The sequence below is a fragment of the Saccharopolyspora sp. MMCC62 genome (assembly GCF_057736575.1).
This window is the reverse complement of the sequence record NZ_JBYKCM010000005.1, coordinates 343119-458461: the sequence shown is the minus strand read 5'-3', so window position 1 is coordinate 458461 and position 115343 is coordinate 343119. Positions and strand designations below refer to the sequence as shown.

The following is a 115343-nucleotide window of genomic DNA, read 5'->3' as shown; positions in this document are numbered from 1 at the left end:
TGCACCCACGGCAGCATCCGCAGCAGCCACCGCGAGGTGATGCCCTGCATCTGCGGTGGGGTCTTGGTCGTCGTCGCGAGGTTCCGCGCGGCGGCCGTGCCCAGGCTCAGCTGCGGCCGCTCGTTCTCGTCGACACCCGAATCCGCCACGGTCACGACGTACACCACCTAATCTTTCGTTCGAGTTCTGGGAAAAGCGCCCGAATGCTCCGGTGGAGCGGGCGTGCTCGACCGCGGCGGGCATCGCTGGCCGCCGTGCCGGTGCGTTCGGACGACCCGGCCCGGTCGGGACGCGGGGTCGCCGATCAGCCGGTTCGAGGGGAACAGGCTGATTCTTCGACTGGTTTTGCTTGGGTTTTCCGCTTGGTTTTCGCGTGAATGGAAAGACGCCGACGTGGAAACCGGGCATCGGCTAATTACGTGCTCATTTCCTGGCGGAGAAGACGCTAGCACCGCCGGATGGGGCCGTACAGTCACCCGAAGGTGCTAAGGATGGCTGCTCCAGTGGCGGGCGGGACTCATGTCACCGACGATCACTCGTTCCGCCTATTGCGATCACAGGAAGTAGTTGCAGTTGGAATCAGTACGGCGCTTTCTGGTCGTTCCGCGAACGGATACCCCCGTTTTCCCGCGGGTGGGATTCACGCAGTGCGCGACGTGCTGCTCCGGCCGGGCGAAGTGCGGGGCGGTCGGTGGGAACCCGTTGCGGACTGCTTGGATCGATGCAGTAGCGTTCACGATAAACCCGGCCTTGTCGAGGCGAATTCGGCATTCCTGAAACAATCCCGAAAGGCGTCGTGCGGTGCTGGGCGGGGAACGGTGTGGCGATCAGAACGGGGTGGTCTCGCGACCGGCTTCGCGCGCGCGTCCGCGCTGCCGGCCGGGGGAAGGAGGAGGTCCGGATGCGGTGGAACCTGCGGCTGGCTGCGGCCAACCGGGGCATATGGAAAGCCGGTGACCTGCAGCGCAGGCTCGCCGAACGGGGAATGGTGATCTCCGCGGGCAAGATGTCCGCGCTGTGGTCCGGGCAGCCCGGGAGCGTGAAGCTCGCCGACCTGGACGTGCTCTGCGTCGTCCTCGACTGCGGAGTCGACGAGCTGCTCATTCCGCAACCCGAGCAGGTCCGGGTCGTCGACGGGGCCGGTGGCGCCGGGGCCGGGTGAGCGCGTGGATCCGGATCGGTCGCCGGGTCCTCCTTCGTCGATCGCGGCGGGTTCCCTTCTTCGCGGATGAGCCGGGCGAAGCGCCGTGATGATTCCGGGGCGTGCGCCTCGCAAAGTCGAATCGCATTGTTCCGGATATTTCGGAGCTCGGCCGTTGTGCGGATTTCCACTCGAGGGCGGGTGACCGGCGTTCCAGTGACTCAGCGTGGAGGGCGGACCGGGGTTCCGGTGGTGCTTCTCCGCGCGGGTCGAAGTGCGTTCTCCGGTCGAAAGTCCCGGGCTCCGCTCGTCCAAAATGGACTTGCGATGCCGGTGCCGACTTCCGGATCAGGGTCCGCCCGTTCTCGGCGGCGGTACCGTCCGGTTCAGCTGCGGAGCGTCAGGGGAAGAGTCAAGATCCACCCGATCGGGTAGTGGATTCTGATCGATCGAGCGGCATTTCGGCGGAACGTTTCCCGGGGGGCAGCCGGATCGCTATCAGTGGGGACTTCGACGAGATCAGGAGGAGTTCGATGCTGGGGTTCGGAAAACAGGTTCACCGGGGCGCGGGCAGGTGGGCGGGCGCCGTGCCGCGCCCGCAGGCACCACGCCGCAGGCGAGCGCTGCTCTCGCTGTGCTGCGGATTGGCCGTCGTGCTCGTGCCCGCCGCGCCGGTCCATGCGGCACCCGCCCCCGACCGGCCGGAACCGTGCACCGGAGTGCACGCCGGTGACGAGCGCTGGGGTCCGGCGGTGCTGCCCCGGCCGTGGCAGGAACCCGTCGGACCGCTGCTGACCGGCTACTCGCGCAGCGGGAACCTCGCGCCCGACCGGTTCCTCGCCGAGTACTGGGACCCCGACGCGGGCAGCTGGAAGTACCCGCCGCAGGACGGGTTCGAGACCCGCCCCGACGGGCGCGCCGACAAGGACGTCGAAACCCTCGACGTCGGTGACGAACTTGACCGCTTCGGGTCCGAGTACGGTTCCTTCCTCGCGCCGGCCGGCGACGACTACGCCGAACGTTCGCTGCCACCGCAGAGCCTCACCACGCGGGAACCCGGATTCCCCTGCGGATACCACCGCTACGAGGTGGCACGGCCCTTCACCGTGTGGGAAGGACCCATCGCCGCCTGGTTCGCCCAGCCCGGCGGCGGCACGCAGATCCTGCTCGATCCCGCGCTCCTCCAGCCGGGCGAAGGGCAGCGGCTGAACGTCCGGTGGTTGCTCTCCAACGGCTACCTCAAGCCCGCCGACGATCTACGGTAGTCGGATGGACCGCCGCGAACTGTTCACCCTCCTGCGCGGATCGGGTGTGGCCGAGAGCGAGCTGTGGATCGAGGGCGTGCACGAGCCCCGCATGCCGCCCACCGAATTCCTGTTCCTGCGCAAGGGAACGCAGGGCTGGGACACCGGTGTCGCCGAACGCGGCGTGTGGCACGTCATCGCCACCTCACCGGACGAGGACACGGCATGCGCCCGCCTACTACGCCTAGCCCAACCCTGACCGGAGCCGAGTGAACGGACCGTTCGCCCAATAGATCGGGACGAACGGTCCGTTCACTCGGGCGGCTAGCACAGGCCCCCCGCCCGCACCGTTCGCGAGTGAACGGACCGTTTGCCCGACTAGATGGGACGAACGGTCCGTTCACTCCAGAACTCGGCTTGCACCGGGTGCGGGGAGCTGCGCTTCGGCGCGGAGCCCACCCCGGGTGCACGACGCTCAGGGGCGGTCGAGTGAACGGACCGTTCGTCCAGCTGAATTGGACGAGCGGTCCGTTCACTTCGGGACAGCAGCAGGCCGCCGCGCGTGCAGGGAACGCGCGGCGGTGATGAGGAGATGGTCGATGGCGTTTGGTGCGCTGACCGGGCCCTGCGGTGTCGGCGCCGCAGGATTCGGCGTCTTGCCCGGAGTCGGTGGCGGGCTTGGCGCAGCAGGTCGGTACGGCAGGCAGCTTCGACGCAGGTGGTGGCGGGCGGTCAGCGGCGTTCGGGCCGGTACGGAACGGCGGTCACCTGCGGACGTGGACGTTGTCGGGCGACCTGGTACGAGCGCCGGAGCTCGTCCAGGACGGCCACCGGGTTCGAGCGGATGTGCTTCGGGAGCGTGTGCACGACGACGACCCCCGCGGCGGTCATGAGCGTGTGGCGCCGCACCGTGTTCTCGTAGCCGGCCGGTCTCAAGTGGAAGTTGAGGGAGTCGATCTGCCAAGCGAGCCCGACCTCGTCGATCCAGCCGTCGGGGACGCCCAGCAGTTTCCCGTCGGGCCCGAGCAGCCGGACGTTCCACTGCATGCTGGGCAACCCTGCTTTCCGCGCCAACCGGTAGGCCCACGCCTCGGCGGGGGAGTGGACGTTGGCTTCCATTTCTTCGAGTACGACGCGGCAGCGGGCGATCCCCCGTCTCGATCCGGCTCGCACCTCGGCGGCGAGCGCCCCGGCCGTGACCATTCCGCGTTGCACGGCCTCGGCCAGCAGCACACGAACCTGGTCCAGTGTCGGCAGTCGGCGTGCCGCGTCGAGCAATGCCCGGACGAGAGGGGCGACCCGGAATCCGTTTTGAGATGCCGGCACCGGCAAGCGGGTGGTCCGCTCGATTTCGACGAATCCTTTGCTGGCGCGTTTGCGAGATTCCGGGATGAGCATGTGCACTTCTTCCGTGTCGGGGAACTGCGTCATCCCGTGCAGCCGGCACGCGGCGATACCGGTGATCATCGCTCCGGTTCCTGCGTACTGGATCGCGGCGTCCAGGTGCTGTTCACGGGTGGGGGTACCGGAGGACAGCATGATGACCCCGGGGAGCAGCCGTTTCCACGGGCCACCGATCGACGCCCGGTGGTAGACCGTCGATCTCGGTACGCCGAGTTCATCGAGAGCGCGCGCCGTGATCACGCCGTAGGTGGCTGCGGTGGCCACCCCGTCCCAGTCGGCGATCGTTCTCCTCGGCATGACTCCACGATGACCGTTCGATTCACTTCGGCGCCACATCGATTTCAAGATCTGTGGATGAATCGACGACCTGTGGACAAGTCCACGACCCGTGGCGGAGTGAACGGACCGTTCTTCCAGCTAGATCGAGCGAAGAGTCCGTTCACTTCATGGAGATGTGGCGCGTCCGTGCGCTGATGTGAGACCTGGAATGGAATCGCAGCAATGCCTGCTCGACTGAACGGACCGTTCGTCCAGGTAGATCGGATGAACGGTCCGTTCACTCCAGCTGGGTGGGGGCGTGGCTCGGGTGCGGGCGATCACCTCCTGCCGAACCGCCCGCGCCCACCCCGGGCGTACCGTGACCTGCGGAAGGGGTGAGGGATGCGAACGACGACATCACACCGGAAGCTGGCGGCCGTCTCCGCGCTGGCGGCGCTGGCGTTGACCGGGTGCGCCGGTTACCGGACCGACCCCGGAGTGCAGCACCACGCGCCGAGCGTGTCCAGGCAGGACGTCATCACCAAGATCGGGTTCGTGACGCAGGACGAGTGCTACACGCGTGCTGCTGAGCACGGCACCGTGCGCTGCGAGCGCTACTTGGCGCAGGTGCGCAACATCGCGCTCAGCGCCACCGACTCGATCGAGAACCCGCCGGAGATCACCGGCCCAGCGCACGCGTTGCAGCAGCGGGTGACCGAGCTGTCGGGACGAGGGTGCTTCCCGCCGCAGCCCGGCACCGAGCAGGACTGCACCCGCCTCCTCGTAGCCGTCGACTCGGCGCTGGACGACCTCCGCACCGCGCTCGTCGCCGCCCCTCCAGGGTGAGACAAGATCACTCTCCGTTGAGGAAATCCCTGGCATAGCGCACAAATCGGTGCTTTCCGCGACCGCTTCACCACACGCGGAGCGGCGGGTTGATACTGCGGTGGTGACGAGTTCGGTACGAGTGGGAGTGGACATCCGCCCGTTCCGCGCCTGGGTACTCGCGCCCGAGCGGTTGCGCGGTCTCGCCGACCGCCACGCCACGCCGTGGGATCGCGTGGACGTCGAGAACTCGGTGCGGTTGCTGGACGAGTGGAAGCGCCTCGAGGTCCTCGCCCGCGAGGAACGTCCCGCCATGTACGTCTACGAGCAGGTCGGCCCGCTGGGCGTGCAACGCGGCGTGATCTCCGCGGTGCACTTGGACAGCAGGCTGTTGCCGCACGAGGACATCGCTCCCGCGCACACCGATGCCATGGTCGAGCTGATGCGCGAGGGCCGGATGAGCATGCCGCCGATCCTGCTCGGATACGGCGGAACCGACCGCACTGCCGAACAGCTGGACGCCGCCACCCGGCAACGGCCGTTGACGGAATTGCGCACCCCGGACGGTCAGCAGCACCGGGTGTGGCGGCTCGGCGAACGGTCCACCTGCGGCGAGATCATCGATGCGCTGCACGAGCGGTCCGCGCTGATCGCGGACGGGCACCACCGCCACGTCGCCGCTCGCCGGTTCCGGCGCGAAGTGCACGCGGCCGGCTACGGGCGCGGTCCCTGGGACTACATCCCCGCGCTGCTCGTCGACACCAAGCGCAGCCCGCTGCGGTTGCGGCCGGTGCACCGGGTATTGCCGCACGCCGATCCGTGGAAGGCGCTTGCCGCCGCGCAGCAGTGGTTCCAGATCACGGCGTTGAGCGGGCCGCTCGAGGAGTGGCTCGACGTGCTGCGGGCGCGGTCGTACCACGGTGCCGCGTTCATCGTCGCCACGTCGGACCGCGCCTTTCTGCTGGATCGCCCCAACGCCGAATTCCTGCAGGGGCCGTGTGCGCGGTTCCCGGAGTCGTTGCGCGCGATGCACATCTCGGTGCTGCAGGCGTACCTCGACGCGGTGGCGGAGTCACCGGTGCTCTACGAGCCGAGCGCGCCGCGGGCGTTGCACGCGGTGCGGGAACTCGGTGGCATCGCGGCGATCGCATTTCCGCCGAGCCGGATGGACCTGTCTGCGGCAGCGGCCACCGGTGTTCGCCTGCCGGTGAAGTCGACGGCGTTCGGCCCCGACCCGCATCCCGCCCTGGTGCTCCGCGCGTTGCCGAGCCCGCGGCGCCCGTGAACGAGCCCGTCGAAGACGCCCGCCCGCGTTCGAGCGAGTGAACGGACCGTTCGTCCGATCTATCGGGACGAACGGTCCGTTCACTCGCCCCGTCGCGGTGGAGCTTCGTCGGGCTCGTCCGTCCGTCGTCGAACCGGGTCGAAGTGAACGGACCGTTCGCCTAATCAGATGGGACGAACGGTCCGTTCGCTCGACGTCGTGATCGAGCGGAGTGAGGTGGAGTGAACGGACCGTTCGCCCAACTAGATGGGACGAACGGTCCGTTCACTCCGATGCAGTTGGGGTGGTGGGGTGGAAGTTGCGGAGCCGCAAGCTGTTCGCCGCCACGAACGCCGAGGAGAAGCCCATCGCGGCGCCGGCGATCATCGGGTTGAGCAGGCCTGCCGCGGCCAGCGGGATGGCGGCGACGTTGTAGGCGAACGCCCAGAACAGGTTGCCCTTGATGGTGCGCAGCGTCGCGCGGGACAGCCGGATGGCATCGACGGCGGCGCGGAGGTCGCCGCGGACGAGGGTGAGGTCGGAGGCTTCGATGGCCACGTCGGTCCCGGTGCCCATCGCGAGCCCCAGGTCGGCCTGCGCGAGGGCGGCGGCGTCGTTGATGCCGTCGCCGACCATCGCGACGGCCCGTCCTTCGCCCTGCAGCCGGCTGATCACGGCGGCCTTGTCCTGCGGCAGCACTTCGGCGATGACCTCGTCGATGCCGACGTCAGCGGCGACGGCGACGGCCACGGCCCGGTTGTCGCCGGTGAGCAGCACGGGCCGCAGCCCGAGGTCGCGGAGGCCGCGGACGGCTTCGGCGGAGGTGGGTTTCACGGTGTCGGCGACGTCGAGCACGGCCCGCGCGGATCCGTCCCAGGCGAGGACGACGGCGGTGCGCCCTGCGCTCTCGGCGGCGGCCTTCGCGTCGCGCAGCGGAGCGGGCAGTTCGCCGGAGAAGATCCGGCCGATGCTGACGCGGTGCCCGTCGACGGTGGCCTGCACGCCGAGTCCTTCGACGTTGCCGAAGTCGGTGGCTGCGGGGAGTTCTCCGACGCGGTCGGCGGCACCGCGGGCGATGGCGCGGGCGATGGGGTGTTCGGAGCCGTGCTCGGCGGCTCCGGCGAGCCGCAGTGCCTGCTGTTCGTCGGTGCCATCGGCGAGGTGGATGCCGGAGAGCGCCATCTGCCCGGTGGTGACGGTGCCGGTCTTGTCGAGCACGACGGTGTCGATGCGCCGGGTCGATTCGAGCACTTCGGGGCCCTTGATGAGCACGCCGAGCTGGGCGCCGCGCCCGGTGCCGACGAGCAGCGCGGTCGGTGTGGCGAGTCCGAGCGCGCAGGGGCAGGCGATGATGAGCACGGCGACGGCGGCGGTGAACGCGGCGTCGGCGCCGCTGCCCGCGAGCAGCCAGCCGGCGAGGGTGGCGAGCGCGAGGCCGATCACGATCGGCACGAACACCGCGGAGATCCGGTCGGCGAGCCGCTGCACCGCGGCCTTGCCGGTCTGGGCTTGTTCGACGAGCCGCGCCATCTGGGCGAGCTGGGTGTCCGCGCCGACGCGGGTCGCGCGCACGACGAGCCGTCCGCCGGAGTTGACGGTGGCGCCGACGACGGTGTCGCCGGGCCCGACTTCGACGGGCACGGATTCGCCGGTGAGCATGGCGGTGTCGATGGCGGAGCCGCCTTCGTCGACGGTGCCGTCGGTGGCGATCTTCTCACCGGGCCGCACCACGAACAGGTCGCCGACGGCGAGGTCGTCGACGGGGATGCGCTGTTCGCGTCCGTCGCGGAGCACGGCGACGTCCTTCGCGCCGAGTTCGAGCAGGGCGCGCAGCGCTGCTCCGGCGTGCCGCTTGGAGCGCGCTTCGAAGTAGCGCCCGGCGAGGATGAACGTGGTGACCCCGGCCGCGACCTCCAGGTAGATGGATCCGTCGCCGCTGCCGCCGAGCTCGAAGCCGTGCGTCATGCCGGGCATTCCGGCGGTGCCGAACACCAGCGCGTACAGCGACCAGAGGAACGCGACGAGGGTGCCGAGGGACACGAGGGTGTCCATGGTGGTGGCGCCGTGGCGCAGGTTCGTCCACGCGGCCCGGTGGAACGGGGCGCCGCCGAGGACGACGACGGGCGCGGCGAGCACCAGCGACACCCACTGCCAGTAGGTGAACTGGAACGCGGGCACCATGGCCAGCACGATCACCGGTGCGGCGAGCACGGCCGAGGTGATCAGCCGGTCGCGCAGCGCGGTGGTCTCGGCGGCGTCGTCGGTCTCGTCCGGTTCGGGGACGGTGGCGGTGTACCCGGCGGATTCGACCTGGTCGATGAGCCGTTGCCGGTCGAGTTCGGCCGGGTAGGTGACGGCGGCCTTCTCGGTGGCGTAGTTGACGGTGGCGGTGACCCCGTCGAGCTTGCGCAGTTTGCGCTCCACCCGGTTCGCGCACGACGCGCAGGTCATGCCGCCGATGCTCAGTTCGACGTGCCGTCCGGTTCCGGTCGGCGTTCCCGTGCTCATCGTGCGTTCTCCTGTTCCCCCGGGGGTGCGGAAGCGGCGGGTGCGGCGGGTGCCGCGCCCGCCGCGGTGGTCACGCCGTCACCAGCTGGTAGCCGGCCTCCTCGACCGCGCCGCGGACCGCGCCGTCGGACAGCGGTTCGGCGCTGGTCACGGTCACCGCACCGGTGGCGAGGTCGACGGCGACGTCGGAGACGCCGGCGATCTCGCTGATCTCCTCGGTCACCGAGCTCACGCAGTGGCCGCAGGTCATCCCGGTGACGGTGTAGGTCGACTGGCTCATGTACGTCCCCTTCTCGTGGTTCGTGGTTCGTGGTGCTGGTCAGGACCGGACGAGCCGGGCGATCGCCGCGGCCGCCTCGGCGACCTTGGCGTCGGCCGCCTCGCCGCCTTCGGTGAGCGCTTCGGCCACGCAGTGCTTGAGGTGCTCGTCGAGCAGCCCCAGCGCGACGGACTGCAGCGCTTTGGTGGTGGCGCTGATCTGGGTGAGCACGTCGATGCAGTACTTGTCGTCCTCGATCATCTTGGCGAGGCCGCGGACCTGCCCTTCGATGCGGCGTAGCCGCTTGGCGTATTCGTCCTTGTCCTGGGTGTACCCGTGCATCGCCGTCCTCCCCGGTCCGGTGCCCACCGGTCCCTCACCAGCACAGGTATACCCCTGGGGGGTATGCGTGTCAATTGTGGGCGGTCGCGGTCGGGGGAGAACGCGCAGTTCAGCGCGGGTGGTGCCGGAGCGCCGAGCGCGGTGCCGCCCGCCCGCAAGATCGAATTCACGCCACGGCCTCCCGTTCGGCGGCCCGTTCGGCGTAGGTTCCGGTCGTTCCGTCGGCCGATCGCCCCCGCAGGGGCGGGAGGAGTGCCCGTGCACCGAACGACCCGCATCACCGTGGCCCTGCTGTTCGCGGCCTGGACGGTCGACTACGTGGACCGGCTCATCATCAACGTGGCGCTGCCGTCGATCGGCGAGGAGTTCGGGCTGGGGCACGGGGAGCGCGGGCTGGTGGTGTCGGCGTTCTTCCTCACCTACGCGCTGATGCAGATTCCCGGCGGGCTGCTCGCGGACCGCTTCGGCGGGGTGCGGGTGGCGGCGGTCGCGCTGCTGCTGTGGTCGGTGTTCACCGGGTTGACCGCGCTGGCCTGGTCGTTCGCCTCGCTGGTAGTCGTGCGGCTGTGCTTCGGCGCCGCGCAGGGCCTGTTCCCCGGGGCATCGGTGAGCGCGTTGAGCGCGCGCAGCACCCCGCAGCAGCGGCTTACCGCGAACGGGTGGATGCAGAGCTCCAACGCGGTGGGCGCGCTGCTGGCGTCGGTCGTGGGCGCGGTGCTGCTGTCGCTGTGGGACTGGCGGGTCGGTTTCGCGGTGGTGGCCGTGCTGGGGCTGCTGGTGTTCGCGGCGGTGCTGCGGTGGATGCCGGAGCCGCTCGATCCGGAGCTCACCGGCCCCGCGCGGGCCCGCGGTGGCGTGGGGCGGTTGCTGCGGTCGCCGGTGCTGTGGGGGTTCGCGGCGATGTTCTTCGCCTACGACGTGGTGAGCTGGGGGATCGGCACCTGGACCACCTCGTACCTGGTGGAGGTGCACGGCCTGGCGATCGGCGAGGCGAGCCTGGCGCTGATCGGTCCGACGCTGCTGGGCGCGGCCGGGACGGTGCTGGGCGGGCGGTTGTCGGACCGGTTCGGCGGGCGGCCGCGGCTGCTGGTGGTGCCGAGCATGCTGGTGGTGGGGGTGCTGCTGTTCCTGCTGCCGCGGCTGCCGTCGGTGCCGCTGTTCGTGGCGTGCTTGACGGTGCTCGGCGGGGTGGCGGGGCTGGCGTACCTGCCGTGCTTCTCGGTGCCGCTGCGCAGCCTGCCCGCGGGGCTCACCGGCGCCGCGGGCGGCATGATCATGTTCGGCGGGCAGCTGGCCGGGGTGCTGAGCCCCGGCGTGTTCGGCTACGTCGTGGAGCACGGCGGCTACACCACCGCGTTCACGGCGCTGCTGGTCGGGCCGGTGCTGGCGATCGCGGTGGTGCTGGTGGTGCCGCAGACCACCGAGCGGTTCCGGGCCCGCTTCGAACCGGAGCCGGAGCTCGCTACCGCTCGTTGACGTCTTCCAGGGGACGCCCGGTCGAGCGCGGGCCGAACAGGCCGATGTCCGCGCTCACCCCGATCATCGCGGCGGCGACCACCGCGAACAGCACCCCGGCTCCCTGCGCGTGCAGCAGCGGCACCAGCACGAACGGCATCGCGCCGGTGGTCAGCCGGGACAGCGAGTACGTCCAGGACGCGGCGGTGGCGCGGATGTGCGTCGGGAAGATCTCCGCCTGGTAGATGTGGAACGCGTTCGAGAACACGTTGCTCATCGCGGTGTAGAGGAACCCGAACGCCACGATCGGCAGCGTCGAGGCGGACAGTCCGAACGCGAGGCCCAGCACCATCATGCCCAGCGCGGAGGCGATCACCAGGTGCTTGCGCTCCATCCGCTCCACGAACGGCAGCGACAGCGCCGCACCGGCCGGATAGCCGAGGTAGGTGACGGCGCTGAACAGCAGCGTGTCGGTGATCTCGTAGCCCTTCGCGGCCAGCACCAGCGGCACCATCGTGCCGAACCCGTAGTAGCCGACGGTCTGCAGCACCTGGAACACCGCCATCATCGCGGTGCGGCGGCCGTAGGGGGCGGTGACGAGGTCGCGGAGCCCGCCCGCCGGTCGCGGTGCGCCGCGCGCGGGTTCGGGTTCGGGGGCCTCGGCGCCGGTGGCGCGGGCCTGCGCTTCGAGCTCGTCGACGAGGGCTTCGGCTTCGGCCTGCCTGCCGGTGGCGGCGAGCCAGCGCGGTGATTCGGGCAGCCCGCGCCGCAGCAGGAACACCACGACGGCGCCGAGCGCGCCGAGCGCGAACATCCAGCGCCAGCCCGCGATGCCCAGCGGTGCGGCGGGCACCAGCCAGTGCGCGAGGAAGCCTGCGGCGGGCACGCCGAGGAACGCCACGGTGTAGGCCCAGGCGATGTACCGGCCGCGGCGCTTCGCGGGCAGCAGGTCGCTGAGGTAGGCGTCCGCCAGCGGTGGTTCGGCGCCGATGCCGACGCCGGCGACGAACCGGGTGGCGGCCAGCATCCACGGCCCGGTGCTGAACGCGCCCAGCAGCGAGAAGAGCGAGTACACGGCGAGGCTGAGCAGGAACGCGCGGCGGCGCCCGATGCGGTCGGCGAGCCGGCCGAGTAGCAGCGTGCCGACGAACATGCCGAGGAACGTGGAGGCCAGCACCAGCGGCAGTTCGGCCTTGCCGAGCTGGAACTCCTGCACGAGCGCGGTGCTGAGCACCGGCGTCAGGAAGATCTCGTACATGTCGAAGAAGAGCCCCAGCCCGACGGCGGTGGTGGCCTTCCGGTGCATGCCGATCAGCGGGAGGCGATCCATCCGCCCCGCGATCGAGGGTCCTCCTGTGGTGGAACTCGACACCGCCCGCTCCTTCGCAGCCGATCAGGCACCGACGGTCCTGGACGATACGACGGCCCGGCCGCCAGGTGATCGGCCGTGCGGCGGTGGGCGGCTTCGGACGACCTGAGAGTGCTCCGCACCTGCGGCTTTGACATTTGTACCCGTAAGTACAATCATTGTGCTGCAAGGTACAAAACACGAGGAGGCACGCATGACGACCCACCAGGTCGGCAAGGTCCGGATGTCCGAAGAAGGCGTCGCCCCCGCCGACGCCCGGCCCGACTTCACCTTCGACGAGGCCAAGGCCGACCTCCGCCGCAGGCAGAACCCGAAGGCCGACAAGTACAAGAACGCGAAGTTCCTCTCCGCCACCGTCCCCATCGACCGGGACGCCGCGAACCACGTCCTGCCCGCCGGGGTCAAGATGGACGAGAGCAGCACCGCCACCCTGTTCGTCGTCGACTACCCGTGGACCAACTTCAACAGCACCTACCGCGAAGCCGCGCTGTTCCTCAACGTCAAGCACGGCCCGTTCCGCGCCGCGCACTGCCCGTGGATCGTCGTCGACGACGACACCGCGCTCATCGGCGGCCGCGACACCCTCGGCTTCCCCAAGAAGATCGCCGAGATCGACTGGGCCGAGCACGACGACCGCATCGAGGCCGTCGTGCGCCGCCGCGGCGTCGACCTCATCCGCGTCACCGGCCGCTTCGGCGACGAGGTCGACTCGGTGCCGCCGATCTTCAACCAGCCGTTCCGCAACGTCATCGGGACCGTCGGGCTCTCCGTTCCCCGGCTCGTCACCTTCAGCACCGTCGACCACCCGCTGGAACAGCGCGCCGCCGACGTCGACCTCACCATCGGCGGCTCCTACACCGACCCGCTCGACACCCTCATCTCCGGGCCGTCGCTGAACGCGCACTACCGCCGCGTCAACATGAGGGTCGGCAAGATGCCGCTGCCGGTGGGACTGGTCTCGCCGACCTTCCTGCTGCGCATGCACCCGATGCGCGACAGCTGAGACGAACCGGGGAGGACGCGGCCATGACCGGCGCCAAAGGGGGACGCGCGCAGCACCTGCCGCTCGCCGTCCGCAAGGAACTCGTGCTCGACGCCGCACTGCGCGTGTCCGCGCGCGACGGAGACGCCGTGTCCATGGACGCCGTGGCCGCCGAAGCCGGCGTCGCCAAAACCGTGCTGTACCGGTGCTGGAACAACCGCGACACCATGCTCCAGGCCCTCGACGAACGGGAAAGCCGCCGCTTCACCGAACAGCTCGCCACCGCCCTCGACGCGGCCCGCGCCGAACCCGACCCGGCCACCGCGCTGCGCGACGTGCTCATCGCCTACTACACGGCGGTCCGCGACGCGCCCGAGAGCTACCGGCTGCTGTACGGAACCCAGGTGCGGGCCGACCGGGCGCGCGCCGTCCAAGGCTCCCGGGCACGGGCCGCCGAACGGCTCATGCCCGTGCTGCGCGACTGGCTCGGGGCCTCCGCCCCGCACGCCGATCGCCGCGCCGCGACGCTGGCCGCGCTCGCCGTCGGGGCGGCCGAATCCGGGGCCCGGCTGCTGCTGGACACCGATGCCGACTGGACGCCCGAGGAGCTCGCCGACTCGGTGAGTACCTTGTTCGCCGGTGGGGTGCCCGGGTTCCAGGAGTAGTGGGGCTTGTTCGGGGGTGGTTCCGATGGGGCTTCGGTGTCCGGTCCGGGGGCCCGGGGGAGTGGCGGCGGTTCGTGCGGCCGGTCCTCCTCCGGCGGTGATCGCTTCCGGTGGTGATCGTCGTCAGCGCCGAACGCCTGTCCGCACACCCCACTGCCACGTGCCCCCCGAACCTGAGCGAACGACCGTTCGCCGAACAAGCCCGGCCGAGTCCGCGCACCCCACCGACCACCAACCCGCTCCCGCCCACTCCCGGAGTGAACGGACCGTTCGCCCAACAAGATCGGACCAACGGACCGTTCGCCTGCCCGCCACCCCCTCGATCTGGAGTGAACGGACCGTTCGCTCAAGTAGATGGGACGAACGGTCCGTTCACTATCTGCTGGCCCCTCGTGGAAGTCGCCTGGCCCCGCTGACCGTTCGTGCGGGTCGTCCGACCTGCTGGCCGTTCGTGCCGGACACCTGGTTCGTCGGCCGGGTGGCCTTGCTGATCGTCCTGCTCGCTGTCCCTCGCTGATCGCTCGGCTCGCAGCGCGCCGGACTCCGTTGATCGATCAGTTCGCTGATCACCTGACCCGCTGATCGCCTCGCCCGTTGATCACCCGATCCACCGATTCGCCCGATCCGCCGACCGCCCGTGTTCTCCCCGCCGAGCGACCACCGCTCGGGGGAGAGCGCACGGTTCCCCGTCTCGCCCCGGAAACGGGCGCACCGCGAAAGGACACTCCCATGTCAGCTGTCCTCGATCCGTCGATCCCCGCCACCATGCGCGCGGCCCGGTTCGACACCGCCACCGGCGAGCTCGCCGTCCGCGACGTGCCCGTCCCCCGACCGGGCCCCGGTGAGGTGCTCGTGCGTGTCGCCGCCTGCGGCATCTGCCAGTCCGACCTCAGCCAGCTCGACGGCCACATCCGGCCGCGGCTGCCGGAGATCACGCCCGGGCACGAGGCCGCCGGAGTCGTCGCCGCGCTCGGCGCCGGCGTGCGCAACCGGCTGGTCGGCGACCGGGTCGTCATCGCCGCGGGCAAGGAATGCGGTGAATGCCCCGAATGCCGCCACGGCGGTGGCACCGATCGGTGCGAAGACCTCCAGGTACTCGCGTTCCACTACGACGGCGCCTGGGCCGAATACGTGCTGACCTCCGCGGTCTCGCTCGTCGACGTCCCCGAATCGGTGCCGCTGGAGCATGCCGCCGTGCTCGCCGACGCGGTGTCCACCCCGTACGGCGCCATCGACACCGCGCAGCTGCGGGCCGCCGAATCCGTCGGGATCTGGGGGCTCGGCGGTGTCGGCACCCACCTCGTGCAGCTCGCCCGGATCTGCGGCGCTTCGCCGATCATCGCGCTCGACCCGCTGGAATCCGCCCGCGAACGGGCGCTCGGGCTCGGGGCCGACTTCGCTCTCGATCCGGGGGAGCCGGACGTCGCCGAGCGGATCGCCGAGATCACCGGTGGGCGCGGGCTGCGGGCCGCGTTCGATTGCGTGGGGCGCACCGCCACCTTCACCCAGGCCGACGCGGCGCTAGGGCACCGCGGCAGGCTCGTGCTCGTCGGGATCTCGCCCGACCGGCTCGCCGTCGGGCCGGAGATCCACTTCGTGCGCAACCGGCATACCGTCATCGGTCACACCGGTTATCGGATGCGCCACCTCGAAGACCTGGTGGAGCTGACCGACCGCGGCAGGCTCGACGTCTCCGGCTCGGTCAGTGCCGTGCTCCCGCTCGACGAGGTCGCCGAAGGAATCCGGCGGCTGCGGGAGCACGAGGGAAACCCGATCAGAATCCTCCTCCGCCCCTGATCTGAGTGAGCGGACCGTTCGTCCGGCTAGATGGGACGAACGGTCCGTTCACTCCAAGGTCCTGTTCGGCCGGAACCGGGACGGGGCGCGCAGCCCGCTACGCCACCATCCCGACTCCGAGGTCGAGTGAACGGACCGTTCGTCCGATCTGTTCGGGCAAACGGTCCGTTCACTCGACATCGGATGTTCGTGTGCGATCGGTTTCGGTGCGGGTGAGCGGACCGTTCGTCCAGCTAGATCGGACGAACGGTCCGTTCACTTCGATGTGCGGGTGGGTGTGGGGGTCAGGGGGTCGGGTGCAGCGACGGGCCACCGATCAGTTCCTGCACGGCGGCTCGCAGGTCCGGGAGGTCGGGGCCGCCGGGGGTGGCTGCGAACGGCGTGTGCTCGGAGGTCACGGGGCCGTCCACCGGGAACACCTGCTCCTCCGCGGGCAGCGGCACCGACGGGCACACCGCGTCGTCCGGTCGCGACCCGTGCAGCAGGAACACGTTGACCATGCCGTCCACGCACGGGTTGTCCTGCGTCGCGTACTGGCCGTGCATCGGGGAGTCGTCGACGGAGACGCGGCTGACGCCGGGCGCCTCGCGCAGCGCCGCGTCGGACTGCTCGTACCCGGTCTGCGGGTCGAACTCGCCTTGCACGACGAGCACCCGGTCGGCGACCTCGGCGGGCAGTTGCGGCAGCTCCTGCCGCGGCCCGTCGGACCAGGGCCCGCAGACCTCGCCGAGCCCGTAGGCCCACCCGAACAACGGCAGTTCGGGTCCTTGCTCGTCGCTGAGCCGCCGGTACTCCTCGGCGGACTTCGTCGGCTGGTCACCGCAGGCCACCGCGGCGCGGGTGCCCGCGACGTCCTGGTAGTCCGGGGTGATCGCGGCGGCGACCCGCTGCGGCGTCAGCTCGGCCAGCGGCACCCCGAAGCCGGCCTGGCTGCGCGCATCGAGCCGTTCCCGCAGCTGCGCGGGCACCGCGTCGGGCGCGGGCTGCTGCTGGTCGGTTTCCAGCCCGGCGACGAACACCGCGGTCGCCAGCAGCCAGCCGAATTCGCTGCCCTGGCCGACGAAGAGGCTGTCGAACGCGTCGGGGGAGACGCCCTGCGCCGCGTACTGCTCCCGCGCCCGCTCCCACGCCTGCCGCGCCGAGCCGACGTCGGTGCCGACGAGTTCCGGCAGCTGCCGCGTCGTCCACGGCAGGTACACCTCGTCGAACCAGCGCTGGCTGATGCGCGGGAAGTCCTCGAACGCGGCCTGCAGCCGGCCCTGCCAGTTCACGTTCGAGTCGAGCACGACCTTGCCGGTGTGCTCGGGGAACAGCGACGCGTACTTCGCGCCGAGCCAGGTTCCGTACGAGTAGCCGAGGTAGTTCAGCCGCTCCTCGCCGAGCAGCGCCCGGACGAGGTCCACGTCGTGCGCGGTCTGCCAGGTGGTGATGTAGGGGGCGAGCGCGTCGCTCTGGCAGGCCTCGGCGATGGCGCGCGGCGTCTTCTGGTGCTCGGCGATGCTCGCCGCGGAGCGGTCCCGCGCGTCGAGGCCCTCGGACTGCGGTAATCGGTCCACCGGCACGTGGCAGACGAATCCCTGCTGGTCGGGCGCGGTTCCGCCTTCGTGGCCGGTGCCGCGCGGGTCCATGCCGACGAGGTCGTAGGCGTGGTGCAGGTCGGGTTGCAGCCCGGCGATCGCCCCGGCCAGCGAACTCCCCTGTCCGCCGGGGCCGCCCGGGTTCAGCAGCATCGCGCCCTGGCGTTCGCCGTCGGCGCGGACCCGGCTGATCGAGACCGCGAGGTCGGGTCCCGCTTCGGGCGCGGCCCAGTCGCGGGGGACGGTGACCGTGGCGCACTCGGCGGGCACGGCCCCGTCGGCGGTGTCGAAGGGGCACGGGCCCCAGTCGAGTTGCTGGTCCGCGTAGCGCTCGGGCGCCGCGGGTTCGGCGGCGGCCACGCCGGGCACGCCGGCCGCCAGCAGTCCCAGGCAGGCGGTGGTGAGGACCGCCCGCGCCATCGTTGAATCGCGCATTCGAATCTCCTCGGATCGGTTTCCGGGGCAAGGGTCGCGCGATTCCTCGCGTATATGCATTGGTCTCCGGAATGAATTGTTCAATGCGCTTTTAGTTCGCGAGAACGAGGCGGGTGGCCGAAAGTACGAAATGTGTCCGAGCGGCTTGATCTCGATTCTTCGGCACGGCTAACTTCCTCGGCATGAATTCGAATCTCGCACTTCCCGTCGCCCCGAAGAGCATCAACCTCGCCGCCCTGTCCTACCTGCTCTCCGCAGTGGTCCCGCTGGTGTGGAGCTTGGTTCTGATCGCCGGGGGCGACTACCCGGTTCCCGAGGGTGTCGCGCCGGAGCAGGCCGATCTCCTCATGAAGATGTCCGCGGTCTTCTCCGTGGTCCCGCTGTTGCTGTACCTGTGGCTGGTCGTGAAGCTGCGCGGTGGTCGCGGCTGGGCCCGGATCGTGCTCGCGATCTTCGCCGTTCTGCACGTGGCGGCGCTGTTCGGCCCGGCCGCGGGTGCCGCCGAGTACATCGGTCTCGCCCTGTCGGCGGCCGGTCTGGTGCTGAGCTTCCTGCCCGAGTCCAACCGGTACGTCGTCGACGTCAAAGCGGTCCGCTGAGCCGTCGCCCGCACTGCGCTAAGGTCGGTGATCATGAGCAGTCCGTGGTACTTCGGGCCGCCTGCCCGGCGCGGGTTGTTCGCCGCGGAGGTCGTCGCGCTGGCGCTGGTCTACGTCGGCGACATGGTCTCGATGGTGCGGCTGGGGCTGGACGTCTCGCCCACCGCCGCGTTCCTGGTCCCGTCGAGCGGCACCATCATCGCCCTGCTGGCGGTGCTGCGGCGGCGGTTCCCCGCACACGTCGGCAGGTTGGCCGCCGCCTCGATCGTGCTCAGCGCGCTGAGCACGGTGATCGGCGAATCCCTCGGCGCGGCCGGGATGAGTCCCGGGCTGCTCCCGGCCGGTGCCGAGATCGTCGGGCTGTCCCTGCTGGTCGGGGCCGCGTGCCGGCGGCTGCGGCCGCGGGCGGCGGTGCTGGTCGCGGCGGGCAGCGTGCTGGCCCTGCTGGGGGCGGCGCTGCTGCGCTACGACGGCACCCCGCGTGCCGTGCTCGCGGTCGCGGCGGCCCTGATCTGGGGTCTCGCCCTGGCGATCGGGCTGGTGCTGCGCGATGCCGACAACCGCAGGCGAAACGAGCTCGTCGAGGTCCGCACCGGCGAGCGGCTGCGGCTGGCCCGCGAGCTGCACGACCTGGTCGCGTTCCACGTCAGCGGCATCGTGGTGCGGGCGAACGCGGCCCGCGCGGTGGCCGGGAATCCGCGCGCGGCCAAGGAGGATCCGGTCGAGGTCTACACCGAGATCGAGGATGCGGGCGCGGAAGCGCTCGCCGCGATGCGCAGGCTCGTCGGTATGCTCCGCACCGACGATGACGATTCCCTCCCGCAGGGCACCGGATTCGGCGCCGCGGTGCGGCAGGCGGCCGGGGTGCACGCGGCAGTGGACCTGACCGCCGACCTGGACGAGGTGCCGGTGCACCCGGAGCTGGCGACGACCGCGCACCGGATCGTGCTGGAGGCGTTGACCAACGCCCGCAAGCACTCCCCGGACGCCACCGACCCCCGGGTCACCGGCCGCCGCGAGGGGGCGGAACTCGTCCTCGTCGTGGAAAACGACAACGTGCCGTCGGTGTCGCCGGATCGCACCGGCTCCGGGTACGGGCTGGTCGGCATGGCCGAACGCGTGGAGGCGGTCGGCGGCACCGTGCAGGCCGGTCCCGCCCCGGGCCGCCGGTGGCGGGTCACCGCCCGATTCCCGGTCGACGTGCCGCGGCGCCCCGGCGACCAGGGAGACCTCCGGTGACCATTCGCGTTCTCATCGCCGACGACCAGACGCTCGTGCGCACCGGTTTCCGGCTCATCCTCAGCGCCGAACCGGACCTGGAGGTCGTCGGCGAGGCCGCGGACGGCGAGGCCGCCGTCAGCATGGCCCGCGAGCTGCGGCCCGACGTGACGCTGATGGACATCCAGATGCCGAAGGTCGACGGGCTGCAGGCGACGCGGCTGCTGGCCGGTCCGGACGTCGCGGACCCGCTGAAGGTCGTGGTGGTCACCACCTACGACGTGGACGAGAACGTGTACGCGGCGCTGCTGGCCGGGGCGCGCGGCTTCCTGCTCAAGGACGCGGGCGCGACGCTGCTGATCAACGCGGTGCACGCGGCCGCGGACGGCGACTCGATGATCTCCCCGTCGGTGACGACGCGGCTGCTGCAGCACTTCACCGGCCCGGGCAAGCGGCCGATGGGGCGCGGCGAGACGCCGCTAACCGAGCGCGAGCTGGACGTGGTGCTGGCGGTGGCGCGCGGCGCCACGAACGCGGAGATCGCCGCCGAATTGCACGTGTCGCTGTCCACGGTGAAGTCGCACCTGGCGAGCTCGCAGCAGAAGCTGTCGGCCCGCAACCGCACGGAGATCGCGATCTGGGCCTGGCAGCACGGCCTGGTCAGCTGAATCGCGCTCGCACCTCGGCCGGGGGTGCCTCGCCGGTCCGGTCGGCTGCCGCCGCCCCGTCGGTCCGGACCTCGCCGGACTGGACCTCGCCGGACTGCGCGGGCCCGGTCGACGGCGCAGCCGCAGGCGACGGTGCAGCCTCGTCCGACGGGGCGGACCCAGCCGACGGTGCAGCCTCGTCCGACGGGGCGGACCCAGCCGACGGCGCGGCCTCGGGCGACGGCGCAGCCTCGTCCCGCGCGGGCCCGGCCGGTTCCGCCGGAACCCGCACCACGTGGGTGCGGGCCACGATGTCACCGAGCCGTTGGTGCTGCGGCGTCACGATCATCAGCACCAGTCCGACGAGCCCGAAGAACATGGCGTCCACCGAGACCAGCAGCCACCGCGCGTTGTGCTGCGCCAGCCGGGCCCGTTCACCGTCGATCGCGATGACGCGCAGCCGCAGCCACCGCATGACGATGGTGCTGCCGTCGTGGCGGTACGGGAACCACACGTGCCACCACCAGTTCTCCGCGATCATCAGCGCGAAGAAGACGGCGAAAGCGACGACGAACGCGGGTGACGGCGACATCCCGAACTTGATGAGCGGTATCGCGAGCACCACCGCCAGCAGCATCTGCAGCATGCACACCAGCCACAGCAGCAGGGCGTCCAGCGCGATCTGCGTGCACCGCCTGCCCAGGAAGGCCGCTTTCGCCCGCGGATCGGTGGCGTCCTGCGCCGGGTTCTGCACGGTCGGCACCATCGCGTTCTCCCTGGGGCGGCTGCGGTCGGCCCATGGTACTCGGCGCCGGAACACCCCCGTGCCCGGCCGAACGCGTTGCGGCGCAAGGGTTTCGGCGGTGTCGTACTTTCGGCCGGGGTGCGCGGCGGAGGTTTCGTCCCTCGGCCCGATGTTCCCGCGGCGCGGGACCGGCAGGCTCCTCGGTGTCGATGGACGAGGTCGCCCGGTAGGCGGGCGGCGGAAGTGGAGCGAGACGATGAACAAGCGCAACGTGGTGAACGCCCTGGTGCTGGTCCTGGTGTCCCTGTCGGTGGTGCCGACCCTGATCCGCGCCGAGCACTGGTCGGTGCTGAACTACGTGACCGCGGGAGCGCTGGCGGTCGGGGTGGTCTGGTTCGTGGTGGACGTGGCGCGCGCCGCGGGGGCCGGCCGGTCGAGCTGATTCCCGCGCCCGCGTCGAATCCGGCGGGTCCCCCCGAGGATGCCGTGCCCACGCGTGGAATTCCCCGTTGCGAGACGCGCCGGACGGCCCCGAGGTTGAGCCGGTACCCCGATCTTGGCCGTTCGGACGGGAAGCTCGGCCGTTCGGCCGTGATCTTGTGGAAACCCTGTCGCTGAGCGGAACGAGGCCGGTACGTTCCGTTGCCGTGGCGGGGTCCGGTGTGCCGGTGCCCATCGGGAGGAGCCACATCGCGAGGGGACACGACGTGCGAGAAGAGGGGAAACGCGTGAGCGGGGCGGGGATGACCGAGCAGGTGCGGGGGACGGCGCAGGTGGCGGAGGCGAAGTTGCAGGCCTCGTCCGCCGCGGTCGGCACGCTGCGGCGGGACGTGGAAGCCGGGCGGCTGCGGCTGGACCCGGCTGCCGGCCGGGCGATCCAGGACATGCTGACCGAGCAGGTCGACCAGGTGCAGGACTGGCTGAACCGCGCGGTGGGCCTGGGGCGGCGCGCACCGCTGGGGCGCAACCCGGTGGGGGAGGCGATGGCGGCGAAGTTCGCCGATCGCGGCACCGGGGACGGCGATTCGTTCACCGAGGTGCTGCAGCAGTACCGCCGAGTGCTGGACGACGCGCGCGAGGCCGTCGAGGACGCGATGCGCCGCTACCGCGCCGACGACGAGCGCGCCGAGGACGAGTTCCGCCGCATCGGGCAACAGCTGTGACCGGCCGCGGGTAGCGGAGTCGTCGGCGATCGAGATCGAGCGCTCCGCCGGGCGGGCAACCCGGCGGGGTGCCGGTGCGTCCACTGTGCGCAGGGATCGGCGTGGCGGGCGGATGGGCTGGTGGCGGTGTGCGAGAAGCCGTCGCCGGAGGGGGAAGTGGCACGTGGAAGAACAGCAGCACGCCGTGACGCGGGCGAAGAACGCGCGGTCGTCCGATGACGACCGCGCCTTGGTGGACACCCAGAACTGGAGTTCCTACAGCCACCGCGAGCTGTACGAGGCGGTGCACCGGGACAACGATCCGGGCCGCGTCGGCGAACTCGCCGGGGATTGGGCCCGGCTGGGCATCGAGATGAGCGAGTCCGCACAGCGCATGGGCGAGCGGCTGCGCAGCACCGAGCACGGCTGGCAGGGCGAGGCGGGCGATTCGGCGCGCGGTGCGATCCACGAGATCGCCACCTGGACCTCGGAGGCCGGCGCGACGGCCAATGGTCTCGGGGCGCGGATCGAGGAGCAGGGCCGCGTCATGGAGACGGCCAAGATGGCCATGCCGGAACCGGTCGACGTCGACCTGGACGAAGATCTGACGCACAGGTTCAACGGTTCGGGAGGGCAGGGGTCGGTCGTCGACCTGTTCACGGCGACCGTCGACCAGCGGGTGCGGACGATCAAGTCGGCCGACGCGCACCAGGACGCGGTCCAGGTCATGGAGCGGATGGAATCCGACTCCCGAGTGCTGGACGGCGACACGCCCCGCTTCGCGCCGCCGCCGGACCCGGTCCGGCAGGAGCAGCACCAGGGCACGCCGCCGGCGGACGGGAAGCTGACGCCGTTCCACCGGGCGACTCCCGCGCACGAGGCGGGCGAGGACGTCCAGCAGCTCGGTGAGCCGGTCACCCCGGGCGGTGCGGACGGGGACCTCGTCACGCGGAAGATGCCGGTGCTCGGCGACCCGGCGGCGGGTGACCCGGCCGCCACCGACCCCGCTTCCCGCGTCCCCACGTCCGACATCCCGGCCGCCACCGATCCGGCGAACGCGCTCGCACTCGAACAGCCGCAGATCCCGCAGGTCCCGCAGTCGCCGTCCGAACGGGGCGGTCCGATTCCGCGGCCGGGCGATCCCCAGATCCCCGTCGGGAGCACGCCGACACCGCGTTCGGTGCCGAGCGGCCGGACGCCGACGCCCCGGACGCCGTCGCCCCCGAACTTCGATCCGCCGACGGTGAAGTTCAAGCCGAGCGGCACGACCCCGCAGTCCACGAAGCCCAGCTCGGTGCCGAACCCGTCGTCGCCGGACATCACCGGCCGGGACACCTACAAGCCGCCGCGGCCGGTGTCCGGCCCGGACGCGCCGACCGCGATCACCCCGAACCCGTTCGCCAAGAACCCCGGCGGTGGCCCCGGTTCCGGTGGCCCTGGTGGTTCCCGCGGCGGCTGGGGCGGTTCGATCCCGCCGATTCCCGGCACGACGGGCGGTTCCGGCGGAGCGCTCGGCGTCGGCGGCGCGGGCTCGGGCGGTTCCGCTTCGGGCGGTTCCGGTCCGGGTGCGGGCGGCAGGGCCGGGGTCGGCCCGACCGAGTCGGCCGCCGGACGCCCGGTGGGCGCGGCGGGTGCGTCCGGTCAGGCCGGTGCGGGCGGCATGGGCGGCGGCGCGCCGGGGCAGGCGAACCGCGGCAAGGGCGGCGAGGACCAGGAGCGCCGCGCGAAGTACGTGGAGAGCGCCCCGATCGTCGAGGTCCCGGGCGCGGACCTGCCGCCACCGGTCATCGGCGGTGGCAAGCCGAAGAAGAAGGACAAGGACAAGGACTGACCGCGTCGTTCCGCGCACCGGCCGTGCGGGCCGGTGCGCGATCACGCGCGTGCTGATGAGGGGAAAGTGATGGACGAAGCGGACTTCGTGCTGTCCGCCGTCGAGTTCGACCTGGTGTCCGGGGCGCTCGACCTGGGCCGGGCGCCGTACCCGCTGCGGGTGCCGAGCATCGGCGCGACCGTCGAGGAGCGCACCGCGCGCACCGCCGAGGTGTTCCGCGCGCTGGCCGACCGCGGTCTCGCCACCGGCGAGCGGCTGGACGCCGAGCTGGAGGGGCTGCTGCGGCTGCTGGCGGAGCACGAGATCTCGGTGGACGTCGTCGGCTACGCGGACGGCCCGATCCGGGCGCTGGCCGCCGCGGATCGCCGGTCCGGGGTGCTGGCGGTGCTGGACGGGAATCGGTTGTCGTTGCGCGGTTTCCGGCCGAGCGCGCTGGCCGCGGTGGCGGCGGGCGTGCTGCCGTCCGCCGAGCCGGGCAAGGGGCGGTCGTTGACGGTGCGCCACGAGGTGCTGGCGAAGGTCGCGGACGAGGACGACTTCGGCGACGACCCGTTCGGCGGTGATCTCGACGAGCACACCGCGCTGGTGCGGGCGGGGGTGTCCGAACAGGACGCGGCCGCACTGGTGGAGCTGGCGGAGAACCGCCGTGGCGGCGGCCAGCTCGGCGTCCGCGGCGGCGGGTCCCGGGCGGCGACGCTCATCAGCTGGATGGACACCTCGCAGGGCCGCTACCTGCTGATCGGCGAAGGGGGCTGGCTGAGCGTCGTGCCCGCCGAGCCGGGCCGCGTCGAGCAGCGGCTCGGCGGAGTGCTGTCCAGCGTGGACTTCGCGGAGCTCGTGTCCCGGTGAACCCCTTGTCGCGCAACGCATCCGGAGAGGAGCTCCCCGCATGGCCTACGAAGTCGTCTCCGAGGACCTGACGGCGCACGCCGCCCACCTCGACTCGCTCACCGACCGGGTCGACACGGCGATCTCGGCCGCCGAACAGGTCGGCATGTCCGACGAGGCCTACGGGCTGCTGTGCTCGTTCCTGCCGCCGATCATCAATCCGACCGAGCAGGAAGGGCTCGCGGCGCTGCAGGCCGCCCGCGAAGGCCTGGAGACCACCGCGCAGAACGTCCGCACCACCGCCGAGGAGTACGACACCAACGACGAGGACAACTCGCAGTCCTTCCAGAAGTTGCACGGCACCGTGCCGGAGGGCTTCGAGCAGTTCCAGCTGATGGGCGGCGGCTCCGGCCCGGCGGAGCAGCAGCGGGGCACGCTCCCGGACGGCATGTCCGAGCAGCAGCGGGGCACGCCGCAGGGCGGCTATTCGGAGCAGCAGCGGGGGTCGTTGCCGGACGGCATGTCCGAGCAGCAGCAGGGCACCGCTTCGCGGTCGTCGGAGCAGGTGCAGGAGCCGACGGCGCGGAATGCTCCGCACGGCGAGCAGGTGCAGGAGCCGACGGCGCGGAACGCCCCGCACGGTGAGCAGGTGCAGGAGCCGACGGCGCGGAACGCCCCGCACGGTGAGCAGGTGCGAACCCCCGCCGAGCAGGGCTTCTCGCAGCAGGTGTTCGGCACCACCCCGCGGATCGACCCGGAGGCGACGTCGTAGTCCCGCCCCACCCGCCGCGATCTCGCGGCGCGCACGTCATCGAGCAGCACATCGGCACGGAGGGAAGAACATGTCCGGACCAGCGGGCTTCGCCGCACTCGGCAGCGACCCGGACGACGCGGAACGGCGCATCGGCGACTGGGTGAAGGGCTTCGAGGAGAAGGCCCGCCGTTACGAGGCGGTGCGCGAGGAGACCGAGCAGATCCGGTTGACCGCGACCGGCCCGGACGGCCGGGTGAAGGTGACGGTGCGCGCCGACGGCAGCCTCACCGGCATCGAGTTCTCCGAGAAGATCCGTTCGATGCCGCTGGAGGAGCTGTCCGCGCAGATCCTCGGCACCATCCGCAAGGCGCAGGGCGACATCGCCTCCCGCGTCGGCGAGGTGATGTCCGAGCAGCTCGGTGACGAGGACCGGCAGACCCGGTCGCTGATGCTGGACAACCTGCGCGAGCGGTTCCCCGAGGAACCCGACGAAGCCGAGGACGAGGCGCCGGAGTCCGGCAAGTGGGCGGCGCCGGAGGACGAGGAGCCGCCGCAGCAGCGGCCGGGTCCCACACCGCCGAGCCCCCCGCAGTCCGGCCCGTCCAGCCAGTCCGGCCCGTCCGCGACCCGTCCGACCGGCCGGCGCCGCCCGCAGCGGCGGGACGACGACGAGGACTTCCCGCCGGACTTCGACCCGCTGCGGGACTGACCCGCCGCATTCCCGACCCCACATTCGCCGGTGTCCCCGGCCCGCACTCTTGAGGTGATCTCCTGTGGCGAATCCGCTCGTCGCGGAACGCGAGGATTCGACCAAGTCCTTCAGCGGCGTCCCGATCCTGGAATCGGTCGACGAGACGAAGAAGGCCATCGAGTCGGGTGACTGGGCCGCCGGCGTGATGGGTGCGACCGGCACGGCGCTGGACGCGCTGGGCATGGCGATGGACCCGTTCGGTTCGATCTTCGCCGCGGGGGTGGGCTGGCTGATGGAGCACGTCGGCCCGTTGTCGGACGCGCTGGACTCGCTGACCGGTGATCCGGACGAGATCAAGGCGCATTCGGAGACGTGGAAGAACATCGCGACCGAGCTGGACGGGGTCGGCGCCGACCTGCAGCAGATGGTCGGCGCCGACATCGCCGAGTGGTCCGGCAAGGCCGCCGACGCCTACCGCAAGCGCAGCGAGGAGACCGGCACGCTGATCTCGGCCGCCAAGTCGGCGGCCGACGGTGCGGCCGACGGCATCGGCACCGCGGGCGAGGTCGTCGCCGCCGTCCGGACCCTGGTGCGCGACATCATCGCCGAGCTGGTGGGCCACCTGATCAGCTGGGCGCTGCAGGTGCTGGCGACCGCGGGCATCGGGATGGCGTGGGTGCTGCCGCAGGTGGCCGTGCAGGTCACCAAGGTCGCCACGAAGATCGCCGAGCTGACCATGAAGCTGGTCAAGGCGATGAAGGCCCTGATGCCGCTGCTGAAGAAGCTCGGCAAGGGCTTCGGCGACGCGGCCAAGGAGCTCAAGAAGATCAAGTCGGACGGTTCGTCCGGCGGCGGGCCGAAGCCGACCGGCGGCGACCGCTCCCGCGGCGGCTCGGACGGCCCGGCCTCCAACCACTCCTCGAACGCCGAGAACAAGCCCGGCGGCACACCCCCGCCCCGCGGCGACGGCCCGGCGTCGAACCACTCGTCCAACGCGGAAGGGTCCCCGGCGCCCGGACCGAACAACGGCGGAAGTGGACGTGGCAACGGCGGCGGAAACGGTGGCGGCCCGACGCCGACACCCACGCCGCCTCCGCGCGGCGGGAAGGGACCGGCCTCGACCCGTTCCACGTCCTCGAACAACACGGTGCGCGACCAGGGCACCAACTCGCGGTCCCTGCAGAACTCGCGCTGCGTGGGCGACCCGATCGACGTCTCCTCCGGGCAGATGATGCTGGCGCAGACCGACGCGGAGTTCCTCGCCGCGCTGCCGCTGGTCGTCGAACGCACCCACCTGTCCGCGTTCCGGGCCGGGCGCGCGTTCGGCCCCAGCTGGGTGTCCACATTGGACCAGCGCGTGGAGGTGGACGAGCAGGGCGTCGTGCTCGTCGCGGCGGACGGGGTGCTCCAGCACTTCCCGCACCCGGCGGTCGGCTCGTGGGTGTTCAGCGACGGCGGCCCGCGCCGTCCGCTCGGCCGGGCCGAGGACGGCGCCTACGTCCTCGACGACCAGCAGCAGCGGCAGGTCCTGCGCTTCGCCGGTGCCGGTGCCGGTGCCACCTGCCCGCTGACCTCCATCTCCGACCACGTCGGGAACCGCATCGACTTCCTGCACGACGAGCACGGGACGCCCCGGGAGATCCGGCACAGCGGCGGCTACCGGGTGCTGGTCGACACCGCCGACGGCCTGGTCACCTCGTTGCGGTCCGCCACGGCCGACGGCGACGTGGAGCTGATGCGCTACGGCTACACCGGCGACCGGCTCACCGAAGTGGTCAACGCGTCGGGGCAGCCGATGTGCTTCGACTACGACCACGTCGGGCGGATCACCGGCTGGACCGACCGCAACGGCGAGTGGTACCGCTACCACTACGACCACGAAGGGCGCTGCGTCCGCACCGAGGGCTCCGGCGGTTTCCTCACCTGCGGCATGGAGTTCGACACCGAGAACCGGATCACCCGCAGCACGGATTCGCTCGGCAACGTCACGACGTTCCGGATGAACGAAGCGGGCCAGGTCGTCGAGGAGATCGACCCGCTCGGGGCATCGACCACCTCCGAGTGGGACCGGCACGACAACCTGCTGCGGCGCACCGACCCGCTCGGGCGCAGCATCCGCTACGACCGGGACGAGCGGGGCAACGTCCTCGCCATCACCCGCCCGGACGGCAGCCGGCTCAGGTGCGAGTACGACGAATCCGGCCTGCCGATCGCGGTCGTCGAGGCCGACGGAACCACCACGCGGCACACCTACGACGAGCTCGGCAACATCCGCACCACCACCGACCCGTGCGGTGCGACCACCACCTACCGCTACGACGAGCGCGGCGCCCTCGCCTCGGTCACCGACGCGCTCGGCGGCACCAGCACCGTGGAGGTCGACGCGAGCGGGCTCCCGGTCGCGCTCCGCGACCCGCTCGGCGCCGTCACCCGGTACGAACGGGACCGGTTCGGCCGGGTCACTTCGATCACCGACCCGGTGGGCGGGGTGCAGCGGTTCGGCTGGACGGTCGGCGGCGAACTCGCCTGGCACGAACGGGCCGACGGCACCGTCGAACGGCGCGTCCACGACGGCGAGGGCAACCTGCGCGAGCACCGCGACGAGTTCTCCGAGGTCTCCACCACCGAGATCACCCACTTCGACCTGGTGGCCGCCGAGGTCCGTCCCGACGGCACGCGGCTGGAGTTCGGCTACGACACCGAGATGCGGCTGACTTCCGTGACCGACCCGCAGGGGCTGGTCTGGCGGTACGAGTACGACGCCGCGGGCCGTCTGGTGCGCGAAACCGACTTCAACGGGCGCACCCTCCAGTACGCCTACGACGCGGCGGGCAGGCTCGTCGAACGCACCAACGGCGCCGGGGAGGTCACCCGGTTCGGGCTCGACGTGCTCGGCAACATCGTCGAACGCCGCACCGCCTCCGACGTCGCCCGGTTCACCCTCAGCGAGACCGGGGAGATCCTGGAAGCCGTCAACGGCACGAGCCGGGTCACCTTCCAGCACGACCCGGCGGGCCGGGTGATCGCCGAGACCGTCAACGGGCGCACCGTCACCTCCGAGTACGACCTGCTGGGGCGCCGCATCCGGCGCCGCACCCCGTCCGGCGCCGAGAGCACCTGGGAGTACGACGCCAACGACCAGCCGATCGCCCTGCACAGCGCCGGCCGGACGCTGCGCTTCGAGTACGACCGCGCAGGCCGGGAAGTGCGCCGCAGCACCGCATCCGGCCTGGTGTTCGGCCAGTCGTGGACCGCCACGCACCTGCTCCAGACCCAGACGATCGCCGGTGCGGGCGGGCGGATCGCCCAGCAGCGCACCTACGCGTACCGGGCCGACGGTGCGCTCACCGGGGTGCAGGACGGGATCACCGGACCGCGCACCTTCACCCTCGACCACGCGGGCAAGGTGCTCGGCGTCCAGGGCTCCGGCTGGTCCGAGCGCTACGCCTACGACGCCACCGGCAACATCACCCACGGCAGCTGGCCCGCCTCCGGGGCGGACGACGAGTTCGGCGACCGCGCGCACACCGGCACCCTGCTCCGCGCCGCGGGCGGTGCCCGCTACGAGTACGACGCGCAGGGCCGGATGGTGCTGCGGCAGCGCAAGCGCCTGTCCCACCGCCCCGAGACCTGGCGCTATTCCTGGGACGGCGACGACCGGCTGGTCGGCGTGCTCACCCCGGACGGAACGCGGTGGGCCTACCACTACGACGCGATCGGACGGCGCATCACCAAGCAGCGCCTCGGTCCCGACGGGACGACCGTGGTCGCCGGGGTGGACTTCAGCTGGGACGGGCACGTGCTCGCGGAGCAGGCCGAGTACCGGCAGGGGCAACCCGGCCCGCTCGTCCTCGTCTGGGACCACGAGCCCGAGTCGTTCCGGCCCCTCACCCAGGCCGAACGGGTGCTGCGCGGACCCCAGGACTGGGTGGACTCGAAGTTCCACGCGATCGTCACGGATGCGGTCGGCACCCCGACGGAGCTCGTCGACGAGCACGGCGTCGTGTCCTGGGTGAGCCGCACGACGCTGTGGGGTGGCGCGCCCGGCGCGGAGGCGGTCACCGGCACGCCGCTGCGCTTCCCCGGGCAGTACTACGACGCCGAGACCGGTCTGCACTACAACTTCTACCGCTACTACGACCCGCTGCTGGCCCGCTACGTCAGCCCCGACCCGCTGGGCCTGGACGGCGGCCTCAACCAGCACGCCTACGTCCCCAACCCGCACAGCTGGACGGACCCGCTGGGGCTCAAGTGCGAACGCAGGATGGACGGCGATATGACGCGCCACCGCATCAACGACCTCGCGGACAAGTTCAAGAACAAGCATCAAGACCACGGGCCGGGCCGCCAGGGGCTCGACAACCACATTTTCAAGGGTGGAACAAAGGCGAGTAGTGCGAATTCGCCCAGTGGTCTGCATGCGTACGAGAAGCCCGCGGGTCGACACGAAAAAATCGACAAGGGAAGCTGGATCGATCAGGATACCGGAAAGTCTGATCACTTGCCGAAGGACGTCACCGTGCTGGCGCGCAGGGGTAATCCGAACAAGGTGCACGAGATCATGTACGTGCGGGATGGTCTCGCCAATGACGGTAAGGGCCTGAAGAACACGAAGGTGAGCACCATGTTCCCCGCAAACTGGAGCCAGAACGAAGTCCGGGCGTACATTGCGCACAACAAGAGCGGCGAGGCGATCGAGCTCGATTACAAGGGTTCCAGCAAGACCTCCCTTCAGCAGCGGATCGACAACGGGGATCCGATCAAGGTCAAAACCGAAGGTGACACGACCTATCCCCAGACCAATGCGACTTACGGGCGGGTGGGAAATACGGGTGTCAATGACATCAACCACCCTTCGTGGAAGACGACCACGCCCGGGGATTCGTACAAGAATCGGTGAGGGACGTGCTCAAGGGATTCGAGGGCGTGCGGTGCCGGTCGTACTGGCTGTCGCTCAGCGGGCGGATTGCTGATCGAATGGAGGCCGGCACCGCACGCGCATGGCACTCGTGTCCTACCCCGCCCCCTCCAGCACCCGATCCAAGCTGATCGGCAGGTCCCGGTGCCGCACCCCGGTCGCGTGCCGGACGGCGTTGGCGATGGCGGCGGCGGTGCCGACGATGCCGACCTCACCGATGCCCTTCACCCCGGACGGGTTGCCCGGGTCGGGGTCGTCGACCCAGTCCACCTCGATCTCGGGCACGTCGGCGTGCGCGGCGATGTGGTAGCCGGCGAGGTTCGCGTTGGCCTGGCGGCCGCTGGCGTCCCGCACGCCTTCTTCGTGCAGTGCCATCGACAAGCCCATGATCATGCCGCCGGCGAACTGGCTGCGCGCGGTGAGCGGGTTGATGATCCGCCCGACCGCGAACATGCCGAGCAGCCGCCGCACCCGCACTTCGCCGCTGCCGACGTCGACGGCGACCTCGGCGAACTGGGAGCTGAACGAGTGCCGTTCGAGCTGTTCGCGGGCGCCGATGAGCTCGGTGGTGTCGGCGCGCGCGGTCACCGGGGCGGTTTCCCCGGCGGCGAGCTTCTTCTGCAGCGCCCGCGCGGCCTCGATGATGGCGAACGACCAGGATTCGGTGCCGCGCGAGCCACCGGCGATGAACGCGGGTCCGAAGTCGCTGTCGGCGATCCGGATCCGCACCGCCGCCAGCGGCACGTCCAGCGCCTCCGCGGCGACCTGGGCGAGCGCGGTGCGCGCGCCGGTGCCGATGTCGGCGGCGGCGATGCGCACCTCGTACGTCCCGTCGGCATCCGCGGTGATGGCGGCGCTGGAGGGCATCGGCCCGGCGCCGAACGATCCGGCGGCGACCCCGGTGCCGAGCAGCCAGCGCCCGTCCCGGCGCACCCCGGGCCGCGGATCCCGCTGCCACCAGCCGAAGCGGCTCGCGCCCTGTTCGAGGCAGTCCACCAGCCTGCGGCTGCTGAACGGCTTCCCGGAGGCGGGCCCGACGGCCGGTTCGTTGCGCAGCCGCAGCTCCACCGGGTCGATGTCGAGGCGCTCGGCGAGCTCGTCCATCGCCGATTCCAGCGCGAACGAGCCGGGTGCCGCGCCGGGCGCGCGCATCCAGCCCGGTGAGGGCACGTTCAGCGGCACCACCTTGGTGCGGGTGCGGATCGCCTCGGACGCGTACATGACGCCGGTGAGCTCGGTGCCGAGCTCCACGAACTCCTTGACGGTGGAGGTGAACGAGTGCGATTCGTGGTCGACGGCGCGCAACCGGCCGTCGGCGTCCGCGGCGAGCCGCACCCGCTGCTCGGTCGCCGAGCGCAGCGAGGTGATGGCGAAGACCTGCGGCCGGGTCAGCACCACCCGCACCGGGCGCTGCAACTGCGTCGCGGCCATCACCGCCAGCACGAGCTGCGGGCCGAGGGCCTTGGAGCCGAAGCCGCCGCCGACGTGCTCGGAGCGGATCCGCACCGCCGCCGGGTCGAGGTCGAACAGCGTCGCCACGACCTGCGCGACCAGGTAGGAGCCCTGGTTGGCGTCGACGACTTCGAGCCTGCCGTCCTCCCAGCGGGCCATCGACGCGTGCGGCTCCATCGCGGTGTGGTGCTCTTCGGGCGTGGTGTAGGTGTGCTCGACGACGGCGGCGGCCGCGTCGGCTTCGGCGTCCACGTCGCCCTTGTCGACGGTGCCCGCGCCCTGCGGTGCGTACTCGGCGGGATGCCCGGCGCGGAAGCCGGCGTCGTGCGGTTCTTCCTCGTAGGTGACCTGGAGGGCGTCGGCGGCGGCGCGGGCCTGCTCCGGCGTCTTCGCGACCACCAGCGCCACCGGGTGCCCCACGTACCGCACCCGGTCGTCCTGCAGGAGTTGCAGCCCTGGATCGGGCCCGAAGATCCCGGCTTCCGGGTTGAGCCGCGGCGCGTTGCCGTGGTGCAGCACGGTGAGCACGCCCGGCATGTCCAGCACCGCGTCCTCGTCGAGGGAGGTGATCCGGCCGTGCGCGACGGTGGACAGCACCAGCGAGCCGTGCGCGAGGTCCTCGATGGGGTGATCTCCGGCGTAGCGGGCTTCGCCGGTGACCTTGGCGCGGCCTTCGAGGCGGGTGTGCGCGGAGCCCGCGGTGCCGGTGTCCGCGGGTGCGGTGGTGGTGCTCGTGGCGCTCAGCCGCGGGTCGACGGTGGTCATCGGGTGGCCTCCTCGGCGATCTCGGTCAGCACGGACACCACGAGGTTCCGGATCAGCGGCACCTTGTACCCGTTGTGCGGCAGGGGTGTCGCGGCGGCGAGTTCGGTGTCGGCGGCGGCGCCGAACTCCGCGGCGGTGGCGGGGCGGCCCAGCAGCGCCTGCTCCGCCGCGCGTGCCCGCCACGGCCGGTTGGCGACGGCGCCGAACGCGATGCGCACGTCGGAGACGACCCCGTCGCGGACGTCGAGGGCGGCGGCGATGGATCCGTTCGCGAACGCGTAGGAGGCGCGTTCCCGTACCTTGCGGTACCGGGAGCGGGCTGCGATCTCCGCGCCGGGCAAGGAGATCCCGGTGATCAGCGCGCCCGCGGGCAGCGCGACGTCCGCGTCCGGGCGGTCCCCGACCGGCCGGTGGAAGTCCGAATAGGACAGTTCGCCGGTGCCGTCGGCGGTCTCGTAGGACACCACGGCGTCGAACGCGGCCAGCGGTACCGCCATGTCCGACGGGCTGGTCGCCGCGCACTGCTCGGACCAGTCGAAGATCGCGTGGTTGTGGTGCTCGCCCTCGATGGCCGGGCAGCCGCTGCCCGGCACCCGCTTGTTGCAGGGCTGCGTGACGTCGGCGAAGTAGCCGCACCGGGTGCGCTGCAACAGGTTCCCGCCGACGGTGGCCACGTTGCGCAGCTGCCCCGACGCGCCCGCGAGCACGGCCTGGGCGAGCGCGGGGAAGCGGCGCCGCACCTCCGGGTGGTTGGCGACCTCGCTGTTGGTGGCGGTGGCGCCGATGCGCAGCCCGCCGTCCGCGGCGACCTCGATGGTGTTCAGCGGCAGCCTGCGCACGTCCACCAGCTGCGGCGGGGTCTCCACCCCGACCTTCATCAGGTCGACGAGGTTGGTGCCGCCGCCGAGGAACCGGGCGTCCGGGTTCTCGGCGAGCAGGGCGGTGGCGGTGCGCACGTCGGTGGCGCGCCGGTAGTCGAACTCCTTCACGCCGAGACCTCCGATCCGCCGCGGGTCACGGTGCTCGCGGCCTCGTGCACGGTGGCGGCCTGCGCGACGGCGCGGACGATGGAGTTGTGCGCGCCGCAGCGGCACAGGTTGCCGCTCATCCGCTCGCGGATCTCCGCGGCGTCCAGCGCGGGCGCACCGGCCTCGGGGCGCACGTCCGCGGTGGCGGCGCTGGGCCAGCCCGCGGCGTGCTCCTGGATGACGGCGACGGCCGAGCAGATCTGCCCGGGCGTGCAGTAGCCGCACTGGTAGCCGTCGAAGTCGAGGAACGCCTGCTGCACCGGGTGCAGCCGGTCGCCGTCGGCGATGCCCTCGACGGTGGTGATCTCGGAGCCGTCGGCGGCGACGGCCAGCTGCAGGCAGGACACGGCGCGCTGCCCGTCGAGCAGCACGGTGCAGGCGCCGCACTGGCCCTGGTCGCAGCCCTTCTTGGTGCCCACGAGGTCGAGGCCGTCGCGGAGCGCGTCGAGCAGGGTGGTGCGGTTGTCGACCGCGAGCGAACGGTCCTCGCCGTTCACCCGCAGCGAGATGGTGGTGTGGTGGGGCATGGGGATCTCCGTCGGTGGCCGACAAGAACGGGAACGGACACCGCCGTGGCGGCGCCTCACGAGTGTGACCGGGCACGGCCGGGTTCGCGCTGCACCGAGGCCGCGGGGAACGCACGTCGGGATTGCGGCGCACCCCCTCGGGACGATTCCGGCCGATCCGTCGAAACGGATCAACGACCGGGAACCCGGAAAAAATCCCGGCGGCGGGCGTCGCTGGTCAGCGGGGTGCGTGCACCCGGTCGGGGAGTGGCGGGCGTGCCCGCACCCGACCTCGGGTACCCCTCGTTCGGACCCGGAACCGCGGTCGAGGAGGCGCAGCGGAATGCCATCGTCGAGGACGGGACGTCGCACCAGGCCGGTTCGTCGGCTCGAAGACCTCGTCACCATCGTCAAGGTCGGCAACGTGCGGCGCGCGGTCACCGCCGCCGGCATCGGCAACATGATGGAGTGGTTCGACTTCGGGGTGTTCAGCTACCTCGTGGTCATCACCGGGAAGGTGTTCTTCCCCGCCGGGAACGCCACCGCGCAGCTGCTGGCCACGTTCGCCACCTTCGCCGTCGCGTTCCTGGTCCGCCCGCTCGGCGGGTTCGTGTTCGGCCCGCTGGGGGACCGGATCGGGCGCAAGAAGGTGCTGGCCATCACGATGATGACCATGGCGGCGGGCACCACCGCCATCGGCCTGATCCCGTCCTACGCGACGATCGGCATCTGGTCGCCGGTGCTGCTGCTGGTGGCCCGCGTCGTGCAGGGCTTCTCCACCGGCGGCGAGTACGGCGGGGCCACCACGTTCGTCTCCGAGTACTCGCCGGACAAGCGGCGCGGTTTCCTCGCCAGCTGGCTGGAGTTCGGCACCCTCGCCGGGTATTCGCTCGGCGCCGCCGTGGTCACCGTGCTGCTCACGACCCTGGGCGAGCAGGACATGGTGGGCTGGGGCTGGCGCATCCCGTTCCTGCTGGCCGCGCCGCTCGGCGCGATCGGGCTGTACCTGCGGTTCCGGCTGGAGGAGACGCCCGCGCAGCAACAGCAGCAGGAGAGCGGCGGCGCGGACGAGGGGCAGCTGGCTGGCTACCGCACCATCTTCCGCGACCACTGGCGGCCGCTGCTGTTGTGCGTGGCGCTGGTGGCGGTGTTCAACGTGGTCAACTACATGCTCACCTCGTACATGCCCACCTACATCACCGCGGACCTGCACTACGCGCACACCTCGGCGCTGATCTTCGTGCTGGTCACCATGCTGATCATCATGGGTTTCGTGGTGCGGCTCGGGCGCATCTCGGACCGGATCGGCCGGTTGCCGATCATCACGGCGGGCTCGGCGGCGCTGGTGGTGCTGTCCTGGCCCGCGTTCTGGCTGATCAGCCGCGGCTCGGTGGGTCTGGTGGTGGCCGGGCTGGTGCTGATCGGGCTGATGCTGATCGCGTTCAGCTCCACGATGCCGTCGAGCCTGCCCGCGCTGTTCCCCACCGAGGTGCGCTACGGCGGCGTGTCCATCGGGTTCAACATCTCGGTCGCGCTGTTCGGCGGCACCACCCCGCTGCTGTCGCAGGCGCTGGTCACCGGCACCGGGCACAGCACGGCGCCCGCGTTCCTGCTGATGGCGGCGGGCGTGGTGGGGTTGATCGCGACCTGGTTCTCCCGCGAGTCCGCGGGATTGCCGCTGCCGGGCGCGAAACCCACCGTGTCCTCCCGCGAAGAGGCCCGCGAGGCGGTGGCGGACATGCGCGAGCGGGACGGCCGGGCATGATCGGGAGCGGAAGTCGAGCTGATCGGGAGTGGTGGTCGTGAAGGCAGCGGTGTACTACGAGAACGGCGGGCCGGACGTGCTGCGCTACGCGGACGTCCCGGACCCGGAGGTGGGCCCGGGGGAGGTGCTGCTGCGCATCGAGGCCGTCGGTGTGCAGGGCGGGGACCTGCTGCACCGGCAGGCCGCGCCGCCGCCGAGCACGCCGCACGTCGTCGGCTACCAGGCCGCGGGCACCGTCGCCGCCGTCGGCGCGGACGTCACCGGGCTGCGCGAGGGCCAGCGGGCCGTGGCGTTCATGCCGCACGGTTCGCACGCGGAACTGGCCGCGGTGCCGGAGCACAACGCCTACCGCGTCCCCGACGACCTCGATCCCCGGCTGGCCGCCGGCATCCCCGTCGAGTTCGGCACCGCCGACGACTGCCTGTTCGAGTTCGGTCGGTTGCGCGCGGGCGAAGTGGTGCTGGTGCAGGCCGCGGCGGGCGGTGTCGGCCTGGCCGCGGTGCAGCTGGCCGCCGCCGCGGGAGCCACGGTGCTCGGCACGGCGTCCAGCGCGGAGAAGCTGGCGCGGCTCGGCGAGCACGGGCTGCACCACGCGGTCAACTACCGGGACGAGGACGTGGCCGCCCGGGTCGCCGAGCTCACCGACGGGCGCGGCGTCGACCTGGTGGTGGACCCGGTCGGCGGTCGCACCTTGGAGAGCAGCGTGGCCGCGCTGGCCTACCGCGGCCGGATCAGCTGGGTGGGCCAGGCCGGGCGGGAACCGAACCCGCCGCGGCTCGACCCGCTGATGTTCAAGAACGCCTCGCTCAACGGCGTGTACTTCGGCGGCGAGATGGCGCACGACCCGGCCCGCACCCGCGCGCTGGTGGAACGCCTCATCGGACGGGTCGCGGCGGGCGAGCTGACCGTGGTCGTGGACCGCGAGTTCCCGCTCGCCGAGGCCGCTGCCGCTCACCGCCACATCGAGAGCCGCGCCGCCTTCGGCCGGGTCCTGCTGATCCCCTGACCGCGAGCCGTCAGCGCACCGGCTGCCCTGCCTGCGCCGGGTCCCGGCGGGGCAGCGCGGTGCGGGCGGCGGCAACGGCCGCGACGCAGCACAGCACCGGCAGGAAGAACGCGAGGTTCAGCGGCACCAGGTGGGTGAGCGGCCCGATCACGGCGGGCCCGGCGAGCATGCCGACGAATCCGAGCCCGGCCACCCGGGAGACGTTGGCCCCGGCCGCGGCGTCGTCGGCGTGCCCGGCGGCGCTCAGCAGCTGCGGCACGCACCCGGCCAGGCCGATGCCGAACACGGCCCACCCGGCGAGCGCGAGCGGCACCCACGGCGACAGCGCTGCCGCGGTGAGCCCGACCGCGGCGATCCCGGCCCCGCCCCGCAGGACCACCCGCGGCCCCACCCGCGCCGCGACCCGGTCGGCGAGCAGCCGGCCCGCGGTCATGGTGGTGGCGAACGCCCCGTACGCGAGGGCGGCGGTGGCGGGCTGCGCGCCCAGCACGTCGCGCAGGTGCAGCGCGCTCCAGTCGTTGGCGACGCCCTCGCACAGCATGATCAGGAACGCGAGCCCGGCCAGCAGCCACACCCGCCCCGCGACCGGGCGATGACCGTCCGAAGTGGACTCGACGGGTTCCGGTGCGGGCTCCGGCCGCAGCAGCCCGCGCGCGGCGACCGCGCCGAGCACCAGTCCCAGCACCGCCGCGGCACCGAGCGAGGTCGCCGGGCTCCACCCCCAGCCGAGGGTGCGCGCCCCGATCAGCGCCGCGGCCACGCCCCCGACGGAGAACGCGGCGTGGAAGGCGGACATCACCGGCCGTCCGTACGCGCGCTCCACCTGCACCGCGTGCGCGTTCATGCTCACGTCGAGGCAGCCGTTGCAGAACCCGAACACCAGCAGCGCGATTCCGAGCGTCCAGCCGTCCACCGCCAGCCCCGGCAGCACCACGGCGAGGCTGCACGCGGCGGCGCTCACCGGCACGACCAGCCGGGCGCCGAACCGGTCGGTCAGCGGGCCCACGAGCTGCATGGCCGCGACGGCACCCGCCCCGAGCAGCAGCAGGAGCCAGCCGAGCAGGGCGTGATCGATCCGCACCGCGCGCTCGACCACCGGGATGTGCACGATCCACATGCCCATCAGGAAGCCGCACAGGACGAAGTGGGCGAACGTGGCGATCCGCGCCGCCCGCAACCGAGTGTTCATGGATTAAAACATAACGAACATATCCGATGTTCGAAATGTTGACCTGTGGACGGAGTCCGTGTTCACATGGAGCATGTCCAGCGCACAACGGCTCAAGCGGATCACCGAAGCGGTGCGGGAGGCCGGTTCGCTCGGCGTCGCCGAACTCGCCGCGCTCACCGGTGCCTCCGAGATGACGATCCGCCGCGACCTCGAAGCGCTCGCCGACGAAGGCGTGCTCGAGCGCTATCGCGGTGGAGCCCGCAGCCTCCTGCTCCGCGGCGACGAGCCCCCGTTCGCGCTGCGCGCCCAGGACGGCGCCGACGTCAAACGGCGCATCGCCGCCGCAGCCGCCGACCTGATCGCCGACGGCGAATCGGTCGTGCTGGACAGCGGCACCACCTGCCTCGAAGTCGCCCGCGCACTGGCGCACCGCCGCCTGACCGTCGTGCCCCTGTCCCTGCACGCGGCGAACGAACTGGCCACGGCACCGGAGATCACCCTGCTGGTCCCCGGCGGCAGGCCGCGCGCCCAGGAACTCGCCTTCACCGGCCCGCTCACCCACGCCTCGCTGGCCGCGCTGCGCTTCGACACCGCGATCCTCGGCTGCTGCGGCCTCACCGCCGCCGACGGCCTCACCGCCTACGACCTCGACGACGCCGCTACCAAGCGCGCCGCCATGGCCTCCGCCCGCCGCGTCATCGCCGTCACCGACTCGGCCAAGCTCACCCGCACCTCGCTCGCCTTCGTCGCGCCCCCCACGGCCCTGCACGCCCTCATCACCGACGCGGCGGCCCCCGACACCGAAGTCACCGCCTTCGAATCAGCAGGAGTGACCGTCCGAACCACCTGACCCGGCCCTCGGGCGTGCCGGTGATCAGAGCCGAGCGGACGGGACACGACAGGGGGACGCTCGGTCGAAATCGGGTGCTCGACCGCGGCCCGCCGCGGTCATCCGGCCACCCATCGTCCGAATCGGGGGCTGGTGGTGGTCCGCAGCGGATTTCGAGAGCAAAAGAAAAACCCCAGGTCGTGTGACCTGGGGTTTTGGTGCGCCAACAGGGACTCGAACCCCGAACCCGCTGTTCTGGTGTCCGTGCTTTTCGGCAACTTCCGTCGCTTGACGACAACCCCGGTCACCTGCATGAACGCCGCAACCAGAGGCGGGGTCGGTTGCCGTCATCTGACGTCGCCGAAAGTTGATTATTGGCAATTCATCGGCAAGTTTTGGCCCGTATTGGCATAGTCACTGATGGCTGAGACCTGCTTCCGGAGGGCGTTCCAGCGGCAGCCCCGCCTGCGGCGCGGCTGGCCACTGGCATGGCAGCCAGCCCTGGAGCGTCGCTCGGTTGCCGTCGTCTTTGGTCGTCTTCGGGTCGCATGTGCCCCGGGTGCGCCCCCGCACGACCTGCCATGTACGGGAGGAAGGTCGTCGGCGAACCCAAAACGAGCTCGTCCGTGTCACCGCTATCTGCCGTCGTCGGACAACATGCCTGGTGACCCGCGCAGGCGCCGCCACCGGTTTCTTGGTCGGGGGTCGCCGCATGGGGTCCTCGGCGGTTGATGTCTGGCGCTTCGTTGGCGGGGCTCTTGTTGATTCCGGGACAGGGCACGTTTCGTGTGCGGCATACTGCGGGGCGTGTCTGGCGGTGATGGGACTCATAACGAGAACAAGGGGTCGGTGGGCGGGCCCTTGATCCAGGCCGAGACCATTAATGGCGGTGTCACGGTGGGACGGGACACGGCTGCGGATGAGTTGCTGTCGGCGGAACTGGCCGGTGTCGTGCGCGGGCGCAGCCAGGAGGAAGAGGAGCATTGGCGGATCGGGGATCCGGTTCCACTGCGGGTGCGCTGGCATGAGGCCGAGGCGGACCTGTTCGATGACTGGGACAACATCCGCCGCGACCAGGAACAGCCTGCTCCGGTGGCGTTGTCGGGGCAGTTCACCGCGATCCGCGAAACCTTCCAAGCCACTGGTTCACGCCGGTTGGTGATCCTCGGCCGGGTCGGCGCCGGCAAGACCGTGCTGGCCCACCGCCTGATCCTCGACCTCCTCGACCACCGTGGCCGTCGCGGCCCGGTGCCGGTCTTGTTCAGCCTCGGCGACTGGAACCCGACCACCACCCGGTTACGGGAGTGGATGAGCGACAGGCTCGTGCGGGACTTCTCGTCCCTGGAACAACGCGACGCCACCGGGACGCCCCAAGTCAAGACCCTGATCGATGGTGACTGGATCCTGCCGGTACTGGACGGATTCGACGAACTCCCCGAACGCCACCACCGCGCCGCGATCCGCCAGATCAGCCAAGTCCAGCTACCACTACTGCTGACCAGCCGCCCCAAGGAATACGCCGAGGCCGTTCGAACGACCCGAGCGATCGGGCGGGCCGCGGCGATCGAGATCGACGACCTCACTCTCAACGAAGCCGAACACTACTTGCGCCGCACCACCACCCCGAAGCGCGCCACCGACTGGGAAACGGTATTCGCACAGCTGCGCACCGCACCACAGCAGACCGCGAGCCAGAACCTGACCTCGGTACTGACCACACCACTCATGATCATGCTCGCTCGCACCCACTACGAAGAAGCCACCGAATCGGCCCCCGGTGAACTGCTCGACACCACCCAATTCCCCACCAGCACTCACCTCCAACAACACCTGCTGCGCAAGTACGTAGACACCCTCTATGCACCCCAACGCCCCACACAACCAACCCAAACCACACACCCACCCTGGACCCCAGACCAAGCCCGCCACTGGCTCGGTCACCTCGCCACCCGCCTCCACGCCCACGACACCCACGACTTCACCTGGTGGCAACTCCCCAACCTCACAACACGCCCCACCCGCATCCTCGCCGCCACCACCACATTCCTGCTCGCCGTCGTGTTCACGGGCGTGCTCACGGTCGGGCTTGCAGACGCGTTCGCGGCCGCGCTCACGGTCGGGCTCACGGTCGTGCTCGCGGGCGCGTTCGCGGGCGTGCTGTCGGTCGGACTCGCGGCCGGGCTCACCGTCAGACTCGCGATCGGACTCGCGATCGGACTCGTGATCGGACTCGCGATCGGACTCGCGATCGCGCTCAACGGCTGGCACACGTTCGGGATCACGTACGCGTCCGGGAGTGGGTTCATGAGCAGCTTCGCAGTCGTGCTCGCGTTCGGGTTCATGATCGGGATGGCGATCGGGACCCTTTATGAAGCGAGTTCCGTTCCCGGGCGGGCTGGACGCGAGCCGGAACGGCTGCGCCGACGGCGAGGCGGTCTCCAACGGCGAAACTCTAGTCTAGGGCACCGCACCAATGCTGCCTCACAATTCACCAACGGGCTCGCATTCGGGCTATCTGTAACACTCGCAATCGGGATAATAGGCGGGGTTGGGCGCGGCGTCGTGTCGGGATATACGGCCGTGTCGCTGGCCGTGAGTGGGCTCGTGCACGGGGTCGTTGTCGGGGTCGTGGTGGGGCTTGTCGTCGGAGTTGTGAACGTCGTCGTCTCCATTCTTGGGGAAGAGCTTGATCCGCACGAAAGCGGCCCGTGGGACTTGTTGTCCACGGACCGGGCAGTAACCCTGACCCGAGCGATATCAGCTGCACTGCCCATATCGGGCGTGACGGCGGTAATTGCCCCCTACTTGATGGGTAGAATAGATGGCATCGAGCCTGTGCTCATGATGATATTCTTCTCCGGGTTATTACTAGCTCTGCTGCGTATGGCGCTGTCGGCGTGGGGGAACTGGCTGCTGTTCGTGCGGGTGTGGCTGCCCCTGACCGGGCGTTTGCCGTGGCGCCCGCAACTCTTCCTTCAAGACGCCCACGCCCGCGGAATACTCCGCCGAGCAGGCGCCGCCTACCAATTCCGCCACGCCCAACTCCGCGACCACCTCGCCGAGAACCATCCGGGCAAATCCAACAAGAGGCGAACGTCCCAGTCGACCTGACGCTCCCAGCTATCGCAGTCAGTTCGCGATCTCTGCCTGAAAGAGCTTCTCCGGCACAGTTTTAGACGGGACCACAGCCAGGTGAGCCACTACACCAAGCGACTGGCCTCGTATCCACGGGAGCGGCCAAGTTGACCACCCTGCCCCAGCGCCATAAACGCAGGTGAACCTGTGCCGACATCACGGCAAGCGACCACCGGCAGTGCCAACCGCGAGGGAAGCGGCGTCGGCGATACCAGCGATCAAGCTCGCGTACCGGGTTTCGTCTCTTGCGGCCCCTGCGTGGCTCCTGGCCGCCTGCCTTCCTTCCGCGCCCCGGACGTCGGGGGTCGCCGGGACCGGCGTCAGCCGCACGCCCGGCGATCCCCGGCTTGGCCGGGGCTTGCATACAGCTGGCAGGCGGCCCCGCAGGGGCGCCCTTGATGAAGAAAAGAAACTCTGAACACGAGCGCTCTGGGCGCTGGCCTGGGGCTAGAGCTCGTGGAGCTTGTCGAGGACGTGGCGCAGAAAGGGGACGGTCGGAGTCGCCCAGGTTCGGCTTCGCGGTACGTCAGGCGCGCCGCGTGAACCTGTGGCCTCTGGCGACGTCGCAGGGAAGATTTCCCCGCACCACGCGGTGATGTACCCGGTGGGTCTGGTTCGGTGTTTGCCCACGATGCCCCCTGCTCGTAGGTCAGGTGTCGGTGCGGCCGTTGCGGATTTGGGTGATGCGGCCTCGGGTGATGCCGAGGGAGTCGGCGACGTCGGCGTAGGTGAGGCCGTGGTCGTGGTGGGCTCGTTCGATCGCGGCGCGGCGCAGTGCTGCCAGTTCGGTGACTCGTCGGCCGCATTCGTTGATCAGCTCGGTGGCGCGGGCTGCTTGGCGTACGGGGTCGGGGTCGCGGCGGACGGCTTCGACGTCGTCCCAGCGGGCTGTTTCGGCGTCCGGGACGCTCGCCTGCACGGGGACTAAGGGAACTTGGTCGGGAGCGGGCTCGTCGCTGTCCGCGGGCTGGATCGGAATCACTCGTCCGTCACCTGCTCACGTGGATGATCAGCGGCCGCTTGTCGCCGTGGAGTGCTCGGGCTAGCTCAACCAGTGCGGATGCGAGCGCTTCCCGCTGGTCGGTGGTGGCTCGTCCCGCTCCGATGTCGAAGGCGGCGTCGTCGAGCGCCCACTGCGCCTGGCGCAGCAGCACGGCTAGTGATCGGGATTCGTCGGACATCGCAGCCACCTCATCGCGCCAATCGAGACAATTGAGCCGAACGTATCAAACGAGTCTGCTGTTAGGCGGGTAAACGAGTCAACTGCGACAGTCCATGTCGTGACGAGATCTCGTCTGGTGACCACGGGCGAACTGGCGCGGGAGCTGGGGATCAGCCCGCGCACGGTGGCGCGCTACGTGAGTTCTGGGCTGCTGACGCCGACCGAGACGACACTCGGCGGGCACTACCGGTGGGACGTCGAGGAAGTCCGGGAGCAGATCCGCAAGCTCCGTGCCGATTCCGGCGATAGCTGAGGCTCAGGCGTTCCAGCGGACGCCGGCGATCGCCTTGTCGTCGTGGCGCTTCGCGCGCGGGAAGTCGGTGCCGTCGGGGTCGACGTGGGCTTCCCATGCCTGGCAGCGTTCGAGTTCGGCGAACAGGCCCGCCGAGTCCATCCCGGCAATCCGGGTCCACTCGTCGGTGCCGGTGTGGGTCATGGTGTTGAACGCGCCGTCGGTGGCCAGCACTGCCCACGGGGTGTCGCGGATGCTCGATGACCGCACCAACGCGCGAGCGGCTGCTGTCGGGTCTGCTTCGGCGATCCAGTAGCCGCCGTCGCGGTTTCGCCGTTCGGCTTGGGCGTCCTGGAGCTCTCGCAGCATCGTGCGGTGGTGCTCGTCGTAGCCCGCACCGGACAGCAGCCGTTCCCAGTAGGCGCGTCGTTCGGGAAGTTCTAGGTCGTCGAGCCTGGGGTCCTCGAAGACCCCGGCGGGCGTGATGATCGGGCTGTCGCCGAGGACGAGTTCGTCCACCTGGTCGCCGTTGCGGCGCACGATCGCTACCGTGCTCGACGGCGAGTCGCCCGCCGTCAGCTCCAGCACGTCGGCCGCCGCTCGGATCGACTCGGACAGGATCGCGCGCAGGTCCGCGGCGGGCTCCTGGCTCAACCGGAGCTGGAGGGCTTCGCCGAGGGTGGCGGCGTACCGGCTGGCGGGCACCGGGACCGGGCGGAACGCCGAGGCACCGCGGGCAGCAGTCCCGGGCGAGTGCCGACGCGCTGGCGTTCGTGGACTCGGACGGGCGCACCGGCGAAGTTGGCAATTAGTTGGCAAGCAGGCCGGGCAAAGAAAAACCCCAGGCCGTGTGACCTGGGGCTTTGGTGCGCCAACAGGGACTCGAACCCCGAACCCGCTGATTAAGAGTCAGCTGCTCTGCCAGTTGAGCTATTGGCGCTGGGTGTCTGCCGGGATTTCGTTCTTGCCGTCTCCCTGGCGACGAAAGAAACTTTAGCACCCCGTTTCGGGGGATGAATCGGGGGGTCCCTTCGGGGGTGCGCGGTGGTGTTTCAGCCGGTCGGCGGGGTTCGATGTCGCTGAGCGAGCAACCGGGGGGTGTGGTCGTGCGTCTGACGGGTGAAGATCCGCGGTTGACTCTTCGTGCAGGGCTGGTCGTCGGCTACACGGTCGGGGGGCTGATGCACACTGGTCTCAGTCGGATGTGGGGATCGGATCGAACGGACAGTCACGCATGAAGCTGTGTCTTAACTCTGTCGGGAGAGTTCTAGGGTCGTCGTCCCGTGCGGTGCCTGCTGCGGTCGTGGTGCTGGTGGGCGTGCTCCTCGCGTCCTGCACCGGCGGCGGGACCAGCGGCGCCCAGGCGCCCCCGCCGCCGCCACCCGCCTCCGCGCGGTTCGACCCGGCGAACGGTGCCCAGCAGATCTCGCCGACCGCCCCCATCACGGCCACCGCCGTCGACGGCACGATCACCGCCGCCGAACTGGTGAACCAGGACGGCAAGGCGGTCGCCAACACCGTCGCGCCGGACGGGTCGAGCTGGTCCGCGTCCGAGCCCCTCGGCTACGGCAAGACCTACACCGCGAAGCTCACCCTGCAGGGCGCCGCGGGCGCGCCGGTCGTCCAGGAATCCACGTTCAGCACCATCGATCCCGAGAACCAGACCTACGTGTCGATGAACCCGCTCGACGGCGAGACCGTCGGCGTCGGCCAGCCGCTCGCCTTCTACTTCTCCGAGAACGCGCCCGCCCCGGACAAGGCGAAGGCCGAAGAGGCCATCCGCATCCAGACCGAACCGGCCGTCGAAGGCGCCTTCTACTGGTTCGACGACCGCGAAGTGCACTGGCGGCCCGAGCACTACTGGAAGCCCGGCACGAAGATCACCATCAACGCGGACGTCTACGGCAAGGACCTCGGCAACGGCTCCTGGGGCGAGGAGAACCGCACCGCCACCATCACCATCGGCGACGCCGTCGTGCTCCACGCCGACGGCTCCAGCCACACCATGTCGATCGACGTCAACGGGGTTACCCAGCGGACCATGCCGGTCTCCCTCGGCAAGCCCGCCTGGCCGTCCAACAACGGCGTGCACGTCGTCACCGAGCACCACGCCACGAAGATCATGGACTCGTCCAGCTACGGCCTCGACGTCGACAACGGCGGCTACCGCACCGAGGTCAAGTGGGCCGTGCGCATCTCCAACGGCGGCGAATTCCTGCACGCGGCCCCGTGGTCGGTCGCCCAGCAGGGCAGCAGCAACGTCAGCCACGGCTGCATCAACATGAGCGACGCCAACGCCAAGTGGATCTACGACCTGCTCAAGAAGGGCGACGTCGTCGAGATCACCAACTCCGGCGGGCCGAACCTGCGGTCCTGGGACGGTTTCGGCGACTGGCAGGTCCCCTGGGCGGAATGGACGGCGGGCAACCGGTGAAGATCGCTCGCCCTGCTCGGCGGGGCGAGTGGTGGAGCCTCAGCGGCTTCCTCGCGAGGACGGCGTTGTCGCGCGTGGCGGAGAGCCACCGGTGAAAACGATCCCGCAGCGAGGAAGCCGCGGAGAATCCGCGGCGGTGCCGGGTGCGTGCGTGGTCGGCGCTCAGCGGCTTCGCCGCTGATGGGAAAAAGTGGTTCGGGGATTTCCGTTCCCCCGCAATGCGAAAGGCCCGCTCCGGGAAGGAGCGGGCCTTTTCTCGCGGGGTGAGTGACGGGATTCGAACCCGCGACTCCTGGGACCACAACCCAGTGCTCTACCTACTGAGCTACACCCACCGCAGCTTCCGATCGGCCGGTGAACCCGGTCGTCCGGAGCAACACGAATATCCTAGCGTGCGCCGCGCGGCGGGCTGCGACCGGGCTCCCGGCCGGGCGCGGAACCGGTATCACTCCTGGTCGGAGCTCCGGCCGGTGCCCGCGGGGCCGCGGCCGGCCAGCAGGTCCGCGGCGACGGCCTGCGCCTGCTCGGTGGTCGGCCCCGGCTCCGCCACGAACGCGGTCCGCCGGTAGTACGCCAGCTCGCGGATGGACTCCCGCACGTCCGCGAGCGCGCGGTGCGCCAGGCCCTTCTCCGGCTGCGCGTAGTAGATCCGCGGGAACCAGCGCCGGCACAACTCCTTGATGGAGGACACGTCCACCATGCGGTAGTGCAGGTGCGCGTCCAGCGCAGGCATGTCGCGGGCGATGAACCCGCGGTCGGTGGCGATGGAATTGCCCGCCAGCGGCGCCGACACGGTGTCCGGCACGTGCTCGCGGATGTAGTCCAGGACGCGTTGTTCGGCCTCGGCCGTGGTGACCGCGGAGCGCCGCACCTCCTCGGTCAGCCCGGAGCGGGCGTGCATGTCCCGCACCACCTCGGGCATCCCCGACAGCGCCTCGTCCGGGGCGTGGATCACGATGTCCACGCCCTCGCCGAGGATGTTGAGGTCGGCGTCGGTGACCAGGGCGGCGATCTCGATCAGAGCGTCCTTGCCCAGGTCGAGACCGGTCATTTCACAGTCGATCCACACTAGACGGTCGTTCACCTCACCGAGCCTAACGCGGTGCGGCCGGGCACCGGGATCGCACCGGCGCCGCGCAGATCACCGTTCGGTATCGGCGGAACCCTCGCGCAGCCGCGCGGGCACGACCTTGCCGGTGGCGTTGCGCGGCAGCTCGGGCAGGAACACGACGTCGCGGGGCAGCGCGAAACCGGGCAGCGCGGGCCGGACCCGTTCCCGCACCGCCTCGCCGTCCAGCTCGGCGCCGTCGACGAGCACCACGTACGCGGCGAGGCGCTGGCCGAACTCGGCGTCGTCCACGCCGATCACGGCGACTTCGGAGATCTCCGGCAGCGTGGCGATCGCGTCCTCGGTCTCCTTCGGGTACACGTTCTCGCCACCCGAGACGATCATGTCGTCCTCGCGGCCCACCACCTGCAGCCGCCCGGCCTCGTCGATGCGGCCCAGGTCGCCGGTGGCGAGCATGCCGTCGCGGACCTCCTTGCCACCGCCGCCGGTGTAGCCCTCGAAGAGCATGTCGTTGCGGACGAAGATCCGCCCGGTCTCGCCGTCGCGCACCTGCGCGCCCTGCTCGTCGAGGATCCGCACGCTGGTACCGCGCGGCGGGCGCCCCGCGGTGCCGGGGGAGTCGGCGAGCTCGCGCGGCGTGGCGATGCTCACCCACGACGCCTCGGTGGAGCCGTAGAAGTTGTAGAGGACCTCGCCGAACACGCGCTGGAAGCGGGTGGCGAGGTCGGCAGGCAGCGCCGAACCGCTGGCGGCCACGATCCGCAGCGACGACGTGTCGTAGGGCTCGATCGCCTCCCGCGGCAGGTCCAGGATGCGCTGCAGCATCACCGGCACCACGAACAGCGCCGTCGCGCGGTGCCGCTGCACGGCCGCGAGCGCCTGCTGCGGCTCGAACTTGCGGCGCAGCACCAGGGTGGCGCCGATGGCCGAACCGAGCTGGAACGCGGCCAGGCCCCAGGTGTGGAAGATCGGCGCCGCCAGCATGATCCGCTCCCCGGCGCGCAGCGGCATCCGGGACATGATCGTCGCCGCGGGGCCGACCCCGGGCGGCGCGGGCCTGCGGGCGCCCTTCGGGGCGCCGGTGGTGCCGGAGGTGAGCACGATGATCCGCGCGTGCCGGGGGCGGCGCGGCAGCGAACCGGTGGCGGAGCTGCCGATGAGGTGCTCCAGGGTGGCCTTGCGGGTGGTGCCCTCGGTCCAGGCGAGCACCACGTCGAGCTCCAGGTCGGGCAGCGCCTCGACGAACTCGACGTCGGCGATGAGCAGGTCGGCGCGCTGCTCCTCGAGCACGGTGCGCATCTGGTGCGGGCGCAGCCCGGTGTTGAGCAGCACCACGTCGGCGCCGATCTTGCCGCAGGCCACGATGGTCTCGACGAGCCCGTGGTGGTTGCGGCACAGCACCGCGACCCGGCTGGTGTCCCGGATGCCGCGGGCGCGCAGCCCGCGCGCGAGGCGGGTGGTGCGCTGCTCCAGTTCGAGGAAGCTCAGCGCGCCGCGCTCGTCGATCACGGCGGGCCGGTCGGGGTGCCGGATCGCGGCGACGGCGTAGCCCAGCGCGGGGGTGACGCCCCAGCGCCGCCAGGCGAAGACGATGCGCAGCAGCTTGTCCGGGCGCATCGGGCGGACGACGCCCTGCCGGGTCAGCAGCCACAGCGTCTGCAGCGGTGGGGCGAGGCGATCCGCCCCGGCCCGGACGGCCGCCTTCGCCGCCTCGCCTCGTGTCCGTACCGCCGGCCGTCGCAACATCGCCACGCGTCTCCTCCGATTTAGCTACTCATCGGTAGATAATGCCTCGGGGGACGACGCGGGGGAAGGGCTCACCGGTCCGGAACGGGGTGTTCCGGTGCCGCGGCCGACACCACGGCCTCCCGGATCGCGGCCCGCAGGCGGCCCGCCTCCAATGGTGCCAGCACCGCGGTCTCCCCGGGCGGTGCGACGACCACGACGTTGCCCTGGTTCACGTACACCGCCATGTTCCGCCGCCGGCCAGCCACATCGCGGCAGCTCACCTGCCACTGCTCGTTGTCGGTCACGCGACCTCCCTCCCTCGCGGGACGTTCGTCCGGTACGTCCTCCGGTAGTAAGACGACTCAGGATCACCGACGTGACGGGTGTTCGCCTGATTAATCTTGGAATTTCCACCGGGAGGTTGCCCGCGGGGTTCCGCCGCCGGTCGGAGCGGCCCTGGGAGACTGCGATCATGGCTGGTTACGACAGGTTGCTGTGGCGCACCCTGCACCGCGTGCTGCTGGTGCTCGCGGTCGGCGTGCTGGGTCTGCTGCTCGGTCTCGGTCACGGCCCGAGCCGGGCCGACTCGCTGTTCGGCGTCCTCGTCGTGGCGCTCGTGGCGCTGCCGGTGTGGATCACGTACCAGCGGATGACGCCGGTCGCCCGCGGTAACCTGCGCGCGCTGCCGCGGCACCGGCCGCTGATGGCCGCGATGATCGGGCTGCTGGGCCTGGTGGCGCTGCTCGTGCTCTGCTGGACGCTGTTCAACGCGCTGAACCCCGGCACGCTCGCCCCGCTCACGCTGGCGCTGGTGGGCGTGGTGCTCGCGGCGCTGGTCGCGCTGCTGAACCGCGTGCTGTGAACGGGTTCCCCGCGGCCCCGGTCGAGCGGGGCCGCGCGGGGGAACGGGTCAGACCGGGCGGACCGTCAGCGCGCCCGGCTCGGCGGTGAACGTCAGCGCACCCTCGAAGTCGGCGATCGGCAGCTCGTCCCGCACCAGCCGGTGCGGCGCGTCCGCGGTCTCCACCTGAACTTCGGTGGCGGCGAAGGTCTGCTCGGCGAAGTCCGGGCCCGCGAGCCGGACCTCGAGCCGCTGCTCGTGCAGCGTGATCGCTGCGGAACCACCCGGCACCGAGACCGGCTCGCCGTCGGCGGTGACGATCAGGCTGCCCTGGCCCTCGGTCTCCGGGCGCACCGCGACGTGCGAGAGGGCGACGTCGCGCCGGTCCTCGGACGCGGTGACGCCGATGACGTCCCGCGACTCCGGCCCGCCCGCCTCGTCGCCGCGCACGGCCAGCAGCGGGGCGCGCAGCTTCGCGGCCAGCCGGTACGGCTGCCAGGAACCGGCGCCGATCAGGTTCACCACCGAGGTGATCTCGCTGTCGGCGAGCAGCCGCTCGCTGCCCACGGCCGGGGTGATCTCGATGGCCGCGACCCCGCGCTCCTCCAGCAGATCGCGCAGCGCCTTGGCGCGCAGCCTGCTGTTGCGGTCGAACCCGCGGGTGATGGCGACGGCTCCGGACGTCCCGCCCTGCGCTGCGGCGTCGGCGAGACCGGCCAGCGGAGCCCAGACCTCCGCCGGATCCGGCCGGGTGGAGCGGCGGGAGCGGGCGGACTGAGGGGCGTCGGCAGTGGTGTCCATTGCGTCAACTTTAATCCGCCACGCAGGGTCGCCTCACTAGGCGATCAGCTGTCGGCGGTGTGACTTCCCTCGCGCCTACGCGTCCCAGGTGGTGACGACGAGATCGCCGTCACGTTCCAGCTGTTCGTCCACGGCCCGCTCGCACTCCGCGCAACGCTCCGTGATGCGGCGGCTCGACGGTTCCTTGGTGGCCGGCCAGGTCTCGTGCGGGAGCTTGATCGTCGTGTCGCAGAGGGTCTGCACCGGATCCCCGGCGGGTCTGGCGCCCGGGCGCACCGTGATCGCGTGCCGGAGGCGCTTGCCCGCTCCGACGATCCACCACACGTGCTCTTGATCGGGGAACATGTGCCGTCCCACCCCCATACCTGTCAGGACGACCCGCGGGCGCAGTTCGTCCGGCTTCGGTCCACTGGCCGGATCTCGAACTCTAGACGGAACGATCAGCCGGCACGTTGCATTCGCGTAGCGGCGGCCGGCGTCGGCTGCGCTGCTCCGATCGTGTGAGGGCGACTGTTCGGCCCAGCGGTCTGACCCCGCCGCTGACGTGCTGCTGCGCCGCTCGACCCAGCGGACCGAGCCCGAGATCTGCTTGTGGTGAGAAGGATCACCGATCATGCTGATCGCCGATCTCCGCGCTCGTCGTCCGCGGACGAGTCGAGCGGGAGGGGAGGCGCGGCCGTGACGGACCTGCACTTCCCACGTCCGCCCGAGGACCCGCAGGAACCCGGTTCGCTCACCCGCTGGCTGGTCCGGGACGGCGCCCGGGTCCGCAGCGGCGCCCCGGTCGCCGAAGTGCTGACCGGTGGAACGCCGCGCACGGTGCGCGCCCCGGCGAGCGGGACGCTGTGGCGGCAGGGCAGGGCGGGGGAGCGGTTCACCGCGGGCGCGATCATCGGCCTCGTCGAGTGAACCGCCGGGTTGACGCCCGTTGCTAGGTTGGGGCCAGTGACGCGGGGTGCCCGGGCTACCGGGCTGAGAGCAGACCCGTCGAACCTGACCTAGTTCGTGCTAGCGGAGGGACGTCACCGACGTGACCACTCGTGCTGCCCAGACCGGCTCTGCTGCCCAGACCGGCTCTGCTGCCCAGACCGGCTCTGCTGCCCAGACCGGCTCTGCTGCCCAGACCGGCTCTGCCGCCCAGACCGGCCCTGCCGCCCAGACCACTCGTGCCGCCCAGACCACTCGTGCCGCCCAGACCACTCGTGCCGCCCGGTCCGGCTCCGGGCGGATCCCGAACGTGCTGACCATCGCGGGCACCGACCCCAGCGGTGGGGCCGGGATCCAGGCCGATCTGAAGGCCTTCTCCGCGAACGGCGCCTACGGCATGTCCGTGGTGACCGCGCTGGTCGCGCAGACCACCACCGGTGTCGCGGAGGTCCGCGAGGTGCCGCCGGAGTTCGTCACCGCCCAGCTGGCGACGCTGCTCGACGACGTGCGGGTGGACGCGGTGAAGATCGGGATGCTGGCGAACGCCGAGGTGATCCGCGCGGTGGTCGCCGTGCTGGACCGCTACGCCCCGCCGCACGTGGTGCTGGATCCGGTGATGGTCGCCAAGAGCGGGCACCGGCTGCTCGCCGACGACGCGGTGGCGGTGCTGCGGGACGAGCTGCTGCCGCGGGTCGACCTGATCACGCCGAACCTGCCGGAGGCGGCGGACCTGCTGGGCGAACCGGAGATCACCGGCTCGGCCGGGATGGCCGCGCAGGCCGAGCGGCTCGCGGACCTGGGTGCCAAGCAGGTGCTGCTCAAGGGCGGGCACCTGCGCGCGGAACCGGCGAGCGCCGACCTGTTCCGCGGCGACGGGGAGGTGCGTTGGCTGCGCAGCGAGCGGATCGACACCACGAACGACCACGGCACCGGCTGCACGCTGTCGGCGGCCATCGCGGCGCTGCGCCCCCGCAGGCCGGACTGGGCGAGCGCGGTGCGCGACGGCAAGGAGTACCTGACCGAGGCGCTGCGGGCCGCGGAGCGCCTCGACGTGGGGCGCGGGCACGGGCCCGTGCACCACTTCCACCGCTGGTGGTGAGATCGGAGGAGCGGAGATCATGAGCAGGTTGCCCGATCCGCCCGCGGGCGGTTTCTGCGCCAGGGCCTGGGAACGCACCGCCGAGCTGCAACGGGCCGTGGTGGCGCACCCGTTCAACGCGGCGCTCGCCGACGGCACCCTCGACCGGGAGCGGTTCGCGTTCTACATCGTGCAGGACGCCCGCTACCTGATCGCGTTCGCGCAGGCGCTGTCCGCGGCCGCGACCCGGTCCGATGATCCGGCGGACGCGGCGTTCCTGGCGGGGGCCGCGCGGGGTGCGCTGGTGGAGGAACGCCGGTTGCACGCGGGCTACGTCGAGGATTTCGGGCTGTCCGCGGACGATCTGGCGGGCGTGGTCACCTCGCCGTCGTGCACCGCCTACACCTCGTTCCTGCGGGCGAGCGCGCTGGTGGACCCGTACCCGGTGCTGCTGGCGGCGGTGCTGCCGTGCTTCTGGGTGTACCAGCACGTGGGCAGCGAGATCCTCGCCGCCGTCGGCGACGCGTCGGCGCACCCGTACCGCCGGTGGATCGAGACCTACGCCGACGAGGAGTTCGCCGAGGCGGTGCTGGCGGCCCGCGAGCTCACCGACCGGGCGGCGGCCGCCGCCGACGAACCGGTGCGGGAGCGGATGCTGGCCGCGTTCACCCGGGCGAGCGAGTACGAGTGGATGTTCTGGGACGGCGCCTGGCGGCTCGAGCAGTGGCCGACGGCGCGGTGGATCCCGCGGTGAAAGTCGTTGCGGCGGCACGGTTTTCGCACGTCGGCGGGCCGCCCGATCCGATCACCCTCCGCAACGGCCGCCCGCGCGCGACGGGGGCGGTGCCGCGGGTGGTCAGCGGTGGTGGGGGCGCTCGCGAGCAGCGTGATCAGGAGCACTTTCGGGCCGTGCTAACGAACACCCTCAGCCACGACGATGAGGCCAACGACACGTTCGTTCGGCGTGTTCGGTCGTGGGGGGTCCGCCTCCCACCGCGCGGGGTTCGGTGGCCTTGAGTACGGGGACTTCAATTCTGATCATGCTGGCGGGGATGCTGGTGCCGGTGCTGGCCGCAGCCCCCTTCTACATCGCCGACCGCCGGGCGGACGCCGAGTCCGCCCAGGCGGAGACGGAGCCTGAGACATCGTCCGCGGACATCCACGTGCTGCGGCCCCGCGCCGAGGGCACCTGCGAGACCGGGCAGGCGGCGGCCTGATCGCGTCGCCGCCCGGCTCGGCGGTTCAGTCCCCGTAGATGGACCAGGCGAGCTTCGACTTGGCCTCCTGCAGCGCGTCCAGCGTCGACCGCTCGTAGCCGCCCTCCTGCGGCTGCGGCGGCACCTGGAGGCCTTCGCTGAGGCCCCAGCCGGAGCCGCGCTGGATCAGCGAGCGGTGCTTGTTCGTGTAGTACCCGGAGTTGATCGACACGGCGACGCCGTGCGCCCCGGCCGCCGCGGCCATCAGGTGCATGTGGAACCGGGTCGACAGCCAGCGCTGGCCGGCGGCCGCGGGCAGCCCGTGGTCCATGATCTCGGAGAACGGGTAGAAGCGGGCGCCGGGCAGGTCGTGCTCGACGAGGGCGAACACCTCGCGGTCCACCCGCGGGATGCCTTCGATGACGCCGACCTGCTCGGGCCGCACGTCCCAGGCGCGCAGCGTGTCGAGCAGGAACCCGGCCAGCGCGGGCACCGTGACGTCCAGCAGGTCCGACTGCAGGCAGATCATCACGTCGCGCAGGTCGTCGGTGCGGTACAGCTCGGGGGCGATGCCGAAGAACATGTCGTCGCCGGTGGCGGTGAGCTGGCCCGCGGAGTCGAGCAGTTCGGCGGACGGTTCGTCGCGCACGTCGATCAGCTCGAACTGCGAGGCGAGGTTGCGCACCAGCGGGCGCGCCTCCTCCGGTGTCGGCCACAGGCCCTGCCCGGTCATCACGGCGCGCCCGCCGGAGCGGCGCACCGCGGCGACCGCGCCCGCCAGCAGCCCGTAGTGCCGCGGCCAGATGGAGTTGATGAACCCGCCGCCGATGATGTGCACCAGGTCGGCGCGCGCGGCGAGCTCGATGCCCGCCAGCCAGTGCGGCGCCAGCCCCGGGTTGATCATGGCGTGCTGCACGAACGACGCCACCTCCCACGGTTCGTCGGAGGGCGCCGACCAGCACAGCCGCCACAGCGTGTCGGTGAACCGGACGTGCGGGTGCAGGTGGCCGAGCAGTACTTCGCTGGGGCCGGGGTTGGGGCAGTCGAGCCACACCTCGCTGTCCGGGGCGACCTGGGCGAGGTACTTCAGCCAGGTCGCGGCGATCAGCTCGTCGCCGTAGTTCGGATTCCCGGTCGTGGCGACCAGGTACAGCGTGGGGGGCGTTGCGGGACTCGACACTGGGTTCTCCACCGTTCGGGTTCGCGGCTGGGCGCGGTAGGCGCCGAACCTAACAACACGGTGCGGTGGGTCCCGCTCGGAGGCATCCGCGGCGGCCGCGCGGGGGCGCGTTCGGCGGCGGCGCGCTGCTCCGGTCGGCCGCAACCCGGTGCGCGCGCAACAGGAACGGGGGGGCCCCCCCCGGGGGTGAAACCCCGCGGGGGGGGCCCCGGGGGGGGGGGGGGCGCGGGGCGGGGGGGGCCCCCACCCGGGGGGGCCCCCACCGGCCCGGGGCCCACCGCCTGGGTTATCCCCCGGGGTGGTGGCCGCCGTGGGGCGTGCGGTCAGTTCTGCTCGTGGAGCTGGTCGCGGAGCCGGTCGATGCGGTCGCGGGTGCGGCGGAACTTCGCCTCGTAGTGCTCGTGGAACAGCGCCGTCGGCAGCGTCGAGACGGTGACGCCGAGCTCGTTGCCGGTGGCGGGCTCGTCGGGGACGGGTTCCGTGGCGCGGTCCGCGGCCGTCTCCTGGCGGGGGATGGGGTGCGGTTCGGCGTCGGCCTCGCCGGTGGCGGGCCGCGCGGTGGCCGTGGTCCCGGCGGCGGCCGCCGGGGCGGTGGCCCGCGGGGCGCGCAGCGCGTGCTTGCCGGTGGGCGGCCCGTCCGCGTGCGTGCGGGCCCGGCGCAGCAGCGGCCAGAAGAGCAGGGCGGCGACCACCGCGCCGCCGGCGAAGGACAAGACGACTAGCTCCACGTACTCGCTCCGAATCAGTTCCGCTGGACGGCTTCGGTCGGTTCGGCTTCGGCGGTCTCGGCGGGTTCCGCGGGTGCGGCACCACCGTTGAAGGGGGACTCGAGCGGGATCAGGTAGCTCTGGGTGTCCCCGCGCGGCTCCGGCAGCCACACGTGGTGCGCCGGTTCGCCGACGAGTTCGGCGTCGATGACGTTGTCGATCTCCTGCGCGGCGATCTCGTTGCTGGAGGCGCCGACGAGCCTGCCGACGTTCTCCAGGGAGGACATGACCGCGGTGCGCAGTTCCTCCATCCGGGCCTGCTTGGTGTGCAGGTCCTGCAGGACGTCGAGCCGCAGCTGCTCGGTCTCGGCGTCGCGCCTGCCGCACTCCCAGCGGGTGCGGGCGAGCAGTGCGTCGGCTTCCTCCTGCGCGGTCGTGACGACCGACTTGTACTCGTCCCGGATGGCGTGGCGCATGGCGCGCTCGCGCTCCCGGATGTCGGCGAGGCTCTGCTCGTGCTCCCGGCGGATCTCGCGTTGCCGGACGTCGAGCTCGTCGACGAGGCGGGCGCATTCGGCCCGCATCGCCTCCGCGGCCGCACCGGCCTCGTCGAGCAGTTGCTGCGCCTCGTATTCCGCGCTGCCTCGGATGGTCTCCGCCTGCCGCTGCGCCTGCTCGCGCAGCGTCTGCACTTCTTCCTCGGCCAGCGACAGCATGTTCTGCACGCGTTGCGACGCGTGCGGAAGCCCGGTGTCGGAGGCTTCGATGCGTTTGAGGCGGAGTTCGGCTTCGGCGAGGTCGCGCCGCGCGTCGTCGCAGAGGCGGCGGAGGTCGGTGTTCAGCGCCACCGCCTCGTTGCGATCGATGCTGACCATCCGCAGCTGGTCCTCGAGCAGCTCGATGTGCTCGGTGACCTGGCGGCGGTGGAAACCTCGTACCTGGATGTCGAATCCGGGACGGAGCGGGACGACGGCTTGTGCGGAGTCCTCCACGTTGGACACTCCTCTCCACAGGCGAGGGTCGACTCGCCGAGGAGAGTAGGTCTGATCCGGACCCCGCGCGCGGTGGAGCGGCGCGATCACCACCTGATCGAGTAGTGGCGTGCTCAGTGGATCTCCGGGGGACTGACCTGCGATTCGCCGATGGCCGATGCGGACACGCCCCACTTGCCGAGGATGCGGGCGTAGGACCCGTCGCGGATCAGCTCGTTCACCGCCGCCTGCAACGCCGGGGCCAGCGGCGAGCCCTTCGGCAGCGCGAAGCCGACGTCGAGACTGCGGAACTCGTTGGTCAACCGCAGCGCCGGTTGTTGCGTCGCCGCGTAGCGCAAGCCGTTGACGGTGCTCATGATCGCGTCGACCTTGCCCTGGGCGAGCGCGGAGTACAGGGCGCTGCTCTCCGAGAACACCTCCACCCGGTAGGCGGGGCGGCCCTGGTCGGTGCAGCGGTGGGATCGCGCGGACAGGGTCGTTTCGAAGGTGGTGCCCTTCGCGGTGCCGACGGTCTGCCCGCACAGCGCGGTGACGTCGGTGATCGGGCCGCGGTCGTCACCGCTGCGCACCGCGAATCCCTGCCCGTCGCGGACGTAGGTGGCGAAGTCGATGGTGCGCTTGCGCTCCTCGGTGACGCCGAAGTTCCCGGTGCCCGCGTCGTACTTGCCGCTGCCCAGCGCGGGAAGGATCGTCTCGAACGCGGCGTCCTGCGCCTCGACCCGCAGGCCCAGCTTGCGGGCCACCGCCTCGGTCATGTCCACGTCGAGGCCGACTGCGGTGCTGCCGTCCGCCAGGTAGAACGCGGTCGGCGGCGCTCCGCCGACGGAGCGGCCGATGCGCAGCACCCCGCCGTCGCGGACCCGCGCGGGCAGCAGCGCGGCCGCCGCCTCGCTGCGCCCGACGCCGGAGACCACGTCGGCCTGCGGGTCGAGGCCCGGCGCGATCGCGTCCGGATCAGGGGCCGGGCCGCAGGCGGCGAGCAGAATTCCGCTCAACAGCACGGCGAGCGCGGTCGCCGCGCGATGTCCGGTGCGCATCGTGGTCCCCTTCCGCGCCGCGCGGGCGGCGGGAATCGTCGGGAGCGCCCCGGGATCCGGGCAGGGCGGGGCGCGGTGGGCCTGGGGTCAGCGGTGGCGTCGACAGGACGCCGACCAGACCAGGGCGAGGTCGATGTGGGTTCGCGCTACCAGGCACGTCCGAGCGGGCACCCGCCGAGCTTCACCGGATTCGACCGGAGGTGTCAACGGCGGCCACAGGGTGGGACGGGGATTCCGCGGACTTGACCCGGGTCGGTGCACGGATGGATGTTCGAAGTCCCGATTCCCTTGCACAGGCGGGAGATCATGTCCCAACTGCGAGTCGTCCCGGAAACCGTCGGGGACGTTCCCGAAGTGGTTCCGCTGCGCCGTCCGCTGCGCTGGGTGGCGGCGGCCGTGGTGCTGGCGCTGCTGGCGGGCGCCGTGTTCTCGGTGGCGACGAACCCGAACTTCCAGTGGAACGTCGTCGGCGCCTACCTCCTCACACCGGCGGTGCTGCACGGGTTGTGGCTGACGGTGTGGCTCACCGCGGTGACGATGCTGCTCGGGTTCGCCCTCGGCACCGTGCTCGCCGTGCTGCGGCTGTCCGGGAACCCGGTGCTGGCCGCGGTCAGCTGGGGCTACACCTGGTTCTTCCGCTCGGTGCCGGTGCTGGTGCAGCTGCTGTTCTGGTTCAACATCGGCGCGCTGTACCCGGTGCTCGGCGTCGGGGAGTTCTCCATCAGCACCGTGGACCTGCTCGGCGGCGTCACCACCGCGATCATCGGCCTGGTGCTGCACGAAGCGGCCTACGCCGGGGAAGTGGTGCGCGGCGGCATCCTCTCCGTCGACCCCGGGCAGTCCGAATCCGCGCAGGCGCTGGGGATGACGCGCGGCCGGACCCTGCGGCGCATCGTGCTGCCGCAGGCGATGCGCGCGATCGTGCCGCCCGCCGCGAACATGCTCATCGGCACGCTGAAGGGCACCTCGATCGTCAGCGTCATCGCCGTGCACGACCTGCTGCACTCGGTGCAGCTGATCTACAACCGCAACTACCAGGTGATCCCGCTGCTGCTGGTCGCGACCGCCTGGTACCTCGTCGTCACCTCGCTGCTGACGGTCGCCCAGCACCACGTCGAGCGGTACTACGCCCGAGGAGCCCGGCGCGACGCGGAACCGGCGCCGTGGCGGCGAATCCTGGGAGGCGGGCGATGACCGCGATGATCGACGTGCGCGGGGTGCGCAAGAGCTACGGGCCGGTGCCGGTGCTGCGCGGGGTCGACCTCAGCGCCGCCGAAGGGTCCGTCACCTGCATCATCGGGCCGTCCGGATCCGGCAAGAGCACCCTGCTGCGCTGCCTCAACCACCTGGAGAAGGTCGATGCCGGGCGGGTGCAGGTGGGCGGATCGCTCGTCGGCTACCGCGAATCCGGTGGCAAGTTGCACGAACTGCCGGACCGGGTCGTCGCCAGGCAGCGCGCCGAGATCGGCATGGTCTTCCAAGGGTTCCACCTGTTCCCGCACATGACCGCGCTCGGCAACGTGGCCGAAGCGCTCATCGGGGTTCGACGGATGTCCTCAAAGGACGCTTCGGCGCGGGCGCTGGCGGCGCTGCGCGACGTCGGGCTCGCCGAGCACGCCGACTCCTACCCGCGGCGGCTCTCCGGCGGCCAGCAGCAGCGGGTGGCGATCGCACGGGCCGTCGCCGTGGAACCGAAGGTGCTGCTGTTCGACGAACCCACCAGCGCGCTCGACCCGCAACTGGTCGGCGAAGTGCTCGCCGTGCTGAAGGACCTCGCCCGCGGTGGGCTCACCATGGTCGTCGTCACCCACGAGATCGGCTTCGCCCGGGAGGTCGCGGACACCGTGGTGTTCCTCGACGAAGGCCGAGTGGTCGAAACCGGCCCGCCCGCCGACGTGCTGCTCGCGCCGCGGGAGGCGCGGACCCGGGAGTTCCTCGAACGAGTCCTCTGACCCCGCTTCCCCGGAGTGAACGGACCGTTCGTCCGATCTGGTTGGGCGAACGGTCCGTTCACCCGGTGCTGCCGGCGGGCGCGATGCCGACCGGGAGCGCTGCGAAGCGCCTCGTCCGACTCCTCCGGACTGATTCGGATGGAGTGAACGGACCGTTCGTCCCACCGCATCGGGCGGACGGCCCGTTCGCTCTGATCGTTGCGAGTGAGCGGACCGTTCGTCCGATCTGGTTGGGCGAACGGTCCGTTCACTCCGCCTGCCGCTGCCGGAACGCGGCTCGGTGGCCGCCCCGCCGATCGCCGGGAGTGAGCGGACCGTTCGTCCCGTCCAACTGGTCGAACGGTCCGTTCGCTCGGCACCGCAGTGGTGGTGCGACTCCGGGGCCGGCGTCACCCGGTCGGCGGCGCGGAGTTTCGGGTGAACGGACCGTTCGTCCGGTCCAGTCGGTCGAACGGTCCGTTCACTCCGCGACGGTGGTGACCGGAGGCACCGGAGAACGCCGGTCCGTCCCCCGGTCGGCTGGGTTAGGGTCGGCGTTCCCAACGCAGCGTGAAGAGGTGGCGTGTGACAGGTGTGGCCGAGAACGTGCAGGTGGACCCGCGGGCGGCGGTGTTGTTGCGGAGGTGGCTCGCGGAAACGCACACCCCGATCGAGGCGGGGCCGCTGAAGGTGACGATCGGGCCCCTGCGGTTCACCACCGAGGTCACCTACCGCTCGCCGACCGGCGCGCACGGGTTCGGCCCGATCCGCGTCGCGGACTCCGGGGACCTCGCCGACTCCGCGCTGCTGGCCGCGGCCTGCTCGGCGGACGCGCGCGGCAGGGCCACCGCGGACGCCCCGATCAACGCCGAAGGTTCCGGCACCTTGCTGGACTGGCTGCTGGACGCGGTCCGCACCGGCGCGGTGGACCCGCTGGCGGGCAACGACGAGGTCGACGTGCTCGGGCAGGGCGTGTCGACCGAGGACGAGGCGCGGCGCTGGCTCGCCTCGCACGTGGAGAGCACGGTGACGCCGGCGCTGCGCAACCTCGACGAGCGCGCCGACCTGGCCGAGGTGACCGCCCGTTTGCTGACCCGCCGATCGCTCGCCGCCATCGGCCGGTTCGGGCTGCGCGGAGTCGCCGACGAGCAGGAGCTGCTGGCCGTGCTGGCCGAGGGGCTCACCGCACTGGCCGACACCTATCCGGACACCGAACGGGTGGTGCAGCACTGGCTCAACAGCGCCACCCTGACCGACCTGGCGGTGCTCAACGGCTCCGGGCTGCGCTACCTGGCCGACGGGAAGGTCGCGGTCTCACCGGTGCGCTACGAGGTGCCGAACCCGCTGCACGCCGTCCCGGCCGCCGACGTTCCCGGGGTGCCCGTCCCGGAACTCGGCGACGGCTGGTCGCTGCGGCCGGTGGCGCTGGACTCGGATGACCCCGAGTTGGTGCACCGGTGGATGAACGAGGACCACGTGGCGGTGAACTGGAACCAGGCGTGGTCGCTGCAGCGCTGGCGCGATGAGCTCGCCGCGCAGCTCGGTGGGAGGCACTCGCTGCCGTGCATCGTGCGGCGCGACGGGCGGGACGTCGCCTACGTCGAGCTCTACCGGGTGGCGCGCGACAAGCTCGCCGGCTGCTACCCGCTGCAGCGGCACGACCTCGGCGTGCACATCGCGATCGGGGAGAAGGACGCCATCGGGCGCGGCTTCGGCGCGTCGCTGCTGGCCGAGGTGGCCTCCGGTCTGCTGGCCGCCGACCCGGAGTGCGCGCGGGTCGTCGCCGAGCCGAACGTCCACAACGGAGCGTCGGTCGCGGCGTTCGGCAAGGCCGGATTCGCCCGCGCCCGTGAGATCGGCCTGCCCGGCAAGAACTCGGCGCTGATGGTGCGCGACCGCTGACTCCGCTCTTCGCGAGTGAACGGACCGTTCGTCCAGTTCTATCGGACGAACGGTCCGTTCACTCGCCTCCGGTCGCCTCGGTGGCGGTGCGGCGGTGGCTCTGCCCGACGAGGTGGGACCAACGGTCCGTTCACCCGGATGCTCGGGGATTCGGGGCACCGGGCTCCGACGGGACTGTCGATGGTGTGAACGGACCGCTCGTCCAACGGGATGGGACGAACGGTCCGTTCACTCGTTTCCGGGGGTCCTCCGGCTCGGCGCCGGGCGCTGGCGCATCCACGGCGGTCGGCCGGAGTGAGCGGACCGTTGGTCCAACGGGATGGGACGAACGGTCCGTTCACTCATGTCCGGAGGTGCTCCGGTTCGGTGCCGGGCTCCGGTGTTTCCGGCGGGCGGTCGGCCGGAGTGAGCGGACCGTTCGTCCGACTAGATGAGGCGAACGGTCCGTTCACCCAGACCGAGTGGGCGGGGAGCGGGTGAGCGGACCGTTCGCCCAAGGAGATCGGACGAACGGTCCGTTCACTCCGAACGTCGGGCGGGTGGGTTACCGCCGGGCGGACGCGTCGGGGCTGAGAGGTAGCGCACGCAGCGGGGGTTCTGGTCACCCGGCGGACGGTGAAATAAGGTTAGCCTTACTTTGTCCGTGTCCCGTGGGGGAGAACGATGCCGGAGCCTCTGGACGTGTCGCTGCCGCTGTCCGCCGCGCAGGCGGGGATCTGGTTCGCGCAGGCGCTCGACCGCGCGAACCCGATCTACAACACGAGCGAGTACGTCGAGATCCACGGCCCGGTGGAACCGGAGCTGTTCGAGGAAGCGCTGAACACGGTGCTGGCGGAAGCGGAGTCGCTGCGCCTGCGGGTGGTGGAGGCGGCGGACGGCCCGCGCCAGGTGATCGACCCGCCGTGGCACTGGGACCTGCCGGTCGTGGACGTCGGCGGCGAGGCGGATCCGCTGGCGGCGGCGTTGGAGTGGATGCGCGGTGACCTGGCGGAACCGGTCGACCTGACGGTCGGCGGCGAGCGGGGCAGGCTGTTCACGGCGGCTCTGCTGAAGCTCGCCGACGACCGCTGGCTCTGGTACCAGCGGATCCACCACGTGGCGATCGACGGCTACGGCTTCTCGATCGTGCTGCGCCGGGTCGCGGAGGCCTATTCGGCGCTGGTCGCGGGCGACAAGCCGGCGGATTCCCCGTTCGAACCGCTGTCGGCGCTGCTGGACGCGGAGCGGGACTACCGCGGGTCGGACAAGTTCGAGCGGGACCGGGAGTTCTGGGGCGAGTGGTTCGCCGACCGGCCGGAGGCGGCGACCTTGGCGGGCCGGGCGGGACGCACGGCCCGCACGTTCCTGCGCCGCGCCGCCGACGTGGATTCGGGTGCGGCGGACGCGCTGGCGGGGGCGGCGCAGCAGGGCCGCACGATCTGGCCGGACGCGTTCATCGCCGCGTTCGCCGCCTACCTGCACCGGGTGACGGGCCGGCGCGAGGTGGTGCTGGGCCTGCCGGTGATGGGCCGGCTCGGTTCGGCGGCGTCGCGGGTGCCGGGCATGGTGGTGAACGTGCTGCCGCTGCGGCTCACCGTCACGCCGGAGACGACGCGGGACGAGCTGATCGTGCAGGTCGCGAAGGCCGTGCGGCAGGTGCGCAAGCACCAGCAGTACCGGGGCGAGGACCTGCGCCGGGATCTGCGGCTGCTGGGCACGGATCGTCCGCTGTTCGGCCCGATGATCAACGTGAAGGCGTTCGACTACGACCTGTGCTTCGGCGAGCACACCTCGACGGTGCACAACCTGGCGGCGGGCCCGGTGGACGACCTGACGGTGTCGGTGTACACGGCGGGCACCGGGATGCGCTTCGAGTTCGACGCGAACCCGGACCTGTACACCGGCGCGGAGGTCGAGGGGCACCGGGAGCGCTTCCTGCGCTTCGTGCGCCGGTTCTCGGCGGGCGACGGCGCGGTCGGCGAGATCGACCTGCTGTCCGCGGACGAGCGCGCGCTGGTGCTGGAGGAGTGGAACGGCGGCCCGGTCGGCCCGGATCTGTCGGCGAAGACGCTGCCGGAGCTGTTCGAGGACCAGGTCCGCCGCACCCCGCAGGCGGTGGCGTTGACGTGGGGCGACGAGCAGCTGACCTACACGGACCTGGATGCGCGGGCGAACCGGCTGGCGCACTGCCTGATCGACCACGGAGTCGGCCCGGAACAGCTGGTGGCGCTGGCGCTGCCGCGTTCGGCGGAGCTGGTGGTGTCGGTGCTGGCGGTGCTCAAGGCCGGTGCCGCCTACCTGCCGCTGGATCCGGGGAACCCGGCGAGCCGCATCGCCTACATCGTGGCGGATTCGGAACCGGCGATGCTGATCAGCGACACCGCGCACCACGAGAACCTGCCCGCGGACATCCCGCGGCTGCTGCTGGACGACCCGGTGAACGCCGCGCAGATCGCCGAGCACTCGCAGCGGGATCCGCGCGGCGGCGAGCGCGGTCCGCTGACCCCGGACCACGCCGCCTACGTCATCTACACCTCGGGTTCGACGGGCCAGCCGAAGGGCGTGGTCATCCCGCACCACAACGTGGTCCGCCTGTTCACCGCGACGGAACCGTGGTTCGGGTTCGGCTCCGAGGACGTGTGGACGTTGTTCCACTCGTACGCCTTCGACTTCTCGGTGTGGGAGCTGTGGGGCGCGCTGCTGCACGGCGGCAGGCTGGTGGTGGTGCCGCACGAGGTGAGCCGTTCCCCGGAGGACTTCCTGAACCTGCTGGTGCGGGAGCGGGTGACGGTGCTGAACCAGACGCCGTCGGCGTTCTACCAGCTCATCGAGGCCGACCGGAACGCCCCGGAACTGGGGCGGGAGTCGGCGTTGCGCTACGTGGTGTTCGGCGGTGAGGCGCTGGACCTGTCCCGGCTGGACGACTGGTACGCGCGGCACCCGGACGCGCCCACGCTGATCAACATGTACGGGATCACCGAGACGACGGTGCACGTCTCGTACGTGGAGCTGGACCGCGAGCTGGTGGCGCGCCGCGACGGCAGCCTCATCGGCCGCGGCATCCCGGACCTGCGGGTGTACCTGCTGGACGAGAACCTGCAGCCGGTGCCGCCGGGCGTGGTCGGCGAGCTCTACATCGCCGGTGCCGGACTGGCGCGCGGCTACCTGGGCCGACGGGCGTTGACCGCGTCCCGGTTCGTGGCCGACCCGTTCGGCGCGAAGGGCACCCGGATGTACCGCTCCGGCGACCTGGCCCGGTGGCGCGAGGGCGGCCTGCTGGAGTTCGTGGGCCGTGCCGACCACCAGGTGAAGATCCGCGGTTTCCGCATCGAGCTCGGCGAGATCGAGGCGCGCCTGGCCGCGCACCCGCAGGTGTCGCAGGCGACGGTGGTGGCCCGCGAGGACCAGCCGGGTGAGCACCGGCTGGTGGGCTACGCGGTGTCGACGGCCGACGCGGCGGAGCTGCGCGCGCACCTGGCCGCGGAGCTGCCGGACTACATGGTCCCGTCCGCGGTGGTGCTGCTGGACGCGTTGCCGCTGACCCCGAACGGGAAGCTGGACACCAGGGCGTTGCCCGCGCCGGACTTCGCGGCGCAGGCCACCGGCCGCGCCCCGCGGGACCAGGTCGAATCGGCGCTGTGCCGGTTGTTCGGCGAGGTGCTGGGGGTGCCGGAAGTCGGCATCGACGACGGGTTCTTCGACCTGGGCGGGCATTCGCTGCTGGCGACGCGGCTGCTGGCGCGGGTGCGCGGCGAGCTGGGCGTGGAGGTCTCCATCCGCACCCTGTTCGACCACCCGACGGTGGCGGGGCTGGTGCGGCGGCTGGGTCCGGCGCTGCGGGCGCGTCCGGAGCTGCGGCCGGTGCCGCGCCCGGACGAGGTGCCGCTGTCGTTCGCCCAGCAGCGGCTGTGGTTCCTGCACCGCCTGGAGGGCCCGAGCGCCACCTACAACCTGCCGATCGGGGTGCGGCTGTCCGGCGAGCTGGACGTGGCCGCGTTGCGCGCCGCGCTCGGCGACGTCGTCGGCAGGCACGAGAGCCTGCGCACCACGTTCCCGGACCGGCAGGGCGAACCGCGGCAGCGGGTGCTGCCCGCCGCCGCACCGGAGCTGCCGGTGCACGAGGTCGCGGCCGCCGAGCTGGACGAGGCGCTGGCCACCGCCGCCCGGCACGGCTTCGACCTGGCGCAGGAGCCGCCGCTGCGCGCCGAGCTGTTCCGCACCGGCGAGCGGGAGCACGTGCTGCTGGTGCTGCTGCACCACATCGCCACCGACGAGTGGTCGATGGCACCGCTGCTGCGCGACCTGGCCACCGCCTACGCGGCACGGCTGCGCGGCGCGGCACCGGAGTGGGAACCGCTGCCGGTGCAGTACGCGGATTACGCGCTGTGGCAGCGGGAACTGCTCGGCGACGAGCACGACGAGCACAGCCTCGCCGCCCGCGAACTCGCGTTCTGGCGCGAAGCGCTGGCCGGGCTGCCCGACGAGCTGGCGCTGCCCGCGGACCACCAGCGGCCCGCGGTGCCCAGCCATCGCGGCGGCGCCGTGCGGTTCTCCCTCGACGCCGCGCTGCACCGGGACCTGCGGGCGCTGGCCGCCGAGCACCGCGCGAGCCCGTTCATGGTGGTGCAGGCCGGGTTGGCCGCGCTGCTGACCCGGCTCGGCGCGGGCACCGACATCCCCATCGGCACCCCGGTCGCGGGACGCGGCGACGACCGGCTCGACGAGCTCGTCGGGTTCTTCGTGAACAGCCTGGTGCTGCGCACCGACACCTCGGGGGAGCCGACGTTCGCGGAACTCCTGGACCGGGTGCGCCAGGCGGACCTGGCGGCCTACGACCACGCGGAGCTGCCGTTCGAGCGGCTCGCCGAGGTGCTCAACCCGTCGCGTTCGCTGGCCCGGCACCCGCTGTTCCAGGTGATGCTGGCCTACTGGGGCGAAGCGGAGGCGGTGCACGCCGAATTCCCCGGCCTCGATTCCGCGGTGGACGCGGTGGACGCGGGCGCGGCGAAGTTCGACCTGGCGCTGAGCATGCGCGAGACCGCCGACGGCGTCGACGGCGTCGCCCAGTTCAGTGCCGACCTGTTCGAGCAGCACAGCGTGGCGGCGCTCACCGACCGGTTCGTGCGGCTGCTGACCGCCGCCGCGGCCGCCCCGGACACCCCGATCGGCGACCTCGACCTGCTCGATCCCGAGGAGCGGCGGCGGATCTTCCGCTGGGGCGACGCGGTGCCGGACCAGGACGTGCGGCCCGCGACCTTCCCCGACCTGCTCGACGCGCGGATCGCGGCGCACCCGGACGAGCCGGCGCTGGTCTTCGAGGACGTGGAGCTGAGCTACGCCGAGCTGGGCGAGCGGGTGAACGCGCTCGCGCACCTGCTCATCGAGCGCGGCGCCGGGCCCGGCGCGATCGTCGGCGTGATGCTGCCGCGGTCCCCGGAGCTGATCATCGGCCTGCTGGCGGTGCTGGCCTCCGGCGCGGCCTACCTGGCGCTGGACCCGGACTACCCGGCCGACCGGTTGCAGCACATGATCGAGGACGCGGAGCCCGGTCTGGTGCTGGCCCGCTCGGACCGGGTCCCGGACGGGGCGCCCGCGGTGCTGCTGGACGACGCGGACGTCCGCGCGGCGCTCGCCGCCCGGCCCACCGGCACCCCGCCCCGGAAGTCCACTGTGGACGACCCGGCGTACGTGATCTACACCTCCGGTTCCACCGGCAGGCCCAAGGGCGTCGTCGTCCCGCACACCGGCGTAGCCGGGCTCGTCGCCACCCAGACCCGGCGGGTCGGCGTCACCGCCGAGAGCAGGGTGCTGCAGTTCGCCTCGCCCAGCTTCGACGTGGCGTTCTGGGAGATCTGCATGGGCCTGCTCTCCGGCGGCACCCTCGTCGTGGTGCCCGCCGACCGGCGGGTGCCGGGCGCACCGCTGGCCGACTACGCCACCGAGCACCGGGTCACGCACCTGGCCATCGGCCCGTCCGTGATGGGCATGTTCCCGCCCGAAGTGGACCTGCCGCCGAACGCGACGCTGCTGTGCGGCGCGGAGAAGGTGCCCGCCGACCTGGTCCAGCGCTGGTCCCGGGACCGGCGGATGTTGAACTGCTACGGACCGACCGAAGCGACCGTGAACTCCACGCTGTGGGACTGCGAACCGGACACCGGCACCTCGGTGCCCATCGGCGTCCCCGACCCCGGCACCCGGCTGTACGTGCTCGACGCGGCGCTGCGCCCGGTGCCGCCGGGCGTCGTCGGCGAGCTGTACGTCTCCGGCACCGGCCTCGCCCACGGCTACCTGAAGCGGCCCGGGCTCACCGCGGAACGCTTCGTCGCCGACCCGTACGGCGCCCCCGGCTCCCGCATGTACCGCACCGGTGACCTGGTGCGCTGGCGCTCGGACGGGGCGCTCGACTTCGCCGGGCGCGCCGACGACCAGGTCAAGATCCGCGGCTTCCGCATCGAACCCGGCGAGATCGAAGCCGCCCTGGCCCGCCACCCCGCGGTCGCCCAGGTCGCCACCGTGGTGCGCGAGGACCGGCCCGGCGACAAGCGGCTCATCGGCTACGTCGTCGCCCAGCAAGAGGTCGAACAGGCGGAACTGCGCGCGCACGTCGCCGAATCGCTGCCGGACTACATGGTGCCCGCCGCGATCGTGTTCGTGGACGCGCTGCCGCTGATGCCGAACGGCAAGCTGGACCGCGGCGCCCTGCCCGAACCGGACCTGGCCGCCGCCGTCGGCTCCGCCGTGCCCCGCGATCCCACCGAAGAAGTGCTGTGCGCGCTGTTCGCGGAAGTCCTCGAACTGCCGCGGGTGGGGGTGCACGACGGGTTCTTCGACCTCGGCGGGCACTCGCTGCTCGCGGCCCGGCTGATCGCCCGCATCGACGAGGCGCTCGGCGTGAAGCTCAACGTCGGCAGCCTGTTCGCCGCCCCCACCGTCGCCGGGCTCGGCGCGCGCGTGCGCACCGGCGGCAAGGGCGACGCGCTCGGCATCCTGCTGCCGCTGCGCACCGAGGGGACGAAGGAACCGCTGTTCTGCGTGCACCCGGCGGCCGGGCTCGCCTGGCCGTTCTCCGGGCTGATGAAGCACATCGACCCGCAGCGCCCGCTCTACGGCCTGCAGTCCCGCGGGCTCGACGAACCGGCGCCGGTGCTCGACGACCTCGCCGCGATGGCCGCCGAATACCTGGAGCACGTGCGCACCGTGCAGCCGCACGGGCCGTACCACTTCCTCGGCTGGTCCTTCGGCGGCGTCATCGCCCACGAGATGAGCACCCAGCTGCAGGACCAGGGCGAACAGGTCCGGTTCCTGTGCATGCTGGACTCGTACCCGAAGGACGTGTGGGACGTGCTGCCCACCGAGGAGGAGGCGCTCAAGGCGCTGCTCTACATGGCGGGCTACGACATGGCGCAGCTCGGCGACGGCCCGCTGCACCGCGCGGACGTGATGGAGATCCTCTCCGCCGAGGGCAGCGCCCTGGCCAACCTCGAAGAGCACACCGTCAAGGCGATCATCGACAACTTCGCCAACTGCGCGGTGCTCGAGAACGAGGCCGACCACGGCACCTTCCACGGCGACCTGCTGTTCTTCACCGCCACCGAGAACCAGGCGAAGGCCTCGCTCACCCCCCGGATGTGGGAACCGTACGTGGACGGCGTCGTGGAGAACCACGACATCGCCTGCGAGCACAAGGACATGACCCGGCCCGCCCCGCTCGCCGAGATCGCCGCCGTCGTCGAAGATCGGCTCCGCGGCGGCGCGGCACCCGGCCCAGACCCGCGAAGGAGTTCCGGAACATGAGCAATCCGTTCGACGACGCCGACGGCTCGTTCTACGCCCTGATCAACGATGAGGACCAGTACTCGCTGTGGCCGGAGCGGATCCGGGTGCCGGACGGGTGGACCGTCGCGCACGGCCCCGCCGACCGGCAGGCCTGCCTGGAGCACATCGAGGTGCACTGGACGGACATCCGTCCGGCCCGCAACGGCGCGTAGAACGAGAACCTCATGCGTGTGAACGACCCCAAGGTCGCGGTGTGCATCGTCTACGTCGCCGCGATGTTCATGAACGGCATGGACGCCACCATCGTGAACGTGGCGCTGCCCGCCATCGGCGCCGAGTTCGGGGTGCCGCCGAGCGCGACCAGCGCCATCAACATCGGGTACCTGGTGAGCCTCGCGGTGTGCATCCCGGTGTCCGGGTGGCTCGGCGACCGGTTCGGCACCAAGAAGGTGTTCCTGGCCGCGTTCGGCGCGTTCGTGCTGGCCTCCGCGCTGTGCGGGGCGGCGCAGGACCTCACCCAGCTGACCCTCGCCCGCATCGTGCAGGGCGCGGGCGGCGGGGTGCTGAGCCCGGTGGCGCTGACCATGCTGTTCCGCGCCTACCCGCCGCAGGAGCGGATCAAGCTGTCCCGGGTGCTGGTGATCCCGACGGCCGTCGCCCCCGCGCTGGGCCCGGTGCTGGGCGGACTGTTCGTGGAGCAGCTCACCTGGCGGTGGGGGTTCTTCGTGAACGTGCCGTTCGGGGTGCTGGCGCTGGTGTACGGGGCGCTGCGGCTGCGGGAGCACGTCGAATCGGTGCACAAGCGGTTCGACCTGGTCGGGTTCGCGCTGGCCGCGCCCGGGCTGGGGCTGCTGATGTACGCGCTGGACGCGGTGTCGATGCGCGGTCCCGGCTCGCCGCACTTCTACCTGGCGGGCGCGGCCGGCCTCGGCTGCCTGGTGGCGCTGGTGGTGAGCCAGCTGCGGTCGCGGCAGCCGATGCTGGACGTGCGCCTGTTCGGCGACTCCTCGTTCCGGCGGGCCAGCCTGATCCTGGCGACCTGCGTGGCCGGTTTCCTCGGCACCCTCTACGGGTTCACGTTGATGTACCAGACGGGGATGGGCGCCTCGCCGTGGGAGACGGGCCTGGTGACGCTGCCGAAGGCGGTGGGGCTGATGGTGGCCTCGCAGGCCGTGACGTGGGCGCACCCGAAGCTGGGGCCGCGGCTGCTGATCGCGCTGGCGATGCTCGGCGCCGCGGGCTCGTTCGCCGCGATGAACCTGGTGATCGGTCCGCTGTCGGCGGGTGCCGTGCAGTTCGCCTCCGGCTTCTTCGTCGGCGCCGCCTCGATCGAGTTGCAGGTGGTGGCGTTCGCGACGATCAGCGCCACCGCCACCGGCGGCGCCTCCACCCTGTTCAACGTGCAGCGCCAGGTCGGTTCGGCGCTGGGCGTGGCGGTGACCGCGGGAGTGCTGGCGATCGGCGGCGCGGGATCTTCCGGGTCGCTCGGCGTCTACCACTTTGCGATGCTCGTCTCCGCCGGATTCGCGCTGCTCGGCGTCCTGGTCGCGCTGCGCATCAAGAACCCGGCGGAACTGCGCGCCACCGCTGGTCGCGCGGCCGAAGCCGGGGACGGGGCCGACGCGGTGCCCGCCGGGCGGGGCTGACGGTTCCGCTCGAGCGGGTGGCGAGATCTGGCCCACCGGATGAAGACATCCCGACGTTCTATGGTTAGGCTAGCCTTAATTCCAGTGATCGTTCTGGAGACTGTGAGGAAGGAACGCCAGGCCCGATGACGACAGCGGACCGACCCCGACGCGGCACGCACCACCGCCCGCCGACCCGCACGCTGGAAGTGCTGCGCACGACGGATCTCTCGCCGTCCATGCGCCGCATCACCCTCGGCGGCGAGGAGCTCGCCGGATTCCGCGAGCGGCACAGCGGACCCAACGTGAAGGTGTTCGTCCCGCAACCCGGTCAGCATCGCCCGGTGCTCCCCGTCCTCAACGACGAAGGCCGCTACGACTGGCCCGAACCGCACGAACGACCCACGATGCGCACCTACACGGTGCGCCGCTACGACGAGCACCGCGGCGAGCTGGACATCGACTTCGTCATGCACGGAGACCACGGTGTCGCCGCGTCCTGGGCGCGCCGGGCCGAACCCGGTGACTACCTCGGCGTGCTCGGGCCCGGCGGGCGCACCTGCCGGGAAGCCGACTGGTACCTGCTGGTCGGCGACGAGACGGCGATGCCCGCCATCGCCTCGATCATCGAAGAGCTCCCGATCACCGCCAGCGGCCAGGTCTTCCTCGAAGTCGGCGGGAGCAGCGACCAGCAGCACATCGAATGCCCGCCGAACGTGCGGATGACCTGGCTGCACCGCGACGGGGTCCCCGCGGGGCGCTCCACCCTGCTCACCGACGCGGTCCGCGACCTCGACATCCCCGACAGGCTCGACGTGTCGGCCTGGGTCTCCGGTGAATCCGGGGTCGTCCGCGGAATCCGCCGCCACCTGCGGCAGGACCGCGGGTTCGATCCCGCGTCAGTGCTGGCCATCGGCTACTGGAAGGCCGGCATGGCCGAAACCGACTACCACGATCGATACAACCACGACCGCGACTGACGAGCGGTCTGCGGATTCCACCGTGCCCGCGCGCGACACCGACCGGGTACCGGCGAAGGGACAACCGTGTCTGCGGCTCCGACCCACGTGCAAGGCCACGTCCAGGACATCCTGGGCATCGGCTTCGGCCCCTCCAACTTAGCGCTGGCCGTAGCCGTCGAGGAACACAACCGCCGATGCGGTGAGGACGAACGGCTCGACGCGAGCTTCCTGGAACGCAAACCGGAATTCGGCTGGCACCGCGGGATGCTCATCGAAGGCACCACCATGCAGGTCTCGTTCCTCAAAGACCTCGTGACGATGCGGGAGCCCGCCAGCGACTTCTCCTTCCTGTCCTACCTCAAGGACAAGGACCGGCTCGTCGACTTCATCAACCACAAGACCATGTTCCCCACCCGGGTCGAATACCACGACTACCTGGAGTGGGCCGCGGGCCGGCTCGACCACCTCGTCCAGTACGGCGCCGAAGTCATCGACGTGCGGCCCGTGCAGGACGGCGAGGTCTTCGAAGTGCTCGTGCGGCACGGCTCCGGCCAGGTCACCGCCAGCCGCGCCCGCAACATCGTCATCGCCGTCGGGCTCGAAGCCAGCCTGCCCGCGGGCGCCGAACTCGGCGACCACGTGTGGCACAACCTCGAACTCATGCACCGCGTCGGCGAACTCCGCGACAGCGACCCGCAGCGGTTCACCGTCATCGGCGCCGGGCAGAGCGCCGCCGAGGTCACCGACTACCTGCACCGCACCTTCACCGGCGCCGAAGTCTGCTCGGTGTTCAGCCGGTACGGGCACACCCCCGCCGACGACAGCCCCTTCGCCAACCGCATCTTCGACCCCGACGCGGTCGACCACTTCTACACCGCGCCGGGCGGGGTGAAGCAGATGCTCATGGACTACCACCGCAACACCAACTACTCGGTGGTCGACCTCGAACTCATCGAGGAGCTCTACGCCCGCGCCTACCAGGAGAAGGTGCGCGGCGAGGAACGGCTGCGGATGCTCAACGCCTCCCGGGTCGTCGACGTGCGCGCCACCGGTGAGGGCGTCGCCGTCACCGTCGAATTCCTGCCCACCGGCGAACGGACCGTCCTCGACTCCGACGTCCTCGTCTACGCCACCGGCTGCCGGCCCGGCGACCCCGGCCGCTTCCTCGGGCGCACCTGGGAGGAATGCCTCCGCGACGGCGACGGGCAGGTGCAGGTCGACCGCGACTACCGGGTGCGCACCACCGACGGGGTGCGCGGCGGCGTGTACTTCCAAGGCGGGACCGAGCACACCCACGGCATCACCTCGTCGCTGCTGTCGAACGGGGCCGTGCGGGCCGGGGACATCCGCGAATCCATCCTCCGCTACCGCAGCGCGCCCGAACCGGCGGTGCACGCGGACTACGCGCTCACCGGCGACCGAGCCTGACCCGGTACTGGAGTGAACGGACCGTTCGTCCGAGCAGATCGGACGAACGGTCCGTTCACTTCGCCTGCCCGCGGCCGAGACCGGGCGCCCGCTTCCGCGAGTGAACGGACCGTTCGACCAACCGGATGGGACGAACGGTCCGTTCACGCGTCCCGCCCGCTGATCGATCACCGGGCCGCGGTCGACCGGGGTGAACGGACCGTTCGCCCAATGACACCGGACGAACGGTCCGTTCGCTCGTGTCGTCCGCCGGTCGATCACCGCCGTGGACGGCTGGGGTGAACGGACCGTTCGCCCAATGACACCGGACGAACGGTCCGTTCACTCGTCCTGTCCGTCGGTCGATCAGCGGACGGCCGGGGTGAACGGGTCCTTCGTCCAACGGCACCGGACGAACGGTCCGTTCACTCCGGCACCGTGCCGGCCGTGCTGCGCCGGGAACGCGAACGTCTTCTGGCCGGGGTGAACGGACCGTTCGCCCAACGGGACTGGACGAACGGTCCGCTCACTCCGCTAAGGGCGTGTGAGCACCGGCACAGGCGTCCGGGAACAAAGTCCCCGCACCAGGCGGTTGCAAGCGACGATGGACACCGTCGCCAACCCGGACCGCACCGCCCTCGAGGCCGCCGGTCCCGCATCCCGGCCCGACCCGATCCGCGGTACCGCACGAGGTCGTTCGGCCGTCCCGCTCTCGATCTTGGATCTCGCTCCCGTCGGCGTGCCGACCACGCCGGGAGAGGCGCTGGCCACCACCACGGAACTCGCGCAGGCCGCGGAACGCTGGGGTTTCCACCGGCTCTGGGTCGCCGAGCACCACGGCATGCCGGGCATCGCGAGCTCCTCGCCACCGGTGGTGATCGCGCACCTGGCGGCGGCGACGAGCACGCTGCGCCTCGGTTCGGGCGGCGTGATGCTGCCGAACCACGCGCCGCTGGTCGTCGCCGAGCAGTTCGGCACCTTGGAGGCGTTGCACCCGGGCCGCATCGACCTGGGCATCGGCCGCGCCCCCGGCACCGATCAGGGGACGGCGCGGGCGTTGCGGCGCACCAGCGGCCCGCTGTCGGTGGACGACTTCCCGGAGCAGCTGGGGGACCTGCTGCGGTTCCTCGGCGACGGGTTCACCGCCGACCATCCGTACGCGGAGGTGAGTTCGGTCCCGCACGGGCAGGCGCCGCCGGTGTGGCTGCTGGGTTCGAGCGGCTTCAGCGCGCAGGTGGCGGGCGCGCTCGGGTTGCCGTTCGCGTTCGCCCACCACTTCTCGGCGCGGAACACGCTGCCTGCGCTGGACCTGTACCGGCAGTCGTTCCGGCCGTCGGAGGTGCTGGACGAGCCGTACTCGATGATCGGCGCGCAGGCCATCGCCGCCGACACCGCGGAGGAGGCGCTGGACCTGGCGCGCCCGATCGCGTTGAGCATGCTGCGGTTGCGCAGCGGGAATCCGGGCCGGATGCCGAGCCCGCAGGAGGCGCGGGACCACCAGTACTCCGAAGTGGAGCAGGGCATCGTGGACTCGTGGCTGGCGGACGCGATCTACGGCACGCCGGAATCGGTGCACGCGGAGCTCGAGGAGCTGCGGGAACGCACCGAGGTCGACGAGCTGATGCTGACCGCGAACCTGTACGACCGGGAGGCGAAGCTGCACTCCTACGAGTTGATCGCCCGCGCCTACGGCCTGCCCGGGGTGGCCTGAGCCACGTCGTCGCGTGGCCGGCACCACTGTCCCGCCAGGTCACGCGCAGGCGCGCACCGGCGGTGGCGTACGGTCGTTTCCGGTGTTCGTGGCAGAGGCGGGATTGAGGGATCTGTGGTGAAGCCTGGCGTTCTGGCCGCTTACCGGGTCATGGCGTACGTGACAGCGGTGCTGCTCATCTTGCTGTGCTTGGCGATGGTGTTCAAATACCTGTGGCCCGAGGGCTCGTCCGCGCAGTTGATGGGCGATTCGTGGACGACCACGATCGGCATCGGCCACGGGTACCTCTACATCGTGTACCTGTTCGTGGCGCTGGTCACCACGGTGCAGCTGCGCATCCCGTACGGCCGGATGCTGCTGGTGCTGCTGGCCGGGACGATCCCGCTCGGCGCGTTCTTCGCGGAGCGCAAGGTGGTGCTGTGGCACCGGCTGCGCACCGGCGGTGAGCCGCTGCCGTTCGAGTCCGCGGCGACGACCGGGTCGACGAGCTCATGACGGCCGTTCCCGAACAGGCCGAGGCCACTCCCACCACCACTGCGAAGCGGCGCGGCGTGCTGGCCGCCTACTTCGCGCTGACCAAGCCGCGAGTCATCGAACTGCTGCTGGTCACCACGATCCCGGCGATGTTCCTGGCCGAGCGCGGCATCCCGTCGCCGTGGCTGGTGCTGGTGACGCTGGTCGGCGGCGCCATGTCGGCGGGCAGCGCGAACGCGTTGAACTGCGTGGCCGACTCGGACATCGACGCGGTGATGCACCGCACCCGCAGCCGCCCGCTGGTGAGCTACGAGGTGCCGCGCAAGCACGCCTTGATCTTCGGGATCGTGCTGGGCGCGGTGTCGTTCGCGGTGCTGGCGATCGGGGCGAACCTGCTGGCGGCGGTGCTGTCGCTGGCGGCGATCCTGTTCTACGTCTTCGTGTACACGCTGCTGCTCAAGCGCCGCACCTCGCAGAACATCGTGTGGGGCGGGGCCGCCGGCTGCATGCCGGTGGTGATCGGCTGGGCCGCGGTGGCGGGCGAGGTCGAGTGGCCCGCGCTGGTGATGTTCGCGGTCGTGTTCCTGTGGACGCCGCCGCACTTCTGGTCGCTGGCGATGAAGTACCGGGACGACTACGCGCGCGCCGGGGTGCCGATGCTGCCGGTGGTGGCGACGCCGCGGCAGGTGTCGGCGCGGATCCTGGTGTACAGCTGGGCGACGGTGGCCTCCACGTTGCTGCTGGTGCCCGCGACTAGCTGGGTGTACGTGGCGGTCGCGGTGTTGTCCGGCGCGGCGTTCCTGATCGTGGCGCAGCGGCTGCACGCCGCGGTGCGGCAGGGGCGCACGACGAACCCGATGACGTTGTTCCACCTGTCGAACTCGTACCTGGCGGTGTTGTTCGTGGCGATCGCCGTCGACGCCGCGGTGGGCCTGCCCACCTTCAGCTGACCGCGCGGCCTCCGCGGCGGGGCGGCTGCTGGCCGACCTGCGCCCGCGCCTGCCAAGCTTGATCCGCACGATCACGTCGTCCGCGGCGCGTCGTGGACGATCATGGCGGAGGGGGCGGCATGAGCGAACGGTGGAACGAGGCGGCGGTCGCCGCACTGCGGTCGGTGGGCACGCCCCGGCGCTGGCGGGAGGGCGCCGTGCTGTTCGGCGTCGGCGACGGCTCGGACCACGTGCTGCTCATCCGCAGCGGCCGGGTCAAGGTGTGGTCGATGTCCACGCGCGGCGCGGAGACCATGCTCGCGATCCGCGGCCCCGGTTCGGTGATCGGCGAGTTCTCCGCGGTGGACGGGCAGCCGCGGGCGTCCGCGGTGACCGCGTTGGGCCCGGTGCAGGCGGACGTGGTCCCGGGCGCCGAGTTCCGCCGGTTCCTGCACCGGCACCCCGAGGTGATGTTCGAGCTGCTGGTCGGCGTGGTCGCCCGGATGCGGGAGTCCGACCGGTACCGGGTGGAGTTCGCCTCGGCCGGGGTGGGGCAGCGGCTCGCCCGGCTGCTGCTGGAACTGGTCCGAGAGCACGGCGTGCGCGAGGCCGCGGGCCGGTACGCGATCGCGATCCCGTTGAGCCAGGCCGAACTGGCGGCCGCGACCAGTGCCTCGCGGGAGGCGGTGGCCAGGGCGTTGCGCGAGCTGCGGGACCGCGGCGCCGTCGACACGCAGCGGCGCCGGATCACCGTGCTGAACCGGGAGCTGCTCGCCGAGCACGCCGAACCCGGGTGAGCTCAGCACAGCGCGCGCAGCACCGTCCACACCAGGAACGCCAGCAGCGCACCGCAGCAGCAGTGCAGCGCGGCCCGTAACCGCCGGTACTTGGTGGTCGCGATGAGCGCCAACGCCTCCGCCTGGCGCCACGCCAGCGTGCACAGCTCGGTAGCCGAGGCGCCGCGGGCCGGGCGGAACGTGGGGAAGGCGAACGGGTTCGCCCCGCCGGCGGGTGCCCCGGTGCGCGGGGTGAGCACCGCCGCGACGTGCAGCAGCGCGCCCAGCGCCCCGCACAGCAGCAGAATCAGCAGCACCAGCGACGCGATCTGCGGCGGTCCGGCGTGCACCGGTTCGCCGGGCGCTCGGGACATGGCGTTGCCCGCTCCGCCGATTCCGATGCCGAGGGCGGGGATGAGCAGCCCCGCCTTGGTGTCGGCACCGGAGATCCAGGTGCGGAAGTCGCCCGCGGTGCGCAGCGCCACCTCCAGCTCCTGCTCCGGGGTGAGGTGGTCGTCCGCGCGTTCGCGCGGTGTCGCGGGCCGGGTCGATGTGGTGCCTTCGCGGTCCATGGCGTTCTCCCTGCGGTGCGGCGAACTCGGTGCGTGATCAGTCCAGCACCCGCGGTGCGCGTCGTCTGCGTCAGATGCCACAGAGCCCGGCACCCGCCCGGCACCCACTTCGGGCACGAGTGAACGGACCGTTCGTCCGATCTGGTTGGGCGAACGGTCCGTTCACTCGCTTCTGGTCGGGCGGACGGCGCTCGGTACGTGCGGCTCACCGGGTGCCGCTGGTCGCCTCCGCCGATGCCCGCAGCGGCGGAGTGAACGGACCGTTCGTCCCGTCCAGCTGGAGGAACGGTCCGTTCACTCCAGCCGGAGGTTCGTGTGCGACCGAACTTGATGAGTGAGCGGACCGTTCGTCCGATCTGGTTGGGCGAACGGTCCGTTCACTCCGCTCGGCCGGGGGTGGGCAGGGCCGCTGCGATGTGCTCGTGCGCGAGGTCGGCGACGGTGCGCAGCTCGGTCACCGGGGTCCCGGCCAGGTGCAGCACGGTCAGGGACTGGTTGACGGCGGCCGCGTACAGCGCCAGGTCGTCGAGGCGTTCGGCGGGCAGCGGGCCTTCGGCGGCGCGGAGGGCGGCCCGGATCTCGGCGCGCTGCCCGGCGAGCGATTCGGCGACGACTTCGCGCAGCGGGTCCGCCAGATCCGCGGTCTCGGCGGCGAGCCGGGTGATGAGGCATCCGGCGGGCACATCAGGGTCGGCGAGCCGGGTGAGCACGGTGTCGAAGAAGGCGCGGACGGCGGCGGCGGGGTCGTCGGGCTGGGAGCGCAGCGCGGCCGACATGGGTGCGGCGAACCGTTCGGCGTAGCGGCGCACACTGCGCTCGAGCAGTTCGTCCTTGCCGCCGAAGGTGGAGTACAGCGATCCGCGGCCGAGCCCGGTGGCGGCGAGCAGCCTGCTGAGGCTGGCTTCGGCGTAGCCGTGCTCCCAGAACACGTGCATCGCGCCGTCCAGGGCGGTGTCGACGTCGAATTGCTTGCGTCCTGCCATCTGCGCACTCCCTCCGCCATGTTTGACTGATCGTTCCAACATGGCTAGTGTAGGTCGCACCGGCCGGTACGGCCACCCCCGCGTGCGCCGTCCGCTGGGCGCCGAGCGGCACCCGGCCGGGCCCCTTCTCCTTCGTCGAACACGGAGTTTCCTCGTGACCTCAACCGAAGTCCCGCACGGCCCCGGTTCCCTCGCTGCGGCGCCACTGCTGCCGGACGGGTTCACCGAGCTCTTCCAGGACCACTACGCCACGGTCGGCGGCCTGCGCACGCACTACCTCACGGGCGGCGACGGCCCGCCGCTGTTGGTGCTCGGCGGCTGGCCGCAGAACTGGTACCAGTGGCGCTTCGTGCTCCCCGAGCTGGCCGAGCGTTTCTCCGTCGTGGTGGTGGACCCGCGCGGCGTGAACCTGACGGACAAGCCCGTCGGCGGCTACGACTCCGGGACGCTGGCCACCGACCTGGTGGAGCTGATGCGCGCCCTGGGGCACGAGCGGTTCGCGCTGGTCTCGCACGACGTCGGCACCTGGACCGGCTACGCGCTCGCCGCCGACCACCCGGAGGTGCTGGAGCGAGCGGTGTTCTCCGAGGCGATCGTGCCCGGCCTCTCCGAGTCGCCGCCGCTGCTCGCCGACCGGCGGACCAGCGATTTCCTGTGGCACTTCAACTTCAACCGCGCGCTCGGCGTCAACGAGCGGCTGGTGACCGGCCGGGAGGACGTCTACTTCGGACACCAGTTCACCACGAAGGCCGCCACGCCCACCTCGATCCCGCCGCACGCGGTGCAGGTCTACGTGGCGGCGCTGCGCGATCCGGAAGCGCTGCGCGCCAGCTTCGACTACTACCGCGCCATCGATTCGATCATCGAGCAGAACCTGGTGCGGCGGGAGCGGAAGCTGACCCTGCCGATCCTGACCATCGCCGGTTCGGAGTCCGTCGGGGAGGGAATGGCGGCCGAGATCGGCGCGGTCGCGACGGACGTCACCAGCGTCGTGCTGCAGGGAGCCGGCCACTACGTGCCCGAGGAGGACCCGGTGGGCATGCTCGACGCGATGCGTCCGTTCCTCGCCGAGTACCGGAGCTGAGTGGCGGCGGATCCGGTGGGCTTCGCTCGCCCGCCGGATCCGCGCCGGTGCGTCAGGCCAGCGACGGCGCGACTCCGCCGTCCACGCGCAGCGCGGCCCCGGTCGTCGCCGAACCGGCCTCGGAACCGGCGTAGAGCACCAGGTTCGCGACCTCCTCGGGCCGGATCAGCCTGCCCAGCAACGAGCTCGGCCGCTCCTCGGCGATGAAGCGGCGCTCCGCCTCCTCGAACGGCACGTCGTCGCCGACCCGGCTGGCGATGAACTCGGCCACGCCGGGCGTCAGCGTCGGGCCGGGCAACACGCTGTTCACGGTGACGCCGGTGCCCTTGACCTCCTGCGCCATGCCGCGCGCGACGGACAGCTGCGCGGTCTTGGTCATCCCGTAGTGCACCATCTCGGTGGGGATGAAGATCGAGGACTCGCTGCTGATGAAGATCACTCGGCCCCAGCCGCGCCGCACCATGCGCGGGGTGTAGTGCCGGGCCAGGCGTACGCCGGAGAGCACGTTCACCTCGAAGAACCGGGACCACTCGGCGTCGCTGATCTCGAAGACCGGGGTGGCGGAGAAGATCCCGGCGTTGTTCACCAGCACGTCCACGTCCGGCAGTTCGGCGATGAGCGCCGCGGCGCCGTCGGCGGTGCCGATGTCCGCGGCGATGCCCCGCACCGAGCCGCCGGTGTCGGAGCGCAGCGATTCGACGGTGGCGTCGACCCGGTCCCGGGACCGGCCGTTGACGACGACGTCGGCTCCGGCGCGCGCGAAGCCCGCCGCGATGGCCTCGCCGATGCCGCTGGTGGAGCCGGTGACCAGTGCGGTGCGGCCGGACATATCGGTGTTCATCGGATGCTCGCTCTCCTCGGGTGTTCGTCGTCGGGTTCCCGCGGGGGTGCGGGTTGAAGCGGGAGTGTCGTGCGCGGGAGAAAAGTCGGCTTGAGCCGGTAGTTGCATGCGCTTCATAAATAGTTGCAGGCGCTTGCTATCTGCGCAAGCTGCTAGGATGGCGGGGAGAGCGAGCTCACCCGACGGGCTCGCCACTAGGAGGTGCGGAGTGGGGATCGCCGACGACGCGGTCGAAGTGCGCGCGCAGGGCTGGCGCACGCTCGCCGCACTGCACGGAATGCTCGAAACCGCGCTGGAGAAGTCGCTCAGCGCCGACCACGGCCTGTCCGTCGTCGAGTACACGGTGCTGGAAGCGCTCAGCAGGCAGGACGGCTGGCACATGCGCATGCAGCAGCTCAGCCGCGCCGCCGCGCTCAGCGGTAGCGCCACCACCCGGCTCGTCACCCGCCTCGAAGATCGCGGTCTGCTCACCCGGATCCTGTGCAAGGACGACCGGCGCGGCATCTACACCGAGCTCACCGACGAAGGCCGCGCGCTCCTCGAGCAGGCGCGGCCCACGCACCACGCCACCCTCGAGAAGACCCTCGCCGAAGCCGAGCAGGTCCCCGAGCTCGGCGACCTCGTCGACGCCTTCCACCGGGTCACCGCCCGGGCCTGACGCCAACCGGAGTGAGCGGACCGTTCGTCCGGTCCCGTCGGACGAACGGTCCGTTCACTGCGCCTGTGTGCGCGCCGGGCCGGTCGTCCTGCGGAGCCCCGCGCCCCCGCATCGATGAGTGAACGGACCGTTCGTCCGATCTAGCTGGACGAACGGTCCGCTCACTCCGGAAAGAGGTTCGCGTACGACCGGTTGGCAGGGGCGTATCGACCTCGGTGAACGGACCGTTCGTCCCATCGGACTGGACGAACGGTCCGCTCACTCGGGGAAGCGGGGGCGAGACGGGTGGTCAGGCGCGGCCGGGCTTGTCCCAGGTGAGCGCGTAGCGCCACAGCAGCAACCGGCGGTACTGGACGCCGGGCAGCAGCCGCTGCGCGCCTTGGCGCACCTCGTCCCAGGTCATGGCCGGATCCTTCACCGGAGCCTCCGGCGGCTCGGCGACCCCGCCGTGCCTGCGGGCGAGGAAGCGGTGCACCGGGATCGCCGCGATGTCCCTGGCCCAGTCCAGCGGTGTGTGGTGCCGTGCCAAGCCGACGAGCACCAGCCGGCCACCGGGTGCCAGCATCCGGCCCATCGCGGTCAGCGTGGAGTCGAAATCCATGTGGTGCAGGGCGGCGACACTGCTGATGAAACCGTAGGAACCGTCCCGCGCCTTCGCCGCGAAGTCGACGAAATCGGAGTCCACATAGGACACGTTGTCGTACTCGGCGCTGGCGCGGCGGGCTTGGCGGATCATCGTGCGGGAGCGGTCGATGCCGGTCGCGCGCTTCGCCCTCGACGCCAACGCGCGCACCAGCGTTCCGTCGCCGCACCCGACGTCGAGCGCCGCGTCGCAAACTTCGGGCACCGAGTCGAGAACGAGCGGGTGGTAATGCGCGTTGTGGTTCCACTGCTCCGACACCGGATCACCCTAACGACCTGCACGGCGGCTTCGGCCGGGTCGTGGTGGGCGTCGGACGGGCTTGCGGCGGGTGCTCGTGCTCGGCGTTCAGCGCAGGAATCCCGCGTTGTGGCAACGGATTCGTCGCGGATCGCCTGCCGTTGGTCGGGAGGCTCGACCCGAATCGGCGCGACCCTGCCGCGGGTCGGAGCCGGGGGGCGGCGTGCAGCCGTAGTGCAAAAGTGATCAGCGGGGCCGGGCCGTTGCCGTCCCGTGACTCCGGCGCCATGTCGGACGCCGGCGCGGCCCCGGCACGGCGAGTGAACGGACCATTCGTCTGATCCTGTTGGACGAACGGACCGTTCGCCCGCTCTCCTTGATCGAAGGGTCCGTTCACTCGGTCCTGTTGGACGAGCGGTCCGTTGACTCGGTCCTGTTGGACGAGCGGTCCGTTGACTCGGTCCCGTTGGACGAACGGTCCGTTGACTCCGTCTCGTTGGACGAACGGTCCGCTCACTCCGAACCAGGAGCGGGTGGTGAACGGACCGTTCGTCCGGAACGGCTGGACCGGCGGTCCGTTCACCCCGTGAGCCGGTCGGCGGGGGAGGGCGTCGTTCGAGATGGGTGAACGGACCGTTCGTCCGATCTAGCCGGACGAACGGTCCGTTCACTCCGCTGCGAGGGTGGGGCCGGGGGTGGGCAGTGGTGGGAAGAGCGACCACCCACCCCCGGCTTCGGGATCAGCCGGCGGCCGGGCGCACGGCCGCTGTAGCGCTGATCACGTTCTTGAGGGCGGTCTCGACCTCGGCGTAGCCGCGGGTCTTGAGGCCGCAGTCGGGGTTGACCCACAGGCGCTCGGCGGGCACCGCGGCGAGCGCGGCCTTGAGCAGGTCGGTGACCTCACCGGTTTCGGGAACCCGCGGCGAGTGGATGTCGTAGACACCGGGCCCGACGCCGCGGCCGAACCCGACGGCGTTGAGGTCGTCGAGGACCTCCATCCGGGACCGGGCCGCTTCGATGCTGGTCACGTCGGCGTCGAGGTCGACGATGGCGTTGATGACGTCGCCGAACTCCGAGTAGCACAGGTGGGTGTGGATCTGGGTGGATTCGGCGATGCCGGAGGTGGCGAGCCGGAACGAGCGCACCGCCCAGTCCAGGTACTCCTGGTGCTCGGCGGACCGCAGCGGCAGCAGTTCGCGCAGCGCCGGCTCGTCGACCTGGATCACCCGGATGCCCGCGTTCTCCAGGTCCTTGACCTCGTCGCGGATGGCGAGCGCGACCTGCGCGGCGGTGCTGCCGAGCGGCTGGTCGTCGCGCACGAACGACCAGGCGAGGATGGTGACGGGCCCGGTCAGCATGCCCTTGACCGGCTTGTCGGTGAGCTGCTGCGCGTACTTCGCCCACTCCACGGTGATCGGCTGCGGCCGGGACACGTCGCCGTAGAGGATCGGCGGCCGGACGCAGCGCGAACCGTAGGACTGCACCCAGCCGTTGTGGGTGCTGGCGAACCCGTCCAGGTGCTCGGAGAAGTACTGCACCATGTCGTTGCGCTCGGGTTCGCCGTGCACGAGCACGTCGAGCCCGAGGTCTTCCTGCAACCGGATGACGCGTTCGATCTCGTCGCGCATCCGCTGCTTGTAGGTGGCCTGGTCGATGCTGCCGGTGCGCAGCGCGGCGCGCGCCTTGCGCACGTCGGTGGTCTGCGGGAAGGAGCCGATGGTGGTCGTCGGCAGCGGTGGCAGCCGCAGCGATTTCCGCTGCGCGGCGAGCCGGTTCGCGTAGTCGCCGCGCTGGGCGTGCTCGGGTTTGAGCGAGGTGAGCCGCGCCTGCACCCGGTTGTTGCGCACCCGGTCGGCTCCCGCGCGGTCGGCGATGCGCCGCCGCGCGTCGTCGAGCTGCTCGGCGACGGTGTCGCGGCCCTGGTGCAGCGCGCGGTCGAGGACGACGACCTCGCCGACCTTCTGCGCGGCGAAGGCCAGCCAGGACGCGACCTGCGGGTCGAGGTCGGTTTCGGCGTCGACGTCGTAGGGCACGTGCAGCAGCGAGCAGGAGGTGCTGACGGCGACCTCACCGGCGAGGCCGAGCAGGGTGGCCGCGGTGGTGAGCGCCTTGTCCAGGTCGGTGCGCCAGATGTTGCGCCCGTCGACGAGGCCCGCGACGAGCGTCTTCTCCCGCAGCCCGGGCACCGACGGCAGCTCGTCCACGGTGCGCTTCCCGGCGACGAGGTCCACGCCGACGGCCTCGACGGGGGAGGAGGCCAGCACGTCCAGCGCGTCGCCGAGGTCGCCGAAGTAGGACGCGACGAGGATCTTCGGCCGCTCCGAGAGCTCGCCGAGCCGCTGGTAGGCGGCGCGCAGCGCGTCCAGGTCGGCCTGCGAGCGGTCCGCGGTGAACGCGGGTTCGTCCAGCTGCACCCACTCGACCCCGGCCCGGTGCAGCTCACCGAGCAGTTCGGCGTAGGCGCTGACGAGCTCGTCCACCTTGTCCAGCGGGCGGAACGAGGTGGGCGCGCCGTCCTGCGATTTGGACAGCAGCAGGAACGTCAGCGGCCCGACCAGGACCGGGCGGGTCTTGATGCCCAGCTCGGCGGCCTCGTGGTACTGGTCGACGACGGTCTGGTCGGAGAGCCGGAACTCGGTGTCCGGCCCGATCTCCGGGACGATGTAGTGGTAGTTGGTGTCGAACCACTTCGTCATCTCCAGCGGTGGCGCGGATTCCACGCCGCGCGCCATCGCGAAGTAGGTGTCGAGCGGGTTCAGCCCCAGTTCCGCGAAGCGGGGCGGGATCGCGCCGAAGGTGACGGCGGCGTCGAGGACCTGGTCGTAGTAGGAAAAGGTGTTTCCCGGCACCGAGTCCAGCCCGGCGTCGCGCAGCGAACGCCACGTGTCGGTGCGCAGCGTGCGCGCGACCTCGCGCAGTTCCGCTTCACCGGTGCGGGACTTCCAGTAGCTCTCCAGTGCCCGCTTCAGTTCCCGGTTCGGTCCGATCCGGGGAAACCCGAGCACGGTGGATCCGATTGTGCTGGTCAACGCTCTCTCCTCGCGAGCTGGACGGCAGTTCTGCGAGGTCGAGCGGGCATGATCCGGGCACACGTCGCCGCACGCGGCGGCTCGTCGTCCAGGGTCTTCCCGCGAGACCTCGCAACAGCGCGCGTCACGAGGACGCGCGCACCGGCGGCAGGTCTTCGGACTCGTGGGCGTTTCCCGGTGGAACCGGGGTCTTCTACTGGCCGTCGCTTCCCGAGCTCGCGCTCAGTGCTGTGACCGGTCGTGACGACCGGTGACGGCGTTCGTTCCCACTCACCGCTGCGGGGCAGTCCCGGATTCGCACCGGGTTCCCTCTTGCCTCGCGCACCTCCGCTTTCGCAGAGCTGTGCGAACCACCAGCACTTCGGAGGCTACTTGCTTCTGGCGGGAAGACAAGGCCTCGCGTTCCGGATCACCCGGGCGCCGCCCCGCCGGAAACTTCTCCGAACCGCGGGCAACCCGCCGCGCGGCGGGGCGTCTTACGAACAGGTGAGGGGGCGGGACGGAGTTTCCTCCGCCCCGGTGCGACGAAACGATCGGGAGGAACCTGCTGTGGGGAAGAACGGAATTCGGGCGGGCGTCGGGATCGGTGCGCTGGCTGCGGCGGCGATGGCGCTGGTGCCGGCGGGGATCGCCGCCGCCGATTCGAGCGAGACGTCCGTTGTGGACTTGAACGGGGACGGAACTCCGGACACCGCGCAGCTTTCCGCCATCGGTGACGGCGCGCAGCAGTCGCTGAAGTTCACTGTGGACGGACGTGTGACCGAGGCGGTGCTGACCGGCGACCCGTCCTTCGGCACGCAGCCGATGCGCGTGCTCGACGTCAACCACGACGGCAAGCAGGAAGTGCTGGTCACCGAGTCCATCGGCGCGAACACCACGTGGTTCAGCGTCTGGGACCTGGGTGCCGACGGCGCGCCGCGCGAGCTGACGACGCAGGACGGCAAGCCGCTGAAGATCACCGAGGGTGGCGGTGTCGGCGCGCGGGTCGGCTACGAGTGCGCGCCCGCGGGCTCGGACGGCCGGGTGCTGATCACTTTGGCCGCCTCCAACGAGAGCCAGACCACCGAGCCGTCGTACGACGGCTCCCGGGTCGCCTTCGACGTGCGCGACGGCGTGGCCACGCCGGTCGACGAGTACGCGTTCACCGGTGTCGGCCAGGACGACGACGTGCTGAAGGTGCAGCCGGAATCCTGCTCCTGAGGGGGAGCCGTCGGGGCCGTCGCGCGGAATCGCGCGGCGGCCCCGACGCGTGCGCGGTGATTCCTCTGTGATCTTCCGGCGTGAATTCCGCCGTGCAGCTGTCGATCAGCTTGCCGTTCGATACCGGCTCTGCAACGCCGATGGCGTCGGTACCACTGTCGACGGAGCGGCCGGTTACCCTGCTTGCTGCAGCTCACGCGAGCGATGTGCGGGCCCTCGTAGCTCAGCTGGAGAGAGCAAAGGACTTCTAATCCTTAGGTCGCAGGTTCGAGTCCTGCCGGGGGCGCTCCGATGCTGGTCACAGCGGTGGGGGACGATCTCGATCAAGATCATCCCCCACTTTACCCTCCCGTCTCGCGCTGCTCGCCCAGGGCCGATGAAGTCGGGCCGGCGGACCGGTCGGAACACGCCGTTCGCGTTGCCGGAATCGGTGCGGGCGCCTCGGATGACGTCCTGGTGCTCGACGACTTTCCCGTCGTCCGGCCAGAACCGGTCCGCGAGCGCGCGCCGGTAGACCGGGTTCCCGGATCAGGTGGGAATGCGTGGCCGCCCTGTCTCGCTCGGCGCCGACGCGCTTGGTGTCCGGCCGCCGCGCATGTGCCGGGAAGCCGCTGAACGCTTCGGGGCGATCCTGGTCGTGCCGGGGCTCGACGTGGTCGGCGACCGCCTTGTCCGGGACGCCACCGAGAACCGTCCGGTGGTGCTCGACGACGATCTTCTCCTCCTGCTCCGGATCGGACCTCGCGCCGTGCTCCGGTGCCGCGGATGCGCCGCTGCGCGCGGTGGTTCCTCGTTCGGTTCCGGAAGTGCTGCGATCGGGTCCGCCGCGCGCGGGATCAGCGTTCGGGCGAGGGCGGGCCGCTTCCCTGGACGCGGTCGAGCCATTCGTCCAGCAGCGCCTTCTCCGGTGCGGTGAGTCGGTCGACGTCGGGCAGGGCCGCGCGGAGGGTGGTGGCCGCGCGCGCGACCGGGTCCGCGACCGAGGGCCGGTCGGCGGGGTCCGGAACGGTGATCACACCGCGGACCATCTCGAAGGCGCGGTCGGCGAGCGCGTCGGCTTCCGCCGGGTCGGGGTCGCTGCCGATCAGGGTGAAGATGGTGCCCCGCCCGGCCGCGTGCATCAGCTGCACCGCCTGCGGTTCGGGGACCGCGAGCCGTCCCGCTTCGGCGATCGCGTGGACGAGGCCGGTCAGGATCCGTTCCGCCTGCTGCTCCGCCTCCGAGGGGGCGCGGCGCCTGCGGGAGCCGTAGAGGGCGCTGTAGACGTCGGGGTTCTCCAGACCGAAGCCGATGTGCAGCCGCCACCCGTTGCGGAGGTCTTCGACCGGGTCGCCGGAGGGGCGCATCGCGGTCTTGCTCGCGAGGTACGTGCTGAGCGCGTGTCCGGCGACCGCGTCCATCAGGTCGTCCTTGTCGCCGAAGAGGCGGTAGATCGCCGGGGCGTGCACGCCCGCCGCGGTCGCGACGGCCCGGGTGCTCACCGCGGCCGGGCCCCCTTCGTCGAGCAGGCGCTTGGCCACTTCGACGATCTTCATCTTGGTGTCGGTCGATCCCACGATCGGCAACGATAGCAGTCCTCCTGCCTGGAAGTATCAGTGATATCAGTGCAGTTGTTCCGCTGAAAATATCGGTGATACCGTTTTCGAAGTAACAACGAAACTGGAGGCAGGGATGAAGACCACAGGACGCACCGCGCTGATCGTCGGTGGCACGTCGGGCATCGGCCTGGAGTTCGCGCACCAGCTGGCCGCGCTCGGCAACTCCGTCGTGATCACCGGCCGCGATCGGGAGCGGGTCGAGGCGCTGGCCGCCGAGCACGGCTTCGCCGGGGAGGTCGTGGACGTCACCGACGCCGCGTCCATCACCGCGCTGCGCGACCGGGTCGTCGACCGGTTCCCGGAGCTGGACACCGTGCTGATCAGCTCCGGCATCATGGTCCCGGAGCGGCACCTCGAGGCCGACGCGCTCGAAGTCGCCGAGCGGACGATCTCGACCAACCTGCTGGGCACCATCCGCGTGTTCACCGCGTTCCTGCCGCACCTGCGCACCCGGCCCGAAGCGTCGATCATCACCGTCACCTCCGGTCTCGCCTACGTGCCGATGCCGCTGACGCCGACCTACTCGGCGACCAAGGCCGGCGTGCACGCCTTCACCGAGGCGGTGCGGGCACAACTGCGCGGCACGCCGGTGCAGCTGATCGAGCTGGCGCCGCCGTTGACCAGGACCACGCTGATGGGGCCGGGCACCGACCACGCCGGGGCCATGCCGTTGGGCGAGTTCGTGTCCGAGGCGATCGGCCTGATCCAGGCCGACCCGGACATCCGGCAGGTGCTCGTGGACCGGGTGAAGCCGCAGCGGTTCGCGGCCGTCGACGGCACCTACGACGAGCTGTTCGAGAACCTGGTGGCCCGCCTCTGACCCGGGTGGTCACGTGCGGGCGGTCGTTCCCGCGAGGTGCCGCGGCCGCGATGCGGTCGCCGACCTTCATCCGCAGCCGTTGCACGTGGACGTCGACGACCCGGGTGTCGCTGCTCGCCGGGTAGTCCCACGCCTGCTCCAGCAGCCGTCCGCGGGACAGCAACCCTGCCCGGCTCACCGGTGAACTCCAGCAGCAGGCGCAGTTCGGTCGGTGTCGGCGACAGCAGCCGCCCGCCGCGGCGCACCTCCAGCGAGTCCCGGTCGAGCTCCAGGTCGCCGAACGCGAGCCGGTCGCTCGCGGGCGCGTCCTCGGGGGCCGCACCGGTTCCCGCCGCCGCAGCGCGGCGCGCAGCCGAGCGACCAGGACCATGGTGTCGAACGGTTCGGTCACGTAGTCGTCGGCTCCCGCCTCCAGGCCCTGTACCACGTCGGCCGCGTCGCCGCGCGCGGTGAGCATCAGGATCGCCACCGAGGACTCCTCCCGGATGCCGCGGCGCAGGCTGATCCCGTCCAGCGGTCACCACCCCGCCTGCCGGGTGACCGGGCCCGCGACCTGGCGACGAGGCGCGAGGGCACCCGAAACCGCAGGTCAGAGTCCGGCGGTTAGGCTCGTTCCGTGGCTTCTGAGACCGTTCCCGGCGCACGCAGCAGGTCCACCACCGTCGGAATCCTGGTCGTCACGGCCGGGATCTTCGCGGCGGTGGTGGCCGCCGCGCTCACCGCGATGTCGGCGGGCGACGCGTACGCGGTGCTGGGGCTGCCCGACCCGGGTGCGGTGACCGCGTTCGGCCTGCCCGCGGTGCGCGTGCTCGCCGAGAGCGGCGCGGTGGTGTGCATCGGCTCGCTGCTGCTGGCCGCGTTCGGCATCCCGGCGAGCCGGTCCGGTCCGCTGCTCGCCGACGGCTACGCGGCGGTGCGGACCGCGGGCTGGGCCGCCGGGGTGTGGTGCGTGGGCGCCGCGCTGCTCGTGCCGTTCACGGCAGCCGACGCCACCGGGCGCCCGATCGGCGCGGTCCTCGACGCCCAGGTGCTGTTCGGGCTCGTCGACGCGCTGGAAGAGGCGAAGGCGTGGCTGCTGACCGCGGGGATCGCGCTGGTGCTGGCCGTCGGCTGCCGCGTGGTGCTGTCCTGGGGCTGGACGGTGGTGCTGTTCGCGGTGTCGCTGCTGGGCATGTTCCCGCTGATCGCCACCGGGCACTCGGCCAGCGGCGGGGCGCACGACATCGCGACCAACAGCCTGCTGTTCCACCTGTTCTCGGCCACGTTGTGGGTCGGCGGGCTGGTGGCGCTGCTGGCGCACCTGGCGCGCAAGGGCGCGCACGCGGGGCTGGTGGCGCGCCGGTTCTCCCGGATCGCGCTGGTCTGCTGGATCGTGATGGCGGCCTCCGGGGTGGTGAACGCCTTCGCCCGGGTGCCGCCGGACCAGCTGCTCAGCACGACCTACGGCGCGTTGGTGCTGGTCAAGGTCGTTCTGCTGGTGGTGCTCGGCGGCATCGGCTACCTGCAGCGGGAGCGGGCGGTGCGCACCGTCGAGCAGGGCGGCGGCGGTCTGCTGCGGATCGGCGCCGTCGAGGTGCTGGTCATGTTCGCGACGATCGGGGTGGCCGTCGCGCTCGGCCGCACCCCGCCGCCCGCCGAGCTGGGGGCGGTGCCGGGCCGGACCGAGCTGCTGATCGGCTATCCGCTGGACGGGCCGCCGACGGCGCTGCGGCTGCTGTTCGACTTCCGCTTCGACCTGGTCTTCGGCACGGCGGCGCTGGTGCTCGCCGGGCTGTACCTGTACGGGGTGCGGGTGCTGCACCGGCGCGGCGACCGGTGGCCGCTGGGGCGCACGATCGCGTGGCTGTGCGGGTGCGCGAGCGTGCTGGTGGCGACCTCCTCTGGCATCGGCCGGTACGCGCCCGCGATGTTCAGCGTCCACATGGGACAGCACATGATCCTGTCGATGCTGGCGCCGGTGCTGCTGGTGCTGGCGGGGCCGACGTCGCTGGCGCTGCGGGTGCTCAAGCCCGCGGCGAAGGGACGGCCGCCGGGTGCCCGGGAGTGGCTGCTGGCGTTCCTGCACTCGCCGGTGACGCGGTGGCTGACGAATCCGTTCGTGGCGCTGGCGCTGTTCACCGGGTCGTTCTGGGCGCTGTACTTCTCCGGCCTGTTCGACGCTGCGCTGCCGCAGCACTGGGCGCACCTGGTGATGAACGCGCACTTCCTGCTGACCGGGTACGTCTTCTACTGGCCGGTGATCGGGATCGATCCGGCGCCCCGGCCGCTGCCGTCGCTGGCGAAGCTGGGCATGGTGTTCGCGTCGATGCCGTTCCACGCGTTCTTCGGGATCACGCTGATGATGTCGAACACCGTGATCGGGTCGGACTTCTACCGCGGGCTGTCGCTGCCGTGGGCGGGGGATCTGCTGGCGGACCAGAACCTGGGCGGTGGGCTGGCGTGGGCGTCGGGGGAGGTGCCGCTGGTGGTGGTGATGCTGGCGCTGCTGATCCAGTGGTCGCGCGCGGACTACCGGGAGGCGCGGCGGCTGGACCGCAAGGCGGCGGTGGACGGGGACGCGGATCTGGCCGCCTACAACGAGATGCTGCGGCGGCTCTCCACCGGGGACACGGCGGGGTCAGGGGCGCAGAACCCGGCTTCTCGGTCCGATGGGTGACCCCCGATAGGGGGTTGAAAGCCGGATTCCGCGGAATCCGTCCACAGCGTCGCGAGTTGTGCACAGATCGTGAATTCGGGGTAGCGCTGGGTGATCGACGCCGCGCATCCTGGTAGCGGGCCGAAGGGCGGCCCCGAGTTCCAGGAGGTGCGAGATGTTCGAGACGACCGTGGCCGTGGTCGGGACCGTGCTCACCGAGCCGAGGATCCACACGTTCACCGATGGCGAGCGGGTGGTGTCCTTCCGGCTGGCGGGGAACTCCCGCCGCTACGACCGGAACGCCGAGCGCTGGGTCGACGGTGACCGGCTGATCGTCACCGTCCACTGCAGGCGCCGGGTCGCCGACGGGGTGATCGGCGTGGTGGGCGAGCGCACGCCGCTGGTCGTCACCGGGCGGCTGCGCACCCGCGACTTCGAGGCGGCGTCCGGCAGGCGCACCGCCGTGGAGGTGGAGGCGGCCGCCGTGGGCCTGGATCTGGCGCGGGGCAACCGATTTCCCGGATCCGCCGAGCGCCTCGCCGCCTGGTCCGGCACCGCGGCGACCGGCGCAGGGGTGGATCGGCCGGACGTCGCAGCGGCCCGCGACGGGTGATCTCCGCGCCGCCCGCCGGGTCGGTGACCAGCGGTGGAGCCGGTGGCGCGCGGCAACCGACGGTGGTGCACGGGCCGACACGGGACGCAACTACGATTCAGGGCATGGCCGAGTTCATTTACACCATGAAGAAGGTGCGGAAGGCACACGGGGACAAGGTCATCCTCGATGATGCGACCATCCAGTTCTACCCGGGTGCCAAGATCGGCGTCGTTGGCCCGAACGGCGCCGGCAAGTCGACCGTGCTCAAGATCATGGCGGGACTCGAGCAGCCGAACAACGGCGAAGCGTTCCTCTCGCCCGGCTACACCGTCGGCATCATGCAGCAGGAGCCGCCGCTCAACGAGGAGAAGACCGTCCTCGGCAACGTCGAAGAGGGCGTCGGCGAGATCATCGAGAAGCTGCACCGCTTCAACGCGATCGCCGAGCAGCTCGCCACCGACTACACCGACGAGCTGATGGAGGAGATGGGTCGCCTCCAGGAGGAGCTCGACCACGCGGACGCGTGGGAGATCGACTCGCAGCTCGAGCAGGCGATGGACGCGCTGCGCTGCCCGCCGCCGGACGCGGAGGTGAGCCACCTCTCCGGTGGTGAGCGCCGCCGCGTCGCACTGTGCAAGCTGCTGCTGAGCAAGCCCGACCTGCTGCTGCTCGACGAGCCCACGAACCACCTCGACGCCGAGAGCGTGCTGTGGCTGGAGCAGTTCCTCGCGAACTACCCCGGCGCCGTGCTCGCCGTGACGCACGACAGGTACTTCCTGGACAACGTCGCCGGCTGGATCCTGGAGCTCGACCGCGGGCGCACCTACCCGTACGAGGGCAACTACTCCACCTACCTGGAGAAGAAGCAGGAACGCCTCGCGGTGCAGGGCAAGCGCGACCAGAAGCTGCAGAAGCGGCTGAAGGAAGAGCTGGAGTGGGTCCGCTCCAACGCCAAGGCCCGGCAGACCAAGTCCCGCTCCCGCCTGGACCGCTACGAGGAGATGGCGGCCGAGGCGGAGAAGACCCGGAAGCTGGACTTCGAGGAGATCCAGATCCCGCCGGGTCCGCGGCTGGGCAACCAGGTCGTCGAGGTCGAGAACCTCAAGAAGGGCTTCGGCGACAACCTGCTCATCGACGGGCTGTCGTTCGACCTGCCGCGCAACGGCATCGTCGGCGTCATCGGCCCGAACGGCGTCGGCAAGACGACCCTGTTCAAGACCATCGTCGGGCTCGAGCAGCCGGACGCGGGCACCGTCAAGGTCGGCGACACCGTCCGGCTGTCCTACGTCGACCAGAACCGGGCCAGCATCGACCCGAAGAAGAACGTGTGGGAGGTGGTCTCCGACGGTCTCGACTACATCCAGGTCGGCCAGGTCGAGATGCCGTCCCGCGCCTACGTCAGCGCGTTCGGCTTCAAGGGTCCCGACCAGCAGAAGCCCGCGGGCGTGCTCTCCGGCGGTGAGCGCAACCGGCTGAACCTGGCGCTGACCCTCAAGGAGGGCGGCAACCTGATCCTGCTGGACGAACCGACGAACGACCTGGACGTCGAGACCCTGGGCTCGCTGGAGAACGCGCTGGAGCAGTTCCCCGGTTGCGCCGTGGTGATCTCGCACGACAGGTGGTTCCTGGACCGCGTCGCCACGCACATCCTCGCCTGGGAAGGCGACGACGAGAACCCGGCGAAGTGGTACTGGTTCGAGGGCAACTTCGAGGGCTACGAGAAGAACAAGATCGACAGACTGGGGCAGGAAGCCGCCCGTCCGCACAGAGTCACCCACCGGAAGTTGACCCGGGGCTGAACCTGAACGGGGAGGCGTCTTGGCCAGCGTGCACGGAGCTCATCCGGGCGGTGCGCAGGAATTGTTCGAACCCGCTTGGCAGATGCGCTGGCGGGTGCCCGAGCTCGCCCTGATGCTCGGCGACCAGGCGGTCGCGGAGGCCAGACGCATCGGTGACCGCGCGTTGCGGCTCCGTGCCGAGGCGGTGGCGTTGTTCGCGTCCAACCGCCTCGGGCACGGGGTCGCGATCACGCAGCGGGCCATCACCGCGGTCCGGGACGCGGAGCGCGCGGGTGATCACGAGATCGCCGCGGAGCTGCGCGTCGAACTCGCCTGCTGCGCCCGCACCGCGGGCGGGCACGAGGTCGCCCTGCGCGTGCTGCAACCGGTGCTGGAGCGCGAGCGGATCGAACCGTCGCTGCGCGCGCACGCGCTGCTGGAGCTCGCCGCCGCGCTGCCCGGTAAGCAGCGGGAGTCCGAGCGCGCCGAAGCGCTCGACGAGGCCGACCGGCTCTACGCGGCGGCCTCCGAGCTGAACCGGGACACCAGCAGGTTGCTGCTGGCGCGGGTGCGCACCGCGCGCGCCGGGCACCTGCGGCGCAACGGCGACTTCGAACAGGCCGCCCGGGCCGCCGAAGCGGGCCTGGCCCTGCTGGACCGGCTCGGTGATCCCGCCGCGGAGAGCGGGGAGATCCGAGCTCGCCTGGTGCTGGAGCGGGTGCACGCCCTGCTGGACCTCGGGCGCCGCACCGAGGCGGTCGAGGCCGCCTCACCGGTGATCCGCACTCCCGTCCGCGCGGCCGCGGCCGGGCCGTCCGGCTGGCTGCGGCTGGCCCTGGCGACCCGCGTGCACCTGCCCGCCGGTGAGCTGGCCGCCGCGGTGCGGCTGCTCAACGACGCCGCCGCCAACGCGGAGCGGCACAAGCTGGACTGCCTGCTCACCGAATCGCTGAGCATGTCCTCGCAGACCCACGAGAAGGCCGAGGAGTTCGTCGAGGCGCTGGCCACGTTGCGCCGCGCCTACGCCGCCGACCGCCGCTGGCGGGCCGCCGTGCACGCGGCCCGCATCCGGCTGCTCGAGGAGTTCCCGGCGCTGGCCACCGGCACCGGTGGCCACCCCGTCTCGGCGGAACCGGTCGGCACGGCGACCACCGCCCTGCCGGAACCACCCGCTGCACCGGAACCGCTCGCGGCCAGCCTGCCCGAGCCGGAGACCGCCGCGTCATCCGTCCCGGCCACCGCCGCGGCCTTCGGCGCCACCGACACCACCGAGTCCGGCGCCCCGACCCGCGCAGCCGAGTCCGGCACCGCGGCCGCCGCGGCGGATTTCGGCACTCCGACCCGCACACCCGAGTTCGGCACCGCGACCGGCGCACCGGAGTCCGGCACCGGTGCCGCACGTGCCGCCGAATCCGGACGCCGCGCGCACGCCGCCGAACCGGCCGCCGCCGGGGCCCACGACGCGGCCGCGGAAGCGCCGGAGCAGCAGGAGACCGCGGGCCGCCGCCGAGCCGACGGCACCGGTCGCCCCCAGCGCACCACCGGCGCGTTCGCCGCGAGCCCCGGGTTCCCGGCTCCGCCCACCGCTGCGGACCCCTCGGCGGCTCCGGAACCGCCGAGCGACCAGGCCGCGGCCGACCAGGTCCCGGCCGCGCCGACCGGCACCGCCGCCGACCGCATCGCCCCCGAGGACCTGCTCGACGAATACCGGAAGCCGGGCGAGAGCAGCGTGCGCGACGCTGCGCGACGGCTGATGGACACGTTGACCAGCCGCGTCGCCGACGACCGCAGGCCGCACCAAGACCACGCCGAGCAGGGGATCGGCGCCATGCCGGCTCCTCGCGCGCCCGGGCAGGAGACCGCGGGCACCGGTGGCAGGCGCCGCGCGCCCGAACCGGCCGAGCCCGCGGGCGACGAACCCGCCCGCCACGGCGGCGTGGACGTTCCGGTCGGGCGCGTCACCTCCGCACCGTTCGGCGAGGGGTTCCCGGTCTACGACTTCGGTTCCCGCAGCGAACCGGCGGCGCCCGAGCCGGAACCGGAGCCGTTCGGCGCCGCGCTCCCCGCCGAACCCGGGGACCGGCCGTCCGACGGCGGCCAGTCCGACGACCGGCCCGCGCCGCGCACCCGCGGTTCGCGGCGCCGGGAGGACGTCGTCGACACGCCGCCCACCGAGGTGGCCGCGCCGTGGGATCGCGGCGGCGCCCCGGCGGAGCCGAGTTTCCCGGACGTCACGGCGATCATGCCGGTCATCTCGGTGCCGGACCACGAGCAGCCGGCGACGGCGCAGGTCGGCGCGGTGGAGCACCTCGACGAGGAGCTCCCGGAACCGGATGCCGGGACGCACGAGGAAGGCGGCAGGCGTTCGCGCGGCCGCAGCCTCGCCGAGATCCGGGAGAGCCTCGCCGAGATGCAGCGGCACGGCCGCGAGGACGGCGCCCGGTCGCGCCGCGCGGCCGCGGAACCCGCCGAGGTCGAGCGGTACGAGGACCCGGTGGTGGCGGAGCCGCCGCGGTCCGGTGCGTCGTGGGCGGACCGCTACCTGGGTGCGTTCCTGGGCGAGCAGCGCGCCGCGGCCGAGGACGACGGCTCCTCCAGCGGCCAGCACACCGGGTTCGATCCGGCGAGCTCCGCGGGGCTCGGGTTCGAGCCCGCCGAGAACAGGCACGCCGGGTTCGAGGACACCGGTGCGGGCGACGGCCCGCCGAGCTCCGGTGGCCGCCGCCGCGCCCGGCACGCCGACCCCGACGAGCAGCCCGGCACCACCGCGCCCGCACCGCCGCGCTGGGACGCGGCGCCGTGGGATCGCCCGACGTCCGCGCACGCCGCCGCCGACCCGTTCGGTCCACAAGAGACGGTCGAGCCGGGGGACGGGTTGCCGCCGACGCTGGGCATGCTGTCCGAGCCGTCCGGCCGCACCGACCCGGAGGTCTCCCCGTTCGACACGACCCGTCCCGAGCTCGGCCCGGTGCACGGCACGTCCCCGACCGGTGAGCAGGAGTTCGGTTCGCCCGGCGGTTCCGCCGCCGACCGCCTCGAATCGGCGGCGGAACTGCTGGCCCGGCACCAGGACGGCGGCGCGCAGTCCGCGGAGGAACCGGCCGGGGAGGTCGGCTTGGCGGACCTGCTGGCCGAAGCGCTGCTGGCCTACGAGAACGGCAGGCGCCACGACGACGACGGTCCGGGACGGCACGGCAGGCCCGGCAGCAACGGCCACGCGGTCGGGCTGCCGCAACAGCACGAGGCGGACGCGGAACCCGACGCCCGCCCGCGGCACCGCCGCCCGGCCCAGGACACCTGGACGCCCCGGTACTGATCACCGGACTCCGGAGCGAGGGCGGGCGCGGTGCCCGCCGCGGCCCGCGCCCGCCGAACCGGCATCCCGCACCACGCGCGGAGCCCGCACCACGCGCGGAGCCCGCACCACGCGCGGAGCCCGCACCACGCGCGGAGCCCGCACCACGCGCCGAGCCCGTGCCGCGCGCCGAGCCCGTGCCGCGCGCCGAGCCCGTGCCGCGCGCCGAGCCGGCACCCGCGCAGCGCCCGCGTGCGTCCCGGCTCCGGTTCCGGGAGCTCCTCGTCGAGGCGCTCCCACCGCGCCGAGGAGCGCCGTCGACGGCTGCTCGTGGTCCGGCACCGAGATGACCCGGCATGATCGCCGTGCCATACGCGGAACCGGCACCATGCGCGGAGCTGGCGCCTTGCGCGGAGCCGCGCTATGCGCAGAGCCGGCGCCTTGCGCGGAGCCGCGCTATGCGCAGAGCCGGCGCCATGCGCGGAGCCCGCGCCCGCGCCACGCCGCGGGGACCGCACCCGCGCAGAGCCGGCACCATGCGCAGAACCCGCATCACGCGCAGATCCCGTGCCACGCGCAGAACCCGCACCCGCACCCGAGCCACGCACCCGAGCCACGCACCCGCACCACGCACCCGCACCACGCACCCGCACCACGCACCCGAGCCCGCTTCCCCACCCCCGCACCACGCACCGAGCGTCCGCACGACGCGGCGCGCATCCGCCCCGACCGCCGCGCTCCCCGCGTGATCCTCCGCACTCGCGCACCTCCGACGCCCCGCGAGAACACCCCGGGGACCCCCGGAATCGCCCGGAAACCCGAGCGTCGCGCGAGGTTTCCCGAGCTTGCGGTGCCGCTCCCACCTGATCGGGGCCAGGCCTGGCAGGCTTAGGGTGGAAGCCGTGTTGGCACAACGCGGTGCCGTCAAGCGTGGAGCAGCGAAGATGACCTCGAAACCCCGATCCGCCATCCCCGACGCCGCGACCGGCGGGGCAGCCGTGCTGGAGAACCCGGAGGCCGCGAAGGCCTGGTTGCTCGACCGCGCCGCCGAGTCCGCGGGGGAGCTCGGCGAGTTGCTGCGGACCTACTTCCGGCATGTGCCTGCCGAAGAGCTCGCCGGTGACGAACCCGACGAGCTCGTGGAGGCGCTGCGCTCGCACCACGCGCTCGCCGCCGACCGGGTCGCGGGCCGTCCGCTGGTGCAGGTCGTGAACCCCAGCCTCGACGACGGCGGCTGGCGGAACCAGGCGACCGTGCTGCAGCTGGTCACCGACGACATGCCGTACCTGGTGGACAGCGTGATCGCCGAGCTGACCCGGCACGGCGCCGAGGTGCAGCGGATCATCCACCCGATCGTCGTGGTGCGCCGCGACGCCGCGGGCGCGCTGCTGGAGGTCCTGCCGCACGCGGACCCGGGCGCGCCGCCCGCGGACGCGCTCGCCGAGTCGTGGATGCTCGCCGAGGTCGACCGGATCACCGACGGGGACCGGTTGCAGGCGCTGGAGCAGGGCCTGCGCACCGTGCTCGGCGACGTCCGCGAGGTCGTCGAGGACACCGAGCGGATGCTGACCACCGCCCGGTCGCTCGCCGACGAGCTGGAGGCGCACCCGGGGGCGCTGCCCGGCAAGCAGGCCGCGGACAGCGCGGGGTTGCTGCGCTGGCTCGCCGACGGCCACTTCACCTTCCTCGGCTACCGGCACAACGAGCTCGTCGAGCAGGACGGCACGCCCGCGCTGAGCCCGGTGCTGGGGTCCGGTCTCGGCGTGCTGCGCAGCGACACGGTCGCCGCCGAGGACCTGACGACCGGCCCGGACGTGCTCACCAGCACCCGTTCCGGGGAGCCGCTGGTGCTCACCCAGGCCAGCACGCCGTCGACGGTGCACCGCTCGGTGCACCCGTTCTACGTGGGCGTGCTGACCTTCGACGAGAACGGCGCCGTCACCGGGGAGCACCGGTTCATCGGCCTGTTCACCACGACCGCGCTGCACGAGAACGTGCTGGACATCCCGTTCATCGAGCGCCGGGTGCGCGAGGCGATCCACGGCGCGGGCTTCCCGCTGGAGTCGTACTCGGGCCAGCGGATGCTGGAGGAGATCCAGAACTACCCGCGCACCGAGCTGTTCTCCACCGATCTCGACACGCTGCGCGAGACGGTGACGGGCGTGCTGGCGCTGGCCGAGCGCCGCAAGCTGAAGCCGTTCGTGCGCCGCGACCCGTACGGCCGGTTCTTCTCCTGCCTGGTGTACCTGCCGCGGGACCGCTACACGACGCGGTCCCGGCTGGCGATGCAGGAGGTGCTGCTGGAGGAGCTGGGCGGCGCGAGCGTCGAGTACAGCACCCGCGTCGGGGAGTCGGCGCTGGCCCGCGTGCACTTCGTGGTGCACACGAAGCCGGGTGGCGAGGCCCCGGAGCCGGACCTGGCACGCATCCAGGAGCGGCTGTCCGAGGCGATCCACACCTGGGAAGACCAGATGGTCGACGAGGTGGAGATCGCCCCCGCGGACGCCGAGGAGCCGCGCCGGGTGCGCCGTTCGGAGGCCGCCAGCGAAGCCGCCCAGCAGTACGCCGCCTCGTTCCCGGAGGCGTACAAGGAGGACTTCAGCGCGGGCGAGGGCCTGCGCGACCTGCGCAAGCTGGCGTCGCTGTCCGGTGAGCGCGACCTGCGGATGTCGTTCTACACGCCGGAGGACGCCGCCCCGGGCGAGCGCCGCTTCAAGATCTACGTCACCGGTGAGCGGGTGACGCTGTCCCGGGTGCTGCCGGTGCTGCAGAGCATGGGCGTGGAGGTCGTGGACGAGCGCCCGTACGAGGTGGTGCCGGAGAGCGGCGCCGAGTGCTGGATCTACGACTTCGGCCTGCGGCTGGAGAGCGGGCTGCTGGAGACGGAGGGCGCCGAGCGGCTGGACACGCTGCGCGAGCGCTTCGAGGACTCGTTCCGCGCGGCTTGGCTGGGCGACGCCGAGGTGGACCGGTTCAACTCGCTGGTGCTGCGCGCCGGCCTGAGCTGGCGGCAGGCGTCGGTGCTGCGCGCCTACGCGAAGTACCTGCGCCAGACGGGCGTCCCGTACAGCCAGGAGTTCATCGCGGACGTGGTGCTCACGCACCGCGCGACGACGGTGGCGCTGACGAGGCTGTTCGAGGTGCGCTTCGACCCGAAGCTGGCCGAGGACGACCGGGTGGCCCGGCAGGAGGAGCTGCGCACCCAGATCACCCGGCTGATCGACGAGGTGACGAGCCTCAACGCGGACCGCATCCTGCGCAGCTACCTGAGCCTGATCACCGCGACGCTGCGCACCAACTACTACGCCGAAGGGGCGCGGGAGCGCTCCTACCTGGCGATGAAGCTGGAGCCGAAGGAGATCCCGGGCCTGCCGGAGCCGCGGCCGGCCTACGAGATCTTCGTGTACTCCCCGCGCGTGGAGGGCGTGCACCTGCGGTTCGGTTCGGTGGCCCGCGGTGGGCTGCGCTGGTCGGACCGGCAGGAGGACTTCCGCACCGAGATCCTGGGCCTGGTGAAGGCGCAGGCGGTGAAGAACGCGGTGATCGTGCCGGTCGGCGCGAAGGGCGGCTTCGTGGTGAAGCGCCCGCCGCTGCCCACCGGTGACCCGGCGAAGGACCGGGAGGCGACGCTGAACGAGGGCATCGCCTGCTACCGGATGTTCATCTCGGGCCTGCTGGACCTGACCGACAACCTGGTGGGCGGTGAGGTGGCGCCGCCGCAGGACGTGGTGCGCCACGACGGGGACGACACCTACCTGGTGGTGGCCGCGGACAAGGGCACCGCGTCGTTCTCGGACATCGCCAACGACGTGGCGCGCTCGTACGGGTTCTGGCTGGGCGACGCGTTCGCCTCCGGCGGCTCGGTCGGCTACGACCACAAGGCGATGGGAATCACCGCGAAGGGCGCGTGGGAGAGCGTCAAGCGGCACTTCCGCGAGCTGGACCTGGACACCCAGCGGGAGGACTTCACCGTCGTCGGCATCGGCGACATGGGCGGTGACGTGTTCGGCAACGGCATGCTGCTGTCCGAGCACATCCGGCTGGTGGCCGCGTTCAACCACATGCACGTGTTCATCGACCCGGAGCCGGACGCGGCGAGCTCCTACGCGGAGCGGCGCAGGTTGTTCGAGCTGCCGCGGTCCACGTGGGACGACTACGACCGCAGCAAGATCAGCGAGGGCGGCGGCGTGTGGTCGCGGTCGCTGAAGTCGATCCCGCTCAACGCGCGGGTCCGCACCGCGCTGGGCATCGACGAGTCGGTGCCGGCGCTGCCGCCCGCCGAGCTGATCAAGGCGATCCTGCAGGCCCCCGCGGACCTGCTGTGGAACGGCGGCATCGGCACCTACGTGAAGGCCGCCACCGAAACCCACGGCGAGGTCGGCGACAAGGCCAACGACGCGGTCCGGGTGGACGGCGGCGACCTGCGGGTGCGGGTGGTCGGCGAGGGCGGCAACCTGGGCCTCACCCAGCGCGGCCGCATCGAGTTCGCCCGCGCGGGCGGCAAGGTCAACACGGATGCGCTGGACAACTCGGCGGGCGTGGACTGCTCGGACCACGAGGTGAACATCAAGGTCCTGCTGGACCACCTGGTCGCCGAGGGCGAGCTGGACGGCGAGCAGCGCAACGAGCTGCTGGCGGAGATGACCGACGAGGTCTCCGAGCTGGTGCTCGCCGACAACTACCGGCAGAACGAGGTGCTGGGCGTCTCCCGCGCGCACGCCGCGCCGATGGTGTCGGTGCACGCCCGGCAGATCACCGCGCTGGAGGAAGGCGGCCTGGACCGCGACCTGGAGGCGCTGCCGAGCAAGAAGGAGCTGCGCGACCGGGAGAAGAGCGGCACCGGCCTGACCTCGCCGGAGCTGGCGACGCTGCTGGCGCACGTGAAGCTCTCGCTGAAGGAGCAGGTGCTGGCCAGCGACCTGCCGGACGCGGACGCGTTCAGCGGGCGGCTGCCGGACTACTTCCCGAAGCCGCTGCGGGAGCGCTATGCCGACGCGATCCCGGCGCACCCGCTGCGCCGCGAGATCACCTCGACGCTGCTGGTCAACGAGGTCGTCGACGGCGCGGGCGTGTCCTACGCCTACCGGCTGTCCGAGGAGATCGCGGCGAGCGCCACCGACGCGGTGCGCGCCTACGCGGTCGTCACCAGCGTGTACGACCTGCCGGAGCTGTGGCGGCGGATCGACGAGCTGGACAACGTGGTGGCCAGCCGCGTCGCCGACGAGATGGTGCTGGCCAGCCGCAGGCTGCTGGACCGCGCGGCCCGCTGGCTGCTGTCGAACCGTCCGCAGCCGTTGGCGATCGGCGCGGAGATCAGCCGGTTCCGGCCGGTCGTGTCCGAGTTGTCCGCCAGCGTGCCCGGCCTGCTGCGCGGGCAGGCGGCCGTCGCCGCCGAGGAGAAGAAGCAGCAGCTCATCTCCGAGGGCGTCCCGGCGGACCTGGCGGAGCGGATCGGTGCCCTGCTGGACACCTACGCGCTGCTGGACATCACCGAGATCGCCGAGCTGGCCGAGCGGGACAACGGCGTCAGCGCCGAGCGCAGCCCGATGGAGAGCGCGGAGCTGTACTACACGCTGTCCGAGCACCTCGACATGGAGCGGCTGCTGGTCGCCGTCAACGGGCTCGAACGCGGCAACCGCTGGCACTCGCTGGCGCGGCTGGCGCTGCGCGACGACATGTACGCCTCGCTGCGGGCGTTGACGATCGACGTGCTCAGCACCAGCGACCCGGAGGAATCGGCCGCGGACAAGATCGCCCAGTGGGAGGCCACCAACGCCTCCCGCATCGAGCGGGCGCGGACCTCGCTGGAGGCCATCAAGCGGTCCGGCGGTCTGGACCTGGCGACGCTGTCGGTGGCGACCCGGCAGCTGCGCAGCATGGTCCGCTGACCGGAGCTCCCGGTCCGGTCGGCCTTGGCGGGACGATCGGACCGGGTGCCTCGGGGGACGGGTCGCGGCGGCCCGTCCCCTCCTCGTGCCGGGGGACCGGCCGGGGAGCACGACGAGCCGGGGGTGTCCCCGGCCGACACCACGGGAAGGACACCGACGAGTGGGTGCGTTCGTAGCCGATGTTCCGCTGCGCTGGTCCGACATGGACGCGTTCGGGCACGTCAACCACGCCAGAACGGTGACCCTGCTGGAAGAGGCCCGGGTGGAGCTGCTGTTCACCGAGGCGGGCAGGCGGGGGCTGCTGGGCATGGCGGAGGGCATGGTGGTCGCGCGCCTCGCCGTCGACTACCGGGTCCCGGTGTCGCACTCGGCGGGTACCCTGCAGGTGCGGATGTCGGTGCGGGACCTCAAATCCGCGTCGTTCGTGCTCGACTACTCGGCGTCGACGAGCGGTTCGCCCGCGGTCGCGACCGCCGAGACGCTGATGGTGCCCTACGACCTGCAGGCCGGGCGGCCGCGCAGGCTCAGCGCCGACGAACGCGCCTTCCTCGCCGAGTGGCAGCCGGCGCTGGCGGAAGCGGGCGACCGTGCCTGAGCTGCGGATGCCCGACCAGGTGGAGCGCGAGGACCTCGGCGCGTTCGTGGCCCGCTCGGTGCGCCTCGACGGTCAGTCGGTGATCCGGCTGCGCAACCGCGGCACCACCGGCCGCATCGACGTGTGGGGCGCGACCCCGTTCGACGCGCTGTGCACCCGTTCCGTCGAGGGCGAGGTGGCACCCGCCGACGTCACCGTGTCCGGCAACGAACTGCTGGCCTCGTTGACCGTCGCGGGCGGGCCGAAGATGGACCCGGGGCCGCCGCGGGACCTGCTGTGGCGCTCCGAACTGCCGCCGCCCGAGGGGTGGCGGCGGGTGGACGACCTGCCCGCGAAGCTCGTCGGCGAGGTCGCCGACCGCGGCATCGCGATGGCCAAGGAGAACGTCGGGCCGAAGGGCACCCCGCCCGCTTCGCTGCTGGACCAGGAGGTGTTCACGGTCAGCGGCTCCGGGCTGGACGTGAAGATCCCGCTGCGCTGCCTGTTCGTGCTCTCCGGCATGGGGTTCCTCGTCTCGGAGCCCGCGGAGTCGGAGATCGTGCGGGTCAGCGCCACCGACTCGTGGTTGCGCATGGACTCCCGCTACGGCGCAGTAGTACGCCGACGGCATGCGCTGCTGTCCTTGTTGATGTGAGCCGCTCGTTCTGCTCTGGGGTGGGGTGGCGGAACCTCGGCTGCTTCCTCGCTGCGGGATCGATTTCCGCCACATGAGAAATCGCTGTCCTCGCGAGGAAGCAGCTGAGAACCCGCGGCGGTGCCGGTTGGTCAGATGGTCGGCTGCTCAGTGGCTTCGCCGCTGACAGGAAGGACGAGGGCGCGTCCTCTCGTGTTGGAGCGGGGGACGGAGCTCAGCGGTACGAGAGCTTGCGGGTGCAGAGGTCGACGGCTGCGCTGACGGCGCCTTCCAAGGGACCGCGGCGGAAGAACCGCTTCCACAAGGTGGCGAAGCCGATGGAGAACAGCAGGAACAGCTCGGACATGTAGGTGTTCACGAACCCGACGATGCCCTCCGGCCGGTGCCCGTCCGGGGGGAACGCGGGCAGGTCCGGCACCCACTCGGCCTCGGGACCCATGCTGGCCAGCTTGTCCAGCGTTTCCGGCACGCCGCTGAGCGGCCAGCCGCCGACGACGATCTGCCAGGACATCACCAGCGCGTGCAGCGCGTACAGCGTCAGCGCCATGGTGCCCGCCTTGATCAGCGGGAGCAGCGGCCGCTCGTAGCGGTCCGCGAGTTCCAGGCACAGCGCCAGGACCGCGACCGCGATGCCCAGCGAGGCGATCAGCTCGAACGAGGATCCGCTGTGCGCGCGGGCCGCCAGCAGCAGCTGCGGGTGCTCCAGCGGCACCGTGCCCTCGGTGAGCACGTCGCTCAGCGGCGCGTAGGTCAACCCCAGCAGCGCGGTGGTCACGTAGGTGGCGGTGGCGACCGCGGCACCGCCGATGCCGAGCCGCAGCCGCAGCGCCCGGGACCGCAGGTCGAGCCTGCCGAGGGTGAGCCCGGCCAGCACCAGCGCCAGGTACGTCGCCGCCGGGTAGAACCCGGTCAGCAGCAGGTCCACCGCGCCGAGGTCGGCGATCAGGTTGCCGGGGTCGACGGAATGCCACGCCCCGGCGGCCGCGGCGAACGCGTTGTCCCCGGCGAGCAGCCAGCGGACCAGGTACGACAGCTGCGGCCCGGCGACGATGAGCACCGCCGCGGCGATCCCGGTGCCGCGCGGGCTCATCCCCAGGAACGGCAGGGACAGCAGGAAGTACACCCCGTAGAACGGGATGATCACGGTGAGCAGGAACCCGGTGGCCTCGGTGGACTTCGCCAGCGCCAGCCCGATGAGCAGCAGCAGCACGGCGCGCACCGCGACCCGCACCCGCGCGTCCCGCAGCTTGCTCCCGGCCAGCGGTGTCCGCCGTCCGGTGAGCATCGCCAGCGACACCCCGGCGAGGAAGGTGAACAGCGCGGTCGCGCGCCCGCTGGAGGCCTGCGCCAGCGCCACTTCCACCGGGCCGCCGCAGAACGGCGCGCCGAAGTGGATCACGAACATGCCGAAGATGGCGACGAATCGGGCCAGGTCCACCCCGAGCAGCCGGGTACCGCGGGCCGCGGTGGAGCCCTGGGTGCGCTGCGGGGTGGCGTGGTGCGGTGCCGGGCTCGCTGCGGGCATGACGTCCTGGGATGGCTGAGGCGGAACTCGGGCGTTGCACAACTTACCCGCCGGTCGCACCGCGCTGATCGGAAGGTCGGCGGGCGCGTCGGGAAACCCGTTACCTGCCGTCCTGCCGGATCGCGGCGGCCATCCGGCACGCTCCGCACGCCCGTCCGGCGCACCGCCGGTTGCTCGTCCCGGGCGTGCGAGCCTCGGTCGATCGGGCCACCGGGCGGCCTGCCGGTGCGCGGGTCAGATGAGCCACACCGCCGTGTTCGGTGGCAGCCTGCCGTCGTCGAGCGCGCCGCTGGCCAGCAGCACCTCGCCCGGCGGCAGCGTCACCGGTTCCGTCGAGGCGTTCAACGCGCAGGTCAGCGCGCCCGGTTCGCGCCGGAACGCCAGGCAGCCCGCCGGGGCGCCGAACCAGGCCACCTCGTCACCGCGCAGCGCCGGGTGCTCCTTGCGCAGCTCCAGGGCCCGGCGGTACAGCGACAGCGTCGACTCCGGGTCCTCCAGCTGCGCCTCCACCGTGTAGCCGGCCCACTCGGCCGACATCGGCCACCAGCCGCCGGGCACGGGCGAGAAGCCGAACGACGGCTCGTCGCCCTCCCACGGCATCGGGCCGCGCGCGGGCGGTGCCGAGCGGGAACCGGTCCCCGCGCTCGGCAGGCCCAGTTCCTCACCGGTGTCCAGGCCGACGATGCCGGGCAGACCGAGCGACACCAGCGCCAGCGCCCTCGCCCGGGCCTCTCCGGCGGTGCCGCCGCCGAAGCGGGTCACCGGGTGCGTGCGGTCCTCCCCGGCCACCACCCACACCGCGGGGACGCCGAGCATCCGCGCGGAGGCCAGCATCCGGGTGATGACCTCGCGCAGCTCGCCCGCGTCGAACAGGGTGCGGCCCAGCCGCAGGTCGATGCCGATGTCCCAGCCGTCGTGGTCCTGGTAGGCGTCGAACCAGGACTCGTCGATGAGCACCCCGATGCCGCGGCCCGGGTAGTCCGCGATGACCGGTGCCAGCGCCCGCAGCAGCTCGCGGACCGCGCCACCCGCCGGCGCGCCCGCGCCGGGCACCGAGGCGACCCGCAACGCGTCCACGCCGCGGTCCAGCCAGAACCGCGCCGACTCCGCGAGCACCTCGTGCTCCGGGCCGGTGAGCCGCTCGATCAGGTCGTGCTGCGCGGTGACGTCCACCGCGACCCGCAGGCCCGCGGCGTGCGCCTCGTCGACCAGCGATTCGAACGACTCCAGCTCGCCCAGCACCGGGTCGACGCCGCGGCCCCGCACCGGGTCGGTCAGCGGCGCCGCGGCCACCGCAGTCAGCCACAGCGCGTCGACGCCGAGCAGCTCCAGGTAGCCGAGGCGCAGCCGGGCACCGTCGAGGTCCCCCACCCCGTCACCGTTGGCGTCGGCGAACGACCGGAGATCGACCCGGTAGAACACCGCATCGCGCCACCAGGGGGCGGCCGGAGCCGCTCCCGAGTCCCCCACCGGTGCGTTCATGACAATCGATCAGGCTCCTAGAACCACGAATTCATCATGCTCTGCGCCGCCATCTCCAGGTACTGCCAGAGCTGCTCGCGATGCTCGTCCCCCAGCTCGGCCTCGTCCACCGCTATCCGCATGCAGCGCAGCCACGCGTCCCGCTCCGCAGGACCCACCTTGAACGGTGCGTGCCGCATCCGCAGCCGGGGATGGCCGCGGCGGTCCGAATAGGTGTGCGGCCCGCCCCAGTACTGCATGAGGAACAGCCGCAGCCGCTCTTCGGCGGGACCGAGGTCCTCCTCCGGGTAGAGCGGGCGCAGCAGCTCGTCCTTCGCCACCTCCTCGTAGAACCGCGCCACGATGAAGCGGAAGGTGGGTTCGCCGCCGACTTGGTCGTAGAAGGTCTCCGGTGCGCTCACGCCCGCCATCCTCCCCTGCCCGCGGCACCGCTCATACCTGGGCCGAGTCGATCTGCGGCCGGCCGTGGGGGTACGGCGGTTCGATGTTCTCCTCGTCGTAGGCCCGCTTGATCGCGACGCGGAGCCTGCGCTGCACCGCCCACTGCGTGCTGGGCCGCACCTTCACCGTGAGCCGCAGCGTGATCGTGTCCGAGGTGATCTTGTCGACACCGAGCATGTCCGGCGGGTTCAGCACGTCCTTGGACAGCGGTTCCCGCGAGGCGGCCTCGGTGGCGACGCTGAGCGCGACCTCCATGGCCTTCTCCACCGAGCTGGTGTGCGAGATCGGGAAGTCGACGACGGCGACCGCGAAGCCCTGGCTGGAGTTGCCGACGCGCAGGATCTCCCCGTTGCGCACGTACCAGACGGTGCCGTTGAGGTCGCGCAGCGTGGTGACGCGCAGGCCCACCGCTTCCACGGTGCCGCTGGCCTCGCCGAGGTCGACGATGTCGCCGACGCCGTACTGGTCCTCGACCATCATGAACATGCCGGACAGGAAGTCCCGGACGAGGTTCTGCGCGCCGAACGCGACGGCCACGCCCAGCACCCCGGCGGAGGCCAGGATCGGCGCGAGCTCGATGCCCAGCGACTTCAGCGCGTACATCAGCGCCAGGCCGAAGATCACGAACGAGGACAGCGACTTGAGCACCGAGCCGATGGTGCGGGCCCGCTGCATCCGGCGCTCCGAGAGCAGCGCCATCGCCGAGGTCTCCGGGCGGCGTTCCTTCAGCGGTACCAGCAACTTCGGCGTCTTGCCGCCGTTGCCCCTGGTGAGCCGCGAGATCGTGCGGTGCACGAAGTAGCGCACCAGGAACGCGATGATGATGATCATCACGATGTTCAACGGCTTGGCGATCAGCAGGTCCGAGTACATCGCGAGCCACTCGTTGCCGGACCACGAGTACACGGTCTGGCACCAGCTGCCGTCGTCCTTGACGCAGTCCGGCTGGGTCAACAGCGGGGGTGTCATGGGTCGGGGGTCTCCATGCTCCGGTCGTGCGTAGGCCGCGTGGCCGCACCACGCCGCAGGTGCGGGCCGGCTGCATGCCGGGGACTGCGAACGCCCCGCCGTTCGCAGGCCCCGGAGCCGGCCGTGCACCGCTGTGCGTGGCGCGCGCCTACCGCGACCGAGTTGTCAGAGGTGGCGACCGCTCAGGCGAGGGGGAGCCCGGTGGCCTCCGCGAGGAAGGCGATCTGGTCGGTCGCCAGCCCCACGGTACGCGAAACGGACCGGGCGGAATGCCCCACCTCGGTCTCCCGGCGCAGCAGCACCGGCCGCCGCGCCGGGTCCGAACTCGTCGCGTGCTGCAGCGCCGCGCACATCTTGCGCGCGTGGTTCGGGTCGACCCGGGTGTCGGACTCGTACACCGCGAACAGCACCGACGGGTAGCCGGTGCCCTCGGTGACCGCGTGGTACGGCGAGTACGACAGCAGCCAGTCCAGCTCCGCCGGGTCGTCGGCGGTGCCGTACTCGTCGTTCCAGGTGCGGCCCAGCAGGAACTTCTCGTAGCGCACCATGTCCAGCAGCGGCGCCGAGCACACCACCGCCCGGTACAGCTCCGGGCGCTGCGTCAACGCCGCGCCCACCAGCAGCCCGCCGTTGGAGCCGCCGGTGATCGCCAGCCGGTCCGGGGAGGTCCAGCCGGTGGAGATCAGGTGCTCGGCCGCGGCGTGGAAGTCGTCGAACACGTTCTGCTTGCTCTCGCGCATGCCCGCGCGGTGCCACTGCTCGCCTTCCTCGCCACCGCCGCGCAGCGACGGCAGCGCCCACACCCCGCCCGCGGCGACCCAGGCCAGCGCGGTGGGGGAGTAGGACGGCTCCATCGACAGCGAGAACCCGCCGTAGCCGGTGACCAGCGCGGGCCGCGGTCCGTCCGGGTCGGCGGTCGGCGCGAGCACGAACATCCGGACGGTGGTGCCGTCCTTCGAGGTGTACTCGACATGGGCGGAGTGCACCTCCGGCAGTTCCGCCGCGCCCGGCGCGCGCCGGGCCTGCCGGGTGGTGCCGGACGCCCGCGTGTAGAGCTGCACGCACGGCGGCGTGGCGAAGTCCGTCCAGCCGATCCACAGCCGGTCCCGGTCGCCCTCGGTGTCCTCGTCGACCGCGGTGAGCGCGGTGATCTGGCCGGCGCCGGGCAACGGCACCTGCTCGGTGCGGTCCCCGGTGACCGGGTCGTGCAGCGCCAGCTCGGACACCGCGTGCCGGGTGCGCAGCACCGCCAGCTTCGGGTCGTCGGTGCCGTCGTCGAACCAGCGCACCGCCTCCAGCACCGAGTCCGGGTCCTCCGGGATCAGCTCCTGCCAGTTGGCCGGTTCCGGGGCCTCCGGGTCGGCGACGCACAGCCGCCAGCGCGGCGCGTCGAGCGTTGTCTGCACGTACAGCCTGCCGTCGCGCTCCACCCACGCCGAGGCGCGGATGCCTTCGGAGGTGTCGACGACCTGCCGCAGCTCCGCGTCCCCGGACAGGTCCGCGATCCACATCGAGTCCCGCCGCGCCGTGCCCGGGCTGCCGTGCACCAGCAGCCAGCGGCCGTCCCGGGACACCCGGGCGTCGTAGTAGAAGGTGTGCTCCAGGCCGTCGCCGTGCACCAGCAGGTCGTCGTCCGGGTGCGCGCCCACCTGGTGGCGCCACACCCTGCGGTGGAACTGCTCCTCGCCCTCCGGAACCGCCTCCGGCGGCAGCCGCCGCACGTAGAAGAACTCGTTGCCGCCCGGCATCCACGAGATCGACGAGTAGCGGCACCGGTCGATGGGGCCTTCCAGCAGCTCACCGGTGGTCACGTCCAGCACGTACAGCAGCGATTCCTCGTCACCGCCGACGGAGACCTGGTAGGCCAGCCGGTCGCCCTCCAGGCTCGGCGACCAGCGGTCCAGCGTGGTGAGGCCGGACGGGTCCAGCTCGGTGACGTCCAGCAGCGGGCGCTCGGAACCGTCCTCGTCGACCAGGTACAGCACCGGGAACTCCTGGCCCGGGGCACGGCGCGTGAAGAACGCGCGCCCGGCCCGCCACACCGGAGCCGACACCGACCCCGCCGAGAGCAGCGACGTCAGGCGCTGCGCGATCTCCGCGCGCCCGGGCAGCGCGTCCAGCCGGGCGCGGGCGAACTCGTCCTGCGCGGCCGACCACTCCTCGGTCCGCGGATCGGCCGGATCCTCCAGCGCGCGGTACGGGTCGGGGACTCTCCTGCCGTGCAGGTCGTCGACCACGTCGGCGCGTGCGGCGTGCGGATAGGACAGGGGTGGCTGAACCTTCGTCACGCCCGCCGACGATACGGGGGAGCGGGCCGAAACCGGTGCGGGTGCGGCGGCATTCGCCGAATTCACCCTGAACGATCAACACCGGAGCCCATACGATCGGCGCAGTGGTGCCGGTCGGACCGCGGAGATCGCTCAGGTCCGCCGCGACCTCGGGCTCGACCCGTGGATCCGGTGGCTAGCACGTGGTGAATCACACGTGCGTTCGGGGTGTCGATTGTGGTCGACTGGTCCTTGCCAACCGGTGGAGGTGGTCGCGTGCACGACCGAATACCGACTCCGACAGGCGCGGCCGCAGGGCTCGCGCCTCGGGCGACGCTGTGCCACGCGCCGCCCGGCGGGCAGTCGGGGGCTCTCGCACCCGCCTGGCGCAAGCGGCGGGTGCTGCTGCTGAACACGACCTTCGAACCGCTGACCGCGCTTCCGCTGCGCAGAGCGATCGTGCTGCTGGTCTGCGGCAAGGCGGAGGTCGTGCACGGCGACTCGGCAGGGCTGGTGCTGCACTCCGCCACCAGCAGCCACCAGGTGCCGTCGGTGATCCGGCTCAGCAGCTTCGTCCGCGTCCCGTACCGGGGACGCGTCCCGCTCACCCGCTCCGCGCTGATGCACCGCGACGGGCATCGCTGCGTGTACTGCGGGGGACGGGCCGAAACGATCGATCACGTGGTGCCGCGCAGCCGGGGCGGGCCGCACGAGTGGGAGAACTGCGTCGCCTGCTGCACCCGGTGCAACCACCGGAAGGCGGACAAGACGCTCAGCGAACTCGGCTGGCAGCTGCCGGTGGCCCCGCACGCTCCGCGCGGCAGGCACTGGCGGCTGATCGCCGGGCTGTCCGAGACCGACCCGCTGTGGCTGCCGTACCTGGGGGAGTCGGCGGCGTGACCGCGCTGCGCGCACGTCAGGCCGCCGCGACGAGCTGACCGGAGCTCCGGCCGCTGATCCGCACCCCGCGGTCCTGTCCGCTGATGCGAACGCCGCGGTCGTGGTCGGAGATCCGCACCCCGCGGTCAGCGCCAGTGATCCGGACGCCTCGGTCGTCCCTGCTGATCCGCACCCCGCGCTCCGTCCCGCTGATGCGGACGCCGCGGTCCTGACTGCTGATGCGGACGCCGCGTTCGGTGCCGCTGATGCGCACCCCGCGATCGGCCGAGCTGATCCGGACGCCTGCCCGCGAGCTGATGCGAACGCCGCGGTCCTGTCCGCTGATGCGCACCCCGCGGTCCTGTCCGCTGATCCGCACACCCGCCCGGCCGCTGATGCGGACTCCGCGCCGCAGCGAGCTGATCCGGACCCCGGACCGCGAGCTGATCCGCACACCTCGGTCTTCGCCGCTGATCCGCACGCCCGCTCGCGAGCTGATCCGGACCCCGCAGCGCGAGCTGATCCGCACGCCCCGGTCCATCGAGCTGATGCGCACGCCGTGCTGCCCGCTGATCCGCACGCCGCGGTCCTCGCCGCTGATGCGGACACCCCGCTGCTGCCCGCTGATGCGCACGCCGCGGTCGTGACCGGAGATCCGCACCCCGCGATCTTCGCCGCTGATGCGCACGCCGGACCGCAGGCCGCTGATCCGGACCCCTGCCTGCGAGCTGATCCGCACACCTCGGTCGATCGAGCTGATCCGGACGCCGCGGTCCTCGCCGCTGATGCGGACCCCTGCCCGTGAACTGATGCGGACGCCGCGCTCCGTCCCGCTGGTGCGGACGCCGCGGTCGGCCGAGCTGATGCGGACGCCACGTTCGTGCCCGCTGATGCGGACGCCGCGGTCCTGGCCGCTGATGCGCACCCCGCGGTCGTGGTCGTGGTCGTGGCCGGAGATCCGCACCCCGCGGTCAGCGCCAGTGATCCGGACACCTCGGTCGTCCCCGCTGATCCGCACCCCGCGCTCCGTCCCGCTGATGCGGACGCCGCGGTCGGCCGAGCTGATCCGGACGCCCCGATGAGCGCCGCTGATGCGGACTCCGGCCTGCGAGCTGATCCGCACGCCGCTGTTCTCGCCGCTGATCCGCACCCCGCGATCGGTCCCGCTGATCCGGACGCCGGAAGCCGTGTGCGGAACGTGTTCGACAAGGGGCTGCGCGTTCTGGAAAAAGGTGCCAAGATTACGCTGAGCGGTGGTGTTGATCGACGACATTGTGTGCCTCCCGCAGGCGAATGGACTGTTCATGGGGCTAGTGATCAAATATGCAAGACCCATACAGGTGAAAAACTAGAAGCGCGGAAGCGTTCAAACAAGCCGCCAACTCGCCGCCCGCTGCGACCTTCTGGATGGGCTCCATTCGGCGGCGGCGATTACTCTAAAAGAGTTACATTACGTGAGGCGTGACACGCTTGACTAGTGACTTTCGGTAGCCCTCGTCCTGCTCAGGGCCGGGATGGTCACGTGCGGTCACGGAATCGACCTGCGCTGCCTACCTGGTGTGTCCAGGCCTCGTGCGCGGCCGCTCCGGCCGGCGTCGGCGGTCGCGGGAGCCGCCGGAAGCGCTCGGGGTGGTGCTAGGAGCCCGATCCAGGGGGCGAATCGCCTGTTCGGCGCCGGTTTTCGACACCGGGAGTGACCGCGGGAGCGGAACAGGCCCGAGGGGCAGCCTCCTCGCATGAAACCGCGTTCGTGTCAAGAACGGCCTCGGATCACTCGTTCGGACGCATGGTGGTTTCACCGGAAATTGAACTCGCGTTCTCCCGGAGGAAGGCGGACCGGCGAAGTCCGGACACCGATTCCGGCAGCCGATTCCGCACCGGTCGGACCCGGCGGAATTGCCGTTCTCCCAGGTGGGGAAGAGGTGTTGCGCTTCCCGTTCCGCGGCCGGGGAAAAGCGTTCCGCGGTCGTCCACCGGAATCGCGGGGCGTCCACGAGGCGGACTCCCGGGGCGCGGGTCCCCGCCGGCGGGGACACGGCAGCGCCGTGGCCTCGTCCCACGCGGGCACGTGATCGGCTACCGTGCTCAGCGTGACTGCGGTTGAGACCTTCCTCGTGCTGGCGGTGATCCCTGCGGCCGTGTTCCTCCTGGTCGCGCTGATCACCCTCCGCTCGAAGCTGACCCGTTCCCGATACCGCGCAGGGCAGGACTGGCAGTTCGCCCCGGTGCTCTGGGTGGCCGATCCGGCGCGCGTGAGCACCGCGCCGCCGGGCGACCAGGACTCGGCGGAGACGGCGTCCGCCGCAGCCGCGCACGCGCACAGCACCGACCGGGGAGGCGCACGTGGCCACTGGTGAGATCACCGGCGAAGACCGTTCCGGCGGCGACCAGGACCTGGCGCCCGGCGAAGCGGTGACCGCGACCGGGCGGCTGTCCATCGCCCGGCGCATCCGCCCGGAAGGGCCGCACCTGCCGTTCAGCACCGGCCAGCTCTCCCGGCTCGACGAGGCGCTCACCCTCGCCAGCCGCAGCACGGGGCTGGAGTTCGCCGTCTACCTGGGCGATCTCGGCGAGGAGACCCGCGAGACCGCGGGCGAGCTGCACGCCAACCTCGGGGCGCGCGCCGCCGACGGGGTGCTGCTGGCCGTGTCCCCGCAGCAGCGGGTCGTGGAGATCGTGACCGGCGAGGAGTCGAAGCGCCGGATCCAGGACCGCAGCTGCCAGCTGGCGCTGATGACGATGGTCGCCTCCTTCAAGGAGGGCGAGCTGATCGAGGGCCTGCTCAGCGCGCTGCGGATGCTCGCCGACGCGGCGGGGAACCGCCGCTGACCGGAACACCCGGCGTCGGCCGAACAGCTCGGCGCCGACCCGACCCGGAACGCGGAACGGGGGCAGACCCGACCAGGTCCGCCCCCGTTCGCATGCCCGTTACGAGCGGTCGAACTCGCGCGCGGCCAGCGCCCGCACGATCCCGGCGCGCCCCTCGGTGACCAGCCGCCGCAGCGCCGCGGGCCGCTCCCCGGCGAGCCAGGCGTCGGCGGCGTCGACGGTGCTCTGCCGCACCGCCCACGACGGGAACAGCCCGATGACGGTGGGCTGCGCGCGTTCGCTGGATCGCCGCTGCCACACCTCGTCGATCTCGGCGAAGTAGCGCTCCACGTACGAAGCCAGCAGCTCGCGCTGACCCGGGTGCTGGAACCCGGCGATGATCGCGTCGCTGACCG

Annotated in this window: 93 protein-coding genes, 3 tRNA genes, 1 pseudogene and 2 riboswitches (2 of these 99 cut by a window edge); of the genes and pseudogenes, 57 read left to right on the top strand and 40 right to left on the bottom strand. The window is 71.6% G+C overall.

What is annotated here, in order from left to right:
- A protein-coding gene (locus AC29IT_RS15430; protein WP_488219137.1) for a family 2B encapsulin nanocompartment shell protein crosses the window boundary here: on the bottom strand, nucleotides 1-155 show its 5' portion. 1252 nt of this gene lie to the left of the window's left edge; only the first 155 of its 1407 coding nucleotides appear in the window; its start codon is at nucleotides 153-155; the stop codon falls past the left edge of the window.
- A 746-nt stretch (nucleotides 156-901) separates the two neighbouring features.
- On the opposite strand from AC29IT_RS15430, the gene AC29IT_RS15425 reads away from it, so the two are divergent.
- From AC29IT_RS15425 to AC29IT_RS15415, 3 genes are all read left to right on the top strand, one after another.
- Complete coding sequence (locus AC29IT_RS15425; protein ID WP_358437082.1) at nucleotides 902-1162, top strand: helix-turn-helix domain-containing protein; 261 nt, start codon at nucleotides 902-904, stop codon at nucleotides 1160-1162.
- Between the two features lie 566 nt (nucleotides 1163-1728).
- Complete coding sequence (locus AC29IT_RS15420; protein ID WP_358437079.1) at nucleotides 1729-2406, top strand: TNT domain-containing protein; 678 nt, start codon at nucleotides 1729-1731, stop codon at nucleotides 2404-2406.
- Between the two features lie 4 nt (nucleotides 2407-2410).
- Nucleotides 2411-2644, top strand: coding sequence for a hypothetical protein (locus AC29IT_RS15415; RefSeq protein WP_488219119.1), 234 nt, complete (start codon nucleotides 2411-2413; stop codon nucleotides 2642-2644).
- 473 nt (nucleotides 2645-3117) lie between these two features.
- Here the strand turns inward: AC29IT_RS15415 and AC29IT_RS15410 are convergent, their stop codons facing one another.
- Entirely contained in the window at nucleotides 3118-4086 is a 969-nt protein-coding gene (locus tag AC29IT_RS15410) for a hypothetical protein (protein WP_488219118.1), read from the bottom strand.
- Nucleotides 4087-4449: 363 nt separating this feature from the next.
- On the opposite strand from AC29IT_RS15410, the gene AC29IT_RS15405 reads away from it, so the two are divergent.
- Complete coding sequence (locus AC29IT_RS15405; RefSeq protein ID WP_358437076.1) at nucleotides 4450-4893, top strand: hypothetical protein; 444 nt, start codon at nucleotides 4450-4452, stop codon at nucleotides 4891-4893.
- A gap of 103 nt (nucleotides 4894-4996) precedes the next feature.
- Nucleotides 4997-6157 carry a DUF1015 family protein gene (locus AC29IT_RS15400; protein WP_358437073.1) on the top strand — a complete coding sequence of 387 codons (1161 nt, stop codon included), beginning with the start codon at nucleotides 4997-4999 and terminating at the stop codon, nucleotides 6155-6157.
- 264 nt (nucleotides 6158-6421) lie between these two features.
- Here the strand turns inward: AC29IT_RS15400 and AC29IT_RS15395 are convergent, their stop codons facing one another.
- The 3 genes from AC29IT_RS15395 to AC29IT_RS15385 all read right to left on the bottom strand — a co-directional run bounded on the left by AC29IT_RS15395 (nucleotide 6422) and on the right by AC29IT_RS15385 (nucleotide 9245).
- Complete coding sequence (locus AC29IT_RS15395; RefSeq protein ID WP_488219117.1) at nucleotides 6422-8644, bottom strand: heavy metal translocating P-type ATPase; 2223 nt, start codon at nucleotides 8642-8644, stop codon at nucleotides 6422-6424.
- A gap of 70 nt (nucleotides 8645-8714) precedes the next feature.
- Complete coding sequence (locus tag AC29IT_RS15390) at nucleotides 8715-8924, bottom strand: heavy-metal-associated domain-containing protein (RefSeq protein WP_358437068.1); 210 nt, start codon at nucleotides 8922-8924, stop codon at nucleotides 8715-8717.
- Between the two features lie 39 nt (nucleotides 8925-8963).
- On the bottom strand, nucleotides 8964-9245 hold the full coding sequence (locus AC29IT_RS15385; protein ID WP_488219116.1) for a metal-sensitive transcriptional regulator: 282 nt from the start codon (nucleotides 9243-9245) through the stop codon (nucleotides 8964-8966).
- Nucleotides 9246-9503: 258 nt separating this feature from the next.
- Here AC29IT_RS15385 and AC29IT_RS15380 point away from each other — a divergent pair, with 258 nt between their 5' ends.
- Complete coding sequence (locus tag AC29IT_RS15380; RefSeq protein WP_488219115.1) at nucleotides 9504-10721, top strand: MFS transporter; 1218 nt, start codon at nucleotides 9504-9506, stop codon at nucleotides 10719-10721.
- Here the strand turns inward: AC29IT_RS15380 and AC29IT_RS15375 are convergent.
- On the bottom strand, nucleotides 10708-12030 hold the full coding sequence (locus AC29IT_RS15375) for an MFS transporter (protein WP_488219114.1): 1323 nt from the start codon (nucleotides 12028-12030) through the stop codon (nucleotides 10708-10710). The genes AC29IT_RS15380 and AC29IT_RS15375 overlap by 14 nt on opposite strands.
- Before the next feature lie 232 nt (nucleotides 12031-12262).
- Between AC29IT_RS15375 and AC29IT_RS15370 the strand changes: the two genes are divergently transcribed.
- The 3 genes from AC29IT_RS15370 to AC29IT_RS15360 all read left to right on the top strand — a co-directional run bounded on the left by AC29IT_RS15370 (nucleotide 12263) and on the right by AC29IT_RS15360 (nucleotide 15513).
- On the top strand, nucleotides 12263-13072 hold the full coding sequence (locus AC29IT_RS15370; protein ID WP_488219113.1) for an acetoacetate decarboxylase family protein: 810 nt from the start codon (nucleotides 12263-12265) through the stop codon (nucleotides 13070-13072).
- Nucleotides 13073-13095: 23 nt separating this feature from the next.
- Nucleotides 13096-13716 carry a TetR/AcrR family transcriptional regulator gene (locus tag AC29IT_RS15365; RefSeq protein ID WP_488219112.1) on the top strand — a complete coding sequence of 207 codons (621 nt, stop codon included), beginning with the start codon at nucleotides 13096-13098 and terminating at the stop codon, nucleotides 13714-13716.
- A 729-nt stretch (nucleotides 13717-14445) separates the two neighbouring features.
- Nucleotides 14446-15513 (top strand): zinc-binding dehydrogenase, encoded by a 1068-nt coding sequence (locus AC29IT_RS15360; protein WP_358437055.1) that lies wholly within the window; start codon nucleotides 14446-14448, stop codon nucleotides 15511-15513.
- A 284-nt stretch (nucleotides 15514-15797) separates the two neighbouring features.
- Here the strand turns inward: AC29IT_RS15360 and AC29IT_RS15355 are convergent, their stop codons facing one another.
- Nucleotides 15798-17525 carry an alpha/beta fold hydrolase gene (locus AC29IT_RS15355; protein WP_488219111.1) on the bottom strand — a complete coding sequence of 576 codons (1728 nt, stop codon included), beginning with the start codon at nucleotides 17523-17525 and terminating at the stop codon, nucleotides 15798-15800.
- Nucleotides 17526-17707: 182 nt separating this feature from the next.
- On the opposite strand from AC29IT_RS15355, the gene AC29IT_RS15350 reads away from it, so the two are divergent.
- From AC29IT_RS15350 to AC29IT_RS15340, 3 genes are read left to right on the top strand one after another with little or no spacing between them, the layout of a single operon-like run.
- On the top strand, nucleotides 17708-18124 hold the full coding sequence (locus AC29IT_RS15350; protein WP_488219110.1) for a hypothetical protein: 417 nt from the start codon (nucleotides 17708-17710) through the stop codon (nucleotides 18122-18124).
- A 33-nt stretch (nucleotides 18125-18157) separates the two neighbouring features.
- A complete protein-coding gene (locus AC29IT_RS15345; RefSeq protein ID WP_488219109.1) occupies nucleotides 18158-19363 on the top strand; it encodes a sensor histidine kinase in 1206 nt (401 codons plus the stop codon).
- Nucleotides 19360-20010, top strand: coding sequence for a response regulator (locus tag AC29IT_RS15340; RefSeq protein ID WP_358437044.1), 651 nt, complete (start codon nucleotides 19360-19362; stop codon nucleotides 20008-20010). The genes AC29IT_RS15345 and AC29IT_RS15340 overlap by 4 nt, the downstream gene beginning before the upstream one ends.
- Here the strand turns inward: AC29IT_RS15340 and AC29IT_RS15335 are convergent.
- Entirely contained in the window at nucleotides 20003-20755 is a 753-nt protein-coding gene (locus tag AC29IT_RS15335) for an RDD family protein (protein WP_488219108.1), read from the bottom strand. The genes AC29IT_RS15340 and AC29IT_RS15335 overlap by 8 nt on opposite strands.
- A gap of 235 nt (nucleotides 20756-20990) precedes the next feature.
- Between AC29IT_RS15335 and AC29IT_RS15330 the strand changes: the two genes are divergently transcribed.
- The 7 genes from AC29IT_RS15330 (at nucleotide 20991) to AC29IT_RS15300 (ending at nucleotide 30880) form a co-directional block, all read left to right on the top strand.
- Nucleotides 20991-21176 carry a hypothetical protein gene (locus tag AC29IT_RS15330; protein WP_358437038.1) on the top strand — a complete coding sequence of 62 codons (186 nt, stop codon included), beginning with the start codon at nucleotides 20991-20993 and terminating at the stop codon, nucleotides 21174-21176.
- Between the two features lie 286 nt (nucleotides 21177-21462).
- Nucleotides 21463-21897: a hypothetical protein gene (locus tag AC29IT_RS15325; protein ID WP_488219107.1), complete on the top strand. Its 435-nt coding sequence runs from the start codon at nucleotides 21463-21465 to the stop codon at nucleotides 21895-21897.
- Between the two features lie 163 nt (nucleotides 21898-22060).
- Nucleotides 22061-23707, top strand: a complete 1647-nt coding sequence (locus tag AC29IT_RS15320) for a PPE domain-containing protein (protein WP_488219106.1) — start codon at nucleotides 22061-22063, stop codon at nucleotides 23705-23707.
- A gap of 69 nt (nucleotides 23708-23776) precedes the next feature.
- A complete protein-coding gene (locus AC29IT_RS15315) occupies nucleotides 23777-24556 on the top strand; it encodes an ESX secretion-associated protein EspG (RefSeq protein ID WP_488219105.1) in 780 nt (259 codons plus the stop codon).
- 40 nt (nucleotides 24557-24596) lie between these two features.
- Nucleotides 24597-25307 carry a type VII secretion target gene (locus tag AC29IT_RS15310; protein ID WP_488219104.1) on the top strand — a complete coding sequence of 237 codons (711 nt, stop codon included), beginning with the start codon at nucleotides 24597-24599 and terminating at the stop codon, nucleotides 25305-25307.
- Between the two features lie 70 nt (nucleotides 25308-25377).
- On the top strand, nucleotides 25378-25998 hold the full coding sequence (locus AC29IT_RS15305) for a YbaB/EbfC family nucleoid-associated protein (RefSeq protein WP_488219103.1): 621 nt from the start codon (nucleotides 25378-25380) through the stop codon (nucleotides 25996-25998).
- Nucleotides 25999-26062: 64 nt separating this feature from the next.
- Nucleotides 26063-30880, top strand: coding sequence for an RHS repeat-associated core domain-containing protein (locus AC29IT_RS15300; protein ID WP_488219102.1), 4818 nt, complete (start codon nucleotides 26063-26065; stop codon nucleotides 30878-30880).
- 114 nt (nucleotides 30881-30994) lie between these two features.
- Here AC29IT_RS15300 and AC29IT_RS15295 read toward each other — a convergent pair whose 3' ends face one another.
- Genes AC29IT_RS15295 through AC29IT_RS15285 form a run of 3 tightly spaced genes read right to left on the bottom strand, consistent with a single transcriptional unit; the run spans nucleotide 30995 to nucleotide 34670 of the window.
- The gene (locus AC29IT_RS15295) at nucleotides 30995-33115 is read right to left on the bottom strand and encodes a xanthine dehydrogenase family protein molybdopterin-binding subunit (RefSeq protein ID WP_488219101.1); all 2121 of its coding nucleotides are present in this window, start codon (nucleotides 33113-33115) and stop codon (nucleotides 30995-30997) included.
- Entirely contained in the window at nucleotides 33112-34104 is a 993-nt protein-coding gene (locus AC29IT_RS15290) for an FAD binding domain-containing protein (RefSeq protein ID WP_358437017.1), read from the bottom strand. Before AC29IT_RS15290 ends, AC29IT_RS15295 begins: the two co-directional genes overlap by 4 nt.
- Nucleotides 34101-34670, bottom strand: a complete 570-nt coding sequence (locus tag AC29IT_RS15285) for a (2Fe-2S)-binding protein (protein ID WP_488219100.1) — start codon at nucleotides 34668-34670, stop codon at nucleotides 34101-34103. The genes AC29IT_RS15290 and AC29IT_RS15285 overlap by 4 nt, the downstream gene beginning before the upstream one ends.
- 322 nt (nucleotides 34671-34992) lie before the next feature.
- On the opposite strand from AC29IT_RS15285, the gene AC29IT_RS15280 reads away from it, so the two are divergent.
- Entirely contained in the window at nucleotides 34993-36414 is a 1422-nt protein-coding gene (locus AC29IT_RS15280) for an MFS transporter (protein WP_488219099.1), read from the top strand.
- Between the two features lie 37 nt (nucleotides 36415-36451).
- The gene (locus AC29IT_RS15275) at nucleotides 36452-37420 is read left to right on the top strand and encodes a quinone oxidoreductase family protein (RefSeq protein WP_488219098.1); all 969 of its coding nucleotides are present in this window, start codon (nucleotides 36452-36454) and stop codon (nucleotides 37418-37420) included.
- Between the two features lie 10 nt (nucleotides 37421-37430).
- On the opposite strand, the gene AC29IT_RS15270 is transcribed toward AC29IT_RS15275, so the two are convergent.
- On the bottom strand, nucleotides 37431-38609 hold the full coding sequence (locus AC29IT_RS15270) for an MFS transporter (RefSeq protein ID WP_488219097.1): 1179 nt from the start codon (nucleotides 38607-38609) through the stop codon (nucleotides 37431-37433).
- Between the two features lie 73 nt (nucleotides 38610-38682).
- On the opposite strand from AC29IT_RS15270, the gene AC29IT_RS15265 reads away from it, so the two are divergent.
- Nucleotides 38683-39441, top strand: coding sequence for a DeoR/GlpR family DNA-binding transcription regulator (locus tag AC29IT_RS15265; RefSeq protein ID WP_488219096.1), 759 nt, complete (start codon nucleotides 38683-38685; stop codon nucleotides 39439-39441).
- 828 nt (nucleotides 39442-40269) lie between these two features.
- Complete coding sequence (locus tag AC29IT_RS15260) at nucleotides 40270-42531, top strand: NACHT domain-containing protein (RefSeq protein WP_488219095.1); 2262 nt, start codon at nucleotides 40270-40272, stop codon at nucleotides 42529-42531.
- Between the two features lie 673 nt (nucleotides 42532-43204).
- Here the strand turns inward: AC29IT_RS15260 and AC29IT_RS15255 are convergent.
- Together AC29IT_RS15255 and AC29IT_RS15250 are read right to left on the bottom strand one after the other, a co-directional pair.
- On the bottom strand, nucleotides 43205-43474 hold the full coding sequence (locus AC29IT_RS15255; protein WP_358436406.1) for a helix-turn-helix domain-containing protein: 270 nt from the start codon (nucleotides 43472-43474) through the stop codon (nucleotides 43205-43207).
- Between the two features lie 70 nt (nucleotides 43475-43544).
- A complete protein-coding gene (locus tag AC29IT_RS15250) occupies nucleotides 43545-43736 on the bottom strand; it encodes a hypothetical protein (protein WP_488219094.1) in 192 nt (63 codons plus the stop codon).
- A gap of 99 nt (nucleotides 43737-43835) precedes the next feature.
- On the opposite strand from AC29IT_RS15250, the gene AC29IT_RS15245 reads away from it, so the two are divergent.
- Nucleotides 43836-44030, top strand: a complete 195-nt coding sequence (locus tag AC29IT_RS15245; protein WP_488219093.1) for a MerR family DNA-binding transcriptional regulator — start codon at nucleotides 43836-43838, stop codon at nucleotides 44028-44030.
- A gap of 3 nt (nucleotides 44031-44033) precedes the next feature.
- On the opposite strand, the gene AC29IT_RS15240 is transcribed toward AC29IT_RS15245, so the two are convergent.
- Both AC29IT_RS15240 and AC29IT_RS15235 read right to left on the bottom strand, forming a co-directional pair.
- Nucleotides 44034-44714: a hypothetical protein gene (locus AC29IT_RS15240; RefSeq protein WP_488219092.1), complete on the bottom strand. Its 681-nt coding sequence runs from the start codon at nucleotides 44712-44714 to the stop codon at nucleotides 44034-44036.
- Nucleotides 44715-44873: 159 nt separating this feature from the next.
- Nucleotides 44874-44949: transfer RNA gene (locus tag AC29IT_RS15235), tRNA-Lys, on the bottom strand.
- Between the two features lie 348 nt (nucleotides 44950-45297).
- On the opposite strand from AC29IT_RS15235, the gene AC29IT_RS15230 reads away from it, so the two are divergent.
- Nucleotides 45298-46443 carry a L,D-transpeptidase gene (locus tag AC29IT_RS15230; protein WP_488219091.1) on the top strand — a complete coding sequence of 382 codons (1146 nt, stop codon included), beginning with the start codon at nucleotides 45298-45300 and terminating at the stop codon, nucleotides 46441-46443.
- Between the two features lie 262 nt (nucleotides 46444-46705).
- On the opposite strand, the gene AC29IT_RS15225 is transcribed toward AC29IT_RS15230, so the two are convergent.
- From AC29IT_RS15225 to AC29IT_RS15210, 4 genes are all read right to left on the bottom strand, one after another.
- Nucleotides 46706-46778, bottom strand: a tRNA-His gene (locus AC29IT_RS15225).
- A 110-nt stretch (nucleotides 46779-46888) separates the two neighbouring features.
- Nucleotides 46889-47527: an oligoribonuclease gene (orn, locus tag AC29IT_RS15220; protein WP_488219090.1), complete on the bottom strand. Its 639-nt coding sequence runs from the start codon at nucleotides 47525-47527 to the stop codon at nucleotides 46889-46891.
- A gap of 57 nt (nucleotides 47528-47584) precedes the next feature.
- Entirely contained in the window at nucleotides 47585-49258 is a 1674-nt protein-coding gene (locus AC29IT_RS15215) for an AMP-binding protein (RefSeq protein WP_488219089.1), read from the bottom strand.
- Between the two features lie 71 nt (nucleotides 49259-49329).
- Entirely contained in the window at nucleotides 49330-49545 is a 216-nt protein-coding gene (locus tag AC29IT_RS15210) for a hypothetical protein (RefSeq protein WP_358436993.1), read from the bottom strand.
- A gap of 167 nt (nucleotides 49546-49712) precedes the next feature.
- On the opposite strand from AC29IT_RS15210, the gene AC29IT_RS15205 reads away from it, so the two are divergent.
- Complete coding sequence (locus AC29IT_RS15205) at nucleotides 49713-50102, top strand: hypothetical protein (protein ID WP_358436990.1); 390 nt, start codon at nucleotides 49713-49715, stop codon at nucleotides 50100-50102.
- A 48-nt stretch (nucleotides 50103-50150) separates the two neighbouring features.
- Here the strand turns inward: AC29IT_RS15205 and AC29IT_RS15200 are convergent, their stop codons facing one another.
- Complete coding sequence (locus AC29IT_RS15200) at nucleotides 50151-50882, bottom strand: hypothetical protein (protein ID WP_488219088.1); 732 nt, start codon at nucleotides 50880-50882, stop codon at nucleotides 50151-50153.
- 75 nt (nucleotides 50883-50957) lie between these two features.
- Nucleotides 50958-51239 carry a hypothetical protein gene (locus AC29IT_RS15195; protein ID WP_358436984.1) on the bottom strand — a complete coding sequence of 94 codons (282 nt, stop codon included), beginning with the start codon at nucleotides 51237-51239 and terminating at the stop codon, nucleotides 50958-50960.
- A 321-nt stretch (nucleotides 51240-51560) separates the two neighbouring features.
- Here AC29IT_RS15195 and AC29IT_RS15190 point away from each other — a divergent pair, with 321 nt between their 5' ends.
- The 4 genes from AC29IT_RS15190 to AC29IT_RS15175 all read left to right on the top strand — a co-directional run bounded on the left by AC29IT_RS15190 (nucleotide 51561) and on the right by AC29IT_RS15175 (nucleotide 54104).
- Nucleotides 51561-51791, top strand: coding sequence for a lipoyl domain-containing protein (locus tag AC29IT_RS15190; RefSeq protein WP_358436981.1), 231 nt, complete (start codon nucleotides 51561-51563; stop codon nucleotides 51789-51791).
- 32 nt (nucleotides 51792-51823) lie between these two features.
- A riboswitch (TPP riboswitch) is annotated at nucleotides 51824-51919 on the top strand.
- A gap of 200 nt (nucleotides 51920-52119) precedes the next feature.
- Nucleotides 52120-52908 (top strand): bifunctional hydroxymethylpyrimidine kinase/phosphomethylpyrimidine kinase, encoded by a 789-nt coding sequence (gene thiD / locus AC29IT_RS15185; RefSeq protein WP_488219087.1) that lies wholly within the window; start codon nucleotides 52120-52122, stop codon nucleotides 52906-52908.
- Between the two features lie 19 nt (nucleotides 52909-52927).
- Nucleotides 52928-53641, top strand: a complete 714-nt coding sequence (locus tag AC29IT_RS15180; RefSeq protein WP_488219086.1) for a TenA family protein — start codon at nucleotides 52928-52930, stop codon at nucleotides 53639-53641.
- A 286-nt stretch (nucleotides 53642-53927) separates the two neighbouring features.
- On the top strand, nucleotides 53928-54104 hold the full coding sequence (locus AC29IT_RS15175) for a hypothetical protein (protein ID WP_358436972.1): 177 nt from the start codon (nucleotides 53928-53930) through the stop codon (nucleotides 54102-54104).
- A gap of 25 nt (nucleotides 54105-54129) precedes the next feature.
- Here the strand turns inward: AC29IT_RS15175 and AC29IT_RS15170 are convergent, their stop codons facing one another.
- The 4 genes from AC29IT_RS15170 to AC29IT_RS15155 form a co-directional block, all read right to left on the bottom strand.
- The gene (locus AC29IT_RS15170) at nucleotides 54130-55263 is read right to left on the bottom strand and encodes a polysaccharide pyruvyl transferase family protein (protein WP_358436969.1); all 1134 of its coding nucleotides are present in this window, start codon (nucleotides 55261-55263) and stop codon (nucleotides 54130-54132) included.
- A 323-nt stretch (nucleotides 55264-55586) separates the two neighbouring features.
- Nucleotides 55587-55991, bottom strand: coding sequence for a hypothetical protein (locus tag AC29IT_RS15165; protein WP_358436967.1), 405 nt, complete (start codon nucleotides 55989-55991; stop codon nucleotides 55587-55589).
- Between the two features lie 14 nt (nucleotides 55992-56005).
- On the bottom strand, nucleotides 56006-56971 hold the full coding sequence (locus AC29IT_RS15160) for a hypothetical protein (protein ID WP_488219085.1): 966 nt from the start codon (nucleotides 56969-56971) through the stop codon (nucleotides 56006-56008).
- A gap of 104 nt (nucleotides 56972-57075) precedes the next feature.
- On the bottom strand, nucleotides 57076-57999 hold the full coding sequence (locus AC29IT_RS15155) for an ABC transporter substrate-binding protein (RefSeq protein ID WP_358436962.1): 924 nt from the start codon (nucleotides 57997-57999) through the stop codon (nucleotides 57076-57078).
- Between the two features lie 306 nt (nucleotides 58000-58305).
- On the opposite strand from AC29IT_RS15155, the gene AC29IT_RS15150 reads away from it, so the two are divergent.
- The 12 genes from AC29IT_RS15150 to AC29IT_RS15095 all read left to right on the top strand — a co-directional run bounded on the left by AC29IT_RS15150 (nucleotide 58306) and on the right by AC29IT_RS15095 (nucleotide 77492).
- Nucleotides 58306-59193 carry an amino acid ABC transporter permease gene (locus AC29IT_RS15150; RefSeq protein ID WP_358436959.1) on the top strand — a complete coding sequence of 296 codons (888 nt, stop codon included), beginning with the start codon at nucleotides 58306-58308 and terminating at the stop codon, nucleotides 59191-59193.
- Nucleotides 59190-59951: an amino acid ABC transporter ATP-binding protein gene (locus tag AC29IT_RS15145; protein ID WP_488219084.1), complete on the top strand. Its 762-nt coding sequence runs from the start codon at nucleotides 59190-59192 to the stop codon at nucleotides 59949-59951. Before AC29IT_RS15150 ends, AC29IT_RS15145 begins: the two co-directional genes overlap by 4 nt.
- A gap of 573 nt (nucleotides 59952-60524) precedes the next feature.
- Nucleotides 60525-61832, top strand: a complete 1308-nt coding sequence (locus AC29IT_RS15140; RefSeq protein ID WP_488219083.1) for a GNAT family N-acetyltransferase — start codon at nucleotides 60525-60527, stop codon at nucleotides 61830-61832.
- A gap of 663 nt (nucleotides 61833-62495) precedes the next feature.
- Nucleotides 62496-69605: an amino acid adenylation domain-containing protein gene (locus AC29IT_RS15135; RefSeq protein ID WP_488219082.1), complete on the top strand. Its 7110-nt coding sequence runs from the start codon at nucleotides 62496-62498 to the stop codon at nucleotides 69603-69605.
- A complete protein-coding gene (locus tag AC29IT_RS15130; RefSeq protein ID WP_358436947.1) occupies nucleotides 69602-69799 on the top strand; it encodes an MbtH family protein in 198 nt (65 codons plus the stop codon). Before AC29IT_RS15135 ends, AC29IT_RS15130 begins: the two co-directional genes overlap by 4 nt.
- A gap of 12 nt (nucleotides 69800-69811) precedes the next feature.
- Nucleotides 69812-71233, top strand: a complete 1422-nt coding sequence (locus tag AC29IT_RS15125) for a DHA2 family efflux MFS transporter permease subunit (protein ID WP_488219081.1) — start codon at nucleotides 69812-69814, stop codon at nucleotides 71231-71233.
- A gap of 125 nt (nucleotides 71234-71358) precedes the next feature.
- Nucleotides 71359-72192: a siderophore-interacting protein gene (locus tag AC29IT_RS15120; RefSeq protein ID WP_358436942.1), complete on the top strand. Its 834-nt coding sequence runs from the start codon at nucleotides 71359-71361 to the stop codon at nucleotides 72190-72192.
- Between the two features lie 66 nt (nucleotides 72193-72258).
- Nucleotides 72259-73602, top strand: coding sequence for a lysine N(6)-hydroxylase/L-ornithine N(5)-oxygenase family protein (locus AC29IT_RS15115; RefSeq protein ID WP_488219080.1), 1344 nt, complete (start codon nucleotides 72259-72261; stop codon nucleotides 73600-73602).
- Between the two features lie 583 nt (nucleotides 73603-74185).
- Nucleotides 74186-75292, top strand: a complete 1107-nt coding sequence (locus AC29IT_RS15110; RefSeq protein ID WP_488219079.1) for an LLM class flavin-dependent oxidoreductase — start codon at nucleotides 74186-74188, stop codon at nucleotides 75290-75292.
- A 117-nt stretch (nucleotides 75293-75409) separates the two neighbouring features.
- Nucleotides 75410-75787, top strand: a complete 378-nt coding sequence (locus AC29IT_RS15105) for a DUF3817 domain-containing protein (RefSeq protein WP_358436934.1) — start codon at nucleotides 75410-75412, stop codon at nucleotides 75785-75787.
- Nucleotides 75784-76716 carry a heme o synthase gene (locus AC29IT_RS15100; protein ID WP_358436931.1) on the top strand — a complete coding sequence of 311 codons (933 nt, stop codon included), beginning with the start codon at nucleotides 75784-75786 and terminating at the stop codon, nucleotides 76714-76716. The genes AC29IT_RS15105 and AC29IT_RS15100 overlap by 4 nt, the downstream gene beginning before the upstream one ends.
- Nucleotides 76717-76835: 119 nt before the next feature.
- A complete protein-coding gene (locus tag AC29IT_RS15095) occupies nucleotides 76836-77492 on the top strand; it encodes a Crp/Fnr family transcriptional regulator (protein ID WP_488219078.1) in 657 nt (218 codons plus the stop codon).
- A gap of 2 nt (nucleotides 77493-77494) precedes the next feature.
- On the opposite strand, the gene AC29IT_RS15090 is transcribed toward AC29IT_RS15095, so the two are convergent.
- Together AC29IT_RS15090 and AC29IT_RS15085 are read right to left on the bottom strand one after the other, a co-directional pair.
- Nucleotides 77495-78043, bottom strand: a complete 549-nt coding sequence (locus tag AC29IT_RS15090) for a Pycsar system effector family protein (RefSeq protein WP_488219077.1) — start codon at nucleotides 78041-78043, stop codon at nucleotides 77495-77497.
- 377 nt (nucleotides 78044-78420) lie between these two features.
- Nucleotides 78421-79026 carry a TetR/AcrR family transcriptional regulator gene (locus AC29IT_RS15085; RefSeq protein ID WP_488219076.1) on the bottom strand — a complete coding sequence of 202 codons (606 nt, stop codon included), beginning with the start codon at nucleotides 79024-79026 and terminating at the stop codon, nucleotides 78421-78423.
- Between the two features lie 154 nt (nucleotides 79027-79180).
- Between AC29IT_RS15085 and AC29IT_RS15080 the strand changes: the two genes are divergently transcribed.
- Nucleotides 79181-80110: an alpha/beta fold hydrolase gene (locus AC29IT_RS15080; RefSeq protein WP_488219075.1), complete on the top strand. Its 930-nt coding sequence runs from the start codon at nucleotides 79181-79183 to the stop codon at nucleotides 80108-80110.
- A gap of 52 nt (nucleotides 80111-80162) precedes the next feature.
- On the opposite strand, the gene AC29IT_RS15075 is transcribed toward AC29IT_RS15080, so the two are convergent.
- Nucleotides 80163-80951, bottom strand: a complete 789-nt coding sequence (locus AC29IT_RS15075; RefSeq protein ID WP_488219074.1) for an SDR family NAD(P)-dependent oxidoreductase — start codon at nucleotides 80949-80951, stop codon at nucleotides 80163-80165.
- 208 nt (nucleotides 80952-81159) lie between these two features.
- Between AC29IT_RS15075 and AC29IT_RS15070 the strand changes: the two genes are divergently transcribed.
- Nucleotides 81160-81609: a MarR family winged helix-turn-helix transcriptional regulator gene (locus AC29IT_RS15070; protein WP_488219073.1), complete on the top strand. Its 450-nt coding sequence runs from the start codon at nucleotides 81160-81162 to the stop codon at nucleotides 81607-81609.
- 289 nt (nucleotides 81610-81898) lie between these two features.
- Here the strand turns inward: AC29IT_RS15070 and AC29IT_RS15065 are convergent, their stop codons facing one another.
- The gene (locus AC29IT_RS15065; protein ID WP_488219072.1) at nucleotides 81899-82510 is read right to left on the bottom strand and encodes a class I SAM-dependent methyltransferase; all 612 of its coding nucleotides are present in this window, start codon (nucleotides 82508-82510) and stop codon (nucleotides 81899-81901) included.
- 719 nt (nucleotides 82511-83229) lie between these two features.
- Nucleotides 83230-85518, bottom strand: coding sequence for a 5-methyltetrahydropteroyltriglutamate--homocysteine S-methyltransferase (gene metE, locus AC29IT_RS15060; protein WP_358434728.1), 2289 nt, complete (start codon nucleotides 85516-85518; stop codon nucleotides 83230-83232).
- Nucleotides 85519-85647: 129 nt separating this feature from the next.
- Nucleotides 85648-85888, bottom strand: a riboswitch (cobalamin riboswitch).
- A 179-nt stretch (nucleotides 85889-86067) separates the two neighbouring features.
- Between metE and AC29IT_RS15055 the strand changes: the two genes are divergently transcribed.
- Together AC29IT_RS15055 and AC29IT_RS15050 are read left to right on the top strand one after the other, a co-directional pair.
- Nucleotides 86068-86718 carry a hypothetical protein gene (locus AC29IT_RS15055; RefSeq protein WP_358434725.1) on the top strand — a complete coding sequence of 217 codons (651 nt, stop codon included), beginning with the start codon at nucleotides 86068-86070 and terminating at the stop codon, nucleotides 86716-86718.
- A gap of 212 nt (nucleotides 86719-86930) precedes the next feature.
- Nucleotides 86931-87004 (top strand) — tRNA-Arg (locus AC29IT_RS15050).
- 550 nt (nucleotides 87005-87554) lie between these two features.
- Here AC29IT_RS15050 and AC29IT_RS15045 read toward each other — a convergent pair.
- Complete coding sequence (locus AC29IT_RS15045) at nucleotides 87555-88274, bottom strand: TetR/AcrR family transcriptional regulator (RefSeq protein WP_488219071.1); 720 nt, start codon at nucleotides 88272-88274, stop codon at nucleotides 87555-87557.
- A 115-nt stretch (nucleotides 88275-88389) separates the two neighbouring features.
- On the opposite strand from AC29IT_RS15045, the gene AC29IT_RS15040 reads away from it, so the two are divergent.
- Entirely contained in the window at nucleotides 88390-89136 is a 747-nt protein-coding gene (locus AC29IT_RS15040) for an SDR family oxidoreductase (RefSeq protein WP_488219070.1), read from the top strand.
- Between the two features lie 64 nt (nucleotides 89137-89200).
- Here the strand turns inward: AC29IT_RS15040 and AC29IT_RS15035 are convergent.
- Nucleotides 89201-89641, bottom strand: a pseudogene (locus tag AC29IT_RS15035) (winged helix-turn-helix domain-containing protein); the annotation flags it as partial.
- Between the two features lie 111 nt (nucleotides 89642-89752).
- On the opposite strand from AC29IT_RS15035, the gene AC29IT_RS15030 reads away from it, so the two are divergent.
- The 7 genes from AC29IT_RS15030 to AC29IT_RS15000 all read left to right on the top strand — a co-directional run bounded on the left by AC29IT_RS15030 (nucleotide 89753) and on the right by AC29IT_RS15000 (nucleotide 104556).
- The gene (locus AC29IT_RS15030; protein ID WP_488219069.1) at nucleotides 89753-91792 is read left to right on the top strand and encodes a bifunctional copper resistance protein CopD/cytochrome c oxidase assembly protein; all 2040 of its coding nucleotides are present in this window, start codon (nucleotides 89753-89755) and stop codon (nucleotides 91790-91792) included.
- Nucleotides 91793-91946: 154 nt separating this feature from the next.
- Nucleotides 91947-92384, top strand: a complete 438-nt coding sequence (locus tag AC29IT_RS15025) for a single-stranded DNA-binding protein (protein ID WP_358434714.1) — start codon at nucleotides 91947-91949, stop codon at nucleotides 92382-92384.
- Nucleotides 92385-92488: 104 nt separating this feature from the next.
- The gene (gene ettA / locus AC29IT_RS15020; protein WP_358434711.1) at nucleotides 92489-94165 is read left to right on the top strand and encodes an energy-dependent translational throttle protein EttA; all 1677 of its coding nucleotides are present in this window, start codon (nucleotides 92489-92491) and stop codon (nucleotides 94163-94165) included.
- Nucleotides 94166-94184: 19 nt separating this feature from the next.
- Nucleotides 94185-97460, top strand: coding sequence for a hypothetical protein (locus AC29IT_RS15015; protein ID WP_488219068.1), 3276 nt, complete (start codon nucleotides 94185-94187; stop codon nucleotides 97458-97460).
- A gap of 923 nt (nucleotides 97461-98383) precedes the next feature.
- Nucleotides 98384-103327 (top strand): NAD-glutamate dehydrogenase, encoded by a 4944-nt coding sequence (locus AC29IT_RS15010; RefSeq protein WP_488219067.1) that lies wholly within the window; start codon nucleotides 98384-98386, stop codon nucleotides 103325-103327.
- A 160-nt stretch (nucleotides 103328-103487) separates the two neighbouring features.
- Nucleotides 103488-103922: an acyl-CoA thioesterase gene (locus tag AC29IT_RS15005; RefSeq protein ID WP_358434702.1), complete on the top strand. Its 435-nt coding sequence runs from the start codon at nucleotides 103488-103490 to the stop codon at nucleotides 103920-103922.
- Nucleotides 103915-104556, top strand: coding sequence for a DUF8010 domain-containing protein (locus AC29IT_RS15000; protein WP_488219066.1), 642 nt, complete (start codon nucleotides 103915-103917; stop codon nucleotides 104554-104556). The genes AC29IT_RS15005 and AC29IT_RS15000 overlap by 8 nt, the downstream gene beginning before the upstream one ends.
- A 214-nt stretch (nucleotides 104557-104770) precedes the next feature.
- On the opposite strand, the gene AC29IT_RS14995 is transcribed toward AC29IT_RS15000, so the two are convergent.
- The 5 genes from AC29IT_RS14995 to AC29IT_RS14975 form a co-directional block, all read right to left on the bottom strand.
- Complete coding sequence (locus tag AC29IT_RS14995) at nucleotides 104771-106081, bottom strand: heparan-alpha-glucosaminide N-acetyltransferase domain-containing protein (protein ID WP_488219065.1); 1311 nt, start codon at nucleotides 106079-106081, stop codon at nucleotides 104771-104773.
- Nucleotides 106082-106315: 234 nt separating this feature from the next.
- Nucleotides 106316-107563, bottom strand: coding sequence for an alpha-amylase family glycosyl hydrolase (locus AC29IT_RS14990; RefSeq protein WP_358434693.1), 1248 nt, complete (start codon nucleotides 107561-107563; stop codon nucleotides 106316-106318).
- Between the two features lie 17 nt (nucleotides 107564-107580).
- Nucleotides 107581-107973 carry a globin gene (locus tag AC29IT_RS14985; protein ID WP_358434691.1) on the bottom strand — a complete coding sequence of 131 codons (393 nt, stop codon included), beginning with the start codon at nucleotides 107971-107973 and terminating at the stop codon, nucleotides 107581-107583.
- 22 nt (nucleotides 107974-107995) lie between these two features.
- The gene (locus AC29IT_RS14980) at nucleotides 107996-108973 is read right to left on the bottom strand and encodes a mechanosensitive ion channel family protein (RefSeq protein ID WP_358434689.1); all 978 of its coding nucleotides are present in this window, start codon (nucleotides 108971-108973) and stop codon (nucleotides 107996-107998) included.
- Between the two features lie 182 nt (nucleotides 108974-109155).
- On the bottom strand, nucleotides 109156-111261 hold the full coding sequence (locus AC29IT_RS14975; RefSeq protein ID WP_488219064.1) for a prolyl oligopeptidase family serine peptidase: 2106 nt from the start codon (nucleotides 111259-111261) through the stop codon (nucleotides 109156-109158).
- 255 nt (nucleotides 111262-111516) lie between these two features.
- Between AC29IT_RS14975 and AC29IT_RS14970 the strand changes: the two genes are divergently transcribed.
- On the top strand, nucleotides 111517-112140 hold the full coding sequence (locus AC29IT_RS14970; protein WP_488219063.1) for an HNH endonuclease: 624 nt from the start codon (nucleotides 111517-111519) through the stop codon (nucleotides 112138-112140).
- Nucleotides 112141-112156: 16 nt separating this feature from the next.
- On the opposite strand, the gene AC29IT_RS14965 is transcribed toward AC29IT_RS14970, so the two are convergent.
- Complete coding sequence (locus tag AC29IT_RS14965) at nucleotides 112157-113269, bottom strand: right-handed parallel beta-helix repeat-containing protein (protein ID WP_488219062.1); 1113 nt, start codon at nucleotides 113267-113269, stop codon at nucleotides 112157-112159.
- A gap of 940 nt (nucleotides 113270-114209) precedes the next feature.
- Between AC29IT_RS14965 and ctaJ the strand changes: the two genes are divergently transcribed.
- Nucleotides 114210-114476, top strand: a complete 267-nt coding sequence (gene ctaJ / locus AC29IT_RS14960) for an aa3-type cytochrome oxidase subunit CtaJ (protein WP_358434681.1) — start codon at nucleotides 114210-114212, stop codon at nucleotides 114474-114476.
- Nucleotides 114463-114948, top strand: a complete 486-nt coding sequence (locus tag AC29IT_RS14955; protein WP_358434678.1) for a DUF5130 family protein — start codon at nucleotides 114463-114465, stop codon at nucleotides 114946-114948. The genes ctaJ and AC29IT_RS14955 overlap by 14 nt, the downstream gene beginning before the upstream one ends.
- A 99-nt stretch (nucleotides 114949-115047) precedes the next feature.
- Here the strand turns inward: AC29IT_RS14955 and pepN are convergent, their stop codons facing one another.
- A protein-coding gene (pepN, locus tag AC29IT_RS14950) for an aminopeptidase N (protein ID WP_358434675.1) crosses the window boundary here: on the bottom strand, nucleotides 115048-115343 show its 3' portion. The gene runs 2284 nt beyond the window's last position; only the last 296 of its 2580 coding nucleotides appear in the window; its start codon lies beyond the right edge, outside the window; its stop codon occupies nucleotides 115048-115050.

What these genes read in the sequence shown, in the direction of transcription:
- AC29IT_RS15345 (WP_488219109.1), top strand. Translation starts at nt 18,158, where the DNA reads ATGAGCAGTCCGTGGTACTTCGGGCCGCCTGCCCGGCGCGGGTTGTTC.
- AC29IT_RS15385 (WP_488219116.1), bottom strand. Translation starts at nt 9,245, where the DNA reads ATGCACGGGTACACCCAGGACAAGGACGAATACGCCAAGCGGCTACGC.
- AC29IT_RS14990 (WP_358434693.1), bottom strand. Translation starts at nt 107,563, where the DNA reads ATGAACGCACCGGTGGGGGACTCGGGAGCGGCTCCGGCCGCCCCCTGG.
- AC29IT_RS15415 (WP_488219119.1), top strand. Translation starts at nt 2,411, where the DNA reads ATGGACCGCCGCGAACTGTTCACCCTCCTGCGCGGATCGGGTGTGGCC.
- AC29IT_RS14995 (WP_488219065.1), bottom strand. Translation starts at nt 106,081, where the DNA reads ATGCCCGCAGCGAGCCCGGCACCGCACCACGCCACCCCGCAGCGCACC.
- AC29IT_RS15040 (WP_488219070.1), top strand. Translation starts at nt 88,390, where the DNA reads ATGAAGACCACAGGACGCACCGCGCTGATCGTCGGTGGCACGTCGGGC.
- AC29IT_RS15135 (WP_488219082.1), top strand. Translation starts at nt 62,496, where the DNA reads ATGCCGGAGCCTCTGGACGTGTCGCTGCCGCTGTCCGCCGCGCAGGCG.
- ettA (WP_358434711.1), top strand. Translation starts at nt 92,489, where the DNA reads ATGGCCGAGTTCATTTACACCATGAAGAAGGTGCGGAAGGCACACGGG.
- AC29IT_RS15355 (WP_488219111.1), bottom strand. Translation starts at nt 17,525, where the DNA reads ATGCGCGATTCAACGATGGCGCGGGCGGTCCTCACCACCGCCTGCCTG.
- AC29IT_RS15360 (WP_358437055.1), top strand. Translation starts at nt 14,446, where the DNA reads ATGTCAGCTGTCCTCGATCCGTCGATCCCCGCCACCATGCGCGCGGCC.
- AC29IT_RS15425 (WP_358437082.1), top strand. Translation starts at nt 902, where the DNA reads ATGCGGTGGAACCTGCGGCTGGCTGCGGCCAACCGGGGCATATGGAAA.
- AC29IT_RS15280 (WP_488219099.1), top strand. Translation starts at nt 34,993, where the DNA reads ATGCCATCGTCGAGGACGGGACGTCGCACCAGGCCGGTTCGTCGGCTC.
- AC29IT_RS14980 (WP_358434689.1), bottom strand. Translation starts at nt 108,973, where the DNA reads ATGACACCCCCGCTGTTGACCCAGCCGGACTGCGTCAAGGACGACGGC.
- AC29IT_RS15365 (WP_488219112.1), top strand. Translation starts at nt 13,096, where the DNA reads ATGACCGGCGCCAAAGGGGGACGCGCGCAGCACCTGCCGCTCGCCGTC.
- AC29IT_RS15130 (WP_358436947.1), top strand. Translation starts at nt 69,602, where the DNA reads ATGAGCAATCCGTTCGACGACGCCGACGGCTCGTTCTACGCCCTGATC.
- AC29IT_RS15120 (WP_358436942.1), top strand. Translation starts at nt 71,359, where the DNA reads ATGACGACAGCGGACCGACCCCGACGCGGCACGCACCACCGCCCGCCG.
- AC29IT_RS15095 (WP_488219078.1), top strand. Translation starts at nt 76,836, where the DNA reads ATGAGCGAACGGTGGAACGAGGCGGCGGTCGCCGCACTGCGGTCGGTG.
- AC29IT_RS15155 (WP_358436962.1), bottom strand. Translation starts at nt 57,999, where the DNA reads ATGCGCACCGGACATCGCGCGGCGACCGCGCTCGCCGTGCTGTTGAGC.
- AC29IT_RS15215 (WP_488219089.1), bottom strand. Translation starts at nt 49,258, where the DNA reads ATGTTGCGACGGCCGGCGGTACGGACACGAGGCGAGGCGGCGAAGGCG.
- AC29IT_RS15010 (WP_488219067.1), top strand. Translation starts at nt 98,384, where the DNA reads ATGACCTCGAAACCCCGATCCGCCATCCCCGACGCCGCGACCGGCGGG.
- AC29IT_RS15145 (WP_488219084.1), top strand. Translation starts at nt 59,190, where the DNA reads ATGACCGCGATGATCGACGTGCGCGGGGTGCGCAAGAGCTACGGGCCG.
- AC29IT_RS15350 (WP_488219110.1), top strand. Translation starts at nt 17,708, where the DNA reads ATGAATTCGAATCTCGCACTTCCCGTCGCCCCGAAGAGCATCAACCTC.
- AC29IT_RS15315 (WP_488219105.1), top strand. Translation starts at nt 23,777, where the DNA reads ATGGACGAAGCGGACTTCGTGCTGTCCGCCGTCGAGTTCGACCTGGTG.
- AC29IT_RS15200 (WP_488219088.1), bottom strand. Translation starts at nt 50,882, where the DNA reads ATGGACACCACTGCCGACGCCCCTCAGTCCGCCCGCTCCCGCCGCTCC.
- AC29IT_RS15335 (WP_488219108.1), bottom strand. Translation starts at nt 20,755, where the DNA reads ATGGTGCCGACCGTGCAGAACCCGGCGCAGGACGCCACCGATCCGCGG.
- AC29IT_RS15370 (WP_488219113.1), top strand. Translation starts at nt 12,263, where the DNA reads ATGACGACCCACCAGGTCGGCAAGGTCCGGATGTCCGAAGAAGGCGTC.
- AC29IT_RS15405 (WP_358437076.1), top strand. Translation starts at nt 4,450, where the DNA reads ATGCGAACGACGACATCACACCGGAAGCTGGCGGCCGTCTCCGCGCTG.
- AC29IT_RS15270 (WP_488219097.1), bottom strand. Translation starts at nt 38,609, where the DNA reads ATGAACACTCGGTTGCGGGCGGCGCGGATCGCCACGTTCGCCCACTTC.
- AC29IT_RS15205 (WP_358436990.1), top strand. Translation starts at nt 49,713, where the DNA reads ATGGCTGGTTACGACAGGTTGCTGTGGCGCACCCTGCACCGCGTGCTG.
- AC29IT_RS15025 (WP_358434714.1), top strand. Translation starts at nt 91,947, where the DNA reads ATGTTCGAGACGACCGTGGCCGTGGTCGGGACCGTGCTCACCGAGCCG.
- AC29IT_RS15265 (WP_488219096.1), top strand. Translation starts at nt 38,683, where the DNA reads ATGTCCAGCGCACAACGGCTCAAGCGGATCACCGAAGCGGTGCGGGAG.
- AC29IT_RS15330 (WP_358437038.1), top strand. Translation starts at nt 20,991, where the DNA reads ATGAACAAGCGCAACGTGGTGAACGCCCTGGTGCTGGTCCTGGTGTCC.
- AC29IT_RS15250 (WP_488219094.1), bottom strand. Translation starts at nt 43,736, where the DNA reads ATGTCCGACGAATCCCGATCACTAGCCGTGCTGCTGCGCCAGGCGCAG.
- AC29IT_RS15310 (WP_488219104.1), top strand. Translation starts at nt 24,597, where the DNA reads ATGGCCTACGAAGTCGTCTCCGAGGACCTGACGGCGCACGCCGCCCAC.
- AC29IT_RS15390 (WP_358437068.1), bottom strand. Translation starts at nt 8,924, where the DNA reads ATGAGCCAGTCGACCTACACCGTCACCGGGATGACCTGCGGCCACTGC.
- AC29IT_RS15110 (WP_488219079.1), top strand. Translation starts at nt 74,186, where the DNA reads ATGGACACCGTCGCCAACCCGGACCGCACCGCCCTCGAGGCCGCCGGT.
- AC29IT_RS15090 (WP_488219077.1), bottom strand. Translation starts at nt 78,043, where the DNA reads ATGGACCGCGAAGGCACCACATCGACCCGGCCCGCGACACCGCGCGAA.
- AC29IT_RS15150 (WP_358436959.1), top strand. Translation starts at nt 58,306, where the DNA reads ATGTCCCAACTGCGAGTCGTCCCGGAAACCGTCGGGGACGTTCCCGAA.
- AC29IT_RS15375 (WP_488219114.1), bottom strand. Translation starts at nt 12,030, where the DNA reads ATGGATCGCCTCCCGCTGATCGGCATGCACCGGAAGGCCACCACCGCC.
- AC29IT_RS15295 (WP_488219101.1), bottom strand. Translation starts at nt 33,115, where the DNA reads ATGACCACCGTCGACCCGCGGCTGAGCGCCACGAGCACCACCACCGCA.
- AC29IT_RS15305 (WP_488219103.1), top strand. Translation starts at nt 25,378, where the DNA reads ATGTCCGGACCAGCGGGCTTCGCCGCACTCGGCAGCGACCCGGACGAC.
- AC29IT_RS15410 (WP_488219118.1), bottom strand. Translation starts at nt 4,086, where the DNA reads ATGCCGAGGAGAACGATCGCCGACTGGGACGGGGTGGCCACCGCAGCC.
- AC29IT_RS15085 (WP_488219076.1), bottom strand. Translation starts at nt 79,026, where the DNA reads ATGGCAGGACGCAAGCAATTCGACGTCGACACCGCCCTGGACGGCGCG.
- AC29IT_RS15175 (WP_358436972.1), top strand. Translation starts at nt 53,928, where the DNA reads ATGCTGGCGGGGATGCTGGTGCCGGTGCTGGCCGCAGCCCCCTTCTAC.
- AC29IT_RS14985 (WP_358434691.1), bottom strand. Translation starts at nt 107,973, where the DNA reads ATGGCGGGCGTGAGCGCACCGGAGACCTTCTACGACCAAGTCGGCGGC.
- AC29IT_RS15180 (WP_488219086.1), top strand. Translation starts at nt 52,928, where the DNA reads ATGAGCAGGTTGCCCGATCCGCCCGCGGGCGGTTTCTGCGCCAGGGCC.
- AC29IT_RS15075 (WP_488219074.1), bottom strand. Translation starts at nt 80,951, where the DNA reads ATGAACACCGATATGTCCGGCCGCACCGCACTGGTCACCGGCTCCACC.
- AC29IT_RS15395 (WP_488219117.1), bottom strand. Translation starts at nt 8,644, where the DNA reads ATGAGCACGGGAACGCCGACCGGAACCGGACGGCACGTCGAACTGAGC.
- AC29IT_RS15100 (WP_358436931.1), top strand. Translation starts at nt 75,784, where the DNA reads ATGACGGCCGTTCCCGAACAGGCCGAGGCCACTCCCACCACCACTGCG.
- AC29IT_RS15125 (WP_488219081.1), top strand. Translation starts at nt 69,812, where the DNA reads ATGCGTGTGAACGACCCCAAGGTCGCGGTGTGCATCGTCTACGTCGCC.
- AC29IT_RS15285 (WP_488219100.1), bottom strand. Translation starts at nt 34,670, where the DNA reads ATGCCCCACCACACCACCATCTCGCTGCGGGTGAACGGCGAGGACCGT.